Source organism: Tardisphaera saccharovorans (assembly GCF_046635845.1).
GTDB lineage: Archaea > Thermoproteota > Thermoprotei_A > Marsarchaeales > UBA168 > UBA168.
This window is the reverse complement of record NZ_JAQQXN010000001.1, coordinates 284237-399579: the sequence shown is the minus strand read 5'-3', so window position 1 is coordinate 399579 and position 115343 is coordinate 284237. Positions and strand designations below refer to the sequence as shown.

The following is a 115343-nucleotide window of genomic DNA, read 5'->3' as shown; positions in this document are numbered from 1 at the left end:
CGCTGCAAAGGAAAGCCGCAACACTAGCGTTTATATTCCTCCAAGCCTTATAACTTAGTGAACTCATTGGCGGAGTATTTTCCTGAGATAAGGGGAAAGTACCTAAAGCATTACGATCCGGAAAGGGTGATCGCCGGGAAGAAGCTCCGTGACCTCACGCGCTTCTCCCTTGCCCTTTGGCACTTCTTTGGGGAAGGGGCCGACCCTTTTGGCGTAGGGACCATGATACGCCCGTGGGCAACGTCCGATCCCGAGAAGAAGTTAAGGCAACAGATAGAGGCTGCGTTCGAGTTCGCGGGCAAGCTGCAGCTCGAGCACTACGCGTTCCATGACATGGACGTCATTCCCGCTACCGATAAGCTGTCCCTCATAGAGAAGTACCTCGATCAAACGGTGCCGCTTCTCAAGGAGAAATCTGCAGAGAAGGGTGTAAAGCTCCTATGGGGAACTGCAAACCTTTTCAGAGATCCGTCATACGTGCACGGCGCGGCCATGTCGCCCTATCCCGAGGTCTTCGCCAGGGCTGCGGCGCAGGTCAAGAAGATGCTCGACGTCACCCTAGAGCTTGGAGGCGAGAACTTCGTAATATGGCCTGGAAGGGAAGGATACGAGACGCTTCTCAACACGGACATGAGGCTCTCTCTTGACCTTTTCGGGTCCTTCCTGGGAATGGTGGCCGATTACGCAAAGGAAATAGGGTTCAAGGGGCAACTCCTAATAGAGCCAAAGCCCATGGAGCCCATGAGGTTCATGTACGTCAGCGACGTCATGAGCCTTTACGCCATACTCAAGAGGTACGGGTTAGAGGGGAAGTTCAAGGCAAACATCGAGGCAAACCACGCCACCCTCGCGAACAGGCCTTTCCAGCACGAGCTAAGGCTTGCTCGCGTGCTGGGCCTGTTGGGAAGCATCGACATAAACCAGGGAGACTTCTTCGTTGGGTGGGACGTTGACAGGTTCCCAACTGACCTCTACGACGCGACCATGGCCGCCTACGAAGTGCTCAAGAACGGTGGCATCGCTCCCGGAGGCTTCAACTTCGACGCCAAAGTCAGGAGGGGATCATTTGAGCCCATAGACCTTGCGTACGCTTACGCGGCAGGGATGGACACCGTTGCCAAGGGATTCATGGTAGCCGAGAAGATAATAAAGGATGGAGAGCTGGACAAGTTCGTGGAGGATAGGTACGCGGGCTACTCGCAAGAGCTTGGGAAGAAGATATTAAGCGGCAAGGCGTCACTGAAAGAACTGGAGAAATACGCCCTTGAGCACGAGGGGTTCAAGCCTAAGTCCGGAAGGCAGGAGTATCTGGAGGGGCTACTCAACGAGTACCTAAGCGGATATAAACGATTTTTTAAGCGCTTCAGGTTTTCAGGAAAAAGCTCGATTGAAGCGATGGGCGCTGAGCGGCCGAACCGCCAAAGGCTCTCCAGGGTTTTGCCAGTTTTACGGTATGAGCACTGCCCTTCCGTTTATCTCGCCGTGCTTCAACCTCCTCAGCGCCTCGTTGGCCTCTTTCAGCGCGAACTTCTCGGCCTCGACCCTTATCTTGCCCTCCGAGGCCAGCCTCAGCACTTCCTTCATATCCTGCCTGTTTCCCACGAGCGTTCCGGTGACCTTTACCTCGTCAAAGAAGTAGTAGTTGCGGATCTGCCCGTGAACGCCCATCACAACAGTTCCTCCGGGCTTCACAAGCCTGAAGGCTGCATCCACGGCATCCTGCGATGGAGCGAACACTATGACCGAGTCGGCTTGCCTCTTCATGTCGTTGACCTTTTCGTAGTTCTTTCCGGGATCCAGAACCTCATCAGCCCCCAGGCTTTCCGCCAGCTTTCTGTGCGCCTCCGAGGTGCTGACGGCCACTATCCTCGCACCGTAGAGCTTTGCAAGCTGTATGGCCATGTGGCCAACTCCACCCACGCCTATCACGTAAGCGGTCTTTTCTGGGGAGAGATCTGCCTTCTTAACGGCCCCATAGGCGGTTATGCCCGGGCAGAAAAGCGGCGATGACGTCTCCGGGTCTATGTTTTCTGGCACGTGGTACGTGAAGTCGGCCTTCGTCACTATGTACTCCGCGTAACCACCGTCCACGGTCTCTCCCGTGACCTGCCTCGACTGGCATAGCTGTTCCCTTCCCGTGAGGCAGTACTCGCAGTGACCACACGTGCTGTATATGGGTTGCACGCCAGCAAGATCCCCTTTTTTGAAGTCCGTCACGCCCTCGCCTACTTCTTCTACTCTACCAATGATCTCATGACCGGGAATTATTGGCTTCTTAGCTGGGAGCCCATACTTAACCCACTCGCCCTCGATCATGTGAAGGTTTGAGTGACAAACCCCGCACGATATTATCTTTAGGAGGAGTTCCCCCCTCTTCGGATCGGGGGTTTGCACGTCTTCGTACTTAAGGGGATCATTTTCAACCTTATCCGGATCATAAAGGAGCATGGCTTTCAATTTGAGTAAATACCGAGGGCAAACATATACGCTTTTACAGGGCTGCCCTGGCCGCGTACGATATGTCCTCAAAGGGAACCGGGTGCTGCCCCGCGTATTCCGCCAATGCCCTCAGGTTCAGCCCCGATTGGGCCGCGACCCCTATCTCGTTTATCACCTCTGGAGCGTCCTCGCCAAGCGCCCAGCCCCCAACTACCCTCATGGTTTCCCTTTCCACGAATATCCTGACCTCGCCTTCCCTCTCGTCGTAGACCTGCGCCATGACGTCTCTCTTAAGCGGGTACGATACCTCAAGGAGCTTGATGCCGATCTTGGATGCCATCTCGGGAGTTATGCCGACGTACGCTATGGGCGGGAAGGTGAATATGGCCACGGGGACGTCCCTCACGTCCATGTAGTCAGTCCTCGTGCCTCCCGCCATTATGTTATGCGCGGCGACCAAGGATTCCCTTACCGCTGCGTGGAAGTACGTGGTCTTTCCCGTGACGTCTCCAGTGGCGAAGACGCCGGGAACCGGAGTGCCCATACCATCGTCCGTTGGAACGTAACCGTGGTTCAACTGCATCAGCTTTTCAAGCCCCTTGGGCGTGACCGGTTTCCTGCCCGTTGCAACGAGAACGTGATCGGCGACTATCTCCCTCTTCTGACCCTCGCTGGAATAGATGGCTGCAGTCTTGTTGCCCCTCCTCTCTATGGCAAGGGTGGGGGCGTTGAACTTCACGTCTATGTCCTTGTCTAGGGATGACAGGAACATGTCGACAAGCCTCTTATCCACCTCCCTGAGAGCCCTATCAGACCTCACCAGAACATGGACCTTAGTTCCAAGGGCGTTCAGCATCGAGGCCACCTCAAAGGCTATGTAGCCTCCTCCGACTATGGCCATCTCGTCGGGAAGCTCGGTCAGGGTCGGATGGTAAGAGAAGACATCATCGCTGGTTATGGCAAGCTCTGCCCCAGGTATAGGAGGTCTTTCGACCTCGGTCCCCGTGGCCACGATGGTGTACCTCGCGGTTACCTCTTGCTGTCCTTCCTCGGTCTTCAATAGGTATTCCCTGGGTCCCTTAACCTCGACCTCCCCCTTGACGTACTCGGCCCCGTTCTCCTTTATCTCCTCCCTGTGTTGCTCAAAGCGTATCTCCTGCACCTGGTCCTTGTGCTTCTGAACCTCGGTGAAGAAGGAGCGGCTTGGCTCCACCTTCAGGAACTTCCTTGCCCTTGCCGCAAGCTGGCACATCTCCCTCACGGTCTTTGAGGGAACGCAACCTGAGTAAAGACAATTGCCTCCAAGCACGCCCTTCGGATCAGCCATCAAGACGCTGTACCCAGCCTTTGAAAGGCGAAAAGCACCAGGATAGCCTCCTCCTCCACCGCCTATCACCAGTACATCAACGGATTTCAATTTCAGCAAAGACGATATTGGAGCGTATAGGCTTTTCCCTTTTCCGCTATTAATTCACAATTATGAAAATACAAGTGCTCACTTTTAGAGTTAAGGGTTTATGCCCTCCGGCAGCTTAAGCCCATGATCTGGGAAGGCGTGCTCGAGTTCTTTGCTGCCGGACTGGTCGTCGGCGCGCTGATAAGGAAAAGGCCTGCCCTGCTGGCGTCCGCGTTGTTAGCTGTCTTCATACTCTCGCTGGCGATTTACGTTTACTCGCCGGGCTTATGGGAAAGCGCGTGGTCTGGCTCGTACGAACGGCTTCACGGGGTGATTTCTTACTTTTATTCCTCTCCCTTTGCCTACTCGCTCTCCGCGCTTATTGGCGCGGCGCTGGTCTTCGCATTCCCAAGTCACAGGAAAAAAGCGGTGAGGCCAACTCAACAACAACCGGTAAAGGTCAAGGTTCAGCCCTGAGCCGATAATTTACTTGGCATGGCAAGGACTTGCCGAGCCTTTTTTGACGCATCATAGAAAGGAGAAAAGCCTCGATATCGTTATAAGCGGTCCGAAGCCCAATTGCGTGGAACAAGTAGCCTTTGGGCCCGTGCCTTCCAGAAGGCTTGGGAGGAGTCTGGGAGTTAACAACGTTCCCGCCAAGAGCTGTACCTACGGTTGCGTCTATTGTCAGCTCGGAACGTACCCAACGCGTTACGATAGGGCAACGTTCCACAATCCGGAAAAGGTGTACGAGGCCGTAAAAAGGAGGGTGGAGCAGCTTAGAGCCAACGGAGAGGGAGTGGACCACATTACCTTTGTGCCTGACGGAGAACCAACCCTAGATGTGAACTTGGGAAAGGAAATAGCCATGCTCAAGAGCCTTGGCATACCCATTGCTGTGCTAACGAACTCCTCGTTGCTCTTCATGAAAGAGGTCAGGGAGCAACTAAAAGGGGCAGACGTGGTCTCGCTGAAGGTCGACGCCGCCTCAGAAAGGCTGTGGAGGGTGGTGAACAGGCCCGACAGGCACCTCGACTTCGCCCAAGTCATCGAGGGAATGAAGGAGTTCGCGAAGGAGTACAGAGGGGAACTGCTCACGGAAACGATGCTCGTGGACGGGCAGGATTACCTAGCGGAGGCACAGGGCCTTGCTCGTCTCATAGCTCAGCTGGCTCCCAAAAAGGCCTACGTGGCCGTGCCCACCAGGCCGCCAGCCGAGAGCTGGGTTAGGCCAGCCCGCGAAGAACAGGTAAACGCGGTCTTCCAAGCGCTCAAGCAGCGCCTTCCAGACGTGGAACTGCTCATAGAGGAGGAGGAAGGATCGTTTGGGGCCACGGGATCGGCCGAAGACGATCTGCTCTCTACCCTTGGGGTCCACCCAATGAGGGAAGATGAGGTGCTCCAGCTGCTCCAGAGCGATGGTACCTCATATCAGCTGATCGATAAGTTGATTGACGAGAAAAAGGTGATAAGGTTGAGCTACGCGGGCAAAACGTTTTACATGAAAAGCATACCAAGTAGGGCTAGGACGCAAGGCCGACCTCTATCGCCCTTCATTCTCCCTTCCTGAACGTCTCAAAGACCTCCCGAGCTTTTCGTGAATTACTCGCATCTAAATGACGTGGGCTTCTCGTTCACTTGACCGAGCTTGATTTTGATGAGTAAGGGTTCGATCTCCGTAAGGGCCGTTCCAGGCCCGGCGCAAGCGCGCTCACCAGCGAGTGACATCAATATCCAGCACGACTTCCCCATTTGGACCACCAGACGAAGTGGTAATTCGTGAAGTAAACTGTGGTTTCGGAGTAGGAAGGGTAACTTTTTGGCACGTTATGTGCGCACTCCGCATGTACGTGAACTACCCTACCCCAATGGACGGGGCTTCTTGCTTCAACGACCTCATCTCCCTGTGCGGACCTACTCCGCGCAGGTCCGAAGCGACGATCTGAAGGCGTGAGTTCGGGCCGCACCGGCCCTGCTGGTATCGGTTATGGCGCCAGTTATGGATATTTCTGTGAAGGGCTACCCATCCCCTTCAAAGGGAATTCCGTCCCCTAAACCCCCGTCAGAGCTAAAAATTTGCGGACGTGCACTTACCCGTCCCCTATTTGGCGTAGGGGCCTCTTCGTTTTACTAAACCCCTTCAAATGCTAAGGCCTCGATTTTTCCACTCGATTGGCGCGCGGGCTTAAAAACGCCCACTAAGGGCAGTTACGGGGAAAGGCCATGATCCTGATCGGCTGCGCGAACTTCCCGACATCCATGGACAAGTACTTCCAGATTTACGATGCGGTCGAGATAAACCGCACCTTCTACGCCCTTCCAAGAGAACAAACCCTCATTAGGTGGAGGGAAAGGGCTCCAATGGGTTTCGTATTCTCGGTAAAGGCAAACAGAAGAATATCGCACGATGCCCGCATGAACTCAGCCAGCGAGGTTGGAAAGAAAGCGCTTGAAGGAACGCTTGCAGCCGCCAAGGTGCTCGGTGCACAATACCTTCTTTTTCAGACCCCACCATCTCTTGGACCAGAGGCCCTGCCGGCCGTGAGAGATACCCTGGTCAGGGCCAGGCAATTGGGCTTGAGGATTGGGTACGAGCCCAGGGGAAAGGGCTGGGCTGGGCATGAGAACGAGCTCAGGGAAGCCCTCAAGGGCGTGGCATCGCACGTGGTCGATCCCTTCGTTGGCAAGGAGGTATGGTCTGAGGGATTTCACTACTTCAGGCTGCACGGCCTTGGGAAGAGGCCCTACGCTTACCGCTTTTCAGACGAGGAACTGAAAAAGCTCAAGGATGTGGTGAAGGCGGTAAGCGGCGACGTCCTCCTGATATTCAACAACACGAACATGCTTGAAGACTCGCAGCGCTTCATGAAACTGCTAAAAGCATCAGGCGGCCTTTCCGACGAGGGAGGCCTTGAATAGTACGGCGAAATCGACTTCGGGACTCATGTTTTCCTTCACGGCTGAAAGCTTCGATATGGCGCTTTCCAAGAGGCCCTGCTCGGTCTTCCTCGCGAGCTCTGCGCCAAAAACCGCAATGGCGTTTGAAGGAGACCTTTCGCCCGCCTGCCAATCGAGCGAGTCATCGTGGATTTGGAACGCCATGCCGAAAAGCGTCCCTGCTTCCCTCATGGTCTTCACGAGCGAGGGGCGTGCCCCCGCCACTATGGCGCCCTCGGCCATGCAACATCCCATTAGAACTCCGGTTTTGAGCCTAGCTATCTTCATGTAAGAGGTTGGTGAAAGGTGCTGCTTCTTCGCCTTGAGGTCTAGCTCTTGGCCCTGGGCCAGCAGCTTCGCTGCCCTCGCCAGCTCAGCTACGACTCTCCTCCCGAGCCTGTTTGCCTCTGAAACCGCGAGCTGTATGAGCAGGTCTGAGGCCAGTATGGCCTCGTTTTCCCCGTATACCGCGTGTACTGCTGGAAGCCCTCTTCTCGTGCTATCTCCATCCATCAGGTCATCCTGTATCAAGGAGGCGACGTGTATCATCTCCACGGCGGCAGCGGCAGAGGAGGCCTTTTGAGGGTCCCCACCTAGCGCCTTGCAGGAAAGCAGCACGAGGGACGGCCTGACGAGCTTGCCTCCGCCCTTTATGAGGTGGGCCGCAGCCGGAAAGAGCGTGGGCCGCCCCTTTGAGGTCAGCTTCAAGAGCCTTTTCCTGACCAGTTGAAGCGCTGAGTCCACATCAGCAGGTAGCGCGGCCACTGTCGCTCTTTCCTCGTCCATCGTTATCAACCATTGACATACGGAGGCTTTAAGTGAAGCGCTTCCTAAAGACTACCTCGAGAAAAATCGCTCATGTAAGAGGGTAGTTAAGGAGCTTTGATCTCTTCAGTCCGAGCAGCGCGGGGGTGCCTATGACGGCGTTGGCCAGTGCTACGAGCACCCTCCCAAATGGGTAGAAGAAGGCTCCCGCCAAGAAGAGAGAGTAAAGGGAAGAAGCGGGGATGCCCCACAACGTCGAGTAAAGGTGAAGGTCAAGAAATATGGCGTTCCCGGTCAAGTTATCGGCCTCGGTTCCAACGAAGGCAACCAGAAACATGGCTAGCGGAAGGTACTTCTCGTTTGTTTTTGCCTTCTTCCAAGCGATATAAGAGGGATAAAGGAGGAACAGGGCGATGACCTGATCGTAGAGCGCGGGAAGCGCCACCTCCCTTCCCAGGGGATTGGCCAAGAAGGCAACCAGCGGTATGACCATCACGAGCAAGGCGAGCTTGGGCCTCATGTCAACTATGAGGCCAGCTACCGCAGCTCCAACAACCCCCGTGCTGAAGGTGTAGAGGCCAAGCCCGGCCGCCGCGGGAAAGAGGAGCATGCCTATGACTCCTCCTATGAGCGCCGCAAGAGGACCTCCCACCGAGCCAAGGGCTATTCCCTCAAAGGGCTTTATGAACGCCGCAAAGCTGACCATGGGAAGGGCCGGCAATGCGCCCATTACCACGTCTAAGGCAGCGAAGAGAGAGACGTAAGCTATAAACCTGGATGCGTTCTTCAATTTGCAAGAAGGCGAGAGCCATTTATAAAGATTTCAGGCGAAAAATCCTCTACTTGGTAGCAATTACCCGGTAGTGATGATCTGCGATGCCTTCTTGTACTCGTCCTTTAGAGAAGGGTAAAGAGAGCGATACAGCTGGTACCACGCATCGTATATTCTGTGGTTTTCGGCGTCGGCCTCAGCGAAGTCCTTGGTCTTGACCATCGCTTTTACCGCGTCCTCAACCCTTGAAAAGGCGCCGGCTCCCACCGCGCCCAGTATCGCGGCGCCGTAGGAAGAGCCCTCGTCAACTTCCATGGTGTATATGGGACGGCCGAAGACGTCGGCTATTATCTTTCTCCACAGGGGGCTCTTTGACCCTCCTCCCATTATCCTGAACTCGCTGGGGGTAACGCCCATGGCTGTCATTAGCTCAAAGGAGTCCCTGAGGCCGTACGCGACACCTTCGAGGACGGCCCTGGCCATATGGCGCTTCGTGTGTTTTAACGACAGGCCAAAGAACACTCCTCTTGCATCCGGATCGCCGTGAGGGGTCCTCTCGCCCGAAAGGTAAGGAAGGAAGATCACGCCCTCCGATCCCGGCTGAACGAGGGACGCCTCCTGAGTTATTATATCGTAGACGTCGAGTCCCGCCAACAAGGCGGTGGTCCTTTCGGGCTCTCCCAAGGTGTCCCTGAACCAGCGAAGGCTACCTCCAGCGGCAAGCATGACTCCCATTACGTGCCACTTACCGGGGACGGCGTGGCAGAAGGAGTGAAGCCTTCCCTTGCGATCGTACCTGTAGGAATCGGAGCTCGAGAAGACCACGCCGGAGGTGCCCACGTTGATTGAGCCAATGCCCTCACGCACGGCGCCAGAGCCGACGCCAGCGGCACCCTGGTCTCCTGCTCCAGCGACCACCGGCGTGCCAGCCCTGAGGCCCGTCTCCTCAGACACCTTCGCGGTCACCTCTCCTCTCACCGATGGAGACTCCATGACGTCGGGAAGCACGTCCTCAGAGATGTCGAGTTCGCCTATAAGCTCATGTGACCAACTCCTCTTGCTTACGTCAAAAAGGGAGGTTCCAGAGGCGTCGTTCACGTCCGTGACCGCCTTTCCCGTGAGCTTCAGGCCTATGTAGTCCTTAGGCAGCATGAACTTACTCACGCGGGCGTAGTTAGACGGCTCGTTCTCCTTGAGCCAAAGTAGCTTTGGAGCCGTGAAGCCGGTGTGGGGATAGCTCCCAGTTATCCTTATTATCCTATCGAGGCCAAGCTTCTTAGCCATCTCCGACGCTTGGCTCCCTGTCCTCTGATCGTTCCAGAGGATCGCCCGCCTTATGGGCTTGAAGGACAAGTCCACGCTCACTAACCCATGCATCTGCCCAGTTAGCCCAATTCCCTCTATGTCATCGGGCTTTATTCCTTGAGCCCAGAAGCTCGAAAGGGCCCGCTTGACGGCAGCCCACCAGTCCTCCGGCTCTTGCTCGGTCCAGCCTAACTTGGGAGTGTAAAGCGGGTATTCCTCAACATGTTCGGCAACCACGTAACCGCCCACGTCCACGAGTATGACCTTTGCCCCCGTCGTGCCTATGTCTACGCCAAGGTAATAGGGTGGCGAGACGTTCAATTCACGTCTCACGCGCGGGAGCTTATAAGAAATTGGGAAAATTTGTGCGCCAAAATCGGCTTTTAACCTTAACGCGCACATCGTCTTGAATCGACAAAGCCCTCACGCGATAGCATGAGAGTAGCGATGCCCTCTTGGCAGTTAACCTATTGATGATCAGTCCCACAGCGCCCCTTCTCTAACTCGCTGCTCTAGCAGCGAAAATCTGAATCCTCCACGATCAACCCAAGCTTCGTCTTCATCGCTAGAGATATTGTCGGTGGAAGCGAGAAGATGGAAATGGAACGGAAATAGATATGAGTCGGCGTAAGGGTGCTTTGTGAGCGTATCTCGAAAGCCGAGGACGCCTCAGCACCGCTCCATCGTGGCCTAAACGGGCCCCAGTGCCTCAAAGAGGGGCGCGCTGAAGCGCGCAACGCCAGGGTGAACGCGCCGCGATACCGGAAGCCCTGCCTGCAGGGACGGTAGTTCATGCGGGCATACCCAATCATAATGAGAGTTCCCTCCCCGCGCTCTAGATTCAGAGTTCCAAGACACCTTGATATGGGCTTACCCAACGCATCTCCTACGGGCTCTCATATGATGCCCATTAGTCTGCCTATTGACGAAGCTGGCCAATCGCTACCGCAAGTCCTCCCCTCATTTCCTCCCCCCCCCCCCCGCTACCGCGTCCCAGCCGCACGTCTGCGCGCACGCTATCCTTAAGTATATCGGGATAGAACACCCATCCCCCATCCTGAAAGTTATTTTGAAAGAAAGTAGACCCTCCCTCGGTGGCCAGCGTGCTGAGGTCAAAGAACGGAGAAAGGTAGACCAGCATGCCATGGGCTTTTCCCTTTCTGACGATCGTTTCCACTCCATCGAGCACCCTCGTTATCCTATAGCTGGGAACCACGTTCAGCGTTTCCACCCATGTTTCGCCGATGCCCAAAAAGATCAGATAAGGTTGCCTTAGGACTTCGTCCAGAAGACCATCATCTTCCCTCATCTCAAAGTACGCACCAAGCGCCAACATCTCTCTATCTGCGAAGCCCGGGCCAAAATCTATGTACCATCCCTTTATGAGGCCTCCTCCGACGACGTGCCCCATCAAGTGCTCCTCAAGCTTCTCTACGGTTAGGCCCAGAGATGAGGCCAAATCCTCCTTCCTTTGCAAGGGGTGGCGCTTCATGCCGATCAGGAGCTTCAGGTCAACGCTATCAAGGTCAAGGAACGGCTCAGTCCTAAAGGAGGTAACCCTTCTATCTTCAATTGAAAAACCCGGGTTCACAGCCCACTCCCCTCTGCTGTAATCCAGGACGTAGGGACTTGGGCTGAACCGATAAGTGGCGTCCATCTCCTTCACCTCATAGTTATTCAACCAGCCCAACGCCTTCATATCCTCGAAGAAGTCCAAGTATGGCTTAAGCTGCTGCCGTGGAACGGCATGCCTAGTCACGTAATGGCATGCGTGCAACGCCCTGTAATAGGAAACCAGAAAACCCCTTTCTCTCAACGAGGAGAGGATCATGGGAATGGCGTCCAGCAGATCGCAAGAGAACTCCATGAAAACCCTTATCTCCTTGAGGCCCAGCGCGGCCATGTTGATGGATGGACGCGGGAGAAGCCCATTTTCCAGAACGTACTGCCTGAACATGACGCGGGCTTCCTCCCTCCCAATTCCCAGATCAAATGCCAGCTGGCCCTCGTCAAAAACGTTCATTTTAGATAGAGAGTTAATGATTTTTCCCATGAATTCCTGAAAATTTACCATGTAATTACCTCGCTCTACAATTTAAACCCTACGATTTAATGCTAGAAAAAGATTAAATTTAAGGTATGCCCAGCTCTTTCAGTGCGACCTGTAGCTCCTCGGTCACTATACCGCTTTCCAAGGCAACCCAGTACCAAATCAAGGCCGTAACGGCCGCAAGGACCGTGTCGTAGGGGAAAGGTATCACTGGGATCGAGAAAACGCCGAAATCTCCGAGGAACGAAAGCGCGTAAGCCGAGAGCAGCACGCCTATCACCCAAAGCCCCGAGAGGACGTGCTGCTTTCCCCTCTCGTCCATGGTCGGCCTAACGTAGAACAGGGCAAGGAGCGTCGCGAACGCTATAACAATCACGTAGACGACAAAGTCGATCAGCCTGGTTCCGGTCAGCGCGATGGCAACGGGGGTAGGCGATGGCCAGCCCGTTGGCGCAACTATGGGTAAGTATATCAGGAAATAGGTCGATGTCAAAAGCACTGCTAGGTAAAGAACGGCAGACGATATCCCTCTTCTGAGGCTGGACCCATAGGCTCTAACCGCTGAGTAGCCGAGGAACAACGGCAGGCCACCCATTATCAGGGCAAAGGCGAACCAAAGGACGTAGTACGTAGCCCAGTAGACTATGAGAAAAGACGCGATCATGGCAACGGCGCCGATGACCTCCGCCCAAGGCAGCTTAATGGGCCTTTTGGCGTCAGCAGCTGTACGCCTCAGAGTGACCAACGCGGGCCCACCGACGACGTATGTTAGCACCGTCGTGAGCACTATGAACGAGGATATCGCGTACCACGTGGGGAAGGGCAGGAAAAAGAGGAGCCCAATCAAAAGCGTGAGAACCGTTCCCCAGAGCGGAACCCTGTGGGAGTTAAGCGTCAAGAAAGATGGGGGCAGGTTTCCAGTGGCCGCCATGCCGTACATGGCCCTAGCGCAGGTCCCCACGTATATCCAGGCGGTTCCTGCCGGTGAGACGATGGCGTCTATGAGCAGGAGGACCGCGAAGCCAGCCAGTACGTAGACGCCGCTTTGCTTCATTATCAGGTAGAAGGGACCCGTGTGCAGCTCTGAGTACAAGCCCTGCCAATCACCGGGAGTTACCGAGACGGCGCTCCAGTTAACAGCTCCTATGAAGGAGACCTGCAGCAACACGTATATCAGCGCCACGAGTATAAAGCCCAGCACGGTTCCCTTTATCACGTCGTTGGGCCTCTTTGCTTCCCCCGCAAAGTCTACCCCTTGCCTGAACCCTAAATATGAGTAAGCTATTCCCTGCGTGGGTATGGCCATGAAAATTGCGGCCCATCCATAGGGCGCAAACCCACCTCTAAGCGACATCACGTACGACGCGTGAAAGTCAAGCGCGAACAGGAGGACGAACGTGGCAGTGGGGACGATCACCTTCCAAACCCCTACGGCGGTGTTCACGCTGCTCATCACCCTAACTCCGTACCAGTTAAGTGCAAAAAAGAAGAGCATGAGGACCAGCGCCACGGCAAAACCCTTTATCGAAAGTACGCCGCTACTGGTGAGCAGCCCATTCACGTACGATGACATGTAATTTATGGCGGCGAGCGACTCGGAAGGCGCGACGCTTACGGAACTCAGCAAGTAAGACCACGAGAATATGTAGGATGCTAGGCCACCGTAAGTGTACTGGGGATAACGCACGATACCCCCCGACTTGGGCAGCATTCCAGCAAGCTCGGCATAGACCAGAGCAACAAAAAGCATGAGGACTGCTGCTATGATCCACGAGATTATTGCGGCAGGGCCGGCCGTATAGGCACCACCGAGGGCACCGAAAAGCCAACCGCTACCTATCATGGCGCCGATCACAAGAAAAGATATGTCCCACGTCCCTAGGGCGCGTTTTAATTCTCTATCTTTTGTTGAGGCTTCTTTTTCAATTATATCCCTTGGCGGCAATTTGTAGAGTAAAATTCCAATTATTTAAACGTTTCTACCAAACTATAGATTATTTGGTACCAAGGGGCGTGGCAAAACGCTTATTTTTACCGATCACCTCTCATTATGACAGTTTTCTCGCTGGGAGAGGCGCTCGTCGAGTTCATAAGGAGTGAGGGGGGCAACCTGGGAGAACCTGGGACCTTTTACGGTCCCTTTCCCAGCGGGGCGCCGGCCATAACGGCCTCAGCCGTGAGCAGGGTTGGAGGAAAGTCCAAGTTTGCATGCGTGGTTGGAAGAGACGAGTTTGGAAAAGCGTTCGTGGATAGGATGAGGTCGGACGGAGTTGACACATCACTCATAAGGACGACGGACAAGAGGACCACCGCCACCTCGTTCCTCTCCTACGACGGGGTAAAGCGCAACTTCCTCTTTCACGGAAAGGACTCGGCGGCGGCGCTTCTGAAAGAAGATGACGTGGACCTGAGGGGGATATCGGCGCTCCACGTGTCGGGGTCGTCGCTGGGCATGGGCTGGGGAATGGCAAGGGCAGTGAGGAAGGCGGTTAGGCTAGCAAAGGAGCAGGACGTACCCCTTTTCTTTGATCCAAATGTGAGGAAGGAGCTCATGTCCGACGCTCTGAGGATGGAGCTGCTTTCGCTCTGCAAAGCTTCCTCATATCTAATGCTGAGCATCGAGGACGCAGTGGAGCTCTTCGGTGACGCCGAAAGCGCCTGCGCGTCGCTCTCAAACGAGAGAGTGGTCATCCTCAAGATGGGAAAACTCGGGTCAAAACTGTTCGTAAAGGGAGAACAAAAGGCCATAAAGACGCCTATCGTGAAGGAGGTAGACGCGACGGGAGCTGGAGATTGGTACAACGGTGCATTTCTGGCCATGGTTGAGGGTGGTGCGAAGCTTGATGAAGCGGCTACCTTCGCCAGTGCCGCAGCAGCCATATCCGTTACGAAGCTCAGCCCCATGGACGGCCCCTCGTCCAAGGAGGAGGTGCTGGAGCTCATGCGCGCCCAGCACGTGGAGCGAGTTTAACCAAGCGCGATTCGCGGGGCAAGCCAAAGGCAGCTAACTAATCCGCCCTCACAGAGTGGACGAAGACTTCCACTCCCAATCCACAGAGTTAAAGGGAGCCTACTCAAGCGATCAGCGAGATGTGGGCTCTCGCGCGATTTCCGAGCTTCTCACCTTGTCCTTGAGGTCAGAAGAAAGCAGCGCCGAGTACGTGACTATGGGTTTCCGTGCGGCCCTAACCTCGTCGACCCTGCTCACGGAAGCCCCAGAGGGCTCGCGTGAAAGCTCCTCCTCGCTTTTCCCCACTGCCGCCAGGAGAGCGGCCATGTACTCCTCTATTTCTCTCCTTCCCTCGGTCTCGGTGAACTCAATCATGAGAGATTCCTCAAGCTCGGGCGGGAAGTGGACAGAGGGAGCGTAACCGTAGCTGAGCAGGTACTTGGCCACATCGCTTGCCTTTTTACCCTTGGCCGCAAAGGCGAACTCATGCTTCCTAGGCATGCCCGGAGAGGGAAGGTAAAACCGATCATCCAGAAACGAGGCCGCGTAGTTCGAGCTGAGAACGCTGTAGCGCGCAACGTCAGCCAATCCCTCGGGGCCCAGCAGCCTCACGTAGCAGTAAGCCCTCAACAGGGCAGCCAAGTTACCGACTCCTTCGGAGATCCTTCCCACACTGTGTAGGGCATCTTCGTTTATGAACGCCGAGCCGTCCTCTTTCTCTTCTATGCGGGGAACTGGCAAGTAGTCCGAAAGCGCCCGCTTCACGCCCACGGGGCCGGCACCAGGACCTCCTCCGCCGTGCGGGGAAGCGAAGGTCTTATGGAGGTTTAGCTGGACCACGTCAAATCCCATGTCGCCAGGTCTGTAGAGGCCCAGCAGCGAGTTCATGTTTGCGCCGTCATAATAGGCAAGACCACCCGACGCGTGAACTGCCCTTACCAGGTCGGGCATCGCTGGCTCGTAAAGGCCGTAAGTGTTGGGGACCGTGAGCATGACCGCCGCCACGTTCTCACTGACGGCTTTTTCCCATCCAAAGAGAAGCCCGTCCTTAACTGGAAGCCTCACTACCTCGAAGCCAGCCATGGCCGCGCTGGCGAAGTTTGACCCATGAGCCGTGAGCGGGATGAGTACCTGGTTCCTGCCAACCAGCTTTCCTCCTTCTTCCCGCGTCTCCCCTCTCTCCTCAAAGTACTTCCTTATCATGAGCAACGCGGTAAGCTCGCCCTGGGAACCAGCCTTGGGAGCCAGCGTGAAGGCATCCATGCCGGTTAGCTCGGCCAGGTAGCGCTGAAGCTCGAGAAGAAGGCCGAGCAGCGCGGCGTCCTCTTTCAGCTGCTCGTAGGTAAGGTCGGCTATCCTCTGCCACTTTGCCACCCTTTCAAGCACCTTAGGCGTATACTTCATGGTGCAGGAACCCAACGGAACGGGGCCCGAATCGACCCCAAAGTTCATCTGAGACAGGTGGAGGTAGTGTCTTGCGAGCCTCACCTCGGGAACCCTCGGGACCTCTGGCGGGTCCTTTCTGGCCAGCTCTTCTGGGATTCCCAGCTCTTTGGCCAGTTCGTTAGGGGAATACGGATAGCTGAAGCCAAGTTGAAACACGAGGGGCTCGTTCTCCTCCCTTCCCATCTCCCACTTGGCCTGCCTGTATTTCAAAGGGACCACCCCATGGCCGATGCAACGTCATTAAGCGATGTTCCACCGAAAAGTAGCACCTGATCCAGGAGGGGATAATCCCTCCACAGCGGTATACCCACCGCCTGAACGGGCCTTTTTGAGGAACCCGGAAGCTCGGCGGCAAACCTCCCGAGGTGCGGCCCAGAGAGCGATGGAGCCCTGTATCCCAACGAGCGAAGCGCTGACTCGAGCTCGCGCGCGGCCGACGTCTCCTTTTTTACAACCTCCGCCAACCCCTTGGCTCCCAAAAGGGAGAGATATACCGCTGCCCTCAGGGCATTTAAGGCAGAGTCCGTTGTCACGTTGCTGGTGGCCTTCTCCCTTCTTATGCTTTGCTCCCTCGTCAGAAGGGTTAGGCAATAGGCGAGGCGCCCCTCCGAGTCGGTCGTCGCCCCAACTAGCTTTCCCGGCAGCTGCCTCATGAGTTCGGCCCTGACGCCCAACACCCCGAGCCCTGACGAAGCGTATGAATGCAGGCCTACACCCTCTGCCACTACGAGATCCGCGCCGTAATCCGAAGGGGGCCTCAACACGGAGAGCGAGGGGAGATCAACTCCCACCCCGAGCAGCGCGCCCTTGGAGTGAGCCCACGAGGAAAGCTCAGCAAGCCCCTCCTCAAGCACTCCGAAGTAGTTGGGGGACTCCACGTAAACGAGAGATATCCCTTCTCCTATGTCAGCATAAGAAAGATCAAGCTCCCCGCTCTCGTCGAAGGGGATCTCGGCCACCTCCATGTTACCGCCGCGGGCGTAAGTCCTGAGGACGGCCTTTCTCTGAGGATCCATCGAAGAAGCCACTAGGACTTTCTTCCGCCCATTTACTCTCTTAGAGAGGAGAGCCGCCTCTCCGAGGGCCGCCCCACCATCGTAAAGTGATGAGGCAACCGCGTCCATGCCAGTGAGCGAGCTCACGAGAGATTGAAACTCAAAGAGCGCTTGGAGCATTCCTTGACTTAACTCGCTCTGATAAGAGGTATAAGCGGTGTAGAACTCCGCTCTGGAGGCAATCTCATCCACGAGAGCGGGAACGTACCTCAAACGAACGCTAGTGGGTGGAGGCGACCCTAATCTGGTCATAAGCTCTTGCTCGAGCTCCTCCTCTTCAACGGGCAGGGGAAGCGCAGGGTCGTGCGGCGCGTACGGGATATCCCTGAAGAGCACGTCAATTGATGAGACGCCTATTTTCTTCAGCATTACCTCGACGTCGCGTTCGCTCAGCGGAACGTAGGGGTTTTTCGGGCGCTCGATGGCCAACTAAGATCTCCTCGTAAGCTCTGTGATCTAGAAGTTGGAGGAGCTCCGATGCCAGGTCCTTTGGTCTTATGACCGCTATCCATCCCTTCCCGTAGGGATCCTGGTTTATGAGCTCAGGCGTTCCCTCGAGGTTGCTGTTGCGCTCAACAACCTCTCCGGATACTGGAGCGTAGACCTCCGAGACACCCTTGTAGGCCTCCAGCTCTGCTAGCACCTCGCCTTTTGAGTAGGCCCTGAGCTGGGGCAACACCACGTAGACCACGTCCCCAAGTTTGGCCTGCGCGTAATCGGTTATACCAACGAGCACAAGCTGTTGCCCTTTTTCATCGGTCGTGACCTTGGCCCACTCGTGCTCCTTTGTGTAGTAAAGGCCTTCTGGCACGAGATATGTCATAGGGCCCTTTTTCTTCTGCATTTAACCTTTGTTGCCTTCAAAATCGCGGCCGCCAGCGGAACGACCCTGGCGCTTGGGCAGCCAGGCGGCCGCATCTACAGCCGCGCGAGGGCTCTACAGCTACACCGTCAGACGTCGTCAGGAAGTGCGCCACGCCCACGTCGAGGCCCACGGCGCCGCTCCCTTTCGATGGCCTTCGCCCGTCTCTTACCATATCGAGGCGTAGTAGCGATCTCCTTTTCTCGTGACGATGGCCTGATGGACCTTGTCGGGTATTGCCCCGTGATCCCTGAACTTTCTGCCTTCCCGAAACTTTGGGATTATCAACTTCTTATCGTAAACGAAAAAAGTTCTGAGGCACGATAAAGTACTGGTCCTCCCTCTTGGACTTGAAGTTGGGGTAGTCGGCGTCGTGCTTGAAGAACGCCCTGAAAGCTATGTCCAACCTCCCGAGAGGTTGCCGCAGGCTCTGCGAGTTGACCTCGTTCAGCCATGGCAGCTCCTTCTTCATCTCTGTCAGCATCCTTAAGGTCTCGAAGGGGGTTAGGCCCTTCTTTTTGTCGCCTTTGTGCTCCGCGTAGTACTTCGCCCTTACCTCTAGGAAGTGGTTCCAGATAAACCTGCAGGCGCCGAAGTGCTTCTCAAGGAGAACTCTCTGATCGTCAGTTGGGTACAGGTGCACTTTGAGGGTCTTCAGCAACCGCTTACTTAGCATACCAATTATATAAGTCTCTCGCAATTCATCTCCTCCTTAAAAGTCGGAGTTTTACAGCCTCCATCTAACCCCTAACCATAACTATAAATAACTATAAACGCGAGGCAATCGCGGACTTCCGTTTACGGCCTTGACCATGTTCGCGAGCTTCCTTTTGGCGCTCTCGAGCGTGTGTATGCTTATGGGATCTGATGCGAAGCCACAACCCGGAGCAACCACGAGATCGTCCTTGTCCGTAGCCTCCACAGCGGTCTGGTACCTCTTCCTTATAACTTCGACCGGCTCCACGTTCCTGGTTTTGACGCTTACCAGCCCCAGCGCCAAGCCCTTGTCCTTTGGTGGCTCGTAATCCCTGAAGTATGACAACTCGTCGAAGTCCCTTATGCCGTCGAATACCTCGAGGGGACCTATTACTCCTGCCTTAAGGTCGTAAAGCTCGGGAAGCGCGCCGTCATAGTGACCATGCGTATTGAATTGCGTGTTCCTAAGGTTACCCCAGCAAGCGTGCACCTGTATTTTTTCCCACGGAATGGAGGAAAGCAGCTCATTGTTCAGCTGGACGGCTGACCTCACCGCATCCTTTGAACGAGATTCCCTGTAGTCACCGTAAACCCCGAACTGAAGGATCTCTGGCGCGTCAAGTTGCACACTATCGGCTCCGGCGTCGAAGGCGGACCTCACCTCATTAATTATGATGGCCTTGATTTCGTCAGCGTAATCGTCAACCGTTGGGTAATACTTCTTGACTTGTTCCCTCGCGCGTTCCAGGGCCTCCCTAGGCCTTGCGGGGCTTACCGAAGGATCTGGATAGAAGGAGACCATGAGACTTAGAGCTGGCGCGGTCACCTTTACTCTTCTCTTGACGCCCAGCTTGTCCAGAACGGCCCTTATTGCCTTTACCTCATTTCCGAGAACCGGGTGAGAAAAGTCATACTTTATCTTTTCCACTGGCACGGCCACCTTGACGGAATCCCCAGCCGAGGCCGTCCACACGAGGTCTCCGTGAGCAAAGCCGGGCAAGCCAGATATATCACCGAAGAATATCGACCTACGGTACTCGCCGTCATTTACCTCGTCAACACCCGTTTCTATCTGAACCTTAACTATTTCTTCTATTGCTTTTTCGACGTTGGACTGATTCAGATCGGGTGGGCGAGGCAAGCTTCCCACATGAGTTGTCCTGTAGTCCATGAATAAAGCGTAGCAGTAGCTAATAAGAGCTGAGCAAACTGAAATTAGCCCACCAACGCCATAAAGGCATGAAGCCAATCCTTGATCGGCATGAGCTATCGTTCGCGTAAAGGTGAGACGTATTTCTCAAAGGGTCGTATCCAAAACGTTTAACCCAGTGGGGTGAGGAGGGAAATCCCCCCTAAGAGATGGCTCCCTCGAGAAAGGCGACAGATCTGATTGGAGAGGGCGCAGGCCCATTGCCCGATGGCGCCTTCCCGCAAAGCGCGGGCAAGGGGCTCGCCCACAAAGGCCCCACAGCCCTTGCGGTTGTGATCACAAGACGGAACGGAGCCCCGCCATTGGGCGGGTTGTTAGTCGAGATTCTAGCGATGACAGTCAAGAGGGCAGTCACCAGACGCGCAAAACCTTGGCGCCAAACGGGCTAACAAATCTCGCGGCATGCCTTGAAACCAGCAAGGCACAAGGGATTTTTCTTAACCGGAACTGATGCGAGTCACCGCTCCCATATGGCATCGGCCTTGACCCTATGGTTATCTGGTCTTCACAAAATGTCGGCGAAACCGCCCTGCTAACGGCTCTTCTGCCCAATAAGCTTTTATGCTCTGTTATAACGTCGTTATGATAGAGATAGGGACTAAGGCCCCGGATTTCAGCTCAGTAGACTCCGACGGAAAACCCATATCGCTTTCCCAGTTCTCTGGAAAGGTCGTGGTTTTATACTTCTATCCCAGGGCAAACACACCAGGCTGCACGCGGGAAGGCATAAGCTTCAGGGATAACATCAGGTGGTTTAATGATCGCGACGTTGTGGTTCTCGGCGTAAGCACTGATTCTCCGGCCACACAGAAGAAGTTCAAGGACAAGTACTCCCTTAACTTCACGATGGTAAGCGACAAGGAAAAAACCGTAAGCAAGGCCTATGGCGTGCTTTCACCCACAGGAACGGCGTCCAGAACCACCTTTTTGATAGGAAAGGACGGCAACGTGGCCTACGTGTTCACGAAGGTGAGACCCGATGGGCACGCGCAAGAGGTCATAAACAAGATAAGCGAGCTGGGCCTCCGACCCCATGCCAAATCAACGCGCTCAAAGCACTTATGTCGCACTTTAAAAATCCCTGCAAATCCCGCGGGCGCGTGACATCATCATCGTAACGGATCAGTCGCGGCCTCTTTTTAGGCCCTTTAGCTCGATGATGTCCGGTCAACGCTCGTTGCGACGGCTTTTGACCGGCCAGCGGGTCCTGCGGAAGCCTTACCACGAGCAAGAACGCGAGAAGCTGGAGCGACGCCGCTAAAACCCATGGAGAAATGGGCAATACCTGATAAAGCATTATCCCTACGAACTGGGCGGGTATCACCATGAGGTTTGTCATCACTCCCGTGACCGCGGACACCTTTGCCCTCCTCTGATTCGGTATGAGGTCTGCCCAATAGCCTCCTCCTGCGGGTCCAGCCATCGCGGAAGAAAACCCACCCATCGCGGCCGAAAGCGCCAGAAGGGGCACGCTGTTCCTAGCCATTACGAAGAATACGCTGGAAACGGGCAAAACCGAGAAGCCTATGAGCATGAATCTCTTAAGAGAGCTTGGAGATAGACGGGGTGTGAGCACCAGCGTTAAGATCAAGCTTGAGGCCGTGGATATTGACGCGAAGAGCGCTATGGAAGAAAGCGGAAGATCAAGGTGGTCCACTATGAACAGCGGGTAGGCAAGGGCCGGCATGATCGAGGCAAAGGTGGATATGGCAGTAGCTAACCAGTAGAAGAAGGCTGGCCTGTAGCTCCAAAGCCACCTAATCTCCTCACCGTATTTGTTGAAAAGGTCGGAATGCGTGAAGTACCTCGGAAGGTGAGGAGGAAATGCCGTGAACACCGATATGTAACGCTTTGGCAGGAAACCCGAGGTGGGCTGCAGGGGCGCCGTCTCCTTTAGGCCCCTGAACCTTATGAGCTCGCCTACAACGACGCCAAGGGCCACTGAAAGGTAAAGCAACCTAACGGCGAAGACAAGCCCTGCGCTTGAGCCCATAACTGCCTGAAAGTGCTGAATCAGGAGCACCCCGACGAAAGGCATCACGAGTCCGGGAAGCGGACCAAGTATGGCGTTGATCGCGTATGCCTTTCCCCTGTGTTCGGCCGGAACCGACTCAACGAACAGGCAACCGTAGGCGACAGCCGAGGCCCCGTTTGTCCCCCATATGATAGCGTACAAGAAGAAGAAGGCGGGATTCTGTGCAATGGACAGCGTGATGTAGCCCAAGATCCAGCTCAAAAAGTCAAAGGTTATGAGCGTCCTCTTCCTTCCCCATGAGTCGGCAAGTACACCTCCTAAAATCAGAAATATCAAAGACACCGAAGTGCTGATCACGGACACCATTCCCATGGCCGTCTCCGTCATCCCAAGATCCTTCATGTAGAAAACACCCCATTGGCCGACGGCCGCCGTGGGCACGCCGTAAAAGAGCACGCCGCTCCAAATTAGAAGCCACGTGTTCCCCTTTATGGACTTGAGTTCGTCTAGCAGGCCCAATGAAGCTCTGAGCTCCTCCTCTTTTTTTACAGATAAGCCTTGCCGCGAAGAACGCCTTGCTTCCTTCACAGACCGATTTCATCCCATGCCCTAACGCGTTTGACGGCGACCGAAAATCCCTTTAAGCGCCCTCTGGGCACTAGCGTCATAGGAGCATGCTTTACGCCGTTGTGCAAAGGGGAGATGCCCAGCGCCTTAAGGAGCGGCTTGCGCGCCTTGGGCTTCTGGCAAAGGGATATCCCGTCATAAGGGAGGGAGAGAGCGTCGGCTTTCCGCTCACCCGCCGGCCCAAAGAGGGAGAAGTAGATGCGGAGCTCAAAGAACTCGAGGCAAAGCCTCTGCTGCAGCTCAGCAGTTCACGCGTCGTGCTCTCACGCTCCTTCGACCTCATAGGGAACGTAGCCATAGTAAGGGCGAAAAGGGGTTTTGATCGGGTAGCGGCAACTCAAGAGGCCGAGCTCCTTATGAAGGCGAATCCAGCCGTGAAGGGGGTGTTTGCGCGCGCTGGGCCGATAGAAGGCGAGTACAGGGTCTCGCCGCTCGTTCACCTAGCGGGATCAAGTGAAACCCTCACAACTCATAAGGAGAACGGCTTTTCTTACCTCATTGATGTTGAAAAGGTGTTCTTCTCTCCCAGGCTTGCAACGGAAAGGCGCAGGGTATACTCTCAGGTCAGGCCAGGGGAAAGGGTGTTGGACATGTTTGCTGGAGTGGGGCCTTTTTCAATACCCATGGCAAAGGCGGGGGCAACGGTTTGGGCATGCGAGATAAATCCCCACGCCCTTGATCTCCTTGAAAGAAACTCCTCGCTTAACGGGGTAACGATCAGGACCTTCCCCGGCGACGCCAGGGCAGCGGCAGAGGGGCAAGCTAGGGGATGGGCAAACAGGATCGTCATGAACCTTCCGTCTCGCTCGCTGGACTTTCTGGACGCCGCGCTATCGGCGATTTCAGCCAGTGGCGGGATCCTTCACATTTACGTGAGGTCGAACGAAGATCCTTCGCCCAAGCTCTCGGCAATCGGCAAGATAAGCTTCTCCAGGCTCTTGAAGGAAGTCTCATCAAAGGAACGGGTTTACGCGGCAGACGTGATCGTGAAGTGAGCGCCAAAGTTAAAAACACGCATATTGAAAGATTTATGGGAGATTTTCTCAAGGTTCTCAAAGACGACCACGCAAGGACCACGAAGATGATGCCCCGCTTTGAGGAAGCGGTGGCGGAGCTGAGTCGCGGGAGCTTCGTTGGTGCCCAAGCCCTCGTAAACTACGTGACCGAGGAAGTGGTGGAACGCCACTTCAAGCTTGAAGAAGATGTGCTCTTCCCTGCCATCGAGCACATGCTGAAAAACTACCTTCCGAAAGAGGAACCCATAAGGATGCTCAAGTTAGAGCACATGGCCATTGCTCGCACCGTGGATGAGATGAGGGATGCCATGATGAGGGCCGACCTGAAAACCGCTTCCGAAAAAGGAGAGTATCTCCTGTCCTTGCTTAGGCAGCACATATTCAGGGAAGAAAACGGGCCCTTTGCGATGGCGGAAAAGTACCTAAACGACGAGGAAAAGGCCAAGATCGAGGCCAGCCTCAAATCGGCGGGACCTCGACCTCGACCTCCTTCTTCAGCTCGGAGGACTTATACACGGCATCGATTATGGCGTGAAGGACCAGGCTCTGTTGAGCGGTTACGGGTGGTTGCTTGCTGCTCAGTGACTGGACAAAGGCCTTGATCATCTCAAAGGCCTCGTCCACGGGCTGCAGCTTTACCTCCTCATCGTATACTTTTCCCTCGCTCTTTGAAGAAGCGATGAGTGACTTAAGCGACTCGTCGCCGGCACCCTGGACGCCTCCCATGTCCCCTTGAACCCTAAGGTTAGACACCTCCCCCTTGATCGGGAGGTTGGAAGCCCAGCTAGCCTCTATGATGGCCGAACTGCCGTCCTCAAACGTTATGAAACCAGCCGAGTAATCGTCAAGCCTGAAGTTCTTGTGATCCCAGGTGCCCCAGTTCATCTTGGTCTCTTCCTCCTTGTTTCCGAAGACCGTGTACGCGTGGCCCGTCACCCTCACGGGCTTTGGGAATCCCAAAATCGATAGCATCGAGTCCAAGCTATAACAGCCTATGTCAAAGAGCGCTCCCTTTCCTCCTGAGAGCTTCTCATCTATGAAAGTAGGGCTTCCTGGTATTCCCCTGCGCCTCAATATGGAAGCGTAGGAGAAGAAGAACTTCCCAAAGAAGCCCTTTTCCCTCAAGCTAATTGCGTGTTGAAGCCAAGGCGAAAATCTCGACCAGTAACCAACCATGAGCACCGCGTTATGGTCTCTCGCGGTCACAGCGGCGTCCACCGCGGCGTCCAGGTTTGGGGCCAGCGGTTTGTCCACGAGAAGGTTAACGCCATACTGCGCCACGACCTTCGCTATCTCGGCGTGAAGCCCGCTGGGCGTGACGACGCTGACGGCGTCAAGGTCTTCCCTTTCAAGCATCTCGCGATAATCGCGATAATAATTGGGTACCCCGTACTTCTGCGAAACCTGCTTTGCCCTTTCTTCGTTCAAGTCCGCCACGGCAACTACTTCAACCTCCTCGAGCTTCTTGTAAGGTACTAGGTGCCTTCCGACGCCGTGCCCTCCTACTCCTATTATTCCTACTCTTGTCATAATCTACTAGCGCCGAAGTTTAAATGCCTTAGGCCGCATAGACGCCCTCTTCGGCCACGTAGCGTTTTCTCGCCAGGTCCATCATCCTCCTCGTAAACAATATGGAGTAAATAACAACCACAATGCCAAATAGAAGCGAGGCCCAAGAAGCGTAAGCAAGCTGGCCTTGTGCGGTGTATATGTCTATGAGCTTCATAAGGCCGATATGGACTTCAAGCGTGTGTCCGCTTATTATGTCGGGCCAGTACTCCCCTATCATCAGGCCTCCCCACGCGCTGTTAATGGTCGAGGACACGCCGGCCACTATGTAGGGAAAAGTGGCAGGGAGGAGGACGTATCTCATCTTCTGGAAGAATCCCATGTTCAGGTTTTCCATTATGTCCCAGTACTCCTGGGGCATCGCCCTTATGCCCATCCAGAAGCTGTAGAATATGTAGTAGAAGGTGCTGGTAAAGCCTATGAGAAGCACGAAGAACTCGACCGTGTAGGACCTAAAAATGCTGCTCACTATGCCATACGTAAGGCCAAATAGCACGGGGAAGTACGTGGGAGCTGGAAAGGCGCTTAGCGACTGGATTATGGGAATCAGCGAGGCCTCAGCCCTGGCGTGCAGCGCAAGGTAGTACCCAACCGTCACGGCTATCAGAAGAGACACCGCGGTTATGATGCCAACCCTGGCGTAATCCACCGCCATGTTGTAGAGGAAGTACGGGGTCATCGATATGAGGGTCTGCCACGTGGTCATGGAAACCCTGCTCACGACCTCATAGCTGCCGTAAGCGATAAGGGCTAGCAGGGCCAATCCACCGGCTGCAGGCAGGAACCTAAGCGAGCTTTTCCGATGCTCCTCCTCAGGCTGCTCGAGGAAACCCTTAGGCCTCTGGGCCGGTTTCCTGTGCGCCAGAGAGTAAAAGGACAGCTTCTGAAAGGGGTTCTTTGACATCAGGTAGGACAGCCTCAATCCCCTTCCCTTCCTTATGGGCTGATTTGTGTCCAAAGCGTACTTGGCCACGGCGTACTTGCTAAACTCCCTCGCCGCGAGAACCGTGGACACCACCGCCACGGCTATGAAGATGAGGGAGACGTAAACGTAAAACATGTGGCCACTTGCCGCGAAATCGTCTATCACCGTTCCTATTCCAAAAGTGGAATAACTGGTCGTGCCTATGCTTAGCACCTCGCTGACAGTTATGTAGAAGAACCCGTCCGCTATGCTTGGGAAAAGGTTTGCTGCAACCCTTGGCATCGCAAAGGGGATGTAGGCGTACCTGAGCTTCGAGAAGAAACCCAAGTTGTAGTTCTTGGCAACCTCCACCATCTCGTTGGGTATGGTCTTAAATCCCTGGTAAACGCCGACCCATATGTTCCAAACCACCGCTGTGAACACGAGGAAGTCCGCCGCCAGTTCAACGCCCAAAGGACCTCCAACGTTGTATACGAAGAAGATGAGAACCACGGGGAAAAAGGATATGACGGGAACAGACTCAAGGGTCTCTATGAGCGCTATGTAGACGTTCTCGAAGACCTTGCTCTTGATCGCAGCGTAGCCCAAGAACCAACCGGTGACCACCGACAGGCCTATCAGGCCTAGAACCCGTCCGGTTGTGGCCACCGTAGCCAGGAGTATCAGCCAATAGGGGTTCAAGCGACTTCCCTCTTAACCGGCGCCAAATAGCTCCTAAGCTCGTGGAGATAATCCGAAAACTTCTGGGAAGTAGGATCGCGAGGCCTTTCCATTTCAACCCTTATCTCCCCCACGACCTTTGCGGGAGAGCCGTTGAGGATGTATACCCTGTCGGCAAGCGTCAGAACCTCGTAAAGGTTGTGCGATACAAGGACAGCTGACCTGAGAGGTATGTCCGAGTTGAATATCATGCTGTATATGTCCTGCCTGAGCTCTTCCGCAGTGAGCTCATCTAAGTGCGAGAAGGGCTCATCCATCAAGAGCACTATGGGTTGGGCTGCCAGCGCCCTGGCTATGGCGACCCTTTGCCGCATCCCACCGCTCATCTCCTTTGGGTAAAGCCCCTCTGAGCCCTCAAGACCAACGAGCGCGAGCACTTTCTTTGCCATCGCGTCCGCTTCGTCGCCGCCGATCTTCCTGCTCTTCAAGGCCAGCTTCACGTTGTCAAGCGCAGTCATCCAGGGAAAGGTCACTATGGATTGGTGAATTAGCGCGATTTCGGGTATGGGTTTGGTCACCCTCTTTCCGAGCAGCTTAACCTCTCCGGTAAGCGGAGTGATGAAGCCACCCAATATCCTGAGCAGGGTTGACTTCCCTATCCCAGAAGGGCCAACAATGGCGACGAGCTCGTCACCGTACGTTACAACGTTAACTCCTTGGAATACGATGCGCCCGTTGTCGTAAGCGTAAGACAGATCCAGCCCTTCTAATATAGTTCCATTTGGATCGCCATCAAGTTCAAGCCATCAATTTCCTATAAGCCTTTTCACAAATACGCGAGGGAATGCTCATCGTTTGGGTGAATTAGCGCACGAACTACCCGTCCCTGCGGGCGCGGCTTCCAGTAGCGGCGCGCCTTCACCCTGGCGTTGCGCGGGACAATACACACCTCCGTTGGGTAAGCTACTTGCGAACGCGCTTAGGTTGCGGTCACAGATTAAACCGCAACTAGGGCACTAAGCTCGCTTTCGTTTGCTTCTGCGATGCGACCCCCTCGAAGGGGATATCTTCCGCCGTGGTTCGAGCCTCGCTTCGGCTTTTTGGGAAACATGCCGAAATTCACGTGTTGAACTGCTTCCTTTCTGTCTCACCGCACCGATGAATGGGGTCTTCAGCGATGGTGATAAAAAGTGCCTAGATCTTCTTTTAAGTAGGTGGACCACGCTACAAAATTGAAGCCCAAGCTGTCAGCCTTCGCGGCATCGTTTTCTTCGTATTCCATGACGTGGGCCAGTCAAGTGGTCGTCAACATATTCTTGCAGGTTTACCTGTACTCCATAGGTTACTCGCTAATACAGGTGGGAATAGTTGGGGGGCTCATAGGGACCTTCACCGCCCTGCTTCAGCCGCCTTTCGGCGAGGCCGCGGACGCGCTGAGAGGAAGGAGGCAGTATTTGGCCGCTCTTTCGGTGGCGGCGCGCGGGGCCATCATAATTGCCATGGTAACGCTTGCGACGTTTCCCCTTGAATGCGTTTGGGCCTCGCTCTACGGCGCCGCAACTGCCCCCTTTTTGCCCACGACCATGAGCATGGTAGCTGATGAGGGGTCCGACAAAAGCATGGGAAAAAGCATGGGTAAGTTCCGCATGGCGGGATCGATAGGCTGGACCGTTGGCAACCTCGTTTTCGGAGCCGTTGCCCTGAGGTCCATGAGAGATGCCTTTCTGCTGGCCTCTTCGCTAAGCCTTATCTCAGTTATCCCGCTGGTCTTGGGAAAGGACACGCGCACCGTAGCACCAAGAGACGAAAAGAGACCTCAATCTTCCCACATGGGAATTGGTATCCTAGCGCTCTTCCTTTCTTCGGTTTTTGCCATATCGTTCACCACGGGAGCTGGGAATCAGTTTCTTCCGATCTACCTTGGGAAGCTCGGGGCTTCAACTTTCCTCGTTGGTGCCGTCATAGCAACGGGCTCAGCAACGGAGATTCCCTTCATGTATGCGGGAGGAAGGCTTACCGATGCGCTGGGAGACCACGCAGTCATGATGGTGGGATCGCTGATTTTTTCAGCGGTTTACTTTTTATACTCGATCATTTCCGTTCCCTCGCCCTTCCTCGCCATACAGGCCGGAAGGGGCATGGCCTTCGCCATGTATCACTCTTCGTCCATGGCCTACAGCCAAAGAGAGCCCGGAGGCAGGGGAAGGCGCGCAGGCCTTTTCAACTCGTTCGTGAGCTCGGGGAGCACGCTTGGCGCTTTTGCAGGCGGCTTCATCGCAACCGCCCTAGGTTTCAGGGGTTTCTTCTTGGCACTATCTACGTTGGCCGCGTCTTCGGCAATCATGGCAATAGCCCTGAAGCGCGCTCGGAGCCGCTTCTCCATGTAGTATGTGGTCCACGCTAGGGGCGAGCGGCTCTCCTCCCAGCCTTTTTTCAAAGCGAGTCCAACCTCGGCCTCATCAAACTTCTCGGTGATGACGTAAGCTCCCCTCTGCCTTGCCTTGGCCTCCAGCTGGGACAAAAGGAGAAAGTGGGACTCCGCTCCCTCGTACTTCGAAAAGACGACGTCGATCTCATCCTTGCTCCACCTGTTCTCAGTCGCGAGCACGGCGCCCACGTCTCTCCTGCCAACGGCAACGCAAGAAGAGCTGAAAAAGCACTTAATGGAATCAAGCTCGAAATCCTCAAGCATGTCGACCAGATCGTTCAAAGTCATGGAGAAGGCGTTGTCAAATGGCTCATCGTTCCCAACCACTGTCTTCTGAAGGACCCTCTGAGTCCCAACGCACGTATAACCCATCTTGACGTAAAAATCAAGCGCGAACGGCGTTCCGAGCCTGACGCGCTGCCTTCCGCTAAGCGAAATCCTGCGCTCGAACTGCTTGAGCAACTCAGACCCAATGCCCATGCGTTGGTGAGACGGCGTGACGGCTATCCAATCCAGTACGCCCCAGTCTTCAGCAAGCTCGCCTATGGCAAAACCGACCATCAGACCTCCGTCAAACGCCCCTATCTGCAGCGAGGGAAACCTGGTGATGCCGTCTATGAACCCTGGACCTATGACCTCAGGTCTCCTGGCCTCCTCCTTGAACGAACTCGCCGCGACAGACAGCACGCTCGGCAGATCTTTGGCCTTAAGCTGACGAATCATCAACTCATGTCGCCGCATACCCCAACGTTAAAGTTCCAGCAAGGAAATGCCGGGCTCCTTTTCCTCAAAAGCGTACTTAACCGAAAGGAAAGAGCCTCTCAGCCTCGCTACGTCCGCTCTGACCTCATGAGGATCCTTACCATCCATAAGCACCTGCTTCATCAGCTCAGCGATCTGGTCCATCTCATCGCCGCCCATTCCAAACCTTGTCATTTCCTGCACACCAATCCTGATCCCGCTTGGGTCCTTAACGTTTGAGGGATCGTCCCAAGGAAGCATGTTCTTATTGACTATTATGTTGGCCTCCTCTAGCTTTTGCGCAACCGCGCTTCCCCCACCCAGTGAGGACACATCGACCGCCACCTGATGGCTTCTAGTGTACCCGAGCCCCTCACCCACGACCCTAAATCCCCTGGCCGCTAGGGACTCAGCCAGCTTTCTTGCGTTTCTAACTACCGCGTTCGCGTAATCCCTTCCAAATTCCCTCATTTCTAGCGCCGTTATCGCGAGGGCAGGAAGCCTGTTCAAGTGATGGTTGCTCACAAACCAAGGAAAAATCGACTTCGACGCGGCCTTGAAGTCCTCCTCCCTCCTGGACAGGATAACTCCTCCCTGAGGGCCCGGAAACGTCTTGTGAGTAGAAGCCGTCACTATGTCGGCGCCTCCATCAAGGGGATTAGGCCAGGCACCTCCGGTTATGAGCCCGTAAACGTGGGCAGCGTCGTAGATGACCGTAGCTCCCACAGCTTTCGCGTGCGGGGCAAGCTCCTTCAAAGGGTGCGGGAAAAGGTAAAGGCTACCTCCCATGATCACGAGCTTAGGGCGAACCTCATAGATCATCTTTATGGCCTTGTCCGAATCCACGTTCAAGCTGGCCGGGTCATAGGGCATGAAGATCTGCTCTATTCCCAGGGCCCCAAGCGTGCCGAACTTCGTGTGACTAACGTGGGCGCCGGCCTGAACTGGCACGACCAATGCCTTATCGCCACATGACGCGGCGCTCCTGAAAGCGGCCGCGTTCGCTATGGTGCCGCTAATGGGCCTGAGGTCGCTAAAGGACGAACCCGATATCTGATTCACAAGAGACGAGGCCAGCGTCTCTATCTCGTCCACGTATTTAACTCCCTGGTAGAACCTTTTCCCCGGGGTTCCCTCGGCATACCTGGAGCCAAAGTCGCTAGCGTAAACGGAGAGGGCCAAGGGGCTCATGACGTTCTCGGAGGCTATTAGATTTATCGTCTGCTTCCTCCTCCACAGGTTCTGCGCACGCGTCACATCAAGTATGCGATCCAGCTCACTTATGCGTGCCAAATTACTTGAATTCTGGAGCCCTTTTTAAAGCTTGCAACGTCTAACCCAGGAGAACCGGGGAGTAGTTCTTGAGCTCCTTCTCCCTGTCCGCGTAATCGGGCATAAGCGATTTCAGGCGGGCCTTGAAGGAGGCGGAGTGATTGTGCTCGTACAGATGCACTATCTCGTGAAGGACCACGTAATCCCTCAGCTTGTCTGGAAGGGCAGCAAGCTGACTGTTGTATATTAGGTCTCCTTTCCCCGAGCAAAGCCCCCACCATGCCCTTGAGGGCTTAACTGTTAGCGAGCGATAGCTGAAGCCCATTATGCCCTCGTAGTGCGAGATGCGCTCCCTAACGTAGGCCTCGGTCTCTCTCTTATACAGCGCGGAAAGGGACTCACCCTTCAGATCTTCAAAGTCGTGGTACTCCCCCCGCAGAAGGAAGCGATTGCCATCGACGACCCTCAAAACCGACAGCGCCTTGACGTAAGCCCTAGTTATCCATTGGGACCTCTCGCGCAGCAGCTCAACAGGATCCACGGAAAGCCCTCTTGGGATCACAAGCGTTATCTTGGACCTAGTTACCCTGATGTAGGCAAGCTTCGACCTTCCCAAGTAAACGTCGTAGGGTAAGCTCACGCTGCCTCCGGTTAAGGTGAAAACGCCGGAGGCAACAAGCGCGCGCTTGGCCCTCTTCATAAGAGAGTTATGCGCGATGCATTTAAATCTGCGGCCCGCGTACCCTTATGGGATTTGCGAAGGACCCGATAGAGCTTAGCAGGACCAAGAAGATGAACAAGGAGGAAATAGCGTTGGCGCTAAGAGATGACCTCGAAGCGGAGCTTGACGCCGCTAACCTCTATCTCGAGCAGGCGGAACTGATCGATGACGAGCAGGTCAAGGCAACGCTGCTGGAGGTCGCAAAGGAGGAAAAGGTGCACTTCGGGGAGTTCCTTACCCTTCTGAAGAAGTACGACCAAGAGCTAACCGGCGCTATTTCCGATGGAGAAAAAGAGGTAAGCGAGAAGGCAAAGCGAGCTTAAATCGTTTTTTTGAGCATGCTTCTCTACAGGCATCCACGAGGAAGTCCAGAAGGCCCTGAAGGGGGACACCGAAATCTATGTTTAAGTAGGGCATGATCGACTGTTCTATGACAACTCTGAGATCAAAGTCTCCCCTTTTCCTTAACAGCTCGCACACCTCGCCAAATCCGGGATCGGCAGCCAGCTCATCTGCAAGCCCTTCCAGGCCGAGGTCGCTGACGTGCTTCTGTATCGAGCCCTCAGCCTCCCAAGTCGCTGCCTTGCGCCTAAAAAGATCCGCAACCGTCTGCGGGTTCATCTTTTATCGAATAAGGGCGCTATCTAGCGCAAAAGCCTTTGCCGAGGGCTTAAGGGATTTCCCGCTTTGAGCCAAAGAACGACGCAAGTAGCAGGTCCTCCCTTATCTTACCCACAGTTAGCACGTTCCTCCCGCTCGCAAGAGTGAACCGCGCGGCTGAGAAGTCCCCTAGATCCACAGAGTAAAAACCATCCCTCATCAAGGAGTAAAAGTCGACCTCTAAGTGCGTCGGAGGCAAAAGGCTCACGTTTAGTCCATCTAGTGCTCCCTCCTCCAGCTCGTAGTACGCGCTTCCTCCGTACCTTATGGCGTCGTTTGCCATTCCGTTGGCTCTGTCATCATCCCCAAACACCGTGGGAGGTAAGGGTGCGTTACCGTAAGCCGTCTTGACCTTCTTGGGGTCAAGCCCAAGCAAAACCAGCTTGTGAAGGCCAGTCTCAGCCACGGAGCTCGCAAGCCTTACCGACATGGTCATGGAAGACGTCCTGGCGATCACCGCGTGAAGGTGGTCTGGTTCGACCCCCGTCTGTTCCGCTATCCAGTTAAGGACCTTCTCATCAGGATAGCTTGAGGTCTCCAACAGCAGATACGCGTCGTCGCTTACTTCCCTGTGACCTATCAGCGAGTATATCTGAGCAGGAGCGTAAATGCGGTAGCTGTAGGCCCTCTTATCCACGTTTTCCTTAACTCCCTTGGGAAGGCTCCTGTTAAGCGCCAGGGCCCGCGCTGGGCCCGAGCCTATGGCCCTGAAATCCCCAACCTCGATCTCCCAGTCACCGTAAGTGCCCCCTAGAAAGGAAAGGGCAGGCATGTCACTGTGAACTTGAACAGATGGAAGGCTCACGGTTCCGTAAACGGAGAGGCCGAGGTCCAAGTCAAGCATGCCGCACGCGCACATCTGGCTCACCAGCTTTCCAGCCTCATGTGAACCCGTTGTCCTGACACCTGCGTCCACTAAGGTGAATTTGCCGACCTTCACCTCCACGACCTTAAGGGATTCAGGCCTTTCCACAAGGGCATAGTAGTAAGGCGCTGCCGTTGCGTTCAGGCTGATGGTCAAAGCCCTCGCCTCACCCTCTTTCTGTACGCGCCGAATATGGAAAAGTCGTAGACTATCTTCGAAGCGCCACCTATGACGATTGGAACCGTGACCAAACCCGCGGCTAGCAGGGCACCGGTTATGGGAGAACCAGGAAGGGCGCTTATCGTTCTGGCAGTGTTCGTTATCGCCACTGCAGATACCCTGTCGTCGCTGCTGAACAGGTCGGCCATGAGTGCCTGCCTCGCTGGCACGTCCATCTGTGACACGCTCTGCCTCAAGAACAGGAACGCCAGCGCCCCGCTAAGGAAGCCCGAAAGCGGGATCATTATCAGAAATACGTTCGAAAGCAGGTGGGAGTAAAACATGGTCCTCAAATTACCAACCCTGTGCGCTATGTAACCGGACGCGATTATGGATACGGCGGTTATTATGTTTACGACCATGAATATGGGGCCAAGAAGCTTCAGAGAGACGTGGTAAGTGAAGTAGAACCAGTAACTGAGAAGGCTCTGCGTCACGAAACCCCCTCCAAAGGCGTCCATGGAAAACAGAAAAGAGAGCTTCCAGAGGTCACCCTTGCTCTTGCTTTCCATGGCCTGCAGCCCCGGCTTCTTAGAGCTGGACTCGATCCCCGAAAGGCCCAAATAAATTAAGAACAACAGTATTCCGACGGCGCCGTAAAGCAGGAAGAGCAACCTGAAAACCAAGGGGCTATCCGCGAAGTAAGCGGGTATGGAAGCCGCGAGCGAGCCAAGCGCCGACGTCGCGTAACCTATGAAGTTGTAAACGCCGAAAGCCCTCTCCTTGTTTCCCACAAGGCTGGGAAGCACCCCGCTCTCCACCGACTGAAAAGGCCCCGTCTCAGTGCTGTTCGTACTTATGTTGCCAATGAACAGGGCGATGAGGATCGCGGGCAAAAGCTCCGATGAGAAAAGCAGGATCCCAGAAACGGCCATAAGTAGGCTGAACGCAAGCAGCGAGTGCTTCCTTCCGAAGACGTTGCCGTACCAAGTGAGAAATATGTTTGAAACGGCATTTCCTATCATAACGAGGAAAATGGCGATACCAACCATGAAGGCCCCGTATCCAAGCTTTGCCATGTAGATTGGCACCGCTATGGTCATCATACCAAACACGAACACCCTGCTTGCCTTGGCTGAGTAGATCAACAAAGCTCTGTTCATTTTTTGTGAAAGGCCATCTCACACTTTAAAGGTTTTCCAGCTATGATTTCTCAAGCGCTGGGCCTTGGCAAGCCCTCAGCGAGCTTGCAGAGCGCAAAAATCGCAGCGCGTGCCCTCTGAGGGCGATTCTCTTTTGCGCTCGCATACGCTTAACTTGCCTCTTTTACAATCTCTCATGGTTGATGGCGTTTCGTTCGACGTTTGGGGCACTATTTTCGGCGACGCTTTCTTCTCCGAAATCGAAGAACATTACACGGAATACACCGGCACATCAAGGACGGAGATCGCCCAAAGCATGCAGAGGGCATACGAGGTCCTAAGGGAAAAGCGCAAGGAGGGAGCCATAGGCAAGGGGATAGACCCCGTGGCGTACAGCCTTGAGCTTCTTGAGCCCTTCGGCGTTGACGTTGACGCTTTCAAAAACGCCATGGCAGCAGCCCTCATCAGCATCGACGTCGAAAAGCTGCTAATGCCGGGGATGCGGGAGGCCATCGAAGAGCTTTACAAGGACCACGCGCTAGTTATACTGGGAAACGTCGTTTACTGGCCAGGTGCCTACACGAGGGCTCTCATAAGTAAAGCTGGGCTTTCAAAGTTCTTCAGGGCGCAACTCTACTCGGACGAGATCGGGTGCGCAAAGCCTTCGCGTGAGGCCTTCTCAAAGGCACTATCCCTCTTGGGGATCACCGACCCCCGCAGGGCAGCTCACGTGGGGGATAATTTTTACGAGGACTTTTGCGGTGCAATTGGCTCAAACTTTCATGCGGTCATGCTCACGAGGGACGTCACTCAGACAACGGTCATAGGTGGCAACGCCTTCGTTAGGGATGCATCGCAGTTGCCCTTGACCATAAGAGGGCTTTGAGGGCAAGGTCAAAGCGCGCCGCTGTCCGCGAACGCAGGAACTCACTGGACGCTTCGCCAAAGCTCCCCTCTTATTTTCTTGGGCAAAAGCCAAAGGGAAAGCGGTAGAAGCGAAGCGGCAGCCAGAAACTCGGGTACGCTGGAAACTGAGTAAACAAGTATGTGCGAAAACAGCGGCGAGATCCACATGCCTGTCACCATGTTCAGGAAGTTGACCATGGATAACCCAAGCGAGAAGTTCTTGGACACGCTCGAAGTGCGGGCGTAGTAACTGCTGGTGGCGGCGGTTCCAAAGAAGCCGGTGAGGGACATGGCCGCTATCATGCCGTAAAGGCCAAATCCTATCAGAAAGTAGCACGCTGCCGTCACAGCTATCATGACTACTATGAAGGCTCCCTTCCTCTTGCTCTTGTCGTAGAGAACGGACGCAAGCCCTCCAAAAACGCTGCCTAGGAAGTAAACCGACGTTAACACTCCCGCTATGGACGGGGAGGCCCCGTAAACGAGCTCCGCGTATGATGCCATCAAGGTTCCCGCCGCGTACGTTGTTCCCCAAAAGCCAGCTGTTGAAAGACCCAAGACGATCACTGGAAGCTCAAGGGTTAGGGCAGGCCTTGCTCCCGGTGTCCGGGCCCTGTTCTGGACGACGAACAAGTTCTCAAAAGCGAGAATTAAGCCTAGCGACCCACCCAGCATAGTTGCTGCCCTCCAGCCCAAGGCCACGTCCGGCACTCCCCATATTAGGCCTAGGGCTCCTCCGACGTCAAAGGCGGTGTTATAAATACCCATTATGAGCCCGGCCCTGTTCTCCCTACTCTTAAGCAATACGGCAGCGGCAGGGGAAAAGAAGAAGCCAGCTCCAACGCCTGAGATGAGCCTCAGCAAAAGCAACTCGTCAAAGCTCGTGCTAAGGGCCAAAATCACATCCGCAAGCGATAACAGGGATAGGCCTACCACGTAAACAAGTTTCGCGGAGTACCTTGTGGAGAGAATGCCTGCTGGTATTTGGGCTGTGGCCGCTCCTAATATGAAGAAGAAGGGCACGAGCCCAACGCTTGAAGCACCAACCCCCATAGCGGACGCTATGGTCAGAAGCACCGGAGACAGGAAGTACCATTGCAGCGCGTAGATCCCACGTGCCGTAAGTATTGAGGGCACGGAACGGTCCAAAATGATATCAAGCCTCAGGAACGCATAACATATAAGCTTTCGGCAAGCTCTCTCGTTCGGTGGGTTGACCCATGCGCGTCCTCTATCTAAGCTCAAGCGTGGGCTTAGGCCACGTAACCCGCGACGTGGTGCTGGGCAAAGAGCTAGCGAGAAGGGGCGCGTCGATCACGTGGATCTCATCGGGAGCCGCTCTGGCCTACCTCAAGCTCAGAGGAGAGAAGACCGCGCCTATCTCAGAAAGGCTCTTAAGCCTCGGAGACGCGTTCGAATTGGCCCTCAAAGGTGGAAGGGTGAGCCTGGACCCGGTCTCCCTTTACTCCATCTACAGGACCATAAAGCACAACTCGGCTGAGCTTTCTTCCCTCAACTTAGAAGATTACGACGCGGTGATCGCCGACGAGTTTTGGGAACTTTTGAACAGGAGATCTGAACGCGGCTTCTTCATAAGTGATTTCACCCGCTTTAGGGGAAGGTTCAACCCATTCCTATCTCGCCTCATTGAAAGGGCGAACTCCTCTATGATGCAAAGCCTCAAGAATTGGAGGGCGTATTACGTCGGCCTAAGACCAGAGAGCGACCCTTACTTTAGATACTTTGGCCAGATATTCACCGAAAACGCCAGAAAAGCGCTTGAGCTGGGCGCCACCTCGGGAGGAGGAAAGCTGGTGACTTTCGGCGGCACGAGGGCAGGACTAAACCTAGCAAAGAGGCTAATTAAGGAGTTCCCGGAAGCAAATTTGCTTAGCCCTTACCTAACGCGCTCATGGCATGAACCATCTGAGCAGCTGCGCTCTTCGGACCTCGTTTTCACAATGTGCGGATACGGAACGCTTCTAGAGCTTGCGGTGCTCAAAAAGAGGGCCATACTGTTCTATCCCCGCAACGACTTCGAGCAAGAGGGCAACGCTGCGCTCTTCACTTCAAGAAGTGGATACAGGGCCTATCCCATGGACTCCTTCCCGAAGGACATCGTTTCCGTCGCAAAAAAAGTAATGGACGAAGACCCAGATCCCCCAAGCTTCGTTGATGCCACCAATGACTTGGCGGCTGACATCATCTCGCGCGTGGACGCCTAAGAGCTTAAGATCTCGTCGATGGCCTTCATGTCGTCTCTGCTAAGGGAAACGTTAACGGCATCGACGTCTTCCTCTAGCTCCTCAACGCTCGTCGCACCTATGAGGGGGACAACGGTTATCCCAAGGTCGATATTCATAAGCCAAGCAAGGGCTAGCTGGGATAGCTTTATCCCCTTCGAGTCAGCGATCTCCTTCAGCCTCCTGACCTTTTCCTTGGTTGCCTCCACGAAGTTCACGAGCCCCTTTTCCAGCGTGGCCCTGCTTCCCTGGGGAACGCCTCCGAGATACCTTCCCGCAAGCACGCCCTGCGCCAGGGGAACGTAGGCCGCAAGGGCCATGCCATGCTGCCTAGCTACGGGCACCTTGCTCTGCTCTATCCCCCTCTGCAACATGTTATAGGCCTCCTGCATTATGCTGAACTTCTCAAGGTTTTTCCTTTCAGCTATCTCCTGAAAGTCGATCATGTCCTGAGCAGGATGGTTGCTTATTCCCAGATAGTGAACCAAGCCCTCGTGAACCAGATCGTTGAGTGCGCTCAGCGTCTCTTCGTGCGGCACGTGGTCGTCCCTCCAGTGGATGTAGTAGATGTCCACGTAGTTCATGTTGAGCCTGGCCAGAGACTCCCTTATCTGCCACCTTATGTGCTTCCGAGAGAGACCCTCGCCGTTCGGAAAGCCGGCCATCCTTGCCCTTACCTTCGTTGCCACTACCAGGCTTTCCCTCTCGTAGCCCTTGAGCACATCTCCAAGTATCCTCTCGGAAGTTCCCGAGTGCGGGTAGTGTGCTGGCGTATCGCTTACGGTTCCCACGTACGTGTTTGCAGTATCAAAGAAGTTTATGCCAAGGTCAATGGCCTTTTTTATTATCTTGGTGCTCGTCTCCACGTCGACCTTGTGAACCCCGTCTGGGTAGGTCTCGGGAGAAACGGGCAGGTGCCAAGTACCATAAGAAATGGCGGAAACCTCAAGGCCTCTAACGTACACGTATTTCATAAGAAATAGGTGCCGTAGGATAAAAGAGTTCGCGGGACAGAGATGGCAAATGAGAAGACCGCAAAGGACAGAATTATGATGGCCATTGCCCACGCCATAACCTGCCTCTTCTTCCCGTTTTTATACCTTCCCAGCACTTTCTCGTCTCCACCGAGCTTTATCAGAAGGGTTAGTGGGAAAACCAGCACGAGACCGTTAAGGGCCATGGCGTCGATCATTATGGGAACCACTTGCCTGAAAGCCGCTATTATCACAACCGCAGGTATTACCTCCACGAAGTATATGATGTAAAAGGGGTTCAGAAGCTTCTTGTGGTTAAGGCTCGCCTTCCACCCAAAGTACTCGGATATGCCATATGCCGAAGCAAGTGATATCGTCACGGCTGCTAGAAAGCCAGCCGCTATCAGGCCGAGGGAAAAGATGATGATACCAGCTCTACCCGCAAGCCGATAGAACACGCTTCCCATTTCGCTCACGGATGTCAGCGGCCCAACATTCTTAGATACGGCCGCGCTTGCCACTATCACGCATATCATGAGGAACTGTGTCGCTATGCTTCCAAGGAGCGTTTCCAGCTTCTCCGCTGAAACGTCGGTCTCGGAGAGCTTCTTGTCAACTACAGCTGACTGTTGATAAAATATCATGAAAGGCATTATGACAGCCCCGATGTCAGCCGTTACCATAAAAGCGAAGGATGGATCCAAGTAGGACTGAAGGGGACTAAGCCCCCTCAACAGCGCAGACGGATTAGGCCTTGAGATGAAGGCCATGACCACGAACAGCAGAAGAAAGCCAGAGATTATCATAAGCATTTTCTCCACCTTCGTGTAGCTCTTCGTGAAGACTATCACCGTGTGAAAGGTAAAAGCCATGAGAAGGGCGTACAATAGTGGTATGCCCAAGAGCTCAGCACCAGTAGCTATCCCGGCAAATTCTCCCACGTAGCTGAGCCCGTCAACAAAAAAGACACCCCCTGCGGTAACCGCAGATGCCTTTTTACCGTACCTCTCCTTAACGAGCGATATGAAGCCCTTACCGGTAACCGCGCCAAGTCTTGCTGCCATCTCCTGAAAAATGTAAAGCGGAACAATTAGGATGAGCATCAGAAGCACCAGCCTGTAGCCGAATTCCGATCCAGAAGCTATTGCGGCTGCTGTACTAGGCGCATCCATGTCAGCCATCATCGTTATCCAGCCAGGCCCGAAAACCGAGAGAAAACCTTTCTCCTTAGAACGCAAGGTCAGAGATCACTCTCCAGCGGCATCGCCCTCACGACTTCGGCCAACTCCCTTGATATGCGAAACTCCCTTTCGCGGCCGCTTTCGTCCTTTTGGCGAACGCGCAGGCCATCTGGCCCCTGCTCAACGGATATCACTGCTCCTGGCTTTAGCCCCAGTGCCTCGACCATGTAGAGCGTATCGAACTCCTCGAAGGTTATCCGGGTGACGCGGGCACTCCCGCGGACCTTCGAGACCGGTAGGTCTGCCAGCTGGGCAACGCGCCCCTCCTTGTCTGGTATTGGGTTCCCGTGAGGGCAGTAACGCGAGCTTACCTTTCTCTCTATGAGGTCCGCTATCTTCTCATCGATGGCATGCTCGAGCACGCGACTTTCTTCGTGCGCCTCCGCCCAGGGCATCCCCAATATGTCCGTGAGGAGTAGTTCAGCCAGCCTGTGCTTTCTCACAATCTTAAGCGCCTTCTCCATGCCCCCGTCCGTCAGCTCAAAAGCCCCCCTCTTGTTTTTTCTCACAAGACCTGAAGTGGTCATCTTGGCTAGTTTCTCCTCCACGGAGCTGGGTGCTATCTCGAGGATCTGCGCTATCTCGCTGAGCCTTGCTTCTCCATGGCTCTCTAGGAGTTCATACATGGCAAGCAAGTAGTCCTCGACGGTGATCTCCGGCTGCATAAAGTATTTAGGCGCGCCTAAATAAACATTTCTAAATCGGAAATTATATCTTCTTTCCGAGAAGCAAAGCCATAAATATAGATGAGGCAACTAGATCGGCGACGCTGCCCGGACTCCATCCGAGACGCCTCATTTTACAATCCAAGCCCTCCACGAGGTGCCTTCCCTCGTCGGTAGCAACACCTCCCAAGCGAAGCGCGTGGGCTGCTTCCTCTCTTACCCACGCCATCTTTTTCATACCGTCGGAGACTTTTTCCCTGACGTCCTCTCCGCGACCGGCAGCCCTGGCTATAAACGTGTCGCCCATCTCGGACAAAAGCTTCAGGAACGTGTTGACGCAGGCCACGTTGGGGTCATCAAAGGACGAGTAATAGCGGGCCGCACCTACTGAAGCAGGAAAACCGCTGGTCATCTCGGCTGCAACCATGTCCCAGCCAGCAGATGCGCGCATAACGTCAAAGATGCTCAACTTTTTTTCCTTCAGCTTCTCCGCTGCGCGCGGATCATTAACATCTGGAACATCACCCTCATCGTACTTGCCCAGCGATTCCCTGTTCATGGAGATCCTTATGGCTTCGTAGAGGTCTGCAGACTGCTCGGGCCCAGCGAGCTTGAGCGACTCGGAGGCAGCAGCACCCAACTCCTCGAGGTCTTCCACGTCCTCAAGGGATTGAATCTTTCCGGCGGAGTAAGCTAAAGGGATAAGAAGCATGGCAGTGCCCAAGTGGGTATTTCCACCTCTCTGGACTGAATATGAGAGCTTCACGTGCCCCAGCGTAAGCGAGCCAAATTGGTCATCGCCAAGGGCAGCCCTTCTTAAAAAGGGAAAAAGCGACGCCGCGCCCACCATAAAGTGCTCGAAGCGCGTGCCCGGAAAGTCTGCCGTCCGGTGAACATTGCCGGGCTTAGGCCATCCGGCAAGCTCAAGAAGCGACGCCGAAACCCCTAGAAAAGCTATCTGATCTGCGTCCATAGAACCCTAACTGCGGTGGCTATTGGGCGTTCCGCACAGTTTCTACACATCAACAAATCTCGAAGAAAGAGCTAGAATTCAAGGCGCTATCATGTCGGCAGAATCCATGCATGCAAAAGGGGCTTTGACGCGCTAAGCGCGCTTGGCACTTCACTCTATCTCCTGCAAAAGCCCAGGTCACTCCGACAATTTGATTGTAAAAGGCGACCTTGCATCTTTTTTTTGCAAACCCAAATGGGTAACTGCATAAGGGGTGAACTACCCTGACCTTACGGTCAGAGCTTCCTGGTTCATCGCCGCGCTTGCTTTCACATGAGGAATACTTTGCAAGTATTCCGTTATGCTACTTGTAAAGGCGCGCTCATCCCCGGGCGCCTCGCCCGCGTTCCACAGGCAGAGCCCCTTATCTCTTATCACCAAAGCTGATGCCGCATCCCTGTCAAACCAGGAGCCGCACGAGGGGCACGTGAACTCCCTGTCCGACAGCTTCAGCCGAACCTCAGCCCCGCACACCGGGCATACACCTGTTGTCTTAACAAACCTGTCAACCTCGATCGGAGTGCTAGCTTTCCTCTTCAAGGCATCGCGGATTTCCCCGACCGATCTCTCCAGGATCTTCTTTCCAAACAGCTTCTACTATGACCTTGTGTTGTCCGCCCGAAACACAACGTACTGATAATTGCTTACCACGTAGTGCGCTATCTTGTTTGTTATATCCTTCTTGATGTTGTTCTCATGCTCATACTTCCTACTGACCTTCAGCGAAAGCTTCTTCCTGTTGCTTGATCCTTTCTTAGCTCTTGAGAAATAGCGCTGAAGCTTTTTGAGCCTCTTGCTCTGCAGAACTGAGTATGAAACCTTTATCCTGTTTGAGAAAGCGACCTGATCCTTCACTCCGAGGCCAATGCCAATATCCTTTTTATTCTCAACCTTAGGCTCTTTCGGCATGTATGCTGTTATGTGCAGATAATAGTCTCCATTCCTTTCTATAAGGTTAGCCGTGGCGAGCTTAGCGCCCTCAGGTATCTGCTCCAGGCCGCTCACCCTTGCCTACGTTAATGGCAGAATACTGCCAAATCCTACTCGGAAGCGGCAACCGCCGCACCCGCTAGGTCAGCTTGCAACAATTCTTTTATGGTTCGGCCTGTGAGCCCTATGCAACGCCTTTGCGGTTTTAACTTCGGTAACTGGCTTTCGCAAGCGGAGTTCACGCCAGAAAGGGTCTCCTTCTACACTGAAAGGGATTTAAAGTACATGGCTGACCTCGGGTTCAACTTCTTGCGCCTTCCCGTGGACTACTTCTTCTTCGAGGTCGAGCCCTACAAGTACGATGAAGCTCGCCTTTGCATAGTCGACAGGGCCATATATTGGGCAAGCAAGTACGACATAACGGTGCTATTAGACATGCATCACCTACCCGGATACGGAGTTGGGCGCAGGGATTACAGCCTCTGGACTGACCGCGAAAAGCAGAGAAGGGCAGAGGCCATATGGAGGTACCTCACCAGGAGGTACAGGGAGTACGGCGACGAGCTGGCCTTCGACGTCATAAACGAGCCTGATGGAGTTACCAACGAAAACCTCCTCTCCTTCTACGAGAGGATGATAGCCGCCATAAGGGATGAAGATGAAGACAGGATCATCTACGTAGAGGGAAACGACTTCGGCAGGATACCCATAACTGTGAAGGAGAAGCGCGTGGTTTACTCCTTCCACCAGTACGAACCCATGTGGGTTACCCATCTGGGGGCAAGCTGGGCGGGCGAGGGGATATACCACCTAGGTCTCATGGGGGCTCAGCCCGACTACCCAGGCGCCCCCGACCTAAGCGAGGTAGCCAAGCTTTACCCTAACGACTGGATACTGAGGTACCATAAGAAGTACGCGGATAAGGGCTACCTAGAGAGCGTCATGGCAGCTTGGTTCAAACTCCAAGAGCAAGGGGAGACCGTGCACTGCAGCGAGTTCGGGGTTTACGCCAAGATGGCGAAGAGAAGCACAGCGCTCAATTGGTACGAGGACATGCTCTCCTTATTGAAGCAAAGGAACGTGGGCTGGGCCCTATGGAACCTGAGGGGACCTTTCGGCGTGATATCCACGGGCAGGGAAGATTGGCAGACCGGAAGGACGCCATGGGGAGAGCCCCTAGACGAGGGGCTCCTCGAGATCCTAAGGAAGTACCTATAACTCGCTACGTTTAAAAACGAAAGAAAAGATTTTTCACATGAAGGTAAGAGTTCTTGAGGCGGAGTACGAAGACCCTTACTACAACCTGGCCGTGGAAGAAGCCATTCCCATAGCGGTTGGACGCGGGCTGGTCGATCCAACGCTCAGGTTTTGGAGGAACAGAAATGCGGTCGTCATAGGCAGGTTTCAGTGCCCTGAGCTTGAGGTTAACCTGAAGCTTGCCGCCGAGAAGGGCGTTAGGGTGGTCAGGAGGTTCACAGGGGGCGGGGCGGTTTACCACGATATGGGCAACGTGAACTACGCCCTTTCCCTGAGGTCTGAGCAGAACCCTGACATGCGCGCTTACTTCGAAAAGGTAGGCAGCTCTGTGGCTGCTGGCCTTAACAGGCTAGCGGGACCCGGCTTCTCCTACGTTCCCCTTAACGACATAGCCTACAAGGAAAGCAAGGTCTCGGGATTGGCGGCGTCCATTGGGGAAGGATATATCTTCGTCCACGGCGCCCTTCTGGCCAACGTTGACCTAAACCTCCTGTCCTCGGTCCTGAGGCCTCCCCCAGAGAAGTTCGAGGGAAAGGCGGTGAGGAGCGTGGCTAAGCGGGTTGTCAACCTCTCTGAGATAGCCAACAGGATCCTTTCCTTTGAGGAGATAGCAGATGCCATAATTGAGGGCTTCAAAGAGGTAATGGGCTTCGAGCCGTACAGGACCGAGCTATCCGAAGAAGAGAAAAAGATCGCCGATCAGCTATACAAGGAGAAGTACTCCACGCTCGATTGGAGCCTTGGATCGCTTACCCTTTGCCCAACAACCCCCGAGGAAAGAGAGCTCATAAGGAAGGTCAGTTTGGGAAAGCGAGGTGATGAGCGTGGTGCTCACTAGAGTAACTGGGTCGCTAAAGTCAAAGGAGGGAAAATTGGTAAGGGTATCCGTATACTATGCCCCACAGGGTGTGGACTCAGTCATGATAACGGGCGACTTCTTCATGGAACCGCCAGAGGTACTAGATGAGCTCATGGTTCGCCTGAAGGGGTTACCAGTAGATCAGGTTCCCGCACATGTGAAAGAATTTCTCGAGGCGAAAAAGCCCATCATGGTCGGAGTCAGCGCTGACGACTTCGTGACCGCCTTTCAAAAAGCCATAACGAGTGGAGATAAAGAAACCATAGACTGAAAGATCAGGAATAAGAGGACGCTTTTTCCTCCAGCTCTTTTTTCACGTCTGAGAGAAACCTTGCTCCCTCAGCCCCATCGAAGACCCTGTGGTCCATAGACAGGGTGATGTAGGAGTGTCCGTTCTCCCTTATGCGTCCTATCCCCAAGATGGCCGTCTGAGGGGGATTAATTATTGGTATGAAATACTCGATGCCGAAGGAACCGAGGTTGCTTACCGTAAAGGTACCTCCCGTCATATCGTAAAGCTCGAGCTGCCCTTCCCTTGCTTTTTGGGCAAGGTCGTTTATCTCCTTGGTGATCTGCGAAAGGCTCTTTGTCTCAGCTTGCCCTATGACCGGGGCAAAAAGCCCCCTCGGAGTGTCGACAGCTATGCAAACGTTGGCCTCGGCGGCCAGTGATATGGTGTCATCCTCAAAAGTGGAGTTGACGTAAGGATGATTCATGAGCGCACTGGCACAGGCTTTGACGATGTAGGCGTTTATGGAGGGCTTTTCTTGCCTTCTCTCCCTGTCGGAAAGCACCTTGCCCATGTCAACATCCATCGTGAGATACGCGGCCGGTATCTCCCTATGGGAGTAGGATAGCCTCTCGCTGATGGTGCGCCTTATCCCCTCGAGTTGCACCTTCTCCCTTATCTTCGGGACCCTCACGCTCAAATCTTTCGCCTAGCTCACTTCGGCTATCTTGCTGCCTACCTTTACCCTGCTTCCCTCAGCGGCGATTATCTTCAGCGTTCCGGCCGCAGGAGCCTTGACGTCGAATGTGGTCTTAGCGCCTTCCACGGAGGCAATGCCTTCTCCCGCCTCTACGTGATCACCGTCCTTCTTTTTCCATTTGAGTATTCTCACGGTTTCGGTTGACGGATCAACCCTTGGCGCAAAAACATCGGCCATTTTTTTCACCTGATAAGGCTTTCGGCTGCGCGTAAGAGCTTATCCTCGTCGATCATGTACTGGGATTCAAGGGCTGGTGAGGTTGGCACGTGGACCTCCGGAGGATGAAGCCTAAGCACGGGCTTTTTGAGGGAACCGTAACAGAGATCGTAGATATCGGCCGCGATCTCAGAAGCCACGCTTGAGTTCTCGTGCTCATCGGAAGCTATGAGAAGCCTTCCCGTCTTTTGGACGCTGGCAGCTATCGTCTTCACGTCAAGCGGCCTCGCTGTCACGGGATCTATTACCTCAGCGCTTATGCCCTTCTTCTCAAGGTCCTCTGCTGCCGATAGCGCCTCGGGCACCAATCTAGACAGCGCCACAATGGTCAGGTCTTTCCCCTCCCTTACGACCTCGGCCTTACCAAAGGGAGTAACGTAATCGCCGTCCGGTACCTCTTCGGTGTAATCGAAATAGTGATACGACGGTTCTATGAAAACCGTTGGTCTCTCGTCTCTGAGCGCCTGCTTTATGAGTCCCTTGGCGACCTTCGGCCTTGAAGGTAGCACCACGTTTATGCCCACTATGTTCGCGAAGGCCGACGGGAAGAACTGCGAGTGCTGGGGCCCGTTGTGCCTTCCAAGGCTGTACTGCGTCCTTATCACGAAGGGCGCGGAGAGCTTGCCCGCGCTCACGAACTTTATCTGTGCTCCTTGGTTCATGATCTGCTCCAAGGCCAAGGGCGTGAAATCCATGTACATTATCTCGACCACTGGTCTAAGCCCCATCATGGCAGCGCCAACGCCGAAACCCGCAAGCGCTATCTCGCTTATGGGACTATCGAGGACCCGTTTCGAGCCGAACTTATCAAGCAATCCCTTCGTGACCCCCATTATTCCGCCAGCGGCGGCGACGTCTTCCCCTATTATTATGACCCTGTCGTTTCTCTCCATTTCCTCTTCAAGCCCTTGCCTTATGGCTTGGGCCAAGTTCATCTCCATGCTCATCACCTCAAACCAAGTCGTAAAGCGCGGAGAACGAAAGCACGCCATCCGACTCGGCGTACTTCTCCGCGCTTTCCACCTCTTTCTTGGCCCATTCCTCGACTTGAGCTAGTTCGTCCTCCTCGTAGCCCTCGTCAAGTAACCTCCTCTTCATCATATCAATGGGATCTCTGGAAAGCCATGCCTTAACCTCATCGCTGGGCCTGTAGGACGCCTCATCATAGGGGTTATGCCCCTTCATCCTGTACGTGACCGCCTCTATCAGCATTGGCTTTCCAGACCTCACGTCGGCCTCCGCGGTCTTGACCGCCCTGTAAACGGAGAACGGATCGTTTCCATCGGCTACCAAAGTGGGTATGCCGAGCGATTCCGCTCTCTTCTCAATGCTTCCGCCTGACATGACCTTTGAGGTTCTCGTGTACTCCGCGTACAGGTTATTCTCAACGACGAACAGGACGGGCACCTTCAGGTAGCCGGCCATGTTAAGGCCCTCGAAGAATGCTCCTATGTTGGTCGTACCGTCTCCGAAAAACGTTATGGTCATGTTATCGGTTCCATTGTACTTCATGGCGTACGCCACTCCCACCGAAATCGGTATGTGGCTTCCCACTATGGCAGTCGAGTAAAGCGCGCCTTTGTCTGGATCCATTATGACGTGCATGGAACCAGCAAGCCCTTTCGCGACGCCTCCTTCCTTACCGTAAAGCTCGGCCATCACCTTTTTTGGCTCCACGCCCAAGGCCAAGGCGTGCCCATGGCCCCTATATGTGCCAAGGACCATGTCTCCCTTCTTCATTACCTCAACGACGGCCGGGGCTATGGCCTCCTCACCGAGGTAGAGGTGGGAGAGACCTCCCAAAACGCCCCTGCTCACGTAAAGATCTTCCGCTTCCTTCTCAAAAGTCCTTATGAGAACCATCTTCCTATATATGCCGAACACCCTCTGGCGGGTAAGCCCAAAGCTATCGTACTCGTCAGGCCTTATGGTAGGCACGTTAATCGGATCGTACCCATCTTCTTTCTTCATCTGGATCTCCATTTTTCTCGATATAACGCTGTTATAGATGTATAAGCATTTCGTACCGCTTCCAGCGCGGTCAGCACCTCTCTTGAGGTCGACACTGCCATGTGCTTTGACATCACGTCAAGTGCCTCGTTATGTGCCTTTTTGTCCGGCGAAGAGACGGCATCAGAAAGCACGATAGGGAAGAATCCGCGATTAAGGGCGTCCCAGGCGCTCGCTATTATCCCAACGTCCGTTGAGATACCCGTTAAGAGTACCGTCTCGATCCCGGCGTTCCTCAGCATTTCCTCCACGGGCGTTCCAACAAAGAGGCTGGCAAAGTTCTTGTTCAGGACGTAATCGCCCTCTTTCACCTCAACAGCGAGCTCTAGATCTGAAGGGCTAAACCCTCCCCTTCCGCCAGAAAAGGCCAGCCTGGCCTTGGACTCGTATTTTTGAGGAAGCGGCGTTATTCTCGTGAATATCACGGGAATTCCGGCCTTCCGAACACCCTCAATAACGGTAGAGAGGTTTGCCATAAACTCCTCCCTGTTAAATATCCTTTGCACCAGTCCCTTCTGAACGTCCCACACAACGAGAACGGTGCGCTCGCGCTTCAAGAAGTCCTTGAGCTCCAATCCTACCACGTATGTACAAGGGAAGCGCTTTTAAACGCGCCGCAGCGATAATAATTGCGGTGTAGCTGGGCCAATAGCTCAGCTGGAAGAGCGCTCGGTTTGCATCCGAGAGGTCGCGGGTTCAAATCCCGCTTGGTCCATCCGTTACTTCTGGGTTCACCTTCGACAGAACGTAAACAGCCGCCACGTAGAAGGGTATTGAAGCGGCGAAGGTGACAAGCGGAGAAACCGTATATAGAAGGCCTGACAGCAATTGGAAAGGAACCGTTCCCATGAGAGGAACCAGCGCAAACATGCCCATCCACCTACCCCTTTGCTCTTTTCTGGTCAGGTTTCCCTGCAGTGTCTGTATTGACGGAGATAGCAGGGCACCGCTTATACCTCCGGTCACGCTCCACGCGAGCAAATCCATCATTCCAGCGGCGGACACAAAAGTCAACATGCTTATGGGGGAAAAAAGGGCTGAAAGCACCGCGGCCCGCCTGAGACCCAGCCTCCTCACGATCCCTGCTGCCGGAAGGACGAGGACTATGGTTACCAGCGAGCTCAGACCCACGAGCACACCGTAATACGCGGGAGGTATGTTCAAGGAGTTCACGACGTATATGGAAACGTAAACGGTGGAAAGGCCCGTGGCCATGCTGGCAAGCAGCGAGTAGAGCAGAAGCCTCTTGGCGGCAACGGGGGCCGTCCTGTAAGCGGAGACCGTCTGCTTAAATGATGAGATGATACCCACTCCATGAGTAGGCTTCCCGGAGTGCGTCTCTTCGAGGTTCTTGGCCCTCCAGAGCGTGGCCGCCAAGCCCAACGCTCCAGAGCAAAAGAAGCCTACCTTCAGGCCCATAAGCGTTCCGAACCTCTGCACCATTAACCCACCAACGTATGGCATGAAAACCGAAGGCAAAGTGGTTATCAGCGTAAATGAAGCAAACGCGAGAGGCCTCATCTCTGGCGGCACCGAGTCGTTTATGGTGGCGTTGAAGGCCGGAGAGTAAACGCCTGATAACGCCCCAACGATTATGGGAATGAAGAGGAGCGGCCATGAAAACACGAACACGTAGATGAACGACGAGGTTGCGGCGATGATGCTGAAAATCGTTATCACCTTCTTCCTTCCGTAAGAGTCCGCTATGGCACCTCCTATAACGTAGGATATTGCTGTGGTGGCCGAGCTAACCGCCGCAAGCACGCCGATGTAGAGCGCCGGCGAGCCCAGCGCGTAGTAGAAAAGCGACTGAAACGGGTTTACCATGCTGCCGCCTATGCTCCAGACCGCGGAACTTATGGCGAGAACCCATGAGTTATGGGAGAAGTAAAGCCTCCTTGCCATGCGCATCACCTGCGCTGGGCGCATGCAAGGGACACGGCGTGAAGTCCCTTAAAAGCAGATCCCTCAGCCGCTTCGGCAAGCAAGCGGCGCACGACAAAAGGCATTTACGTTGATTTGGACAGCGCCTAAAAGGGTTAGCTCGTGCCGGGGCCTAGCTTTTATCCAACCTACGATCACTAGTCATGATACCTCGCACGATGTCAACTCAGCACCCCGACAACGCCAGGACGCCGAGTTGGGCTACGGGAGACGTCTTAGAGGGAGAAGAAGAAGTCCACGAGGCATACCTGGCCTACAAGAGGTACGGATGCCAGGAGGTCATGTGGGACGCCGAGGGAAAGGATGTGGACGCTCACGTTGTAAGGAAGCTGCTTTCAAAGTACCCTACCTACTTCAAAAAGCGCGTGATCGGAGTGGACGTCTTTTTAACGTACAGGCTTCCCAATCCCAGGCTGGAAAAAGCGGAGAGAAAGGTCCTCATGGAGACGCTCGATCACATCCCCATGTCCTACGACGTCTCGTCCGAATTTTACGGGAAAGAGGCGCATCCCCCGATATTTGAGGCCATAATGCCCTTCACGCAGAGCGCCGACGACCTCATAGCCACGTTCAACTACTACAAGGAGGCCGTTGCGGGAAGGGAAGACATAAAGATAAAGGGAGACTTGACCGTTAAGGAGTGGTTAGGCGAGGTGAATCCAAAGATCGTAAGCGTAATTCCGCTCTTTGAGGATAGGGTGGGGCTGACAAACGCCGGCAGCATAATGCAGTCGTATCTGGAACATTCACGGGTTTCGTACGCAAGGGCGTTCATAGGTAGATCGGATCCCGCCATGAGCCACGGCATGATATCGGCGGTCCTTTACAGCAAGGTTGCCCTATCGTCTCTCAAGAAGCTCGAGAAGAGGACGGGAAAGCCGATCTATCCCATGTTGGGAGTTGGGTCGCTGCCCTTTAGAGGGCACATGAGCCCGCTTACCTACAAGAACGTGCTCCAAGAGTACGCCGGCGTGAACACGTTTACAATCCAATCGGCCTTCAAATACGACTACGACGAGGCAGCGGTAAGGCAGGCAATAAGCGATATAAACGCTTTCTCGGTGGGCGAGGCCACCCTTATGGATAATGAGCAACAGGTAATCGACATAGCGGATAGGCTTACGGCTCACTACGTCAAGGAGATCTCGGGCCTCTCGGGCCTCGTGAACGCCCTCGCAGCCCTGATGCCCTCAAGGAGGGCCAGAAGATCGCACAGGGGCATCTTCGGATATGGCAGGAAGAGCGGGCGGGCGACGCTACCAAGGGCCATAGTGTTTACAGCCGCTTTTTACACCATAGGCTTTCCTCCGGAATTGTTGGGCCTATCGGCCCTTTCAAAACTCAGCGGCAGCGAGCTAGAGGTCGTAAGGGCAAACTTCAAGTCCATGGATGAGGAGCTTAAGGCCGCTGCCAACTTCTTCTCCTGGGATTCTTTTAACGTCGTAAAAGAAGATGGAATACGCGGCGTAAAGATCGGTAGCTCCATTAAGGACTACCTCGAAGCAGACGTGAGGCAAGCAGAGCAAATGGGCATAGACCTAGGCCCCAGGGACTACGCGGGAATGAAGCACGGGCTCTTCTCTTTCATGAGCCTCATGAGCCTAAACCAGGGAAGAAGTGACGAGGCAGCAAGTCACGTAATGGAGGCGGCCGTGATAAGGCGCTCGCTCGGTTAACTGAGGGGGAAGAAAAGGGGGAGAGCAAGTACCGTTACGACCATGAGCAGGAGCGCAAGGGGTAACCCTATCCTGAAGAAGTCCTTGAAGTCATAAGCTCCTGGCTCCAGAACCATCAAGTTGGCACCGTGACTTATGGGCGTTAAGAACACCGTGGTAGTGGCCATCATAACGTCTATTAGAAAGGGAACCGGAGATGCCCCAATAGCCGCAGAGAGGTTTATGGCTATGGGTGCCATGACCATGGCAGCCGCCACGTAGTTCACGCCGTTGGCAAGAAGCATGCTTATCAGGTAAAGCGCAAGCAGCGCTATTATGGGCTGCCTCAAAGGTCCCATGAAGAGCACGCTGGAGATAAGCGTTGACGCGCCGCTTGCCTGCATGGCCTGGGCCAAAGAGAAGAACGACCCAATCATCACTATGACCGGCCACTCAACAGATCCGTAAGCCGTCCTTATGGGCACTGCCCCCGATGCGATCATTATGAGCAAGCCCACCACGAAGTCCACGCCTATGGGCACTGAAGTGAAGGCCGCAAGCGCTATGGCCGTTAAGAAGCCAACGAGCACCATGGCAACGTCTCTCCTGCCCATGAGGCTTATGTTTCCTCCTGCCGTGGGCATTAGGCCCACCTCCGAGAGAGGCCTGTTTATTTGCCCCTGAATGAGCAAGATGTCTCCGGGCTTGACCACGACCTTTGACAGCCTCTCGCATATGGGCAGGCCGCTTCTGGCTATTCCCAATATGGTTATGCCGTAAACGCTCTTGAAGTCAAGCGACTCGGCGGTATGCCCAGCGAGGGGAGAAGAAGGCATCACGACCGCCTCCTGCATCACACCAGCCTCAACTTGGCCGCCCTTTGGAACGAGCTCGATTCCCGACGTCCTCATCAAAGATGATATTTCCTCTGGCGTTGCCCTAACTATGAGGACGTCATCAACGTCCACGCTTTCCCAAAGGGCCATGAAGCCGCGCTTGAGCCGCCCTCCCTTGTAAGTTCCCAGTATCCTTCCAGGCAAGCTCTTTTCCACTTCCATTAAACTGCGATGAAGGTAGGGAAAGTCGGAGGTTACCCTGAGCTCCGTGAGGTAGCCCTCAGCTTCCACGGCCCCGGGCAAGGCCTTCGACGGAAGGAAAAACCACGATATCGCTAGAAAGGCCAGGCCGGCGGAAACCACCACTATGCCCAGAGGGGTTATGGAGAAGAACGATAGGTAGTGACCGGTCTGCTGGTAAACGAACTGCAAAATCACTAGGTTAACGGAGGATCCTATGATGGTAAGCCTCCCCGCCAGTATGGCGGCAAAGGCGAGAGGCATGAGAAACTTAGAGGGCGACACACCAAACCTCTTCGAAATCCTCACTGAAAGGGGCATCATTATTGCAACCGTCGCCACGTCGCTCACGAAAGCGGAAACGAGCGTGGTCATCAGGATGATGACAACCATCGCCACGAAGGGGCTCCCGAGCTCCGAGAGAACGTCCTCAAACCTTGAAAGCGCCCCCGACTGTATGAGAGCGTTTCCCATCACGAAGGCCGCCGCTATAACTATGACGGCTGAACTGGAAAAGCCGCTAAAGGCCTGTGCGGGCGTTATCACGCCAAGTATAACCAGCGCGGCCATAACTCCGAGACCAACCACGTCATACCTTACCTTCGCCGCCATCAGTATTATGGCGGCCACGAGGATCGCTATGACCATGAACGCCTCGAACAAGATGCCCTATGAACTAAGGCAGATTTACGCGTTTTGCAAAAATCCGTCACGCCCTGGTGAGGAACTCAAAGTCCTCAGAAGAAAGACGCCAATCTGACGCACCGGCATCCTCGATTATGTGTTCCTTTTTGGAAGCCTTCGGTATGGCGATAACGGGCTCGTGATACGTAAGCCAGTTGAGCGCGACTTGGACGGGCGTCTTTGAGTACTTCTTTGCCACCTTCTGAAGGGCATCCCCTATGGGCCCCTCACTTATCTTCCCATGCTCGATTGGGGTATAGGCGATCAGTGCTATGCTGTTCTTCTCGCAATAGGGCAGGACATCCTTCTCCGCAGCTCTATCGGTTATGCTGTACTTCACCTCATCGGCCACTATCTCGTACTTCGAAGTGGAAGACCGAGCCTCGTCCAGCAACTCCGCCGAGAAATTACTCACCCCTATATAGCGCGTAAGCCCTTGTTCCGCGACCTCTTCCATGGCTCTTATGGTCTCCTGAAGCGGAACGGAGGGGTTTGGCCAGTGAACCAAGAAAAGGTCCATGTAGGTACCAAGCCTTTGGACGCTCTTCCTTGCGGAATCCAGCAGGTCATCCCTTCTAAGGTGGTTGTGCCACACCTTACTTATGACGAAAACCTCATCCCTCTTGTAACCTTTTATGGCCCTCCCGACCAGCTCTTCGGTGTGCCCAGCTCCATACATCTCGGCGGTGTCTATAAGCTTCATCCCCGCCTCTATGGCATTCTTTATGGCAGCCACAAAAGCCTCATCAGCCGTGAGGTCGGCCGAGGTCGCCCCGCCAATTCCCCACGTTCCAAGGCCGATCTCGGGAATTTTTTCTCCCGTCCGGTTCAAGAGCTTATAATACATAAAGTATTACGGCCGACGTTTGTAAGGCTTTTGGTGTGGTGCCTTTGAGGAAAAATCCATGGGCTGTTATCGCTTTTGCAGCAGGTGCCAGAGAACCGCTATCTTGCAGTTCTGTTCCAGAACGTCCATGCGAGCAAAGGCCTCCACGCAGTCCTTACCTACTGTAACTGCTCCATGGTCTTCTATGAGCACAGCTTTATGCCCCTTCAGGGAAGAGGCGACCGCTTCCGCGAAATCCCACGTTCCGGGCACCATCTTTCCCACCACGCTGACTCCCTCCGGTAAAAGTATGCTCGCCTCTTCCGTGATCGGAGAGAACTTGAGACCCCTGCGAACCAAGGCAAGGGCGTAGGTAGGGTGCGCGTGAACCACGTAGCTCACGTCCGGAAAGGCGCGATATATGGAGGCGTGCATCCTCCATTCAGACGAGGGCTTATGAAGCCCCTCCAGGACGTTGCCGTCAAAGTCTACCAGAGAAACGGTTTCAGCCGTTATTTCCCCTTTAAGCAGTGACGTGGGGGTCACGTAGAAACTCCTGTCGTCGTTCCTCGCGCTAACATTTCCTCCCGTAGCAGTTACAAGTCCCCTCTGGTAAAGCATGCCCATGCACTTCGCAACAAGCTCCCTTTCGTCGTATGGCATAAAATCATAAGCGGTGGGGCTAATCAGGCTTGCTCCATATCCAGAACCTCGTTGCATATGCTGTCCGCCGCTGTCACAAAGGGGTCATCCCTCCTGACGTTCTCAAACGTGACCGAGGAAAACGAGGACACAAGTGACTTGACCTGTTCGTTGAGCTTCGCCATCCTCGGGTTCCTGATCGCCCAGAGCCCATTCAGCTGAGATATTACTAGCCTGCTATCCGACACAACAACCACTTCGCTCTCGCCCAACCTGCGCGCGGCTTCTAAAGCCCTCAGCACGGCCGTGTACTCTGCCTCGTTATTCGTGCAGTACCCAAGATAAAAGCCCCGCTTCTCGATCACCTTTCCGTCCTTAACCAAGAGATAGGCTGCAGCTCCAGGTCCTGGATTTCCCCTAGATGCCCCATCGGTGTAGGCATAAAGCAACGAGATCACCTCACCTCTATTCTTCTATCGCCGTACTCCAGATTTACTGCCTTTACTTCCTCAGGAAGATGAGGCTCAAAGCTTGGTACATCTGCCCCATTGCCGGAAGCTCCCAGCACGCCATCGAAGAAAGCCATAAGCGCTAGGGCGCACGAGGCGACATGCCAAGCGGGGCCAATGGGGTCAGGTGACTCTCCTGAGTAAGCGGCACTGATGTAAGCTGGGCCGCCTGAAAGCAAAAGCTTGAACACTTTATTCAGCGATTCCCATCCAAGCTGATGAAAGCCGTACCTATAGCAACCGAGCGCGTAAAGGGCCGTGAGCTCCGGCCACACCGCTCCCATGTAGTACTGCTTTGGGTCGTACCTGAGATCCTTGGAAGACATGGACCTAAGGCCCCAAGGCGTCATGAAGTCTTGCCCATAAAGCCTCTTGATCACAACCACTCCCACGTCCTCAGGCAACATGCCCAAGGAAAGGGGCACAACCGACATTGCAGAAAGGACCACGTGCTTCTTTCCTTCTCTATCTACGCGATCGCAAAGCAGACCATCTTCCTGAGAGTAAAACGACGAGAGGGAAGACACCATTTCGCTAGCCCTAACGTGAAGCTCGTCAGCCCTACGCTCGTCTCCAAGCGCTGAGTAAAGCGAGGCAGCATCGTCTAGTGCCTTTATCACCAAAGCGTTTACCTCAACACATGCCCCTTCCCTTTCTAGCGACATGGAAACTGGCCATCCGACCAGCAACGAAGAGGGATCGCATGCGAATAGATCGCCGACATACCGCCTCTCGCTCGTTAGGAACTCCATAGCCATGTCGAGGTTTGCGCGATGCTCCTTTAAGACCGTGAAGTCCCCGCTCCATGCCACGTAATCCTCTAACGCACTGACCCACAAAGGGGTCGTGAGTGCAGATGCGTATCCCGTCTCGAGCTTATCTGGCGTCATTTGAGGATCCAGCGTTATCTCATTGGGCATGAGACCCTTTCTGTCCCCCTGCCTTACTTGATAGGCTGCAACGAGCCCAATGGCCTCTCTTGACCAGCGATAAAGCCCAAGCCTGTTAGCTGCCATGGAACACCATAAATCGTCAGCGCCCAGCACCCATGAGAACACGGGCAGGCTTGAAAGCCAGCTCCCTCCTATCGAGGAATCCGTATGGGATCTCACTAAAAGCGATGAACAAAGGCCAAGAGCAGCATCCACGTCCTCCAATCCGGTCTTAAGGGCGACGGGCTGGAGGCGCACTTGTTCCTTTCTCCTTCCAGCCCAAGAGGCACTAACCTTGAGCAATCCCTGCCCGCTTCCCGTGGCCGACCACCCAGAAAATCTCATGGAATCTGAGGACACCACCACCTCAACGCTTTGCCCAGCTTCCAGGGCACCGTAGAACCTCAAGCCATCTCTTCCATGAGACGGACCTATTACCCTCATTTTTTTACTCCCTTCAGGCCACATGAACCTCATGGAAGGGGATAGCTCGATCCCTACCTGCCCCTTAAGCTCAAAGTAAACGTTCAAGGTGTCGCCTTCAAACCACATCGCTGACGACCCGTTGTTACCGTAGAGCCATACAGCGAAGGAGGGATCCCAGTAGACCCACTGGCAAAGGCCTTCCAACGGAGTCCCGTTAAGCGTCACCTTTATCGACTTAAGCAGTTCGACGTAGTCCATCCAAAGACCTGTTCTCGACCTTCCCTCGGGGTCAGGCTGAGGGTAAGACCCATCCCCGTTTAGCACGAGGTGCGCTGAAGCGCCTTTGAGAAATATCATGGCGCTTTTGGGATCCAACTTCACGTTGCTAGCTCTCGCCATCTCGAGCATTTCGTGAGGACGCATCATCACGTAAGCCCAAGGGCTGCTTTTAACTCTGACGGGATTTAGGAGGCGGAAGTCCTTAAGGGATGGAATAAATAGCCCCCTCACACATGTATTTATAGGTTGTTCCTGTTATTTACAATCGATGATAACGTTTACCAAGGTAAAGCTCTATCCAAAGTGAGAGGCAGAAGGTGCTGCTGGAGAAGCGCTTCGGCGCCTGCAGGTTCGCGTGGAACCATTTCCTAGAGGTAAGGACGAAGTACTACGCGGAGCACAAAGGCGACAAAAAGAAGGGCCTAACCCCTTAGACCTTAAGGATGCTGACAGAGATGAAGAAACAGTACCAGTGGCCGAACGAGGTCAACTCTCAGAGCCTGCGGCAATCTCTCAGGAGGTTGGACATAGCTTTCAGGGCGTTCTTCAAGCATGACGCCGACTACCCCAACTTCAAGTCCAAGAAGAGAGACCAGTACTTTATCGTGTCTCAGAACTTTTTCGTTTAGCAAAAGGCTCGTGATCCCAAAGTTTCGGGAAGGCAGAAAGTTCAGAGACCACGGGGCAATACCCGAGAAGGTCCATCAGGTCGTCGCGAGAGAAGGAGATCGCTACCTTGGGCCTGTGCGGGCTTTACCCCGTAAAGGTAGACGGCGGCCATTGAGGCAGAAGCCTCGTCCGAAAGGACAAGGCAGTTCGCTCTTTTGGCCGTTCTTAAGCAATTTTAATTAGCAGAGCATTTTTCACTGCGCTAACTTTATAATTCAAAGCGCAATAGGTTGTTAGATGGATGCGTGACGAGATAGAAAGAGGGATCATGGCGGGCGTAATATCTGGATCAATTTACTCGATTTTGGTATCCGCGTTTGCGTGGTTTGCCTATCTGTCTTTTCCCGCTTATCAGACCACGTGGTATTCCGCTATGCCCTTCATCGTAACGCAAAAACCTGACGTGCCCATGGTCGCGTTGCTTTCTTTTGCAGGAGGAGCGCTACTCAGCATGTTCTTTGCCTTTTACAACAACAAGATACCGGGAAACAGCTCCATGGAAAAGGGGGTGTTTCTCTCGCTTTGGCTCATGGACATCTCGTCTGCGGCTCTGGCGTTCGTGGGAGGGCAGGAGAACTACTTTTACATGGCAACCCCAGCGGTCTTCTTCGCTCCCCTCTACGGGCTGTCTTTGGGATTTCTTTTCGACGCGCTTAAAGGAGGTAGCCGTTAAAACAAGGCGCACGTAAGGGGCGCGTCCCAAGTTTTCTACAAGCCTTTTCGATTGCTAAGCTTTATTTGCCGCTGTTTTAATAGCGCATGCCTGACTTTTCTGAATACAAGGAGTTTGCAATAGACGTAATGAAGCACATGATACCCCTCAAGTCGGTAAGCCCAGCCGCAGGAGGCGAGGGGGAGGGAAAGAGAGCAGATTACCTGCTATCTCTCATAAACCAGATAGCCCCGCAGGCCGAGATAAAACAGCTTGACACGAAGGATGAGTTCGGCTACAGAAGGCCCAACATAATAGCAAAACTCGACATGAAAAAAGAAAAGACCGTATGGGTTTTTTCCCACATGGATACCGTCTCGGAGGGTGACCTGGCCGCTTGGAAAACAAACCCTTACGAAGCCGTTGTTGACGGCGATAAGATATATGGTAGGGGAACCGAGGATAACGGCCAGGCCCTGGTGGCATCGCTCGTCGCCATGAAGGCGCTGGCAGATGAACGCGTAGATCCGAAGTACAACTACGCCATAGGCCTAGTAGCTGATGAGGAAATAGGAAGCGTTTACGGGCTGAAGTACGTGGTCGAAAGGTACCCGTTTCTTCCAGGCGATCTCTACCTGGTCCCGGATGCGGGCAGCCCCGATGGGCTTGACATAGAGATAGCCGAAAAAGGCGTGATGTGGCTTAAGTTCACCGTACTGGGCGTCCAGTCGCATGGCTCCATGCCATCCAAGAACGCTAACAGGATAGCCATGAAGCTCTTGCTTCAGGTAGATGACGTCCTTCACAAGAAGTACGATGCGAAGGACCCGCTCTTCGCTCCTCCCACCTGCACCTTTGAACCAACGAAGAGGGAACCAAATGTGGGGAGCATAAACATAGTTCCGGGCAAAGACGTAAGTTACTTCGACTGCAGGATCCTTCCCAAATATCCCGTGGCTGACGTTCTAGCTGACGTTATGGCGTTGGCTCGTGAGGCCTCCGAGGAGAACGGGGTCAACATAAGCGTTGACCCCGTGGTCATCGACGATCCCGCGCCGCCTACCGACCCAAACAGCGAGGTGGCTCAGAGGCTCAAGTCTATCATAAAGAGGGTGAGAAACGTCGACGCTCGCTTTGTGGGAATCGGAGGTGGAACGGTTGCGGCCGTCCTCAGAAAGAAGGGATACCCTGCGGTTGCTTGGTCAACCGCCGTGGAGACTGCTCATCAACCCAACGAGTACTGCAAGATCTCCGACCTTCTTGCGGATGCTCAGGTCTTTTACGCCATGGCCGCAGACAACTCCACTTGAGCTTCGAAAGCTTATAACCTATTTTTTCTTTTATTATGGATTACGTTAACCTAGGAAACACGGGAATTAAGGTATCGAGCATAGGAATAGGCGCGTGGCAGGCAGGCGGGAGCTTCTGGGGCTCCGACGTCAACGACGAAAGCGCCGTAAGAGCACTAGTAAAAGCCCATGAGCTGGGCGTGAACCTGATAGACACGGCGGAGGCCTACGGAGACGGCCACTCAGAAGAGGTCGTGGGCAAGGCCATAAAACAGATAGGAAGGGACAACGTCGTTGTGGCCACCAAGGTTCACGGGGGCCACCTTCATCACGACGATCTCCTAAAGGCCGCGGAAAACAGTGCGAAAAGGTTGGGTGTATCTGAAATCGATCTTTACCAAGTTCACTGGCCTGATCCATGGGAGCAAGTCCCCTTGAGGGAAACCATGAAGGCCATGGAAGAGTTGTACAAGAAAGGACTTATAAGGGCGATAGGCGTTAGCAACTTCGCCGTTAGGGATCTCAAAGAGGCCAGGGAGCACCTTTCGATAGTTGACATAGCTTCGAATCAAGTGCGTTACAACATGCTGCAGAGGGAAATAGAGGAAGAAGTGCTTCCATACTGCAAGAGAGAAAACATAACGGTGCTAGCCTGGAGCCCTTTGGCACAGGGAGCGCTTACGGGCAAGTACGGGCCCAATAGAAGGCCATCGGACAACGTGAGAAGGGGCAACAAGCTGTTCTCAGATTCCAATATATCTGTGGTGGAGAAGCTCATCCCAGTTCTAGAGGAAATAGCTAGGGGAAGAGGTAAGACCGTAGGGCAGGTGGCCCTCAACTGGCTCCTGAGAAACGGGGGCGTTATACCAATACCTGGGGCGAAGAACGAAATACAGGCTCAAGAAAACGCGGAAGCATCAGGCTGGTCTCTTACCGAGGGGGAGCTCAAAATCATCGAGCGCGCGCTTTCCTCTTTGAAGCTTAGCTATTATCCCTGAGCCTTAAATAGCTCCTCCACCCTTTGCAGGTCGTCGATCTCATCTAGTTTTTTGTCGGCCCTCACGGAGATTATGCGCGGGAACCTCAGCGCGTACCCGCTTTCGTAGCGCGCGCTCCTCTGGATTGATTGGAAGCCCACCTCGATCACCAGCCTAGGCAAAACCCAAACGGTGTTTCCCTTCTCTCCTATCTTGTTCCTCATGAAGAAGTCATGGTAGTCGCGAAGCTCTTCGTCGGTTAATCCCGAGTATGCCTTCCCTATGGGCACAAGCGTCGGATCGTCCCTCGAGCGCCTGACCGCAAACACGTAGTCCGATAGTAGCCCCTTCCTCTTTCCATTGCCGTACTGCGCACCTATTACCACGACGTCAAGCGTATCTAACGCTTTCTTCAGCTTGAACCACCTCTTTCCGCGAGCACCGGGCTGGTAAGTAGATTCCGGGTCCTTCGCCACGATGCCCTCGTTTCCCCTAGCGATCGAATCCTTGAAGGCCCTTTCTACATCTTCAGGAGCGCTTACTTCCTTGAACGGTGCGCAGTTATCGTAACCCAGGGCAAAAAGCTCACGTTTTCTTTCCACAAGAGGAAGATCAAGAAGTGACCTGCCTTTTGCGTAAAGTGCGTCGAACGCTACAAACTTGAGAGGATGCTTCTCCCTGCGCCCTTCATTCCTTAGCAGCTTCTGCAATGAAAAGAACCTGAGCCTTCCCCCTCCCTCGTAAATGAGCTCTCCGTCAAGCGCAAAATCCTCGTTCAGGCGAGATATCTGCTCCACGATCTCGGGAAAAAAGCGGGTCACGTCATCCATAGCCCTTGAATACAGCCTGACCTCCCCTCCCTTCTTGTGCACTTGGAGCCTTATGCCATCGTACTTGTCCTCCACATAGCATCTGCCCATGTCATCTATTATCTGGCGGGCACTTGAAGCGGGCTCTGCCAGCATGGGTCTGATCGGCGTAAAGAGCGAAAATCCCGCGTCGGAAAGCCTTCCCTCTTTCGCCATCACCGCGACCTTGCTCATATCGTTAACCAAAAGGTACGCTTTCCTGACAGCTTCTTTGCCAACAGAGAAGGCCTCAGCTGCCGCCTCGGCAATGAAGCCCTCGCTTACCCCTATCCTCATGTCAGATGTCAAGATCTTGATCAGGTACTTTGCCTCGAGCGGACTGGAATCTAGCAAGAGCCCCGTCAAGGTCATGACTTTTCTCTTCTCCGACCCAGATCCCTGCGCGGACCCGATATCATCCATACCATCCCTTATCCTTTTCAGGGTGAGCTGCCCTCTCACGAGGGGTGCGGCGTGTCCCGAAGAGAGGAGCTCCATGGCCACCTCCCCAAGATCTCCGTGCTCTTTGTAGAGCTGAAGGAGCTGATCGTCGCTGAACGTAACAACCTGGCATAGGGCGTCGCGAACCGTCGCAAACGCGACGTTTGCCCTTCCTTCCGAACTGCGGACGCGCGATGCCCTTCCGAGTAAGAAGTCAACGGCTATGCCCAAATCCTCAGACTCGAGGTTCCGCAAATAAGAGGCGAGTAACCTCACCTTTTCGCTATTTGAAGAAGTTGAGGAGAGCTTCTCGCACAGCAATGAAAACTCCAAAAAAAGCGCGGAAGACGCGGCTTTCACGAGATTACGGGATCTACGGCTATACGCTTTTTTCCGATCGCCACCTCAAGCTGCTTTCCGAGAGCCTTGAGCCCAGAAGAACCCTAACGATAGGAACGAAAGGCCCATCTTAGCAAAAAGAGCAATGCCTATGCCTCCCGCCATGCCACCCGCATGGCAAAAGACAAGGAACGCAAGGAGGCAGTGGCATTCGTAAATATGAGCACCAGGAACGAAGAACTTACGGAGAAGCTGCCATAGTAGGCAAGCGATGAATTGCCGTAAAGCATTACTACGCAAATAAAACGCGAGCAGCGTAGATGACTCATGAACATGTCCACGCGTACGAAGGAAAACCTGTGTGAGCGCCTTAGCATCTACCTTGAACTCCTCCTTTTTCTGCTTGGCGCTACTTTGCACCTTTGACTCTGAAAGCGACCTGTGGACGTAGATGGCCAGAAGGGTCGCGGTCAGGGGTCCTTCCTTCCCCTCTTGTCGGCCAAAGGCCCGAACATCATGGCACCCACCGCCCTTGCCACGAGCGTTGCCGTCAAAGCGCCCGCAGCGTAAACCGCCTGAACGTAAGCCCCGCGCCAAGGTAAGGCGCAAGGTAAACGCAAGCTATAACGAGACCCAGAAACGCAACCAAGTAAACGTCATAAAGGTCCATCATCCAACCCAAGAAAAGCGGCACAACGGCCGTCCTGGACGCCGGGGCCCAGCCTATCGTACCAGTTTTTCTCTTCCATTATATTCAAATGGGAAAAATCTATAAGACTTATGCCACACATTTCGAATTAATCGCATAGTCAATCCCAAGAGTAAGGCCACCCCTTCTTTCTCCGCTTCAAAGTCCAAAAGACAACCACTGCGCAGGCGAGCGCGATAACGCCGACTAGGGTGTAAAGCACATCTCCTTTCAGGGATATGCCGGCGCTTTCCTTCGGAGGTGGAAGCCAACCGGTCGAGGTTCCGTTGGCCCCCACTTCCCATGACATGGGCGCCGTCTCGTTGAAAGCCAAGAAGAAGACCGTTCCCTCGTATGTCCAGCCCTCAACCTTGCCCATGGGCCCTGACAGCTTCCCCTTCGCGTAAGTGAAGTTTACGGGGTCGCTGCGGTTTAGCGCAACCCAGAACTCCGAAGGGGCTCTCGTGAAATTAAGGACTAGATAGTCAGTGGTGTTAGAGCTAACGGCGAGCGTGAGCGCCAAAGGACCCTTGTGCACGAACTCCACAGCACCTTTCATCGAGGTAACCTTACCAAGGTAGTCCATCGACATTGGGAACCCATCTCCGCTATAGCCTTCCACGGTCACTATAATGGGAACAGAAATCGAGAGCAGCTTCCCACGCACGGAACATGTAACTTCAATCCCTTCCTCGAGAACCGATGAGGGAAGACCCGACGGAACCGAAAAATCGCCCGAAAGCTCATCTCCAGATTCCAAGAGAGATGCGTTGTTCTCCTCAAGAGTTAAAGTTGGGCCAAACGAACTGATCACCACGTTCAAAGGTACCTGCTGGCCCGCCAGCGCGGGGAAGACCGTACGCGAAGAAATCGAAACAAGCTCAGCATCAACCAGGAGAGGCACCCTTTGTATGTAGAGGGTCCCCTTGCGGCCATTGAGACTGTAGTTTACGTAAAGGGTTCCGCTACCCGTCACGTTAACAACGAGGGGAACCTCAACCGCGGAAAACGCGGGAACGTCGACGCCATCGACCCGCGCCTGCAGCCTCACCCCCGGGGACGCGTAAAAAGACGGTGAAGCGTACGCGGAATACGGAGAGGGATTAACCAAGTAAAAGTAATAGGTAAAGGCTATGGGCATTGAAGATAAGCCTACGTAAATGGGTGACATTGAGGGGATGAGTTGCATGGGCTGCTGCGCTAGGACAGGATTCTGGTAAACGCTCAAGGCTACCAAGACGAGCAAAAGTACCCTTGCCGATTTCATTGTCACGATGATACGCGTTTCGCGTTAAAATCGCTTTTCCCGAAAGTTATCACCTCAGGCCGGCCCTTAGGGCCTGATAAAATATGAAGAAACCATCCCACCACTTCGTCCCCTTTTTCCCGCTGTGAGGTTTCGCCTTTATGGGAAACTCAGATATGCGCAGTCCTCTCCTAGCTATGAGCAAGACGCTTTCGGAGGCCCAGCCATATCCCCACTCGGTGACCTCGTCGACGAACACCCGGGCAGCCCTTCTCGAGTATATCCTGAAGCCCGATTGGCTGTCAGCTATCTTTACCCCTGACAGGGTCGAGATCTCCCAGGCCAGTATGCCGTTTGCCAGCCGCCTCCAGAAGCCCCCTTCCCGCATATCCCTTGAGCCTATGAGGAGGTCGACATCTTCGAAGGTCTCCAACATTGGGTCAAGGTATGCCGGATCGTGCTGCCCATCTCCGTCTAAAGTCACGATTACGTCAGCTCCCTTAATCAACGCGTATCTAAGCCCCGTGGAGGTAGCCGCTCCCGCCCCCATTGATACTGGATGAGATATGACGCGGGCTCCGGCCTTGGCCGCAAGCTTCTTCGTCATGTCCTCGCTGCCGTCGTTAACTACTACGACCGCGTTAACCCGCTTCTTGGTCTCCTCAACCACCCAAGATATGGTCTGCTGCTCGTTCTTAGCGGGTATGACCGCCATGACTACTGGCTTTGCCAAGGCAACTACCCCTTCCTCAAGGCCGCAATAAGGGCCGAGTAAAGTTGCTCATAAGAGCTCACCATCGCGTCCCACGTCATGCCCTCAGCCATTTCCCTTCCTTTCAGCCCCATCTGGGCCGCAACCGCTTCATCATCTAGCTTAATCATTGCATCGGCAAGCGACCGCGGATCCCTGGGATTAACCAAGAAGCCGTTTACACCGTCTTTTACAAGCTCTGGAAGCCCTCCTACTCTCGTGGCTATGACCGGTAACCCAGATGACATAGCCTCCAGCACGGTAAGCCCAAACCCCTCTGACCGGTCAATGCTGGCAGAAACATATGCATATGCCGAGGCATACACTTGGGGAAGAAGTTCGTCAGGGACGTCGCCTAGAAACTCGACGGACTTAAGCCCCATAGATGTGGCCTTGGCCTCGTAGAGCGGCCTTTGGGATCCTTCACCAACAACATGAAGCGGCCTGCGGCCTCCAGCCTCGATGTATAGCTTGTAAGCGTCAAGGAGGATATCCAAACCCTTGTAACGATGCCATCTACCCATGGCCGCCACAAAAAGGAAGTAATCGCCGCGCTTGCCCGGCCTGAACCTGTTAACGTCAACTCCGTTCCTTATCACAAAATAATTGAAGCGGCTTAGCAGTCTTGACCCTTTCGGGTACACGCTCGTCGTGGCAACTAACGCAGAGAATGCCTTGAAGTACGCAAAGGCCAAGAGGTCGTGGGCGCCAGCCAAAAGGCCAGCCAAAGGCGTTACCGCTGGAAGATCGTTGTGGTACGTCAGAACGACTGGCTTGTGGAGAAGTTTCCCTGCCACACCCGCAGCAAAGGCAAAGGCCGGATTCGGAAACTCTACTTGAATAACGTCTCCGCCTGAACGAATAAGTGAAAAAAAGAGCGATGGGCATATGGGTACCCCGAAGAAAAGCCCTAAGGTACGATGACCGTGCACGCGTACCCCGTTCGTAACGCGATCTCCAGGAGGCAGGGGAAGGCTCGAACAATACACATCAACCTCGTGTCCCCTAGATACAAGGCCCTCCGCTAAGTTCTTGCAGTGGACCTCCTCCCCTCCCCTCCAAGGGTAGTAGAAGCTGTTGACCAGGGTTACGCGCAATTCGATTAACGATCATGCGCTTCTAATAAGCGTATCAGCCACATCCATAGATAAGGCATCACACATTTAAAAAATGTATTTACGTGATGAATTAGCCATAACGTAAGCCACTGATCCTTGCGGGTGGCTTCCAGTGAATGCTTCCGGTGGCGCGCCTCTATCTCGCTGGCGCGCACCCCAACTGACCCGTGCCCTCCTTGAGATGTTGGCCGCGCTTAGGTCGCAGACCGAGTCCAGTCGGATAACATCCGCAAAGCGCCTTTACGCCAACTCACACCATCGTTCTATCTTCCAGTCCCGACGGACGAGATCTCCGGCGACGGTTAATATAAAGAAGGCCTTTGACCCGCATGGAATCATGATTTAAGGCAAATTCGTTGACGGGTCCTAATACCTTTGGTAGTTATGAGAAGTACTGGAACTGCAGCCAACAACGCAAACACGGACGCTATCTTGAACGACGTCAAGAAGCCCAAGGCGTCAATCAGGGGACCTACCATGAAAGGACCCACGGCATTTCCTATGGTTCCTGCCCCAAAAACGATGGCCACACTTGAGTTTGTGCGGCCGCCGATTCCAAGCTCTGACGCAAAGGCAAGTGCAGGGGCGGAGCCTATATAGCCAAAGAAGAAGGCCGCAAAAAGCACTGGCAACCCGACCACACCACCAACGAAGCTGTAAATCATGAAGAGCGCACCTGCAAGACCGTAAGATACCCAGATCACCAGCTTCCTGCCAAGCTTATCGGAAAGAAAGCCGCCAAGCGGAAAGGCAACTATACCGGACGCTATGACAGCGCTTGTGAGAACCTCCGAAAGGCCAACATTCGACGTAACGCTATCAAGGTACGAAGGCGTGAAAGACGAGAAGGCCCTCGTGCTTATGGCATTGAAGGCGTAAGCCAGAGCGAGAAGAATTATTGGAGAAAGTAAAAGCGACATTAGGCTCCTCCCATCATCTCCTTTGGGTTTTGTCTGGACGGCTTGGTCGAGTGGGACCTCGAACACAGCGCTCAGCAACACCGCCGTAACTATGGCTGGAACTATCATGGCCATGAGGGCTGCTGTCCAACTTAGCCTAAGTGCGGAGAAAAGGGCCGCCACTATGAGCGGTGCGCTGAACATACCGATGTTGCCGCCCAGCTGGTGTATTCCGATAGCGCTTCCCCTTTCCTTTGCGTCAAACGCAACTGAAACCGCTCCTATTCCCTGCGGATGATAGGGCGCGAGCGACACTCCAAGCAGGAAGGAGTCGATCAGGAACTCCGGAAACGTGCGCGAGAAGGCGAAAAGCGCCATGGAAAGCGCCATGCCCAGAAACCCCGCGACCATGGCGTGACGCTGCAGCCCGCGCTTCTCTGCAAACCTCGCTATAGGGGTTTGAAGGGCTCCCGATGTCAAGAGGTAGAGCGCAACCAGCACACCGCCCTCGAAGTACGACGTCTTAAAGTCGTATCTCATAATGACTAGCAGGGGCGGCAGCACGAAGTTGTATATGTCATTCGTGAAGTGAGCGTATACGAGTAGAGATAGCAGCCCCCTTTTCTCCAATTAAGAACTCCCAAGTCCACACCTTACGGAGAGGTTATAAACGTTACGCGTTGTGCGGCTCGTCTTTCGCTTCTTCAATGGCCCGATCTTGAACAGCCTTCAAGACGACCTTTTGAAGCTCGTTTACTCTTTCTTCAAGCCTGTAAATCATAAACAGAAGAAAGACCGAAAACAGCCCGTAAAACAGGTTAATCGGCAACGCAATTCCAAAGTAAACCGTGATGGCCGAGAAAAGCCAAGGGAAGGTCGCGAAGACCCCCACCAGCAGCCACACCATAACCCAAATCGCTGATTCTCCTCTGCCAAACTTCCCCCTCTTGGCCTGGACATAAGTATAGGCGATGAAAATCACCGCAAGGGCGTCAGCCAAATAGGAGTAAAAGTGCACGCTCACAGCACCCCCTTTAAGGAAAATCCCTGCTCAAGCTCTGCCTTTACCCGATTCGAGCGCTCCGAGGGGATCACGGCCAACATTCGCTCAACCCTTAAAAACGTGCCGATGCCAGCGCTGTGGACTGAGGCGCGATTTTTAGCAGCTACTTACGTTATCAGCAAACTGCCCTTTCAAGCGCAAGGTTTCCGGTGGGGTTTTCTGGTGGGACTTCCGGTGGCGCGCCTCTATCTCGCTGGCGCGCACCCCAACTGACCCGTGCCCCTCCTTGAGATGTTGGCCGCGCTTAGGTCGCAGATTAAACCGCAACTAGGGCACTAAGCTCGCTTTCGTTTGCTTCTGCGATGTGACCTGCTCGAAGGGGATGCCTTCCCCCGTGGTTCAAGCCTCGCTTTGGCCTCTAGGGAACGCCTCCGAAATACCTATACGCTGGTGCCATATGCCTCATCTCTCATCCTAACGGATGTAAATCTCTTGTGATCAAAATGAAGGCTTCCATAATATCTCATTCAGCGGACGTCGATGGATTGATGGCCGCGTTCTTCGTCATGGTGAGGGAGGAGTCCCGCGGTAACTCGGTCGAGGTCAAGTTCTCTGATTACGACGACATGCTTTTCAACTTGGAGGCCTCAGATGGAGAGTTGATCTACGTCTGCGATCTAGGCATCGATAAGGAAAAAGAGCAGCGGCTTGTTAACCTAGTTAAGGATAAGATCGCTTACGGTACCAACGTAACATACATAGATCACCATCCAGACGATCCAACGGTGCTGCGGGCACTGAGTGATTTAGGCGTTAACGTAATACATTCTCTAGATGACTGCGCTGGTGTGCTTGCGTACAGCTCATTCCAGAAGGAGATACCTCAGAGATACGCGATCTATGCCGCATACGCGGCCATTGGAGACCATATGGAAAAGGGCAAAATTGCGTCTCAAATTATGGCAAAGGTGGACTCGATCCTAGCGTACTTTGAGGCATCGGTGCTGACGCTGGCAATCGACAAAAAAGACAACATAAAGTCAGGGCTTTTGGCGTACTTAAAGCAGAGTCCCTTTTCCCACAGCTATCCCGGTGTCATGGAGGCAGCCACTAAGCAACTTGCACAAATGGAGGAATTCTCCAAAAGGCAATTTCACGTCGAAAAGGGAACTCATTACTCATGGGCCCACTCAGATTGCTCGTTCTTCACTGGTAGAGCCGCCACGCTCATGCTGCAGCTCCTTCCCATTGACGTAGCAGTCGCGTACAAGCTCGACGAGGAAAGAGGCGCTTACGACGTATCGTTTCGTTGCGCGACCGACGTGGATATCGACCTGGGGATTCTTGCGCATGATGTTGCCACATGGGTCGGCGGCACGGGAGGTGGTCACAAAAAGGCCAGTGGCGCGAGCGTACCCAGTAATAAGCTGGAAGACTTCCTGAAGGCCATTGCCCAAAGGTTGCGAGGCTTAGCTCTTCTTGTTAAGGGTTACGAGGTTAAGGCCCCCTACCTTCGTAACGGTGACGTATCCCTTCTCCTGCAGGGACATCACGTTTCTCCAAAGCGTTGTCTTTGGTATCGGAAGCGCACCCAGCAGCTCCGATTGGAATGCCTGACCCCCGTGGGATGACAGGTACTGCACTATCATCTTTTCCTCGGCGTCGAGCTCCGCCGGCAGCGTCCGCTTGCGGCCCTTGAGCCAGTAAAGGGCAATTGAAAGGATCACCGCGATGGCCACCAGCGCTACCGCAATCAAGTAATTGGCCGGAAAACCCGATGAAACCCGCAACTCGAGGCTTGAGGAGATCGAGGAATTGGTCGCCAAACTTGCCTCAACGACGAAATTTCCTGGAGAAGCGGGCCTATAGGTAAGTACCGCTACGCCTTGAGCCCCGGTGTCGTTCTCACCAACCCGAGAGCCATTGATGAAGAAGTCGACGGCCTGCCCGCCTACGGGTGAGCCGTTATAGGAGATTGCCTCTGCCCTAAGCTCCACGGCTTGGCCCACCAGCGCAGAGGACGGCACCGCGCTAAGTTGCAGTTGCTTAACCATCGATATTAGGTGGATTGGCTTCAATATTATAACCTGACCCGGTCCAATGGTCACGTTAACGGTCCGCGCGAAGTAGCCAGGAGCGCTCAGAGTCAGCTCGTACTCACCTGGAAGAAGGGTTAAGTTAAAGCTTGCCCCCCTGCTTACCGCCCTACCGTTAACAAAGGCGGTTGCGGCCGGGTAAACCGTGCCTATCACGTAACCAGGTGCCTGAGGTATTGTGTAGTTCAAGGAATTTGCGCCAGCTGGCATCGAAACCAGGACCGAACCGTTAACCGTTGATATTGAAACTGGAGTGCTTGACCATGAAGTCAGCTGCGCACTGCTTGGCAACATCACACGCACAGGCGCAGAGAAGTCCCAGTAAACGGACCAAACGTCCCCGTACTTAGAGGTCATCGCGTTCGAAGAGTAAAGCACCCCCACCTTTATGTAGCCCTCCGAGTCTACGCTAACGCCTCCCGTGGTATAGTTAAAGGGCAAGGGCTGCGCTGGTTTTGTGCCATTGTATCCATAAACAATCACAAGAGACGACGAGGTTGACCCGTTAAGTGTCAAAAACGCCCTCTGGCTCACCACGTACCAAACTTGGCTCACGAGAACAGACCCATCGGGATAAACCGTCATGTTGACCGAGTAAAGCACTGGCTGAGGCTGAACTGCATAGGTCATCGCGAAGGCGACGGCCAACACAACGATGACGATAGCGTAGCGAGATATCACGCCTTACTTGATGGCGGCTCTTAAATACGTTGCGGCCTGCTCAGGCGTGACCACGTTTATATAAGTTCCTCCTCCTATTTCATAACCCGCCCATATGGAGAGCTTTGGATAAACCTCTATGTGCCACTGAAAGCTCCTGTGCGCATCCCAAGGAAGCGGAGCCATGTGCCAAGCCAAGTTAAACGGAGGGTCGTTGAGCACCGATGCAAGGGCCCTCAGCGTTTTAGAGAGAACGTCTGAAAGCGATGGTATGTCAGTACCCAGGGGAGTTGGGCCAGGCTTCTTTGGAACTATAACGAAGGAATAAGGAGTTATGCCGGCCCATGAGGCAAAGGCATAAAAAGACGCGTTCTCGTAGATCGCCCTCTGCGATTTCGACTCCTCTTCCGCTATGGTCACCAGGGATTTCCCATCGCTGAACGCCTCGTCCTCAGCCGCTATTACCGCTGGAACGTGCTCTGAGGCAACTATTTGAGTGTGGGCATGGCTTAGGGACGCGCCCGCTTCCCTACCGTGATTTCTGAAGGGCAAGATGGACTTGATGCGGTTATCCTTGGAGAACGCCTCAACCCTGTCTAAGATGGCCCTTATGACGAGCTGTCTCTGGTCTTCAGGAGCTATCCAAAAGTGCTGATCGTGCACCGGTGACTCTATGAGTACCTCGTGATATCCATACGCCAGCCTTGTGGGCTCAACGCCGGGTGGCGCGGGCGTAAGCGACCCTTCCTGCACCGAGAAAGCGGGGAAAAGATTCGGCACGACCCTGACCAGCCAATCCCTTTTTCTCTCGTTTGGCCCGTCTGAACTAACCCTTACCTGACCTCCTTCCCTTGTGAGCAAATAGGTAGCCGGCGGCGTTTGCACCTCTTTTCCAGCGCAAAAGGGGCACTTTTCGCTGCCGTGTTCGGTCGCGGCCACGACCTTGAAGTCAGACGGCCTCCTGCTCCTGCTCGGCGCAAAAACCACGTATCTGTTTATTAGATAGTCCCGCCTTAACTCAACCGACATGCATCAGTAAGGCAAGTAAAATAAAAGCGATCCGCTTGGCCGCCTTTGAAAAAAGACATTAAGCAGCTCCCTCAGGCCACAGGCCTCTTAAACAAGTGCATGAGCTGCTTCGCGGGACCGGCTAGCCCTTCGTTCTTAGCGCGAGCAATTCCCCTGATCAACTCCAAGGCAGGCGCGCAGAGCAGCGGCGCTTCCTCGTACTTCACCCAGAGGTCGATCTGAACGCTGCTCTTCAGCGGACCCTCCGCCTCTATCCAGCTGTAGTAATGCCTTCTGTCCCCCATGAAGTCAACCGGTTCCACAGCGCCCATGAAAACCGCTTGTTTTTCCTTTATAAGGAAAAGCTCATCCTGACGCCTGCGTTCGCGCGTTACCTCGTCAAGCTCTGGACCTCCGGCTCCTATCTGATAAGATGAGCCAACGCTCAAGCCCTTCTCTTTAAGGAGGTTGATAAGCGAGTCAAGCACTACAGATGGACTTAACTGCTCAATGGCGTAATCGCCTGCCAGAGGCAGGCCTCTCTTCCGAAAGTCTCCCGCGTAGCCCTGGGTCGACTGCATGCCCATGTTTATTAAAGCCTGCCCTTTTTGAAGCGCAGCTGCAACGTAATCCTCAACCCCTAAGGACGGTGGAAGGTAAAGCAGCACAACGTCCGCATCAAGGGCTGAAACCCCTTTCAGCGACCTCAAAACGGGCACTCCATCGGCCTTTCCAAGAGCCAGTTGCCCAAGGTCTTTTTCGCCCTTGTTCTCAACTGGATCTACCGCCGCCACGACTTTCACGTCCGATATGCCGTTATCGTCTAAGTACCTGTAGAAGTCCACGTAAAAAGAGCTCGTCGACACCACCAAGACATTTGTTGCCATACTATATGGAGATATATCATATATATGTATATAGCTCCGCAACACCAAAAAGCGCCTCCCATGCTCTCGTGACCGATATGGCCAAAATTCACGTTGACATCCTCACCCCAAAGTACGCTCTGTTCATGAAAAACGTGCTGGAAAGGCTAAAACAAAATCATGACCTAATGATTACGGCAAGAGATTACTCTGAACTAAACGAACTACTTGGGCGCGTTGGTATAAACGCCAAGGTAGTTGGAAGGCACGCAGAAAGCAAAGAGGACAAGCTCAGGGAGAGCCTTAACAGATCACTTGAGCTGGAAGGGCTTTACAAAGGGGTGGACCTTGCCTTTGCGCAGGCCTCTCCGGAAACCGCACGCGTGGCATTCGGCCTTGGAGTACCCTATTACCTAGTGCACGACTCTCCCCATGCTGAGGCGCAAAGCAGGTTGACCGTTCCGCTGGCAACCGCCGTGCTCACGCCGTTTCCGGTCTACGCGCGCCACTGGAGGAAATACGGGGCTAGGCAGGTCATCAAGTACAGGTCACTGGACCCCATGGCTTGGATAGGGTGGGCGTCAAAGCTGCCAAACCCGGTGAACGCCGGCAAGGGAGGGAAGGGGCTCGTTGTGATAAGAGAAGAGGAGTACAAGGCCTCTTATCTCGAGGGTAAGAGGACAAACCTTCAAAGCCTCGCCGTAGACTTGGCCCGCCTCGGCTACGACGTGGTCTACGCCCCAAGGTACAACGCAGAGATCGACCTCCCTGGCGTCATAACCGTGAGATCGCATCCCATAATGACGCCCCTGTTGAAGTCGGCCGATGCGTTCATCGGGGCCGGAGGGACCATGAACGCCGAGGCGGCACTGCTTGGGACCCCTACATACTCCCTTTACCCGGGAGAACCAACCGATGTTGAGTCATACCTCATTAGAAGAGGGCTCGTGAAGAGGATGCCAATCGGGGAGTTGATCAGGCACTTCGAGCGCACGTCCATAAAGGAGGAAAAGCTGGCGTTTGAAAGGCAGGCTGAAAAATTCAGGAAGTCGCTTACTGATCCAACGGATTTCCTTGTGGGGTTTATCGAGAGGGCTTTGAACGCGCCCACCTGAATATGGCCTTCAAGAGAAGGTACCACACGTATATGAGCGTTAGCCCTATGGCTAGCGCCATGGCAAAGTCGAATATCCCCGTGAGCTTTCCAAGCCTCAGGGTGACCACAAATGACATGAATATTAGGAAAGCGATAAGCGTTACCCAGGACACGAGCAGCAGGATTAAGGCGCCCGCGTAGCCACGGTTCATAGCTATCACCACAAGGTTACGCCCACAAAGGGTAGTATTGCAAGCGCGAGAACCGTAGATAGGGTTACAAGCACGGCGAGGCCCATGAAAACCTGCTTCTCGCTGAGGGGTTTTTGCGCCACTAGCAACCTAACCAACGAGATGCTCCCGTTGCCTTCATAAGATGCTATCTTGCCATCTTCGGTTATCCGCGTTATCTTCACTCCGGCCTTGTGGTGCTCGTAAATCTTTCCGAGCGACATGAACTTCGCTGCGGCGTTCACTATCATGGGCAATATGGCAAAGAACAGGAAGGACTCGTTGAAGGAAGCTATGGCCGCCGCCGCTATAGCACCTCCAAGCGCGAAACTGCCCGTATCACCTATGAAGACCTTTGCGGGATACGCGTTAAAGATGAAGAGAGCGAGCGACACGGCTGCCACCATTCCCACTACGGTGGCAAGCCCAAGCTCTCCCCTAAGGAAGAGCACACCACCCATTGCCAAGGATATGATAGTGGCCGAAAACGTTGTGCTTCCGTTGACCACGTCATATGAGTTAAACGAGTTCGCCGTTCCAGCTATGAGCCCAAGCGCAAGAAAGGGATAAACGAGGGGGAGCCTTACGGGCTTCAGAAACGGGACCATAAGGGGATGGGAGAAGGGATTGACGAAGAGAAAGATGGGTAAGCCGATTAGTATTGAAAGCACGAACTTGGGAATCGCGCTTAGCTCGGCTAAGTCGTCTACAAGTCCGAGAGCCCAAGCGAAAGCAGCCACGATAACTATGAAGCCGAACTGAACCACGTAATGGGAATCGATGAGATACAACGCCGCTAGTCCGATCACCAAAGATGGAAGTATGATTATACCTCCCATCTCCGGAACCTCTGGGTTGCCGGGCTTATGAACGTCCCTACCCGTTACTCCAAGCCTCTTTGCCACCGCCGTCCAGACAAACGTCAGGATGATTGAAACTAAAAAAACTACCACTAAAGACAGGTAGCCGTACAAAAATGAACCCCTTACTTCTGCTGCTCGCCTGCTCCCTGTGCTGACTGCTGCGGAGATTGCTGAGAGGGCTGCTGAGAGGGCTGCTGAGAAGATGGCTGCTGAGCTGGCTTTTCAGGCTCAAGAGGGGGCGGAGCTGCGGTCGTGATTATCGTCCATCCTATCCAACCGGCAATGACCATAAGCGCTACAACGGCAAGCCAAACGACCAGTTCAGCGACAAACGCGGCGTATTGCGAGAACGGCGGAACCCACATGAACACGGTTACCAATATCAGAACTATGACGGCTACCACAAGAATAGCCCCTCCAATTAACTTATCGCTGGCCAATTCGTATTCTAATGCCAGTTGCATATAAACCTTTCAAGAACAAAGCCCCTGATCCATTTTTATCGTAGCGCGCGCTTTAGTCGCCGATGTTCATCATCTGCCTGGACTTACTTTGATTACAACGATAAACTTTTATTTACATCTTTCGTTAGCATGTGAAAAGAAAACTACTTGCGGCCAGAGCGGATCTGGCAGAAAAGCTTTCTGAAGAGGCCAGAAGGAGGGGAAGCACGGTCTACGGATACTTGAACGAGATAATTCAGGGCGTGCTTCAGGTCGGAGGAGAAAAATCTTTTTCGGAGCTCGTTGAAACGAACAAAGCTGTTCAGCTGGCCAAAATGCTCGGCTTGGTCTTAGCTCCCCCGGCCCTTTGGAGCGATTGCAAGGTCATCGAAGATGACGCTGAGAACACCGGGAAAAACGCCGCGCTTTACCTTAAAAACGTCGAGGGCAACGCGGCCAAAAGCGTCGAATCGTTCATCAGGAGCCTTTGCTGGAACGCCTCCTTTTTTTCGCTGAAAATCGAGGAATATAAGGCCACGCTTCAGGTAGTTGGACGCGACGTATCCGATAATCAGATGATCTTCGTGCTTTCGGCCACAAGGGGAGCGCTTTCAGCCCTCGGTTACGTAGAAATCAACCGTACGGTCAGCCGGGGGCTGGCTACCGTGACTTACGCAAAAACCTGACCTTAGGAGTCAAGCTCAGAACTGAACCTTGTAGAACTTGAACGCTATTTCCTTTATGGCATCGTTAAGTAGTAACGTCGTCAGCAGCGAGTAAACGAGCGCGACCATAAGGACCTTTACGCTTACCGCAGGTATCAGTATCCCGAACACCGATATGAGAGATATCGCTATGAAGTCAGCAACGGATGAGAGCAGAAGCCAGTTGCTGGGCCTGGACCTCCAGAACCACCTCCTCTCCCTGACCACGTATACGGTGAACTGGCCAGAAAATACAAGTAAGTCAAATATGAACGTCTGAAGCTCCGGCAGAGGCATGTTCATGTAGTGCGCTATGTACATGCCACCCATGAGCTCAGCTACGACCGCCACGGATATTATCGCAGCCGCGCCTACCAGGTTCTTCACGTTCCACTTCTCAGGCGTCCTAGAGTACCTCACGGAGTCGGTGGCTATGGACATAGTAACGAAATCATTTGCAAACAGCAAAAGAACCACGTCGAAGGCCGTGGTAGCGAACTGCCTAAAGACCATGAAGGCGAGGCTGATGAAGACAATTATCTGGAAGGCCTTAATTATCTTGTTCATGGTGTACGTTATCATGCGCTGGTAGATCTGCCTCCCTATCTTTACCATGTCGACTATGTTGGCTATTCCCTCCTGCGTCAGCACCGCGCTAGCGGCTCCCTTCGCGACGTCTGTGGCGTTGCTGACAGCTATGCCGACCTCTGCCTGCTTGAGCGCTGGCGCGTCGTTCACTCCATCACCTGTCATACCAACCGTGTGGCCGGCCGCCTGAAGCCCCTTAACTATGGTGTACTTGTCCTCTGGATATATCTCAGCAAAGCCATCGGCCTCGTCAACTACCTTTGCCTTCTCCTTCGGGTCCTTGTTCTCGAGCTCAGATATCCTTATCACGTTCTCGCCTATGCCCACCTCCTTAGCGACCTCCTTAGCTATGGGTAGGCTGTCGCCCGTTAGCATCTTCGGCTTGACTCCTAGCTCCTTCAGCTCCTTTATGAGGGCAGGGGAGTCGCTTCTAGGCCTATCGTAAAGGGCAAGAAGGCCGGCGATCCCTATTTTTTCCTTTCCTTCGTGGGCCTCCACGGGCCCCTCGCCAACCGCTATGACCCTGTAACCCCTCTGAGAGGCCTCGTTGACGTATTCTTGAAACGCCTGAAGTTGCTCGCCATCCATCTTGGAAAGTGAGGCGAGTATCTGAGGTGCTCCCTTCATCACCACGAACTGCTTCCCGTCCTTCTCAACCACGGCTTCGGTCCTCTTAGTTGATGGGTCAAATGGGTGAAAAGTCACCTGCTTGAAGGAGTCAAGCTTCACGTTGCTTTGCTTCGCGTAGTTCAGGACCGCTATGTCGATTGGGTCTTGCGTTGCCTCATGAGATGCCAGCGCGGCATACGCTATGACCTCATCCTTGCCGTAAGACGGAAGCGGGGAGATGCCGGCAACGCTGAGCTTGTTCTCGGTTATGGTACCTGTCTTATCCATGCACACCACGTCCATCGACGAGGCGTCCTCCACGGCGTTAAGGCGCGTTATGAGCACGCCCGCCTTGGCCAACTGCAAGGCGCCCAGCGCCATGGCTATGGTGAACATGGCAGGTAGGGCGACGGGTATCGCGGCTACCAGCAGTATAAGGGCAAGCGGAAGCACCTCTATTATGTTGTAATGAGAAATGAAGGACCCAGCCAGCAGGATCGCTATGAACACCGCGTCCATGACTATGAGGTAGTCGACTATCCTCATTATGACCTCCTGTATGTGGAGCTTCGGCTTGGCGACCTGCACAAGCTGAGTTGTCTTTCCGAAGTACGTTTTGTCTGCCGTGGCCACGACCACGGCCGTAGCCTCACCCCTCTTTATTATGGAACCAGAGTAAAGCAGGGAGTTCTTACTCGCTTCAACGGGAAGGGACTCACCGGTAAGCGCTGACTGGTCAACGGAAACGTTTCCATCGACGACCTTCATGTCAGCAGGGATGAAGTCGCCAAGCCTCACCCTCACTATGTCTCCTGGGACGAGCTCCCGGGCCGGAACGACCTTCCACTGCCCGTCCCTGAGCACCCTAGCGTTAACCGTGAGCTTTTTCTTAAGCATCTCAACGGCATTGCCTGCCTTGTACTCTTGCACGTAGCTTATTATGGAGTTAAGCAACAAAAGTGCAAGGATTATGTACATGTCGAGAAATTTGTGCAGGATGTAAGTCAGGACTATGGTGACCTCAAGCATCCACGGGACGAGTCCCCAGAACTTCTTGAGAAACCTGATGACCGGGCTTTCTTTCTTTTCCTCTATCTCGTTATATCCATACTGCTTGAGCCTCTTTGCAACCTCATCGCTCGTCAGCCCGTTTAAAGACGTGTTAAGCTCCTTCATAAGATCTTCGACTGATTCCTTCTTGGCTTTGTCTGGCGCAGCCATAGTTTATCAGGGTTTAAACCATTTGAGCCCGTAAAAGCGTTTACTTGATCCATACAAGATCATGTCAACGACTCACGGCTGAAACCCGCGGGCTTGCGGCTTCCGGAAAATGGGGCCACGATAGGTGCGCCCCCCTTCCAGATAGCTGTTTTAAGTGCCTCTTCGCGCTCTTCATGCCGACAGACTATGACGTGCCTCGAAGAAATTCACATTTTTTCTCTCCACTTCGACCTTTTCAGAAAACCAATTTTCCTGCGGAACCGGTAGCAACGTTCACAATGCCCAAGTCAACTTCAATTACCCTCATTAGCAGGAAAGCCCACTCCGTTCGAGGGGAATTGTGCCATTTGGCGAAAAGTCAGCAGCGAACGCGCGCGATGACTTTATCTCCTACCCGCCTCACCGTCCTATGGACTACTTGATAACCGGCGGATCGGGGTTCATCGGCAGACACCTCTTAAAGGAACTTGGTGGCGCTTCGATCATCGACATCGTTAAGTCTTCTGATCCAAACGTCAAAGAGCAAGCTAACTTGGACATAGCTTCCGAGAGCTCTCTCGAGGAAATGGAAAAAATATCGAGGGGGAAGGAGGCCATATTCCACCTGGCAGCCAACCCCGAGGTCAGGGTCGGAGACCCAAACGTCCACATAAGCGTGGGTCTCGTGGGAACATATCACGTGTTAGAGGCCGCCAGAAAAGCCGACGTGCCCAACTTCGTTTTTGCCTCCTCTTCTACCGTTTACGGCGACGCGGCGCTTACCCCGACGCCTGAAGACTATCCCTTGGCGCCCATATCTACCTACGGCGCCATGAAGGTGGCGTCTGAGGCGCTCATATCGGCCTACGCCTCGTATTACGACATAAAGGCCGTTTCCCTGCGGTTAGCAAACGTTGTTGGAGGGGATGCGCCAAGAGGCGTACTTCACGACTTCATAGGGAAACTGAGGAGCAATCCCCGCGAGCTCGAGGTGCTCGGAGATGGGACGCAAACCAAGAGCTACTTCCACGTTGACGACTGCGCTAGGGGATTTGCGATGGCGTTGAAATGGGGCAAAAGGGGAAGGAACACCGCCTACAACCTCGGAGCCGTTGATGCGATCGACGTCATAAGCATAGCGAAGATAACGATCGAGGAAATGGGGCTTAATCCTTCCGAGGTGAAAATTCACACCACGGGTGGATTGGGTGGAAGGGGATGGATGGGCGACGTTAAGTACGCCTGGCTCTCCATAGAAAAAGCGAAGAAGGATGGATGGCTTCCCGCCATCAAGACAAGCGAGGAGGCCGTTAGGAAGGCCGTGAGGGAGATCTTGACTCGGGGCTTGGCATAGTCCCGACGTTTGAGCTAGCTTACCTACGTGGATGGTATATCCGCTCTCGATCCCCCAAAGAGTTAAAAGCAGACCAGACTTTTATCGCGCCGGGGTGGCCGAGTGGACAAAGGCGGCAGCCTTGAGAGCTGTTGGTCCTCCGGGCCTCGCGGGTTCGAATCCCGTCCCCGGCGCCTTTAATGCCAAGTGCCTTCGGGAAGCGTAAAAAGCCTGAAAGTTTCAGAGCGATCGTGGCGTATCCCGTTACAATAGGCATTTAACTTTAAGCGAGAATAACGCGGGATTGCAAGACTTCGACTTTCCGCCTCCTTTAAACGCCAAACAGGACACGCAGGAAAGGAAAACCGTGATAGAGATCCTAACCAAAGCGCTCGCCTCCGTGGACCCTTTTTCCCTCTCGATAACACACATATCCGGGAAGCCCGACATAACAGTGGACGGTATCGCTCTGGGAAAAGACCCCTTTCTAGTGGCAGTAGGAAAGGCTTCGGGAAGGATGGCGCTCGCTGCAGCGCGCTCTGGGTTTCGCAGGGGCATAGTCGTGATGCCCAAGGGATATCCCGTTCCCGATATCCCGTTCCAAGTCATAAGGGCAGGGCATCCAAAACCCGACGCGGATTCCCTTGAGGCAGCGCAGGCCATAATCAGCGCTTTAGACCACGAGGATTCCGTGCTGTTTGAGATCTCTGGCGGGGCCTCCTCACTAATAGAGATGCCGGAGGATGGCCTCGAGCTCAGCGACCTCGCTTGGGTTTACGAATCGCTTACCAGAGCTTCAACGCCGATTCACGACATAAACGAGGTTAGGAAGCATCTATCCGCGATCAAAGGAGGAAAGTTGGCGGCGCGCGTTAGGGGAAAGTCCGTTTCGCTCGTCCTATCCGACGTGCCCGGTGATGACCTATGCTCCGTGGGCTCAGCCCCAACCTTGGCAACTACAACGGGGATCGAATGGGTTAGGAAAGTCCTAGAGGAAAGAGGCGCGCTAAATGATGCCCCGGAAAGGGTGCTTGACTTCCTGGAAAAAGGAAAAGAGCACGCATCTAGGTCCATCCCAACATTGCTCATAGGAGGGAACGCCAACGCCGTCGAGGGAGCGATGAACGAGGCGAAAAGAAAGGGGTATCCGACCCTTTCGCTACCGCTTGCTGGGGAGGCAAAGGACGCGGCGTCTTTTATTTTATCGCAGAACTTCAAAGGAGTAATAATTGCCGGAGGAGAGACCACGGTAACGCTCGCAGGTCCGGTGGGAAAGGGCGGAAGAAACCAAGAGCTGGCGTTATGGGCATCGCTCCGCCTCCATGGAAAAGAGACGCTTGGGGCCCTGGCAACAGATGGTGTCGATGGTCCCACGGACGCGGCCGGAGCTCTGGTTGACGCCACCACTCGGTCCCTTGAGGACCCCGAGGCGTACCTAATGAGACACGACTCGTACGAATACCTGAAAAAAAGCGGCGACCTCATAGTCACGGGTCCCACGGGAACTAACGTGTCTGACATCGTTGTATATCTCAGGCCATAGGCGACTTCGGAACAAGCCTCACGCGCTTTATGACATAGGTTCCCGTATCTACCCTCCATACCTTCTCGGCTTCTTCCACTCTTATGGATTTCCTGAAGAACGGCGCGTCAAGCACTAAACTCTCATATTCTCCTCCCTCTCCAGTCGGGTCGACCCCCCATTTCTTGTTGAGAACCATGAGTTCCTCGATGGCCTTCTCGTCAAGCTGTCTCCCGAGCCAGTTGGGGCCGATCCCAAGCGCCGAGGCCAACACAAATATGACCTTCATCTTTCTCCTTAGGTACTCCCTCAACAGCCACTCGCTGTCCTTATGCCAAAGCGGCGCGTACAGTTCAAGCCCAAGCTGCTCGCATACCCTACCTATTCTGTCTCCTTGGTACTTGCTTCTTATGCCGCCTATGGAAAGCCCCTCTATCCCCCACCTTTTCTTAACTTGAGATAAGTAGTAAGCTAGGTCGTCGACCTCTTCTTCCTTAACTCCTCTCGTGTAAAAAACCTCAAGGGGAACCCCCACCGCCATGGCCTGTACCTCGACTACCCACGAGTTAACCGTGTGGTACATGTAGCTCCAGCTGTTAGGGGAACGCATGTTGACCGCAACCACGACGTCGTGTCCGGCCTCCCTTCCCATCTGAAAGGCCGTCCAAGAATCCTTTCCTCCGCTTATCAGGGCCGCCATCCTCAACTGTTGTCGCCCTTCTTAATTCCCTTGATCAGGGCCTTAACCAACTCCTCTCCGCCATCAAAAGTCTCGGCAAAGTCTCTGAACTCCTCCGGAGTTACGGCCACCCTTCCCTTCAGCTCCGACAGGTATGCAGCGCCCATGGCAACGGTTGTCTGAAGCCCTATGTCCTCATCGGAAATGGAGCGCGTTCCGTCCTTTACGCAACTAACGGCATTTGATAACTCCATCTCGAAGCTGTTCCACTTTGGCACGGCCACTTCCCTCTCGTATCCGAAAGCGTCAACCACTTCAAGCTTCCTGTTCTCGGGTTCCCCCTTGATTACGCCAGCCGTTCCCTGGACCATGAAGGGAATTGAATCCCTGCCTGACCAAGATCCCTCCGCAAGCAAGGTTACCCAGTCGCCTTTTTCCCCTTCGAGCCTCAACTCCAAGTGAGCGTCATCCTCAACTTCAAAGCTTCTAAACCTGCCGTCTATTAGACGGTCACTCATCCTCTGAGATATACCATGGGGGGCAACGGTCCTAACCTGAGCTATCCTCTTCTCGAATCCGGCAAGGAACCATCCCACAGTTATGGAGTGAGTGGCCATGTCCACCAACGCACCCCCTCCCGAAACGGTCCAGTCCCAGAACCACTTCCTGTTCTCGGGCCCGTAGTGAGCAAAGCTCACAGATACCAGCAAGGGCTCGCCAACACCTCCTCCCTGTACCACCTTCCTTGAAGTATAATAAAACGGGTCAAAGATTTCCTGTTCATTGTGCTGATAGAAGCCGTGGCTTTCCTTCACGGCATCCCATATGCGCTTCGCCTCTATATATGAGTAAGCCATGGGTTTTTCGACCATGACCCCAACTCCCCTCTTTATCGCGTCCACGACCTGTTCGTGATACTTTGGAGGAGTGCAAACGTCAAGCAGGTCTATCTGTTCCGCGCCAAGCGCTGCCTCAAGCGATGAGTACGTCTTAATTGAACTTGCGGCCGCTCTTAGCAGCTCAGCTCTATCTGGATCAACGGTCTCCAGCTCCTTTGCCCTATCCTCGTAAAGCTGAAGCATGAGTTTTTTTGTGGCCTTCAGGCTTTGATCAGACACGTCCACTAGCGCCACAAGCTCTGCGCCTTCAACTGAAGGATAAGATGGAAGGTGCATTCTCTGAAAAATGCTACCCGTGCCCACAGCCGCTATCTTTACCATGATCTATTCATGAGACATACCGTTAAGCTTTTGCCGAGCTCACGCCAGAAAAGCGATAACTCCAAGGAGAAGCGGTATTGGAAGCCCGGGCAGGGGCCTGACCTTCCTTAGCAGCACGAGCGTGGCTGCGACCCCAACGTCTATGAGAAGCATTTCCAATAGGGTTAATCCCATACCCATGCCCTCAGCGAATATTGCCGTCGGCATCATCGAATAAAAGGTTATGTCCCCAAGCCCCATCTCGATCTCCCCAAAGTTCACGAGCATTGGCCCAAGGAAGCCCCTCTCGGGCCTTTCCACAACTTCTTCTTGGTCCTCCGCACGGGCGCTGGGCTTCCCGAGCATCCTCGATATCGGTCCTCTAAACACCGAGTAAAAGTCATAGGCTGAAAACAGAAAGGCCAGAAATATTATGGTGAGTTTTTGAAACGAGACCGCAAGAAAGAAGCCAAGCTCCGCGCCATTGAGAAGAACAAGGACATTGACCAATAACTGAAGCCATCCACGAAACCGCCTCGGATAAAGCCCATAGGCCGCTATTATGCTGGCAAAGACGAGAGGCACCCCTATGGATATTGCAGAATAATAACCCAAGAAGAAAGAAGCCACGTAATAACTCAGCAGAAACGTAGCCACTCCAAGAATGCCCGAAATGACGTAATTTATGTAACCCCTTCTCAGTAGCAGGACCAAGAGAAAAGCGGCCACCAGAGATCCAATCACAAGGGTCGCCGAAACAAGGAGCGAGCCAAAGGCACCTAAACCGAATGGAGAAATTGATTGAACTATCATGTGCGAGGTTATGTTTGACGCTGGAAGGCTCTCGGTGGTGCTGTTGACTATTGCTGTGACGTTTCCGTCTGGGTTGATGGACACTATGGTTATGGGCTTGGTGAGATAGGCTATTATGACCGCGAAAAGCTGCGAGAAAGTAATGCCTCCGAAAATAAGCGCAATGCCCTTGACCTTCATATGTACCTACGTGGGCTGCCTTTAACTCTTTCCAATTTGCCGGGTTATTACATGATTTCTCATAGAGCTTTCGGCATATGAGATAATCGCGCTTAGAGCTAAATCGCGCGATCAACAAGGGCTCTAACCACTGGCATACAGATGGTGATAAGCGAGATAAGCCCAGCCCAAACGCTATTGAAGGTCCTACAACAAGCAGTTAGTTATCACAGGTGAGTTCTCTCCATATGAAGCTCTTCGAGGACTCGAAGAAAGAGCTGGAAAGGGCAAACGCTAACAAGTACGGAAGGGCCTTACCTATGAAGTGCGCCTTCGCTTAAATATTGCCCGAGTACCTTCATAAGGGATTCGGCGAGTTCCTTTTTTCTGAAGGGCTGAACCTGTTCAACAGGAAGCTCCACCGCAGTGCCGCTGTTTCCTCCCGTCTTGTAATAGTACTCAGCGATTTCCCTTCCAAAGAGAAGCGTGTCCTGGGCTGCGCTTACCGCCAGCTTTTCCAACTCCTTTATCGCCATGCTCAAAAGAGATGACGAATTACCCCTCTGCAACTCGAAGCTGTGAGGGATGAAGTAAACTGGGAATGAGAAGAAGCGGCCAACGGAGAGAGCGGCAGGAAACAGTTCCCAGTTAACCGCGATGACTGGCCCCCGTGCTCCGCGCTCGTATGCACTCGTCGCAACTATCCTCTCAGCCTCTCTGCAGGCTGAAAACGCCCACGTGATCACGTTTTGATGGTCGTAAACAGGATTTACAAAGCCCCTGAGCCTCACGTTTCCGATGTCCTGCCATTGAAGTCCAGGAGCCACCACGTAAACCGTCGCGACCGTCGATAGCGCGTCAGCTATCCTGAACGAGAACTCAGATAACGGTGAATCAACTGGCGGATATTGAGCCGTAAGCACAAAGACGTCACGTAAAGAGCGAGGATACAAACATTATCCCTTTCTTACTCAAAAAGTACTTTGTCCGCCCATCCGCTATGGATTCAAGATAGCCCTGCGCCACCGCCCGTTCGATCACCTGCCTTATGGTGCGGACATCCACTGAAAGAATACCCGCCAGCTCCTCCACCGACCTTGCCTTTGCTGACGTGATGAATCCTGCATTATGCATTCTAATCAAGACGTTGTCCTCGTTGGGGACCTTCTGAGACAACTCATATTTAGTTCGCAACGGTTTATAAGTGTGCGTAAGTCGTCAGGCTAGGCCCTTTCAAAAGGCGGCCTTCTTCACGAAGGTTCCCTCGCTTAATTCGGTGAGGGCATCATGCTCCACAATACCCCTTGGCAAGTAGGTAACTATCTCAATACCCCGATGGGGACGCAAGGGAATCCCATAGGTTAAGCGCCCAGATTATCCGACCCAAATTCGTCAAAAGGACCAAAAGGAGGCCATCTCAGGGCTTCCAAATACCGTGTGCAGGAGGACTCCAGCCCCGTCCACAGCTTCCCTTCAAAGCCATTACGACGGACTTTGCGCTCATCTATAATACCGCAAGAAAGGGGCACAGCTTATAAAGTTATCGCGCGCCCAGCTCAGGCAAGCTTTAATCCATCCATCGATAAAGAGGAGATTGGCATTAGAAAAAACGTATGATGAAGTGGTTAGCTACGTCAAAGCGCAGGGATTAATCGCGTTTAAGGGCATACCCCTTCTGGGCGAACAGCCAAACAACGTGATGCTCTGGGACGAGGGCGATAAGAACTGGAAGGAGTTCGTTGACGCCGCAAAGGCGGAAGGAGCAAAGACCCTGGTGATTAGCAAAGAATACGGGCAAGGGAAGCACGCAAACGACGTGGGATCCATAACCCTTGCATGGGCAAAGGACGGGATAGTGTACCTTTACGAACAAAGCGAGGACTGGTTCGAGGAACAACGATCAGGAAAACTGCCCAACGCCTTCCTTAGCCCTCCAACTGCTTTTTTTGTACTCGTTCAAAACTTGGTTATAGACGCCAACGGTGCTGGCCGCTATGGTATCCCATGAGTATTTCTGAAGAACGTCAAGCTTGGCCTGCTCCGCCATCGCCCTTGCCCTGACCTGATCTGATAGCACGTAAGAGATACCCCATGCAATGGAAGATGGATCTCCCGGATAGACCTTAACCCCGTTGCGCCCATGAGACACTATCTCGCCCAGCCCGCCCACGTCAGACACGACCACGGGCACGCCTGAAGCCATTCCTTCCAGCGCAACTATGCCAAACGGCTCGTAAAGGCTTGGCACTACCAACACATCAGCAACCGAGTACAGCGCCTTCTTCACGCCTTCCTCGACAAAGCCCGTCAGGTACACTTTTTCAGATATGCCAAGCTGACTTGCAAGCCTATAGAGGTCCTCCTTCAGATAACCCTCTCCAACCATGACAAGCTTCGCGTTGAAGCTGTTAAGGACGTACCTAAATGCCGTCATAAGCTCAAGAACACCCTTTTCGTGAACGAGCCTACCCACGAAGAGAACAACCTTTTCGTCGTCAGAAGCAAACCTCCTTCTGAACTGAGAGTCAGCTTTGGCCCCGAACTCCGATGGCCACACTCCATTAGGTATCACGTGAATCTTATCGGGAAAGGCGCCGAGCTCGCGGGCCTGATCTGCCATTGCATGGCTGCAAACTATGACCTTCCACGACTCTGAGGCAAGCCACCTTTCTTCCTGATCTATGTGCGCGCTCAACTGCGAAAATATCCCGCCCCTTCTTCCTTTTTCGGTGGCATGTATGGTAGCCATGAGGGGAAGCCTTGCCAAATGCTTCAACCCTATGGCCGACTCCGCCACCACCCAGTCGTGAGCATGTATCAGGTCAAAATCTTCATCCTTCAAAAGCGGGATGGACCGCTGCTCCATGGAGTAATTCATAAAAGATATCCACGTGCTGAAATTTGGCGCCGGTCTCTCGTATGCAGGGACGCGGTGCACCCGTATGGTTCCCCGTGAAATCTTCACCTCCTCTTCAGCTGGTGCATCAGGAAACTCTGGAGTGACCACATCGACCTCATTTCCTCTCATGGCTAAAGCCCTAGATATATCCCTAACGTGAGATGAAATGCCGCCGACCACACGGGGAGGGTATTCCCACGTAAGCATTAAAACGCGTCCCATTTTGGTTGTGATAGGCAAGCGCCTTTAACCCTTGCGAAGAGAGGGGGACGCGTCCTGATAAAAACCCTCATCGGGCAAGGCCTTGGGTCAGCCCTTGGGCAAAACGTAGTCGTCCCTTCCTCCTATAATGACCCTCTTTACCCTTCCCTGCTCTCCCTCAACGAGCTCAAATCTCCCCCTGTACTTCACTGCTTCATCAATGCCCGCGAGCCCCACGAAGTCCTCGTCATAAACGATTATCTCTTGCACTTCTCCCTTAACGCGATACCTGGCAGGGAAAGCATGCCCGAGCTGATCGTCGCTTATCTTTGCCTCTCCTTGAACGCCGTCTTCAACCCTGAGAAGGCGACTATAAGAATCTCTATAATCCTGTTGCCTCGGTAGCACGACCCGAACTCTCACCAACTGTCCTTCGACCTCCGCCACATCCCATTTCCTTTCCGTTAAAAGGGAGTAAATCTCATCGGACATCCATTGGCGCTTCCTTATGGCCCTCTTCTTGGCCTCTTTCGTTGAAAGGCCAGCTTCCTTCATAAAAGATATCACCTCAGATCCTTGCTTGAGCCCATATATCATCAGCTTCAGCGGCTCGTACGAAAGCCCGAGTAGTACAGGGCCTCCAATGCCCACTGAGAAGGGGGCCACTGCGCTTCCCGCCGAAATCGCGATGACCACCCTCTTGAGGTTCTCGTCTCCGTCTCCAAAGAACGCTTGCCTTGCCTTCAGCTCCGGGAGCTGATGGTACTTTATGGCCTCTGGTGGAAGTAAAAAGGCACCCGGTACGTAATGGCTCTTGTAAGGGAGATACCGATGACCATGAGAGGAAAGGGAGATGCCCGCCAAAGGCCCTTCCTTGGCCACGATGAAGTCTCTCTCCCCATGCCTGGCGGGAGTGTACATTAGCAACGATAGCGCGTAACCATGCACATCCCTATCTATGACCTCGAGCACGGCGTCCTCCTGCGTTATAACTAAATCGCCCTCGGCGTAATCTGGCATATGGTTCATCTATGACACAGGCTCCGTTAATATGTCTTTATGATGGTACGGCGATTGTGCGGTCCTCTGGGCAAGTGTATCCCGAGCTTGAGGGCCTATCGCGATTGGCTTTAAAGCCGTATCGCGTATTCACCTTGGTCGCGGGCAGTAGGCGATAAAAAGCCGAAGACCATAAGTCCCTATGGGCAGGGGGAACGCGACCTTCGCCTTGCGACTGCCCTAACTAGCAACTTCAAGCGGTTGCGCTCTTTTTCGTCACTTTGAACGCTGGACGCAAGCAACAAGGGAGGGATGTGAGGAGAGGCGCTCTTGACCCCAGCGTAGTAGAACATTAGGGCTGCCGCCATAACGCCGACCAGGTCGAAAGGCTCTCTGATAAACCCAATACCTCCAAAGGCATGGCTACCTAAGTAAGAAAACACCAAGAGCATCGCCAGGTATCCGAAGTACCAAAGGGCGGCTTTCGCGCTTTCATATATCGTCCCCAGCTTTCTCGCATAAATGGCGTAAATGGGAATTCCAAGCAGGGCAAGCCCTATAACGTAAAGCGTGTATGGCCACCCAAACCAGTACACGAGAAAAGTGGTAACGATAAATGCCGCCGGTCTAACGATCCTTCCAACGGGCAACCTGAAGCCATCGCTGCTGAAAGCCCCCAATATCGCTGAGGACACTGGACCCATGGAATACGTTATCACCGTAAGGCCAGATGCCACCTCTACCATCTGATACCAGCTCGGAAAAGGTATTATGAAAAGCGCACTCAGGGCTAGACCTAGCAAAAGAGCCTTTGCCGGTACTCCTTCGTCGTTAAGTTCTGCAAATATCTTCGGGAAATATCCCTGCTCGGCCATGGCGAAGCTTATCCTTGATGATGTCGTGAAGTAAACTCCGGACTCACCCATGGGGGAGTAAACGGAGTCAAGCAGCATGAAAACAACGAGCCAAATCGCACCCAGCGAGGCCGCCGCATCTATAAAGGGCGAAGAATGAAGCGCCAGAAGCGCTTTCCAGTTGCCGGTAGGAATGCCAAGCGCGTGCCAGTTGACGGCCATTAGAAAAGCAACACCAAGAAGCGTGTAAAGCGCTATGGAAATCGATGTTGAGAGGATAACGGCTCTGGGAACGTCTTTCTTGGGGTTCTTCGCCTCAGCCGCCATGTCGATCGGCTGCCTGAAGCCACTGTACGTAGATATGATGCCACCAGCCGATATGGCCATTAACACCCCGCCGAAACTGGAGGGCGTTAGCGTTGCAGAGCTTATTGGGGCCGGGCTAAACCGAAAGGCGAACACAAAAGACAAAACCATAATGGGAACTAGAAACTTAAGCAGAGTTAAAATTGACAGAAAACCCCCTACCTTTCTCACCCCTGCGAGATTGAGCGAGAAGAACAGCACCAAAAAGACGAAGGCAACCGCAACTCCCAGCGGGGACAGGCTACTTCCGCTGGAGGAGGCCAGCGGTGAGTATAGGAAAGAGAGAGCTTGTGCGGATGCCACAGCTTCAAGCGCCGAATAGCTAACTCCGGCAAGGAATATGCTCCACCCGGTTATAAACCCAAGAAGCGGTCCATGAGAGTAGTCCGAGTACTTCGCCACTCCTCCCGCAGTCGGGAAAGACGAACCCAGCTCGGCGTAAACTAGCGCAACGAGCATGAGCATGAGTCCCGCTATGAGCCAAGCATAAACTTCGGATGGACCCGCTATTGCCGCGGCTTTGGCTGGCGCGAAGAGCCATCCCGCTCCTAGGATGGCCCCTATACCGAACATGGTGAGCTGGAATAGACCCAGCTCTCTTTTGAATCTCCCAGCCAAAACCGTCACCGAGATCAATAACCAAGAGTATATAAATATTTCCGTCCTATCCGAAAAATTTTTTCATATTCTGGAGATAACACCGTAATATTTGCTAATAGCCTGAAACCCCCTTTACGGCCTTGGCCTGAGGAGAACCAGGTAATATTTGCATCAGCTCTATGTCGTTCCCCTCAGGATCTTTAACCCAGCACTGTATGTTGCCGTCTAACCCCATCTTTGGCTCTGTTGTCTTAATTCCCTTTTTTTCCAGATCCTCAACAGTCTTGTACATGTCATCTACCAAAAAGCACAAGTGGGCAAAACCATAACCCTCGCCCTTGTGGGTTCCCCCCGCCCTTATGAGCTCTAGGAAGGTGCTACCGAGCCTCATATAGATGATCCACTCGTTACCTTTTTCATCGTTAAGCGTGAACGAGTACTTCAGCCCGAGTTTTTCGTAAAAATCCCTCATCTGGTGAAGGTTCGGCGTGGTTATTGCGGCGTGACCAAAGTCATATATCATACATAAGTTTGCCAAACGACATTTAACTCTAACGGGGCTGGGCGAGCGAAAAATACCTTTAGCAAAGTATCCCATGCTTTAGGTCTCGGTAGTTCGCAGCTTCTCCTAAGGTAAAACGCATAAAAGCAATTCACGTCATTACATATGGATATAAGAGTAAAACGCGTCTACGAACCCGCTTCTCCCAGCGACGGTAAAAGGGTTCTAGTAGAAAGACTTTGGCCCAGGGGCATGAAGAGGGAGGATCTGAAAATTGACTCTTGGGAAAAAGAGGTCGCACCAAGCAGCGAGCTTCGCATGTGGTTCGCGCACGACCCGACAAAATGGGAAGAGTTCAAGCTAAAGTACTGGGAAGAGCTTAAAGGAAACCCGAAAATCGAGGAGCTGAGGGAATGGGCAAGGCGGGGCACTCTGACGCTGCTTTTCTCGGCCAAAGATAGAGAGAGAAACAGCGCCCAAGCACTTAAGGAATACCTGGAGACCGGATAGGCTCTTCAAAGCGCCAGAACTTGAGGATATGCATTAGCTAAGCGCACTTAGTTTTTCGATAAAGCAATAGAAGACATCTACATCTCATACGGCCTAAAGAGCTTCAACCATGCGCAGCGGTCGAAAGAGGTAACTTAAGAACCTAGACCCTAAGACTTTCAACTTCATCGCTGGAGATCCCTGTCCGTTAGGGCAAGAAAAAGAAAAGGGCATAAGTTGGCACAAAGATGTTTTGGGATGTTTCTCAAAGGCGCCCCGGTAGCACAAGCGCGTGATCGCGACCTCAACGCCACGAGTAGCCCATGCCTTAACGAGGGATGCTGTCAGAGGCATAGGAGGCACGCAAGCAAAAAAGATGAAGGCGCGCAGCGCTACCCGAAGTCCCGCCCGCAAGGACGAGGTAGTTTACCGCTCGCAAAAGCTAAAGACGACAACGAGTAGAATCCCATGGCGGAACAAGTTTACGTGGTCCATTACGCTGAGCTTGCGCTCAAGGGGAAAAACAGGGGCTACTTCGAGTCGCTTTTGGCAAATAATATAAGGCAGAAGCTTGGGCAGGACTACAAGGTTGAAAGGCTACAGGGGCGCATAATAATAAGGCCACCACGGGGAAGTGAGGAGGAGACCAAAGAGCGGCTTCGCGAAGTCATAGGTATAAAGAACTACGCGCCAGCGTATCTCGTGGATAACGATGTGCTATTCAAGGAAGTGCCAGAGATCGTGAACTTAGGTAGCGTGCCTTCGTTCAGGGTTACGGCAAGAAGGACGGACAAGCGCTTCCCCATGAACTCCATGGAAATCCAAGCAAAGCTTGGAAAGGTCCTAATTGAAAGATATCCCAAGGTCAAGGTTCAGCTATCAAATCCCTCCCTAACCGTTAACGTCGAGGTACTTGAGGACAGGTCCTTAGTTTACTGGCTGAAATACGAGGGAATTGGCGGGCTTCCTGTGGGCTCTTCTGGCAAGGTCCTTTCACTGTTCTCTGGCGGTATTGATTCGCCGGTGGCATCGTTCCTTGCCATGAAGAGGGGATGCCGTACTGACCTAATACACTTTCACGCCTTTCCAAACGCATCTCAGGTAAAAGGGACTAAGATAGAGGAGCTCGCGAGACGGCTAAGTAGGTTCGAGCCCTCCATCAAAGTTCTGCTGGCGCCTTACCACTACTTTTACGTCTACTTCTTGAACTACCCAGAAAAGTATCACCTCGTGCTGTTCAGGCGCTTCATGATGAGGGTGGCTTCAAGAGTTTTGGAGAGTGAAGGTTACGATGCGCTGGTCACGGGAGACAGCTTAAGCCAAGTGGCGTCACAGGTCATGAACAACTTGAAGCTTATCGATAACGCCACGGACTCCCTGGTGTTGAGACCACTCATAACTTACGATAAGGAAGAGATAATAGAAAAGGCCAAGGAAATCGGGACCTACGAACTAAGCATAAAACCGTATCGGGACTGCTGCTCTATGGTCTCCCTGCACCCCTCCTTGAATCCATCTAAAGAAGAGGTTTTAGCTCTTGAACAAAAGGTCAACTACGAAGAGATCATCGACAGGACTTTGGGTGAGATCGAAGAGGTGAAGCTTTGAGGAAAAGTGGGACGAAAGCCGGGACAGCCATAAAAAGCGTCGCCCGATGGGTAATCATGAAGGTTCTGGTCACCGGCGCATCCCATCCCTTGGCCCAAAGCCTGATAGACTCCCTCCGCACGCAAGGACATGAGCTGTTTCTCGTGGGCCCGAGGTCTGGGCTCCGTGCTGGTCAAGGCATCATCGTGCAGGAGGACATACTGAACCTTCATCACGTTGATTCAAAGATAGACCAGATATACCACCTTGACTTGGACTGCGACGAGTTGCATCCGGTAGAGGCCATGCTGAAAAACTCGCTGGGGACGCTTAACGTTCTCAGACTAGCATACGTGAAGCGCGCTCGGTCCGTGATAGGCATAGACTACGCGATGATCTGCGGGAAAGGGGAAATGGCCTCCGCAGCCGCGAGCTCGATCGCCTTCATAGAAGCTCTATCCGCTTCCTATGCTCGGGAGAAGGGCGTCGACGTCAGGGTGGCAAGGTTTTACTGCGTTTATGGGTCAAGCTACGGCTGGCTTTACGAGGCGCTTAAGTCGATGCTAGCAGGCGAAGACCTATCCGTTGAAGGGGACGAGGTATTTCCCGTACACGTAGGGGATGCGGTAAGTGGGTTAATGAAGTTGATGCAATACGAGGGAAGCGAAATGCCGGGGCGCGCCGTGGACTTCATGGGTCAAAAGATTGGCAGGGAGGAACTGTTGAAGACGGCAAGGAAGATGCTTGGCTCAAGTTCGAAGATATCACAGGAAAAGGCAAAGCCCTCAAGTCACAGGCCTGATCCGCGCTTTGCTTACGAAAACCTACAATGGCTGCCTACTATCGAGCTTCAGCAAGGCATCTCCAGGCTAGTTGAACGGGTGAAAAAAAGTGGCGAAAGTAGACAGCGAGTGGAAAAAGCTCAACGACCAAATAATAAGCTGTAGACTATGCCCAAGGCTTGTCGCTTACAGAGAAGAGGTTGCCAAAACCAAGAAGAGGGAGTTTGCAAGTTGGACGTACTGGGGAAAGCCCTTGCCCGGCTTTGGGGATAAGAACGCAAGCCTTATGATAGTGGGGCTCGCGCCAGCTGCCCATGGAGGAAATAGGACTGGAAGGATGTTCACCGGCGACAGCTCAGGCGCATGGCTTATGAGAGCGCTTTACAAGGCAGGGCTTGCAAACAAGCCCACAAGCGAGCGCGCTGACGATGGGCTTGAGCTCAAGGGTGTTTACGTGACCGCCGTGGTAAGGTGCGCTCCTCCCGCCAACAAGCCAACGCCTCAAGAAATAGCCAACTGCAGGCCATACCTGATAGAGGAGATAAGGCTTGTAAAGCCAAGGGCTTTTTTGGCTCTGGGATCCATAGCCCTTAACGGCCTGGCAGATGCCGTGGGAATGAAGAGACAAAAGTTCGCGCATGGCAAGATATTCGAATCACCTCAGGGAAAGATCGTCTGCTCCTATCACCCAAGCAGGCAGAACACAAACACTGGCAGGCTGACTGAGGATATGCTCGATGCCGCAGTGAACACGGCAAAGAAGCTCGCTGGTCTCGACGCGTAAGGAGCTTAAATCATTTGCGCGCTTGTACCAACGTGCGAAGGCGCATCCCTTAGCGATTACGTCCTCAGAAAAATTAAAAACGTTTATTACAACCTAACCTTAAAACGTAAGTTGAGCTCGGGCGACATATACGGTGACGCTGCAGCTAGGCATGTCGCCCACAGTTCCGCTTTCCTTTACGGCCAGAGCATCATAACGGCGCTTTCCGGCTTCGTTTTCTGGTACTACGCCACCAAGGTCACGTCACCGTCCTTTGTTGGCGAGGTGTCATCGCTTTACCTGCTTTCGAGCTTGGCATCCACTTTGCTCACCTTTTCGGTACCTTCGGTTGTCCAGCGCTACATACCTATGTATGAAGCCAGGGGAGAAAAAGAGGCCTCGGTGTTCGTGGCTAGGTTGCTAGTGGCGGCTGGTCTTGCCATATCCATGGCGGTCTTTGCATTCATATACTTCCTAGCGGGGCCGCTGTCTTACTACTTCTTAAAGAGCGAGAATCAGGCCTTTCTTCTTCGCTACTTCTCGTTTTCGGTGTTTTTTGGCTTGCTGTCTGCCTTCTTCTCGGGCCTGCTCGTTGCCCATCAGAAGTTCAGGCTATACTCCATGATAAATTCGGTTTACTTCACCTGCTATTACATGCTTGCCCTAATCACGCTTTGGAAGATGAGATCTCTCACCGGCGTCATAATCGCCTGGACGGCCACAAACCTCGCGTTCTTGATGGCTTTCGCTGCCCTTTCGGTACCGTACCTCAAGGGAAGGGCGAGAAGGATCGAGGTAAAGCCCATGATAAGATACGGGATTCCGCTTTATGCCTCTAACATAGTGTCGTACGGCTCAAGCCTAATAGATAGGTACGTGGTCCTTTTCCTCAGCACCCTAAGCTCCTTAGGCATTTACAACATAGCCATATCCTCCTCTGGGGTGATAACATCGCTTCTCTCAGCCGCGCTCAGCGTTACCTATCCCTACCTTTCCGGGTTGTTTGGCCGGAACGACGCCAAGCGCATGAAGCTCGTGGTAAGGCTGACGGTCAAGTACATGACCGTGGCGTTCGTTCCCCTTGCAATCGGGGCCAGCGTGATCGCTTATCCGGTCCTTTCGCTTTTCGGGACAGGTGAGTACACGGCGGGCACGGTACCGCTGGCCACCGTGCTGATCCTATCGGCGATATCGCTCCCCGGCGGCATATACGCGAACGCGCTTTTGGCGCAAGGAAAATCTCACAAGATCCTCGTGGGATCCGCCGCATCCCTTGCTGCGAACGTCGCCATATCTGCTGCCCTCATAGGACCTCTCGGCATAGAGGGGGCCGCGCTTGGGCTTTCGTCGTCATCAGTGGCATACTTTGGGGTAATGGCGTATTACGCCGCGAGGGCAGGCGTATTTGGATTTGACGCCACGGCCGCTTGGAAGTCATGGCTTTCATCGCTGGGCATGGGGGCGATCGTAATGGGATGCGAGATCGCACTTAGATCAGTCATCTTCATACCCGTTTACGTCCTTCTCGGGGCCGCCGTCTGGCTGCTGATGATGAGAGAACTAAGGCCGCTTGACGAGAGCGATGCAAAGCTCATAGAGCAAATAGTCCCTGCCGGAACCCGGGGAATCCTTGAGCATTTGCTATCTTTTTTAAGGGTACGCGAAGAAGAGCTCAGCTCTCAGCCCGCTTGAGCTCGCCATTGACCTCTTCTATGTCCTTTAAGGAGTCCACACTTCTCCAGTATCCGTTTATCTTGATGCCAGCCAGCTTATGCTCCCAAGCTAGCTTCGGAAACAGGCACTTTTCGATGTCCCCAGAGTCCGGGAGCATGTTGACGACGTCGCTTGCCATAACGTATATACCCGCATTTATCCATACATCCTGAAGCTCGGGCTTCTCCTCAAACGAATGTATGATCAAATTTCCGTCCACAAGAGCCACGCCGTAAGGGCTCCTTTCTTTGCGCAGCGCCATAACCGCCTTTACTCCCTGAGCTTTTTTCTCATAAAACACCTTGATCATATATGAGAGATCAGCGTCAGTTATCACGTCACCGTTTACAACAACGAAATCCCCCTTTATGAGGCCTCTCCGCGCCGCGTTTTTTATTCCCCCACCAGTTCCCAGAGGAGTATCCTCAACGGACAATGCGACGCGCATGGGTATCTCATCACCGTGGACCCTAAGGAAGTCGCTAACCGCCTCGTGCTTGTAACCCACGGCAAGCACGACCTCATCAATGCCGTGCTTGGCGAACCAGCCAAATATGTGCATTAATATGGGCTTTCCACCGACGTCTACCAGGCACTTAGGTACGTTCTCGGTTAGGGGTCTGAGCCTTAGCCCCTTTCCCCCTGCCAAAACTAGCGCCTGCATGAACTAAACGAGCCGCGTTATTTATACCTATGCGAAGTCCTTCTCAATGCGTCATGTTCTCCTCAGTACCCTCGCGTCACCGGGATCCAGCGACCGCCACACGACCTTGTAGCCCAGCGCCCTCAAAAACGCGTCGCAACTCTTGATCCCCTTCTTGTCGAGAAATGCCTCAACCTCAAGGTAAGGCCTACCATCGAGGTCACCGAGCTCGCCTTCAAGCTGCTTTATGAATTCCTCCCTCACGATCTCCTCGCCCAAAACCCTGTAACCGGCTATCCCATCTTTCGTTATGACTTCCATCAGTACCTCAGCGGGAAGCCCGTTCCTTTCTGCAAGCTCGTCGAGCTTTACCACGTCGCCCCAAGGCCTGACCCTAAGGCTAGCCTCCTTAACCGTGGCCTGTAGAAGCCCCCTTTCCCTTGCCTTCAGGTAACGCACCACCTCGTCTACAGGAACCCTATTTTTGAACTTTATCACGTGATCACCGCTGAGAACAACGGGTCCAAGTTCCTCATCGACCGCGATTATCATGTCCAAGTCGCGCGCCTCGCGGAGCTTTTCCTGCTTTGCCTTCAGGTAAGAGGGTGTCCAGAAGCCCACTATTTCAAGATAGACCGTATGGCCATACTTGCTCAGGCCAAAATCGGGTATGAAGACGTGCGACCCGACCTTTACGGGCGCGGGCTCCCTGACGATCTCCCATCCCGTGTTAACCGATACAAAGTCTTCATAGAACCTTCTCTCGGCCTCGCTGTCAAACGGGTTTTCGCTCCAAGCCTCCGAGTACAAAAGGCTCCCGTGCCTTTCGGAGCTGAGCTCCAGCTTGTACATCCGCTGCTTGTTCGGGGAAACGACGTCGGCACTCACGTTCCACGAGTTGCAACGCGCTATTTGCTCGAACAATTTAGCCATGGAAGATCCGTACCTATCGGTAAGCTTAGTGAGGGAAAGGGGTCCCATAACCTCGACGCTCATGATTTGCCCCCGAGACTCCGCGAAATACATCAGCCCTAACCACTTTATCGCCCTGAATATCTCCTTCCAGTGATCCGAAACCGAGAAGGTCATGGAGGCAGACCTGAGCAAAAGAGTTTGAGCCAGAGAGAGGTTGTACTGCTTCACGAGCGATGCCGCATCTATTTGCTGAAAGTCAATAAGCACCACGTTCTCCTCCAAGTCCGACCAAAGGCTTTCCTCGAGTTCCTGCACCGTTACGCCAAGGCGCTGGGCGGCCTCTGCCATCACCGTTTCCCTCTCGAGGTACCTTCCTGAAGCCATGGCGAAGACCATGGCCCTGGTCTTGACGGGATCGAGCGTCGCGGTGCTTGAAAACCGGCACCTGCGGTCGAGCAGAGCGGACAGGCCCCTTATGAGCTTATAGTCCCGGCCGGCCTCAAGTTCTCTGAGCGCCTCATCAAGCATCCCCTTCCTCATGCCGACCATTGAAGAGTAGGTATCTATTATGGCTTGAGCAACCTCGACGTCATGCCCCTCAAGCTTCATGAACTTTGGATATATCTTACCTCCAAGGACGCTAGCTCTTACCAAGGAACTCTGGAACAGCTCAAATCCCCTCCTCCTGGCTCCAATCGCGTGTACCATCAGCCCTCTTGCGTCTGGCGCTTACCCTGACCTCGCTCGTCCCGCCCGAGACTATTTCTATGAGTCTGGCCACCTTGCCCTCCCTCTTGCGCAAAAGCCTTCCCAACCTCTGTACGAACTCCCTCCTGCTACCGCTACCGCTCAATATGACTCCAAGCGATGCTTCGGGCACGTCGACTCCCTCATCAAGGACCTTCGAAGCGACTATGGCCTTGTAAGTGCCCTCCTTAAAGCCCTTGAGTACGGCATCCCTTTCCTCGTCGCCGGTCTTGTATGTAATGAAAGGGATAAGAAATCTCCTTGAGATTTCGTAAACCAGGTCGTTGTACTGAGTGAATATTATGACCTTGTCTTCGGGATTATCGCGAAGTATCTGCTCTAAGGCCTTTAGCTTAGCCTCGCTGTTGAAAGCGATCTGCATGGCCCTGTTCCTGGCGAGAAGGGCTTCCCTAGCCTCCTTGTCTGAGTTGCTAAGCATTATGAGCCTAAGGAAAGCGTTAGGGCCCCATGAATATATCCTTTTCTTTTTGAGATAGCTTCTGAATATGGCCTCATTTCTCTCGTAGTTTTCCCTCTCCTCTGGGGTAAGGTTCACGGTCACCCTTGTGATCTCGTAATCCGAGAGGTATTTTCCAGCTAAGCTATCTGGAGAGAGCCTGTAAACTATCCCACCTATTAGGGTTGGCAACAGCTTCTCCAGACCATCCTCCCTTTCCGGCGTTGCCGTGAGACCCAACCTGTAAGGGGACGCGAACATCTCTGCTATCTGCCTGTAACCCTCCGATGGCAGGTGGTGGCACTCGTCAAAAATCAAAAGGAAGAACTTGTTACCCAGTTCGCTGGCCCTTAGGTAGGCTGAGTCGTAAGTTATCACGGTTACTGCCCTTAAGTCGTCGTATTCTCCTCCTATGGCTCCGACCTGAAGTCCCAGCTCTTGTTCCAGCACCCCCTTCCACTGTAGCATGAGGTCAAGGGTAGGAACTACGACAAGTGCCGAGAGCCCTATTGTCTCAATGGCCTTAACGGCAACGAGAGTCTTTCCAGCTCCAGTAGGCAACACCACAACGCCCCTCTTACCGGCATCAATCCACCTCCTAAGTGCCTGCTCCTGATAGGACCTCAGCTTCGTGCGAGCGGTAACCAGAGGAAGCGGTATTGGGTCCATCACGTGATCTTCGACTTCTGCCTCGCTCCTACGAAGATACTCCAGCGTATCCCTGTAGTACATGGCCTGAGCCCTTTGCCGCTCCCCTCTGGGATCGGAGCTTGCGTAGGGCACCGGAAATCCCCCTGCTATGACTATGGTGCCCTTATCGTAGTAAATCGAAGCCCTTATCACGATATTTCGTTACACAAGCGGTTATAACCTTACCTGATCCCCGCTAGCGCTGCCTATACTGCCCTCTTCGCCCCTGGCAACTTCGAGAAGAACCTTTCGTACAGGTAAACGTTTGTGTAGTTGAATGCGGTGGCCAGGGCAAATGGGACGTAAAGCGGCATGATGCTTATGAGAACACCAGCCACAAGCGTGGAAACCGCCTGAGGGAATTGTCTAGCAGCCTGGTTTAGCCCGCTAGCTGTTGACCTGCTACCCTCTCCTATCAGGCTCATCTGCAGAGAAGATTGCGCGGGAATCGAGACCATCCTAATGGGCGTTGAAATTAGATAGAAAGCTGAGGCCAAGACCGAGGACGGTGAGAACGGTATCATAAAAGTAAGCGCAGAAGCTAGTCCCCTCGTGACGACTATGAGGTTGACAAGGCCCATGCGCCTCGCCAAGTATGGAGTAAACGAAAAAGCGATACCACTGATTATCCCTCCGGCGCTCATGAGGAACCCTATCTGAGAATTGGTCATTCCAAAGAACTGGTTAAATATTATGGGAAGGAAAGGACTTATGAGCCCCATGCCCGCACCGTTAAGCAACCCCGTGTACGCAAATATCTTTATGAACTTCTTGTCGCTTTCGCTAAGCTGCGCCGTCCTGGCTTGACCTTGAATGGGCCTGCTGAACCGCTCTTTCAGCGGAAGCACCACGAGAACGGAAAGCAGGCTGAGCACAAGACCAAACTCGAACAACTGCCTATAGTTCATAAAAGAGATTATGGCCGCCCCTGCGGCCCCAGCAAAAGTGTTGATCTGGCTGTTCAAAGAGTAAACCTTTGTCCTGTTCTTTTCATCGGTATTCTCGGCGAGCAACGCCGTCAGCACCGGGGCCACAGATGCGCCCACGCCACCCCCCACGAGCCCCCCGGCCATTCCAAAGCCACCTATGGCCATGGATAGCCCAAGAAGGTATAGGTTCTTGGAAGTCAGCAATATAGCGATGCCCAGCGGAAGTGCAAGCATATCGAGGATGAGCACTATCTTCCTCCCGTAAACGTCTCCTAGCCTGCCCACGGCCAGCGACATGGCCGGAGTTGATATGGCACCAACCGCGAACAATGCGCCTATGACAACGGGACTCATGCCCATCACGTGAAGTAGATAAAGGCCTATGATGACACCCATAAAGCCAGCTGCAAAGCTCCTGAGAGCTCTTGAAACGAACAATAGGACGACGTTTCTCTTAGACACATCATCATCCATAAGGTAACGCCTCCGTCACGGATTTCAAAAGCTATCGCTAAATCGATATCGAATAGCAGTATATAAGCGTTATCGCCTTATGGAAAAACCAGCCTTCTTGTAAACCCTTAGAAGCATCAGGGGATTAACGTCCTCAACGCCATCAATTTTGGATATCCTCTCGTTTATGAACTCCCTGAGCTCCTCGAGAGATGGTGCCCACACGGTGGCGACTAGATCTGGCTCGCCGCTGACCTCGTAAACGTCTTCTATCTCCGGTATTGAGGCTATCTGCTTCGCTATGTTCTCAACACCTTTTTCTGAGTTCACGTTGAGCATCAGTATGGCCGCTGCCCCAAAACCAAGCTTCTCCTTCTCAAGGACCGCTGTGTAACCCAGTATTATGCCCCTTTCCTCAAGGCTTTTTACCCTATCATGAAGCGCGGACAGGCTTATGTTAACCTCATCCGCTATTCTGGACAAATTTATCCTATCTTTCCCCTTGAGCGCTTCCGCTATTTCCCTGTCCAGCTCAAACGATTTTTCCTTCGAGACCCTGGGCAAATGTCTCAATATTTTGATGCCTTAGTTATTAAGCGTTTTGACCATTATTAGCTCCCATGTAAAAAACGATGCATTAACGAATTCCAGCGCAACGTCTTTTTTCTCACCACGCTGAATCTGCTTCCGAGCGCTACCGAGGCCGCCGAAATCTTAAGGTCAACTCGACGAGCTTTTACGCCACGACAGGAAATCCACGTGGAATCGTACCTAAGAACGTTTCTCACGGAATGCCCGGCCTCGCCCATGACCCACATTTTGCCGATTCAGGGTGGCCCCGAGCTTCAGCACCTCACCCTGAGCCAGCCCCTCGATGCCTCGCTTTACCTGACAAGAGCATGCAATTTGGACTGCAAGACGTGCTACGTGAACGCGGGAAAGCGTGCGCCCGACGAACTCCAGACAGACCAGTGGATGCAAGTGTTGGATAATCTGAAGGGGCTGGGAGTAAAGGTCGTTTACCTATTGGGCGGCGAGCCGTTGCTCGTAAGGGGAATAACGAGGATAATTAGGAGAGCAAAAGATGATGGTTTCTACGTGGCCCTAAGCACAAACGGCCTGCTGTTAAACGAAAACAACGCCAGGGAACTGAAAAACTCGGGTTTAGACGCCATGCAGATAAGCCTTGACTCTCCCCAGGCCCAGGAAAATAACGAGCTAAGAGGACGTTTTGATCTGGTGCTTGCAGGAGCGAGAATTGCAGCGTCAACCGGCATAAGCATCTCCATCTCGACCACGGTAACGGACTTGAACAAAAGCGCTGCTGAAATGATTTATCTAGCAAATGACCTCGGGGCCAAGGAAGTAAATTTCATCGCAGTTCAGCCGTTCGGTCGCGCAAGAAAACAGGGGTTATCGCTCTCGAAAGAGAAAGGAGGGGAGAAGTTTCTCTCAGCCTTAAGGTCCGTTGCCGAGCAAGCGCCTCACGTCACCTTAAACGGCTTCAGGTTCTACCTCAACAGAGACGAATTTGAGAGAGCAGCCGCAGAGGCCAGTTCAATAAAGGGGTATTTCACGTGCCCTGCGGGTAGAACGCACATCGCTATCAACTGGAAGGGGGACGTTTATGGGTGCGACCTCTTGATGAATGACGCGTTCAAGGAGGGGAACGCGTTAAGAGATTCCCTAGCAGAAATCTGGAGAAATGGGTTCTCTCTTTACAGGAACTGGCTTCCAGAGCGCTGCGCCAAGTGCCCCTACGTTAACTCATGCCAAGGAGGATGTCCTGCCAGATCGTTGCTAACTGAGGACGGGGTCGATCCATGGTGTCCGATCAACCGCGCATCACATCCAGATAGGCGAGGTAAGGATCAACCCAGTTAGACCAAAACTGCGCGGGGTTCTTTACGGGCACCAACTCATCGCCATCCAAGCTGTAGAGCTCTGGAACGTAGAGCAAGGCACCGTCCGATGCCGTCGCATCAAGGTTCGAGATAAGGATATCCTTAATCACATCACTCTTTCCAAGCTCTGAAAGGACTTCAAGCAGGTAAGGCGTTTCCCTGGGCCAAACGACGGCACCGTGGTACTCCGCGTCCCCAAGGTAAGGACCCGGAAAGGGCCTGACAAGCACCCCGAAGGGCAGCCATTGCCCCGCGTATCCCTCGATGCTAACTATCCTCTTTTTCACCATGAGCTTGTTTACGACACCATCAAGGAGGGCGTCCTCCTTGAAGGCCCCCAACCTTGAGAGAAGGGCATGTGCCATTATGGCAGTCGACGATGGAGTGTAGTCCGCTCTTCCTTCGAGGGCGTCGTAAATCATGGGCAAGTATCCCTTGCTGAGCTTTGCCATCGACTTGACGATGGTGGAAGAGGCTTCCCTCAGCTTTCCTCCGTCATTTCCCAGCTTTTCGGCGACCTGCGCGACTCCGCTAAACGCCACCGCGTACAGCGCGTTCACTTCCGGCAAAACGTAATCCCTGTCTTCCCATCCTTCCGGTAGCCTCGTTGCCCTAAGGCGTCCGTTAACCCAGACCCTCGAGTCCCACCACGAGGAGGCCGCATTGCTTTCGATCATACCTGTCGTGGATAGCTTTGAGAGAGCGGGGAGGCACGCAAGGGCGTAATCGGCGACGCTGGACAAAGCGGACGCGTAGGCCTCCTTCCAATCGAGCGAAAGCAAGGAGGAAACGTACATCAGGAAAAGCGGAAGGGCATCGGAGGCTGAGGATCCCTCAAGGGGACAAAGCCTGTCTGGGATCCCTCCGTCGTAGCCTATGGCCCCAAAGCCGGTCTCAGCTGCCAGCCAAAGGACCTCCCTAAGCCTTGGGATCCTGTGAAAGGCCCTCAAGTTAAATAACAATCCCTGGTAGAGATCTCTCGACCAAACCTGCCTAAACCACCATGCCCCTGCATCCGGAAGGGATGCGCTCCCACATCCCACGCCGAAGAGAGCTGCTGACTCAGCCCTTCCAATTAACAACCTACCCCATGGGGTAACCCGGAACTCGGGAAAAGCTTCAACCAAGTCAAGGTCCCACTGCGATATCTTGGGCCGGACGAAAGAGAAGAGTGGGTGCACGACCAGCTCAGCGTTGTCCTGAAAGCTCAGCCCGAATAGCACGTGCGCGCGTTTGCTCTCCTTAACGGGCGACGGTGGTTTACCTGTCCTAAAGCCTGAACCCCTGTCGTAAACGACACTTAACTCTTGATCAAGAGGCTCGAATTTGCCATTATGCTTTACGAGAAATTTCGCGGGGCCGGCCTCCACCAGAACACCTTCATCAGTCCGCCTCGTGGTGGGCTTTACCTCATCGCCGTAAACGTCCCTGAGCTCAATTATAGGCACTATTTTCTCTACGGCGCCCTCCACCTTTAAGTCTGGGCTGGCCGTGGTCATCTCCAGGCGAAGGTAACCACCATCGAAGCTCAAGCTCGCCGACAGGTGATCGAATTCCGCGGAGCGCAGACTTCCACCTGGGGAAAAGGCAAGACCCGCCAAAAGCTTCCAGCTCCTGCCGTTATACATGGACGTGTAGCCCTCGTAGCTGTAGTGAAGCTTAGGTCTCCAAAGCCCCTGTTGGAATTCTTCGAAGGCAGTCCAAAAAGAGAACTCGGAATACGGATTTCTTATGATGAGAAGCCTCTCGCCCTCAACGCTGTAAGTGACAGGCATTTTCTATAATTGCGCGGTGCAATTAACCCTTTTCTTCCGCAATCTTTTTCTTACATCGCTCTTTCCTTATTATGGAAATCAGGGAACACGACATAATCCCGGGAGAGGGATGCAACGTGATATTCGGGCAAGCCCACTTTATAAAAACCGTGGAAGACCTAGCGGAAGCGCTTGTGGGCTCCGTGCCAGGGATCAAGTTTGGGCTTGCCTTTGCTGAGAGCTCCGGAAAAAGGCTCGTGAGGTACGATGGAAACGATGAAGAACTAATTAGGGAAGCGGTAAACCACGTGAAGGAGATGGGCGCAGGCCACACATTTCTCGTGATCATAAAGAACGCCTACCCCATAAACGTGCTGCAGGCCATAAAGCGCGTGCCCGAGGTCGTTAACGTGTACTGCGCCACGGCCAATCCCGTTAAGGTCTTTCTCGGGGTAGCGGGCGAGTCGGTTGCGGTGCTTGGTGTCGCCGATGGTCTCAGGCCCCTAGGAGTTGAAGAAGATCAAGATAGAAAGGAAAGAAAGAACCTTCTAAGGGAGCTGGGTTACAAGAGGGCTTAGCAGAGGTGCTGCCAAAACTCAGACCAACTTTTTCCCCTTTACCTCAGGAGCCCACATGTAGGTTACCGCGAAGCCCAAGAACTCAAAGGCCGCGATAACGAGCAGCACCACGCTCAAGTTGTACGAAAAGAAGCCTATGGCCACGGCAACTGTACCAAGTATACCTCCGAAGCGGCTTAGCGTTGTGGCAAAACCATGTGCTGTTCCCCTCAGCCTAGTCGGAAACACCTCCGAGGGATAAGCATATGTGAGGTTCGTAGGCCCCACGTTGTGAAACACGTGCATCAACGCGAAGGCGCTAAAGGCTATGGCCGTCGCCGACGCGGCAGAGGGCACGTAGTGCGAGAAAATCGAAAAAACAACGAGTGAAAGCCCAGCTCCAAGAAAACCAAGCTCTTGAAGCAACCGGCGACCGGCCTTCTCCACCAGCGACACGCATACCGCGAAACCAACTATGACGGGAATCTCCTCGAGAAGCGTTTCCACTATGGCCATCACGTAGCTACTTGTCGAGGCAAATATGCTAGGAGTGAAGTTCCAAACGCCATAGCTAGCGAAGTCGTAAGAGAACCACGCTATGGACGTAAAGAGCGTTAAAGTCAGGAACCTCTTGCTGAAGAGCTCGCGTAAAGACGACGACCCGGAGTCTACCTCAAGCGCTTCCACTGCTTGTTTGGCATCAACGCCAGCTTCTTTGGCTATCCTTTGGGCCGACCTCTCCGCGTCTTCCTTTCTTCCCTTGAGAAGCAACCACCTGGGACTCTCAGGAAGCGAATTTCTGGCTGCCACCACGATGAGCGGTATGATGGCTGCGCTGGCGTACATAACCCTCCACGAGAGGGGGCCCAGCGCGTAAAAGGGGATCGAAAGGGCCAAAAACACCATGCTTCCTATGGTCCACGTGAATATGTTAAGCACAAGTAACATCCCTCTCTTGTTTTTTGGTGAAAACTCGCTCTGGATGGATGAACTTATGGGATAGTCGGCCCCTATACCTATGCCAGCGCCTATCTGAAAGAGAAAGAACTCCCACCAGCTTGCGGCTAAGGCGGTTAGGATGAGGAAGGCCGCGGTTATGGAGAGATCGTACGTGTATGTGGTCTTGCGGCCGAACCTGTCCGCCAGATTACCAAACGTCACCGCGCCAATCAACATGCCTATTAGCGCAGCCGAAGCCATGAGACCGAGCTCGAGGCTTGTGGGGGAAAAAACTGCCCTTAAACCCCATCTGGGTATCGGAGAAGCCGTTGAAAATATGGTGAGCACGTAGCCGTCCATGAACATTCCCATGGACGAAAGCGCCGTGACCTTCCACTGAAAGCTCGTCATCGGGATCTCATCAAGAGCTTTGGACAATTTGTCCTAAGCTCTAACCTTTCTTATAAAGATTTCGTGATTTAAGGCAAAACCGCACCGCCTGATCACAAACAGCAGCTAGCGCGCGCTAGCTGCTGGCCGAGAAACCTCAAAAGCGGCCGTCACCACCACACCTTTTCAAGGGGCTTCTTTATCATGAGGGGTTTGAGAAAGGCTATGGCCTTTTCACATCCATCTTCTCTCGACATCACCGGGTCCTCGTGCTCATATGAGAGAACGTAATCGTAGCCCACCTCCACCAGGGCCGTTATCACCCTGCGCCATGGCACGTCCCCCCATCCCGGGACCCTGAAGCGTACTCCCCTTCCCCGCCTGTTCCAAGGCCCGGTGGAGAGCACGCCGTCCGTACTGACGGCCTCCTTTACCACCTCCACGTCCTTCGCGTGAACGTGATATATCCTCTCACCAAACTCATGGATGAAATTGACCACGTCAATGCCCTGCCAAACCAAGTGGCTGGGATCAAAGTTGAAGCCGAATTCCTTCTTCTTTATCAAGTCGATGGCCCTCCTAGCCGTGTAGCTGTTATATATGACCTCTTGGGGGTGGACCTCGTGGGCAAACTTGATACCATGAGCGGCGTAGTGATCCATTATCTCCCCCCACCTCTCCGCGAAGAGCTTCAGCTGAGACTCAAAGAGCTCCTCGTTCTTTGGAGGATATATGTACCACTGACCCCAGTTCACCGAACCGACGAAGCCCGTCACCACGGGCACGTCAAGCGCCGCGGCAGCTTCCGCCACCTTCTTTGCCCTTTCGATGCCGAACCTGACCTTCTCTTCCGGGCTTCCCTTAAAGACGTCATCGGTTGATGAGTCAAGCGGCCCCAAAACGAGCTGCGTTTCCGCGTGATCCGACAAGGCCGATATGGTTAGGCCGTAGCTTTCAACCATCCTCTTAAAGGAAGAGGCACCACCGCTCAGTACCTGATCAACGTTCAGGTGCAGACTTCCCATTCCCGCGGGAATCTCCACCGCCTCGTAACCCAACGATGAGACGTACTTGAGCACCTTCTCCAATGGCTCATCCGCATATAGCGCCGTAAATATACCGATCTTCATAAATTGATCTCTGCTTTAACTTAATAACCTATCGTGGCGGCGTTATTTTGTCCTTGCCCATCAGCGGCCTCAGGACCTCAGGTATAAGCACTGAGCCGTCCTCCTGCTGATAGTTCTCAAGTATGGCCACCAGCGTCCTACCTACGGCCGTGGCGGTACTGTTTAAGGTGTGGGCTAGGTGAAGCTTACCGTCCTTTCCCCTGTACTTTATGTTAAGCCTTCTCGCCTGATAGTCGGTACAGTTACTGCACGACACAAGTTCCCTGTACTTTCCCTGGCCTGGAAGCCATCCTTCGAGGTCGTACTTCTTTGCTGCGGAAGGACCAAGCTCCGATGAGCAGACATTGACTACCCGGTAAGGTATGCCGAGCTGCTGGTATATACCCTCAGCAGTGCGGATCAACTTTTCATGCTCGTTCCAAGAATCCTCTGGCTTGCAGTAAACGAACATCTCAACCTTGTCGAACTGGTGAACTCTGAATATCCCCTTTGTGTCCTTACCATGAGCGCCCGCCTCCGTCCTAAAGCATGACGAAAAGCCAGCGTAGTACTTGGGAAGCTGTTCCTCTGGGATCGCGTCTTCAGAGTGAAGGCCAGCCAGCGGAACCTCAGCGGTGCCAGCAAGGTAAAGGTCTTCGCCCTCCACTTTGTAAACGTCCTCCCTTCCCAGCGGGAAGAAGCCAGTGCCGTACATCATTTTTTCCTTGACCAATACCGGAGGGATTATGGGCGTGAACCCGTGCCCTATTAGGTATCTCATCACGAACGTCACGAGCGCGAACTCAAGCATAACCAAGTCTCCCTTGAGATAGGCAAACCTTGCACCGGAAACCTCAGCTGCCTTTTCCGTATCTATGACGTCAAGCTTCAGCCCTATGTCCATGTGGTCCCTGGGCTTGAAGGCTAACTGAACTGGTTGCCCCCATCTCCTTACCTCCACGTTGTCGTCGTCGCTTCTCCCGAAGGGCACGCTTTCATGCGTTATGTTGGGAATCGTAAGAAACAGGGAGTCAAACTCCTTCTTTAAGGCATCTATGGACTTCTCCAGCTCGGCTATCTGATCTGCTATTTGCGCTCCAAACTTGACCTTGTCCTCAACCTCGTGCTGCGGTGCCCCCGCGGCTTTCATGCGGGCTACCTGATCGGCGTTTGTATTTCTCTCGTGCCTCAGTTCTTGAACCTTCATTCCCTCCTGCCTTATCTTCTTGTCTAGTTCCACAAGCCTTTCCACGAGCTGCTTGGCGTCTGCCCTTCCCCGCTTCTCTAAGTCCTTTTCCACCAGATCCGGATTCTCGCGCAATAGCCTTACGTCTATCATGATGTTTTTAAAGCGGGTTGCTTTTAACCGTGCTGGGGTTTAAGGGCAGTTTTTCTCTCTGCTAGGGAGGGAAAGTTCAGCACGGCGATCCGTTGCGAATCTTTTTTAACTATCTCATCCTTGCGGGCGGGACTTCGGGCAGCGCTGCGCGCCTTGGTCTTTTTTGCTTGCGTACCTCCTATGCCTCTGGCAGCATCCCTCGTTAAGGCATGGGCTACTCGTGGCGTTGAGGTCGCGATCGCGCGCTTGTGCTACGGGGGCGCCCTTGGGAAGCATGCCCATCTTTGCGCTGACATGCGCCCCTCCCTCTATATCCTGCCCTAACGGGCGAGGTCTTCAACGGCAAAGATGAATCAAACCGATCTCGTCACCTTACATCCCTCCATAGCACAGGCTAAGTGGCCGGGGCATGCCCTCACCCTACCAGCACTGCGCAGGGTTATCTCGCACGCATAAAGTGCGCGAAAGGAGGAGTTATCTCGAACCGGGAAGCCATGTCAAAGGGGTCGCGCAGCTTATCGCTTCGCAGGCCTACATAAGTCCCTTATCCCTGAGTACTTTGTGAAATGCCTCCACGTCCTTACAGTAGAGGTTAAGGGACTTCAGCTTCTTGGGATCGAGCTCAGATATCTTCGTGCTATCAGGCAGCTCCTCTTTTCCCGAGCGAATGCAAAAAAGCTCGGGCGCGGGGAAATTCAGCTGCGACAACACCTCGGTCTTCACGTCGCCGACCGTTGTGCTCTGTGAATATAATACGTACTTCTTATCCCTACCCCTTCTGCTTCCTTGCCCAAATACCCCGCTCACGTCGACCTCGACGTGGGGGTCAGTCCGTCGCGAGAACATCATCTTGATCAGCCATGGGACGGCGTCTTCATGCCCACTTTACTTTGACGGGCTCTTATAAGCCCATCGCGCTTTTAAGCAACTTGCGCACGCTTCCGCTCACCAATACTATGTCGTTGCCCGTAAGAAAGTTCGCGGCCCTAAAGACCTGCATCCCAGCGTTTCTCACCCTCACCACGGACACCTTGTCTTTTCTGTAAACTACCTTAGGCGACGCCTGCCAGTATCCCACTTGGCCGAAGTAATCCTTAAGCACCTTGACCGTTTCGTCGGGATCGCCTTGCATTAGCAGATAGCGCTTCTTATCCCTCACGGTGGCCACCTCGTTATCGAATTAAGCGCCCTGCGCTCGTCCATTCCCAGTACCTTCACAAGAAATGCCAAAAGATCTCTTGGATCTCTTACGTCCTCCGGCCTAGCTGGCCCAACCGTGAAGAGGAACTTAGTTCCTGGATTTCTCTCGATTAACCTCGAAAGAGGTAAGTAATTGGTCGCGTAATCCTTGAGGTTTACGAGAACTGCACCCTCACTTGGCTTCACGTTCAAGCGCCGCGCGCGGGTGCTGATCGTGTAAACGTCAGCCTTACCCTTGCCGAGCGGAAGCTCGATGACCTCATCATTAAAGCCCCGACCCTTCACCAAAATCATCACACCCAAGCGCTTGGCAAGCGCAAGGTCGTCATCGCTAACAGCTCCTCTCCTGGCCAGCGCTAGTCGATATCCCTTCTTCTTGAGCGTGATGATCAGGTCCATTCCTCCAGCCCTCAGGTCTGGTTCAATGGCCTTCAAGGTTTTTCGCCCAGTGAAGCAGCAAAGAACCCCTTAGACCCGCCCTTCTCCGCTTTACCTCCTGCCACGATCACCAGCTTGATCGTGTTATCTCCACTTCCCACCAATATCCTACCCCTGACCAGTTCCTGCTTATCTATCCTCACGTAAAGCTTCCAGCCCTCAAGTCTTAAGTCAAGATCTTCTAACAGTTTTTTCTTGTTTTCTGGATCAGATGTTACCTTCTCGAAGAGGAGCTCCGCAGGCTTGCCTTCCTGCCTTACCTTCATAAGGGTTATGGGCTCCCCGTAAACCCCTTCCAAGTTCTCCTCCGCTATCCTTTCGCTCCCTGTCAAAAACGAAAGAGCAGCCCTCAGTTTTTCCGGGTCTTCCGTAGCATGACAGAGGGCGCTTACCTCGACCTGCTTAACGCGCAATTCGGGTCAGGCACAACCAGGCACAAGAGTTAAGAACCCTCTTGCTTAGGCGCTCCCTTTGACATAAGCACCCCTATCTCCTTAAGCCTCTTATATATCTTCTCAACTGCCTTGTACACGTCTTCCTCGCTTCTCGCACCAGTGCACACCATCTTTCCGGATCCAAATATCAATAGCACGACCTTGGGATCGCTCATCCTATAGATGAGCCCAGAGAACTGCTCGGGCTCGTAAAGCACGTTCTCAAGCTGAAGCCCCGCCTTCTCAAGGTTCACCTCGGACATCAGGTTTGCGCTTGCCACCACGTTTTGGATAAAGACCTCCGGTTTTCCTTTTATCTCGATGCCTTTTTCCCTCAGCGTCTTTACGATCTCGTCAACGGCCTCGTAAACGCCAGCGGAGCTCTTGGCACCAGTGCACACCATCTTTCCGGATGAAAATATGAGCGTCGCGGTCTTTGGCTTCGACAGCCTGAACAGCAGGCCAGGAAACCTCTTTGGATCGTAGTCAACTCCAGGTATGGCTCTAGCTATCTGATAGAGGTCGATGGTCTCGCGGAGCGATACCGAGGCGACCACGTTTTCTATCCTTATGGAAAACTCTTCCATATTTTCTCCTATATTACTTATCTACTTATATATAAATTAGGGCCTTACGCCACTCGAAACTCCGCAGGCTTATTTGCTCCCCGTGCGCGTTTTCTAACTTTGATAAAGGCCATAGTTTTTGACATGGACGGCACGTTGGTTGACTCCAAAGATGCGGTCGTAACTCAGCTCACCGATTACTCGCTCAAGATAGGAAGGCAGCCTCTTCCGCGCGATCAGCTAGTAAAGCTCATAGGAAGGACCGACCGTGACATAGCGCGCACCCTTGTGGGAGATGATGAAGACCTCATAGAAAGGACGATCGCCTGGTTCAACGAAAGCCATGAGATCTACTATGGAAGGCTCGCAAGGCTGTTCCCAGGAGTAGAGCAATGCCTTCAGCTCTTAAGAAAGAAAGGCTATAGGCTTGGAATCGCAAGCAACGCGACCGCGGAAATAGTTAGGCGGTTCATTAAGTGGTCTGGGCTGGGAAACCTCATTGAGGCAACGGCCACGGCCGACCAAGTGCCGGGAAAGCCAGCTCCCGACATGATACTGAAGCTGACGCGGGAGTTCGGAGCTCAACCCTCGGAGGTGGTTTACGTGGGTGATACCGTGATCGACGTTATGGCGGGCAGAGCGGCGGGCACTATAGTTGCTGCCGTATCGTGCGGGGTGGATCCCATCGACGAGCTCGAGTACGCCAAGCCTGACCTTTTGCTTCCCCTTGCCTCATGGCTATGCCGCGCGCTGCGGCTTTAGCCGGCAAGCAACCGCCTCCATTGGAAATCAACTGTACGCGCTCTCCCCTCATCATTATAAGTTAAAACGCGTTTGCCAACGCAAAAACAAGTTCACGCCCATCCATGATGCGGGATTCTTTATCTAAGCCTTAAGTGCCAAATGGTTAAAAGCAGCCTAGGATTGAAATCATGCCATCGGTTAGGCTAGAAAAAGTGAGCAAGAGCTTTGGAAAGAACCGCGTGCTTAAGGAAGTCGACCTCGAGGTCAGGGATGGTGAGTTCATGGTCTTGCTGGGTCCCTCTGGATCGGGTAAGACCACGACCCTTAGGATCGTAGCCGGACTTGAAATACAGGATTCTGGTCACGTCTACATAGGAGACAAGCTGGTTGACTCGCTTCCTCCGCGCGAGAGAAACGTGGCCATGGTTTTTCAGAACTACGCCCTTTATCCTCACAAGACGGTTTATGAGAACATAGCCATGCCTCTGATGGCAAAGAAGGTCATCCCAAGCGAGGCAGACAAGAAGATCAAAGGAGTAGCTGAAACCCTTGGGATTTCAGACCTTCTCGACAGGTATCCCAGGCAGCTCTCCGGCGGTCAACAGCAGAGGGTGGCGCTTGCCCGTGCTCTGGTAAAGGAACCAGACGTTTTCCTTATGGATGAGCCGCTGTCTAACCTTGACGCCAAGCTTAGGGTTTCAGCCAGAACCTTCCTCAAGTCACTTCAAAGAAGACTTGGGATAACTACGATTTACGTGACCCATGATCAAGCGGAGGCAATGGCCATGGCCGACAGGATAGCTCTGATATCGGATGGCGTCGTGCAGCAGTTGGGCACTCCACCTGAGCTTTACTTCAGGCCAGTTAACGAGTTCGTGGCGGGCTTCCTGGGCAGCCCTCCCATAAATATGATGAGGGCCTTTGCCAAAGGAGGCATAGTTGAGGCTCCTGGGTTCTCGTGGAATGTAGGGGGGCTTAACGCGGAGGGTGAGGTAATTGCTGGGATAAGGCCCGAGGACGTTACTGTGAACGAGGGCGAAACCGTGGGCAAGGTCAAAGTCGTTGAGCCCCTCGGTTCCGAAACGATAGTCACGCTTGAGGTTGCCGGCAACACGCTCGTGGCAAGAATGCTTGGCAACGCTGACGTAAAGGAGGGAAGTGAGCTCAGGATATCCGTGGATTCGTCGAAGCTACTCCTGTTTAAGGGCGGAAAAAGGATATGGCCGCCGCGAGCTAGCCCTTGACCGATCCAAACCAGAGTCCCTTTATTATGTACTTCTGAAGAACTACCGAAATCACTATCACGGGAAGGGCTACTATTATACCCGCGGCACTGAGCAACGCGTAGTTAGTTACCTGACCGCTGCCAAAGCTAAGACCCTCGGCTACGAAGACGGTAGCGGTTTCGGTTCCGGTGGGTGGAAAGTTGAACGCGTAAGCACTTGATCCAATCGTGACAGCAAACATGAACTCGCTGTAGCTGGCTATTATAGCGAAGAAGGCCGCAACAGCCAGCGCTGGCCTAATTATCGGAAGTACCACGTCGAAGAAAGAACCTATTCTCGACTTCCCATCAACTTGAGCAGCCTCATCTATTTCCTTTGGTAAATCGTTGTAAAAACCTACCAGTATCCAAACTGAAAGCGGGAGCGTGAATACCGGGTAGATCATCATGAGCGCCCACCACGTGTTAAGTAGGTCAAGCTTAGCCATGAGGGAGTAAAGGGGTACCAAGTAAATTATTGAGGGTACCGTGTAAAGGTAGAGCGCCCAAGAAAGCAACTTCGTCCCTCCGAGCTTATACCTGGCTATGGCGTACGCCGCGGGGGCAGCTATGAGTATGGTGGCCGCAGCCACGACCGGTGCTATCACGAAGCTGCTCAGGAGATAAGGCGCGCCTTGCTCAAGAGCTGTAAGGTAGTTCTTAAGGCCAAGAAGGGGCCTACTGGGAAGCATGGTAACGACGACACCAGAAGCATGAAGCGACGTGATCACCGTCCAAACTATGGGGAAAAAGGAGAAAGTCCCTAGAACCGCCAGCACGACGTACGCCAGTGCCAACGAGAGCTTGCCCGGGATGTTAAAATCGAAGTGGGGCAAAGCGTAACGGCTTTGCCCCGCACGTGAGCTTGAGCTTCCTCCGCTCAAGCCAAGCCTTTCCCTTAGGCCCACCGCGCGAATAAAGAGCAGAGATAAAACCGTGGATATGACAGCCAGCACGGTTACCATGGCCATCGCTTCCCCTTGGTAGCCCCTCACGAAGGCGTTGGAGTAAGCGTAGTAAGCCAAAACCGCGTTGTAGGGGTTGAAACCACCTGAGTTGAACACGAAAACCACGTCAAAAGTTCTGAAGGCGGTTATCATGCTCATCAAAACCGTGACTATTATGGCGGGCTTTATCATGGGCAAGGTTACCTGCGTTAACTTTTGCCACGTTGAGAACCCGTCGACCTCAGCCGCTTCCCTTAATTGTGGCGGAACTGACTGCAAACCCGCAAGGATGAGTAGAAAGGAAAAGGGAACGGTCTGCCAAATCACCACAAGGGAGAGAGCCCACAGCTCGTACGACGGGTTCGAAAGCCATCCAATGGTCCCAATTCCCAGGAACCTGAGTAAAAAGTCAAGCGGACCCACGAATGGGTCGTAAATTATCTCCCAAACCACGGCCGCGACCACGGCTGGAAGCAGCATGGGAGACACCAAAAGCGACGTTACCAGCGCTTTTCCTTTCCTTATCCTCTCGACCCCCAACGATAAAAGTAACCCGAGTCCCACATCGGCCACCGTTACCACGACCACAAATATCAAAGTGTTCGCGAAGATCTCCTTGAAAAAGGGATCGCTCACCATCTCCACGAAGTTCTTTAACCCCACAAATCCCTCAAAGCCAAAAAAAGGGCTTATCCTAGAGAAGGAAAACAAGATCGACTGAACTATGGGATATAAAGTGAAGATCACCAAGTAAACCACGAAGGGAAGCGCCAAAAGAAGCGGAGCAAACCTCTCTGGTTGCCTTATATTGGACAAAAAAATCCCCTCTTTAAGATTGCACTGCTTGCTCCCACTGGCTTGCGGCCTGCGCAAGCAGAGGGTAAGCCTGCCCTTTGCCAGTTATATATTGATATATGGCGTTGTTGATCACTGGCATGAGCTTTGTGGAGGTTATGGGCAACGTTGGTGGGTTTGCGTAAGCCGTGGCGACGGCCTTGACGTAGAACCCGAACTCTGTCGCATGCGTGGCGTTGGACGAGATTATGGAAATGGCCCCCAGCTCGCTTGGAGGAAAACCTCCCTCGTAGTAGAGCTTGGCCGCCTCTTTATCGCTAGTCAGAAATTCCAGAAAAGCCCAAGCCTGCGCCTTGTGCTTTGAGTACTTGGCTATCCCTAAGAACGATCCACCGGCCTCGGAATACCCTCCCGGTAAAAGCGCCATGCCCACCTTTCCCGCTATGGCCGGATACTTGGACGGGTTAT

At 53.6% G+C, this 115343-nt stretch carries 110 protein-coding genes, 2 tRNA genes and 4 pseudogenes (1 of these 116 cut by a window edge); 38 read left to right on the top strand and 78 right to left on the bottom strand.

Annotated features, from left to right (window positions below; genetic code table 11):
• Nucleotides 1–66: 66 nt before the first annotated feature.
• Nucleotides 67–1335: pseudogene (gene xylA, locus PRZ02_RS02070) on the top strand (xylose isomerase); the annotation flags it as partial.
• Between the two features lie 111 nt (nt 1336–1446).
• Here xylA and PRZ02_RS02065 read toward each other — a convergent pair.
• Both PRZ02_RS02065 and PRZ02_RS02060 read right to left on the bottom strand, forming a co-directional pair.
• Nucleotides 1447–2448, bottom strand: a complete 1002-nt coding sequence (locus PRZ02_RS02065; RefSeq protein WP_449464429.1) for an alcohol dehydrogenase catalytic domain-containing protein — start codon at nt 2446–2448, stop codon at nt 1447–1449.
• Between the two features lie 43 nt (nt 2449–2491).
• Nucleotides 2492–3856, bottom strand: a complete 1365-nt coding sequence (locus PRZ02_RS02060) for a dihydrolipoyl dehydrogenase (protein WP_449464186.1) — start codon at nt 3854–3856, stop codon at nt 2492–2494.
• A 123-nt stretch (nt 3857–3979) separates the two neighbouring features.
• On the opposite strand from PRZ02_RS02060, the gene PRZ02_RS02055 reads away from it, so the two are divergent.
• The 3 genes from PRZ02_RS02055 to PRZ02_RS02045 all read left to right on the top strand — a co-directional run bounded on the left by PRZ02_RS02055 (nt 3980) and on the right by PRZ02_RS02045 (nt 6754).
• Nucleotides 3980–4312 (top strand): hypothetical protein, encoded by a 333-nt coding sequence (locus tag PRZ02_RS02055; protein ID WP_449464185.1) that lies wholly within the window; start codon nt 3980–3982, stop codon nt 4310–4312.
• 106 nt (nt 4313–4418) lie between these two features.
• Nucleotides 4419–5405, top strand: coding sequence for a radical SAM protein (locus tag PRZ02_RS02050; RefSeq protein ID WP_449464184.1), 987 nt, complete (start codon nt 4419–4421; stop codon nt 5403–5405).
• Between the two features lie 653 nt (nt 5406–6058).
• Nucleotides 6059–6754, top strand: coding sequence for a DUF72 domain-containing protein (locus tag PRZ02_RS02045; RefSeq protein ID WP_449464183.1), 696 nt, complete (start codon nt 6059–6061; stop codon nt 6752–6754).
• Here the strand turns inward: PRZ02_RS02045 and PRZ02_RS02040 are convergent.
• From PRZ02_RS02040 to PRZ02_RS02020, 5 genes are all read right to left on the bottom strand, one after another.
• On the bottom strand, nt 6719–7558 hold the full coding sequence (locus PRZ02_RS02040; protein ID WP_449464182.1) for a polyprenyl synthetase family protein: 840 nt from the start codon (nt 7556–7558) through the stop codon (nt 6719–6721). The genes PRZ02_RS02045 and PRZ02_RS02040 overlap by 36 nt on opposite strands.
• Before the next feature lie 70 nt (nt 7559–7628).
• Nucleotides 7629–8327 carry a hypothetical protein gene (locus tag PRZ02_RS02035; protein ID WP_449464181.1) on the bottom strand — a complete coding sequence of 233 codons (699 nt, stop codon included), beginning with the start codon at nt 8325–8327 and terminating at the stop codon, nt 7629–7631.
• A 63-nt stretch (nt 8328–8390) separates the two neighbouring features.
• A complete protein-coding gene (xylB, locus tag PRZ02_RS02030) occupies nt 8391–9935 on the bottom strand; it encodes a xylulokinase (protein ID WP_449464180.1) in 1545 nt (514 codons plus the stop codon).
• A 598-nt stretch (nt 9936–10533) separates the two neighbouring features.
• Entirely contained in the window at nt 10534–11688 is a 1155-nt protein-coding gene (locus tag PRZ02_RS02025) for a hypothetical protein (protein WP_449464179.1), read from the bottom strand.
• A gap of 58 nt (nt 11689–11746) precedes the next feature.
• The gene (locus tag PRZ02_RS02020) at nt 11747–13609 is read right to left on the bottom strand and encodes an APC family permease (RefSeq protein WP_449464178.1); all 1863 of its coding nucleotides are present in this window, start codon (nt 13607–13609) and stop codon (nt 11747–11749) included.
• Nucleotides 13610–13714: 105 nt separating this feature from the next.
• Between PRZ02_RS02020 and PRZ02_RS02015 the strand changes: the two genes are divergently transcribed.
• Nucleotides 13715–14635: a sugar kinase gene (locus PRZ02_RS02015; protein WP_449464177.1), complete on the top strand. Its 921-nt coding sequence runs from the start codon at nt 13715–13717 to the stop codon at nt 14633–14635.
• A gap of 111 nt (nt 14636–14746) precedes the next feature.
• Here PRZ02_RS02015 and gcvPB read toward each other — a convergent pair whose 3' ends face one another.
• From gcvPB to PRZ02_RS01990, 5 genes and pseudogenes are all read right to left on the bottom strand, one after another.
• Nucleotides 14747–16270, bottom strand: coding sequence for an aminomethyl-transferring glycine dehydrogenase subunit GcvPB (gcvPB, locus tag PRZ02_RS02010; protein ID WP_449464176.1), 1524 nt, complete (start codon nt 16268–16270; stop codon nt 14747–14749).
• Nucleotides 16267–17544 carry an aminomethyl-transferring glycine dehydrogenase subunit GcvPA gene (gene gcvPA, locus PRZ02_RS02005; RefSeq protein ID WP_449464175.1) on the bottom strand — a complete coding sequence of 426 codons (1278 nt, stop codon included), beginning with the start codon at nt 17542–17544 and terminating at the stop codon, nt 16267–16269. Before gcvPA ends, gcvPB begins: the two co-directional genes overlap by 4 nt.
• A 1-nt stretch (nt 17545) precedes the next feature.
• A pseudogene (gene gcvH, locus PRZ02_RS02000) lies at nt 17546–17938 on the bottom strand (glycine cleavage system protein GcvH); the annotation flags it as partial.
• Nucleotides 17939–18269: 331 nt separating this feature from the next.
• Nucleotides 18270–18638, bottom strand: coding sequence for an RNA-guided endonuclease InsQ/TnpB family protein (locus tag PRZ02_RS01995; protein WP_449464174.1), 369 nt, complete (start codon nt 18636–18638; stop codon nt 18270–18272).
• A gap of 96 nt (nt 18639–18734) precedes the next feature.
• Entirely contained in the window at nt 18735–19844 is a 1110-nt protein-coding gene (locus PRZ02_RS01990) for a hypothetical protein (protein WP_449464173.1), read from the bottom strand.
• Between the two features lie 621 nt (nt 19845–20465).
• Between PRZ02_RS01990 and PRZ02_RS01985 the strand changes: the two genes are divergently transcribed.
• Nucleotides 20466–20987 carry a peroxiredoxin gene (locus tag PRZ02_RS01985; protein ID WP_449464172.1) on the top strand — a complete coding sequence of 174 codons (522 nt, stop codon included), beginning with the start codon at nt 20466–20468 and terminating at the stop codon, nt 20985–20987.
• On the opposite strand, the gene PRZ02_RS01980 is transcribed toward PRZ02_RS01985, so the two are convergent.
• A complete protein-coding gene (locus PRZ02_RS01980; RefSeq protein ID WP_449464171.1) occupies nt 20881–22446 on the bottom strand; it encodes an MFS transporter in 1566 nt (521 codons plus the stop codon). The two genes, PRZ02_RS01985 and PRZ02_RS01980, sit on opposite strands and share 107 nt — an antisense overlap.
• An 86-nt stretch (nt 22447–22532) precedes the next feature.
• Between PRZ02_RS01980 and PRZ02_RS01975 the strand changes: the two genes are divergently transcribed.
• Complete coding sequence (locus PRZ02_RS01975) at nt 22533–23480, top strand: class I SAM-dependent methyltransferase (RefSeq protein WP_449464170.1); 948 nt, start codon at nt 22533–22535, stop codon at nt 23478–23480.
• A gap of 35 nt (nt 23481–23515) precedes the next feature.
• A pseudogene (locus PRZ02_RS01970) lies at nt 23516–23851 on the top strand (hemerythrin domain-containing protein); the annotation flags it as partial.
• A 109-nt stretch (nt 23852–23960) separates the two neighbouring features.
• Here the strand turns inward: PRZ02_RS01970 and PRZ02_RS01965 are convergent.
• Genes PRZ02_RS01965 through PRZ02_RS01955 form a run of 3 tightly spaced genes read right to left on the bottom strand, consistent with a single transcriptional unit; the run spans nt 23961 to nt 27383 of the window.
• Complete coding sequence (locus tag PRZ02_RS01965) at nt 23961–25031, bottom strand: Gfo/Idh/MocA family protein (protein ID WP_449464169.1); 1071 nt, start codon at nt 25029–25031, stop codon at nt 23961–23963.
• A 28-nt stretch (nt 25032–25059) separates the two neighbouring features.
• Entirely contained in the window at nt 25060–26676 is a 1617-nt protein-coding gene (locus PRZ02_RS01960) for an ABC transporter permease subunit (RefSeq protein ID WP_449464168.1), read from the bottom strand.
• Nucleotides 26673–27383, bottom strand: a complete 711-nt coding sequence (locus PRZ02_RS01955) for an ABC transporter ATP-binding protein (protein WP_449464428.1) — start codon at nt 27381–27383, stop codon at nt 26673–26675. The genes PRZ02_RS01960 and PRZ02_RS01955 overlap by 4 nt, the downstream gene beginning before the upstream one ends.
• 504 nt (nt 27384–27887) lie before the next feature.
• Between PRZ02_RS01955 and PRZ02_RS01950 the strand changes: the two genes are divergently transcribed.
• Nucleotides 27888–29042 carry an MFS transporter gene (locus PRZ02_RS01950; RefSeq protein ID WP_449464167.1) on the top strand — a complete coding sequence of 385 codons (1155 nt, stop codon included), beginning with the start codon at nt 27888–27890 and terminating at the stop codon, nt 29040–29042.
• 395 nt (nt 29043–29437) lie between these two features.
• Here PRZ02_RS01950 and PRZ02_RS01945 read toward each other — a convergent pair.
• From PRZ02_RS01945 to PRZ02_RS01935, 3 genes and pseudogenes are all read right to left on the bottom strand, one after another.
• A pseudogene (locus tag PRZ02_RS01945) lies at nt 29438–29806 on the bottom strand (GNAT family N-acetyltransferase); the annotation flags it as partial.
• 27 nt (nt 29807–29833) lie between these two features.
• Nucleotides 29834–31117 carry a serine hydroxymethyltransferase gene (glyA, locus tag PRZ02_RS01940; RefSeq protein WP_449464166.1) on the bottom strand — a complete coding sequence of 428 codons (1284 nt, stop codon included), beginning with the start codon at nt 31115–31117 and terminating at the stop codon, nt 29834–29836.
• Between the two features lie 40 nt (nt 31118–31157).
• A complete protein-coding gene (locus PRZ02_RS01935) occupies nt 31158–31796 on the bottom strand; it encodes a M48 family metallopeptidase (RefSeq protein WP_449464165.1) in 639 nt (212 codons plus the stop codon).
• Between the two features lie 47 nt (nt 31797–31843).
• Between PRZ02_RS01935 and PRZ02_RS01930 the strand changes: the two genes are divergently transcribed.
• A complete protein-coding gene (locus PRZ02_RS01930) occupies nt 31844–32140 on the top strand; it encodes a ferritin family protein (protein ID WP_449464164.1) in 297 nt (98 codons plus the stop codon).
• On the opposite strand, the gene PRZ02_RS01925 is transcribed toward PRZ02_RS01930, so the two are convergent.
• Genes PRZ02_RS01925 through PRZ02_RS01915 form a run of 3 tightly spaced genes read right to left on the bottom strand, consistent with a single transcriptional unit; the run spans nt 32091 to nt 34664 of the window.
• Nucleotides 32091–32438 (bottom strand): hypothetical protein, encoded by a 348-nt coding sequence (locus PRZ02_RS01925; protein ID WP_449464163.1) that lies wholly within the window; start codon nt 32436–32438, stop codon nt 32091–32093. The two genes, PRZ02_RS01930 and PRZ02_RS01925, sit on opposite strands and share 50 nt — an antisense overlap.
• Before the next feature lie 49 nt (nt 32439–32487).
• Nucleotides 32488–33498, bottom strand: a complete 1011-nt coding sequence (locus PRZ02_RS01920) for a methenyltetrahydromethanopterin cyclohydrolase (protein WP_449464162.1) — start codon at nt 33496–33498, stop codon at nt 32488–32490.
• Nucleotides 33495–34664: an MFS transporter gene (locus PRZ02_RS01915; protein WP_449464161.1), complete on the bottom strand. Its 1170-nt coding sequence runs from the start codon at nt 34662–34664 to the stop codon at nt 33495–33497. Before PRZ02_RS01915 ends, PRZ02_RS01920 begins: the two co-directional genes overlap by 4 nt.
• A gap of 175 nt (nt 34665–34839) precedes the next feature.
• Here PRZ02_RS01915 and PRZ02_RS01910 point away from each other — a divergent pair, with 175 nt between their 5' ends.
• Nucleotides 34840–35529 carry an HAD family hydrolase gene (locus PRZ02_RS01910; protein WP_449464160.1) on the top strand — a complete coding sequence of 230 codons (690 nt, stop codon included), beginning with the start codon at nt 34840–34842 and terminating at the stop codon, nt 35527–35529.
• A 41-nt stretch (nt 35530–35570) separates the two neighbouring features.
• Here the strand turns inward: PRZ02_RS01910 and PRZ02_RS01905 are convergent, their stop codons facing one another.
• Nucleotides 35571–36698: an MFS transporter gene (locus PRZ02_RS01905; RefSeq protein WP_449464159.1), complete on the bottom strand. Its 1128-nt coding sequence runs from the start codon at nt 36696–36698 to the stop codon at nt 35571–35573.
• A 71-nt stretch (nt 36699–36769) separates the two neighbouring features.
• Between PRZ02_RS01905 and PRZ02_RS01900 the strand changes: the two genes are divergently transcribed.
• Nucleotides 36770–37774, top strand: a complete 1005-nt coding sequence (locus PRZ02_RS01900) for a glycosyltransferase (protein WP_449464158.1) — start codon at nt 36770–36772, stop codon at nt 37772–37774.
• Here PRZ02_RS01900 and PRZ02_RS01895 read toward each other — a convergent pair.
• The 6 genes from PRZ02_RS01895 to PRZ02_RS01870 all read right to left on the bottom strand — a co-directional run bounded on the left by PRZ02_RS01895 (nt 37771) and on the right by PRZ02_RS01870 (nt 42689).
• Nucleotides 37771–38766, bottom strand: coding sequence for an aldo/keto reductase (locus tag PRZ02_RS01895; RefSeq protein ID WP_449464157.1), 996 nt, complete (start codon nt 38764–38766; stop codon nt 37771–37773). The two genes, PRZ02_RS01900 and PRZ02_RS01895, sit on opposite strands and share 4 nt — an antisense overlap.
• Nucleotides 38763–40004 (bottom strand): NRAMP family divalent metal transporter, encoded by a 1242-nt coding sequence (locus PRZ02_RS01890; RefSeq protein WP_449464156.1) that lies wholly within the window; start codon nt 40002–40004, stop codon nt 38763–38765. The genes PRZ02_RS01895 and PRZ02_RS01890 overlap by 4 nt, the downstream gene beginning before the upstream one ends.
• A gap of 2 nt (nt 40005–40006) precedes the next feature.
• On the bottom strand, nt 40007–40672 hold the full coding sequence (locus tag PRZ02_RS01885; RefSeq protein ID WP_449464155.1) for a metal-dependent transcriptional regulator: 666 nt from the start codon (nt 40670–40672) through the stop codon (nt 40007–40009).
• Nucleotides 40673–40715: 43 nt separating this feature from the next.
• Nucleotides 40716–41645, bottom strand: coding sequence for a triphosphoribosyl-dephospho-CoA synthase (locus PRZ02_RS01880; protein WP_449464154.1), 930 nt, complete (start codon nt 41643–41645; stop codon nt 40716–40718).
• Between the two features lie 258 nt (nt 41646–41903).
• Entirely contained in the window at nt 41904–42224 is a 321-nt protein-coding gene (locus PRZ02_RS01875; RefSeq protein WP_449464153.1) for a zinc ribbon domain-containing protein, read from the bottom strand.
• A 57-nt stretch (nt 42225–42281) separates the two neighbouring features.
• Entirely contained in the window at nt 42282–42689 is a 408-nt protein-coding gene (locus tag PRZ02_RS01870; RefSeq protein ID WP_449464152.1) for a transposase, read from the bottom strand.
• Nucleotides 42690–42800: 111 nt separating this feature from the next.
• On the opposite strand from PRZ02_RS01870, the gene PRZ02_RS01865 reads away from it, so the two are divergent.
• From PRZ02_RS01865 to PRZ02_RS01855, 3 genes are read left to right on the top strand one after another with little or no spacing between them, the layout of a single operon-like run.
• On the top strand, nt 42801–43832 hold the full coding sequence (locus tag PRZ02_RS01865; protein ID WP_449464151.1) for a glycoside hydrolase family 5 protein: 1032 nt from the start codon (nt 42801–42803) through the stop codon (nt 43830–43832).
• 37 nt (nt 43833–43869) lie between these two features.
• Nucleotides 43870–44709, top strand: a complete 840-nt coding sequence (locus PRZ02_RS01860) for a lipoate--protein ligase family protein (RefSeq protein WP_449464150.1) — start codon at nt 43870–43872, stop codon at nt 44707–44709.
• Nucleotides 44690–45001, top strand: coding sequence for a hypothetical protein (locus tag PRZ02_RS01855; RefSeq protein ID WP_449464149.1), 312 nt, complete (start codon nt 44690–44692; stop codon nt 44999–45001). Before PRZ02_RS01860 ends, PRZ02_RS01855 begins: the two co-directional genes overlap by 20 nt.
• Nucleotides 45002–45005: 4 nt before the next feature.
• Here PRZ02_RS01855 and PRZ02_RS01850 read toward each other — a convergent pair whose 3' ends face one another.
• From PRZ02_RS01850 to PRZ02_RS01830, 5 genes are read right to left on the bottom strand one after another with little or no spacing between them, the layout of a single operon-like run.
• On the bottom strand, nt 45006–45653 hold the full coding sequence (locus tag PRZ02_RS01850) for a dihydrolipoamide acetyltransferase family protein (RefSeq protein ID WP_449464427.1): 648 nt from the start codon (nt 45651–45653) through the stop codon (nt 45006–45008).
• A gap of 15 nt (nt 45654–45668) precedes the next feature.
• Nucleotides 45669–45896, bottom strand: a complete 228-nt coding sequence (locus tag PRZ02_RS01845; protein WP_449464148.1) for a lipoyl domain-containing protein — start codon at nt 45894–45896, stop codon at nt 45669–45671.
• Nucleotides 45897–45901: 5 nt separating this feature from the next.
• Nucleotides 45902–46876, bottom strand: a complete 975-nt coding sequence (locus tag PRZ02_RS01840) for an alpha-ketoacid dehydrogenase subunit beta (protein WP_449464147.1) — start codon at nt 46874–46876, stop codon at nt 45902–45904.
• 10 nt (nt 46877–46886) lie between these two features.
• Nucleotides 46887–47918 (bottom strand): thiamine pyrophosphate-dependent dehydrogenase E1 component subunit alpha, encoded by a 1032-nt coding sequence (locus PRZ02_RS01835; RefSeq protein WP_449464146.1) that lies wholly within the window; start codon nt 47916–47918, stop codon nt 46887–46889.
• Nucleotides 47903–48529: an isochorismatase family cysteine hydrolase gene (locus PRZ02_RS01830; RefSeq protein ID WP_449464145.1), complete on the bottom strand. Its 627-nt coding sequence runs from the start codon at nt 48527–48529 to the stop codon at nt 47903–47905. The genes PRZ02_RS01835 and PRZ02_RS01830 overlap by 16 nt, the downstream gene beginning before the upstream one ends.
• Before the next feature lie 58 nt (nt 48530–48587).
• Between PRZ02_RS01830 and PRZ02_RS01825 the strand changes: the two genes are divergently transcribed.
• Nucleotides 48588–48660: transfer RNA gene (locus PRZ02_RS01825), tRNA-Ala, on the top strand.
• Here the strand turns inward: PRZ02_RS01825 and PRZ02_RS01820 are convergent.
• On the bottom strand, nt 48642–49850 hold the full coding sequence (locus PRZ02_RS01820) for an MFS transporter (protein WP_449464144.1): 1209 nt from the start codon (nt 49848–49850) through the stop codon (nt 48642–48644). The two genes, PRZ02_RS01825 and PRZ02_RS01820, sit on opposite strands and share 19 nt — an antisense overlap.
• Before the next feature lie 182 nt (nt 49851–50032).
• On the opposite strand from PRZ02_RS01820, the gene ppcA reads away from it, so the two are divergent.
• Complete coding sequence (ppcA, locus tag PRZ02_RS01815; protein ID WP_449464143.1) at nt 50033–51565, top strand: phosphoenolpyruvate carboxylase; 1533 nt, start codon at nt 50033–50035, stop codon at nt 51563–51565.
• Here ppcA and PRZ02_RS01810 read toward each other — a convergent pair.
• The 5 genes from PRZ02_RS01810 to PRZ02_RS01790 all read right to left on the bottom strand — a co-directional run bounded on the left by PRZ02_RS01810 (nt 51562) and on the right by PRZ02_RS01790 (nt 57065).
• Nucleotides 51562–53283 carry an SLC13 family permease gene (locus PRZ02_RS01810; RefSeq protein WP_449464142.1) on the bottom strand — a complete coding sequence of 574 codons (1722 nt, stop codon included), beginning with the start codon at nt 53281–53283 and terminating at the stop codon, nt 51562–51564. The two genes, ppcA and PRZ02_RS01810, sit on opposite strands and share 4 nt — an antisense overlap.
• Nucleotides 53284–53329: 46 nt before the next feature.
• Complete coding sequence (locus PRZ02_RS01805; RefSeq protein ID WP_449464426.1) at nt 53330–54136, bottom strand: aldo/keto reductase; 807 nt, start codon at nt 54134–54136, stop codon at nt 53330–53332.
• Between the two features lie 81 nt (nt 54137–54217).
• Nucleotides 54218–54793 carry a class II aldolase/adducin family protein gene (locus PRZ02_RS01800; RefSeq protein ID WP_449464141.1) on the bottom strand — a complete coding sequence of 192 codons (576 nt, stop codon included), beginning with the start codon at nt 54791–54793 and terminating at the stop codon, nt 54218–54220.
• Between the two features lie 23 nt (nt 54794–54816).
• On the bottom strand, nt 54817–55221 hold the full coding sequence (locus tag PRZ02_RS01795) for a ribonuclease HI family protein (protein WP_449464140.1): 405 nt from the start codon (nt 55219–55221) through the stop codon (nt 54817–54819).
• 5 nt (nt 55222–55226) lie between these two features.
• A complete protein-coding gene (locus tag PRZ02_RS01790; RefSeq protein ID WP_449464139.1) occupies nt 55227–57065 on the bottom strand; it encodes an amylo-alpha-1,6-glucosidase in 1839 nt (612 codons plus the stop codon).
• A 170-nt stretch (nt 57066–57235) separates the two neighbouring features.
• Here PRZ02_RS01790 and PRZ02_RS01785 point away from each other — a divergent pair, with 170 nt between their 5' ends.
• The 5 genes from PRZ02_RS01785 to PRZ02_RS01765 all read left to right on the top strand — a co-directional run bounded on the left by PRZ02_RS01785 (nt 57236) and on the right by PRZ02_RS01765 (nt 60526).
• On the top strand, nt 57236–57352 hold the full coding sequence (locus PRZ02_RS01785) for a helix-turn-helix domain-containing protein (RefSeq protein ID WP_449464138.1): 117 nt from the start codon (nt 57236–57238) through the stop codon (nt 57350–57352).
• Nucleotides 57353–57373: 21 nt separating this feature from the next.
• Nucleotides 57374–57547, top strand: a complete 174-nt coding sequence (locus PRZ02_RS01780) for a hypothetical protein (protein ID WP_449464137.1) — start codon at nt 57374–57376, stop codon at nt 57545–57547.
• Between the two features lie 281 nt (nt 57548–57828).
• A complete protein-coding gene (locus tag PRZ02_RS01775; protein ID WP_449464136.1) occupies nt 57829–58260 on the top strand; it encodes a hypothetical protein in 432 nt (143 codons plus the stop codon).
• An 86-nt stretch (nt 58261–58346) separates the two neighbouring features.
• Nucleotides 58347–59549, top strand: coding sequence for a M20 family metallo-hydrolase (locus tag PRZ02_RS01770; protein ID WP_449464135.1), 1203 nt, complete (start codon nt 58347–58349; stop codon nt 59547–59549).
• Between the two features lie 35 nt (nt 59550–59584).
• Nucleotides 59585–60526: an aldo/keto reductase gene (locus tag PRZ02_RS01765; protein WP_449464134.1), complete on the top strand. Its 942-nt coding sequence runs from the start codon at nt 59585–59587 to the stop codon at nt 60524–60526.
• Here PRZ02_RS01765 and PRZ02_RS01760 read toward each other — a convergent pair.
• The 7 genes from PRZ02_RS01760 to PRZ02_RS01730 form a co-directional block, all read right to left on the bottom strand.
• A complete protein-coding gene (locus PRZ02_RS01760) occupies nt 60517–62154 on the bottom strand; it encodes an ATP-dependent DNA ligase (RefSeq protein ID WP_449464133.1) in 1638 nt (545 codons plus the stop codon). The genes PRZ02_RS01765 and PRZ02_RS01760 overlap by 10 nt on opposite strands.
• A 449-nt stretch (nt 62155–62603) precedes the next feature.
• The gene (locus PRZ02_RS01755; protein ID WP_449464132.1) at nt 62604–62753 is read right to left on the bottom strand and encodes a hypothetical protein; all 150 of its coding nucleotides are present in this window, start codon (nt 62751–62753) and stop codon (nt 62604–62606) included.
• A 189-nt stretch (nt 62754–62942) separates the two neighbouring features.
• A complete protein-coding gene (locus PRZ02_RS01750) occupies nt 62943–64094 on the bottom strand; it encodes a hypothetical protein (RefSeq protein WP_449464131.1) in 1152 nt (383 codons plus the stop codon).
• Between the two features lie 43 nt (nt 64095–64137).
• The gene (locus PRZ02_RS01745) at nt 64138–64800 is read right to left on the bottom strand and encodes a glycosyltransferase family 2 protein (RefSeq protein ID WP_449464130.1); all 663 of its coding nucleotides are present in this window, start codon (nt 64798–64800) and stop codon (nt 64138–64140) included.
• A gap of 5 nt (nt 64801–64805) precedes the next feature.
• A complete protein-coding gene (locus tag PRZ02_RS01740; RefSeq protein WP_449464129.1) occupies nt 64806–65915 on the bottom strand; it encodes a glycosyltransferase family 4 protein in 1110 nt (369 codons plus the stop codon).
• Nucleotides 65916–66271: 356 nt separating this feature from the next.
• Entirely contained in the window at nt 66272–67465 is a 1194-nt protein-coding gene (locus tag PRZ02_RS01735; protein ID WP_449464128.1) for an MFS transporter, read from the bottom strand.
• 43 nt (nt 67466–67508) lie between these two features.
• On the bottom strand, nt 67509–67859 hold the full coding sequence (locus PRZ02_RS01730; protein ID WP_449464127.1) for a DUF2304 family protein: 351 nt from the start codon (nt 67857–67859) through the stop codon (nt 67509–67511).
• Nucleotides 67860–68341: 482 nt separating this feature from the next.
• On the opposite strand from PRZ02_RS01730, the gene PRZ02_RS01725 reads away from it, so the two are divergent.
• Entirely contained in the window at nt 68342–69469 is a 1128-nt protein-coding gene (locus PRZ02_RS01725) for a DHHA1 domain-containing protein (RefSeq protein ID WP_449464126.1), read from the top strand.
• 1149 nt (nt 69470–70618) lie between these two features.
• Here PRZ02_RS01725 and PRZ02_RS01720 read toward each other — a convergent pair.
• Both PRZ02_RS01720 and PRZ02_RS01715 read right to left on the bottom strand, forming a co-directional pair.
• Complete coding sequence (locus PRZ02_RS01720) at nt 70619–71623, bottom strand: galactose-1-phosphate uridylyltransferase (protein WP_449464125.1); 1005 nt, start codon at nt 71621–71623, stop codon at nt 70619–70621.
• A gap of 71 nt (nt 71624–71694) precedes the next feature.
• Nucleotides 71695–72489, bottom strand: a complete 795-nt coding sequence (locus tag PRZ02_RS01715; RefSeq protein ID WP_449464124.1) for a hypothetical protein — start codon at nt 72487–72489, stop codon at nt 71695–71697.
• Between the two features lie 77 nt (nt 72490–72566).
• On the opposite strand from PRZ02_RS01715, the gene PRZ02_RS01710 reads away from it, so the two are divergent.
• Nucleotides 72567–73583: a DUF354 domain-containing protein gene (locus tag PRZ02_RS01710; protein ID WP_449464123.1), complete on the top strand. Its 1017-nt coding sequence runs from the start codon at nt 72567–72569 to the stop codon at nt 73581–73583.
• Here the strand turns inward: PRZ02_RS01710 and PRZ02_RS01705 are convergent.
• Genes PRZ02_RS01705 through PRZ02_RS01695 form a run of 3 tightly spaced genes read right to left on the bottom strand, consistent with a single transcriptional unit; the run spans nt 73552 to nt 75097 of the window.
• Nucleotides 73552–73776: a hypothetical protein gene (locus tag PRZ02_RS01705; protein WP_449464122.1), complete on the bottom strand. Its 225-nt coding sequence runs from the start codon at nt 73774–73776 to the stop codon at nt 73552–73554. The genes PRZ02_RS01710 and PRZ02_RS01705 overlap by 32 nt on opposite strands.
• A gap of 5 nt (nt 73777–73781) precedes the next feature.
• A complete protein-coding gene (locus PRZ02_RS01700) occupies nt 73782–74768 on the bottom strand; it encodes a hypothetical protein (RefSeq protein WP_449464121.1) in 987 nt (328 codons plus the stop codon).
• 11 nt (nt 74769–74779) lie between these two features.
• Complete coding sequence (locus PRZ02_RS01695; protein WP_449464120.1) at nt 74780–75097, bottom strand: hypothetical protein; 318 nt, start codon at nt 75095–75097, stop codon at nt 74780–74782.
• Nucleotides 75098–75252: 155 nt separating this feature from the next.
• On the opposite strand from PRZ02_RS01695, the gene PRZ02_RS01690 reads away from it, so the two are divergent.
• On the top strand, nt 75253–75786 hold the full coding sequence (locus PRZ02_RS01690; RefSeq protein ID WP_449464119.1) for a hypothetical protein: 534 nt from the start codon (nt 75253–75255) through the stop codon (nt 75784–75786).
• 15 nt (nt 75787–75801) lie between these two features.
• On the opposite strand, the gene PRZ02_RS01685 is transcribed toward PRZ02_RS01690, so the two are convergent.
• On the bottom strand, nt 75802–78222 hold the full coding sequence (locus tag PRZ02_RS01685; protein WP_449464118.1) for a plasma-membrane proton-efflux P-type ATPase: 2421 nt from the start codon (nt 78220–78222) through the stop codon (nt 75802–75804).
• 409 nt (nt 78223–78631) lie between these two features.
• Here PRZ02_RS01685 and PRZ02_RS01680 point away from each other — a divergent pair, with 409 nt between their 5' ends.
• The 3 genes from PRZ02_RS01680 (at nt 78632) to PRZ02_RS01670 (ending at nt 81077) form a co-directional block, all read left to right on the top strand.
• Complete coding sequence (locus PRZ02_RS01680) at nt 78632–79555, top strand: NAD-dependent epimerase/dehydratase family protein (RefSeq protein WP_449464117.1); 924 nt, start codon at nt 78632–78634, stop codon at nt 79553–79555.
• Nucleotides 79556–79643: 88 nt separating this feature from the next.
• Nucleotides 79644–79728, top strand: a tRNA-Ser gene (locus PRZ02_RS01675).
• Nucleotides 79729–79838: 110 nt separating this feature from the next.
• On the top strand, nt 79839–81077 hold the full coding sequence (locus PRZ02_RS01670; RefSeq protein ID WP_449464116.1) for a glycerate kinase type-2 family protein: 1239 nt from the start codon (nt 79839–79841) through the stop codon (nt 81075–81077).
• Here the strand turns inward: PRZ02_RS01670 and PRZ02_RS01665 are convergent.
• From PRZ02_RS01665 to PRZ02_RS01645, 5 genes are all read right to left on the bottom strand, one after another.
• On the bottom strand, nt 81067–81756 hold the full coding sequence (locus PRZ02_RS01665; protein ID WP_449464425.1) for a diphthine--ammonia ligase: 690 nt from the start codon (nt 81754–81756) through the stop codon (nt 81067–81069). The genes PRZ02_RS01670 and PRZ02_RS01665 overlap by 11 nt on opposite strands.
• A gap of 2 nt (nt 81757–81758) precedes the next feature.
• The gene (locus tag PRZ02_RS01660) at nt 81759–82955 is read right to left on the bottom strand and encodes a Gfo/Idh/MocA family protein (protein ID WP_449464115.1); all 1197 of its coding nucleotides are present in this window, start codon (nt 82953–82955) and stop codon (nt 81759–81761) included.
• 39 nt (nt 82956–82994) lie between these two features.
• Entirely contained in the window at nt 82995–83927 is a 933-nt protein-coding gene (locus tag PRZ02_RS01655) for a hypothetical protein (RefSeq protein WP_449464114.1), read from the bottom strand.
• 293 nt (nt 83928–84220) lie between these two features.
• Nucleotides 84221–84859 carry a hypothetical protein gene (locus PRZ02_RS01650; RefSeq protein ID WP_449464113.1) on the bottom strand — a complete coding sequence of 213 codons (639 nt, stop codon included), beginning with the start codon at nt 84857–84859 and terminating at the stop codon, nt 84221–84223.
• A complete protein-coding gene (locus PRZ02_RS01645; protein WP_449464112.1) occupies nt 84837–85082 on the bottom strand; it encodes a hypothetical protein in 246 nt (81 codons plus the stop codon). Before PRZ02_RS01645 ends, PRZ02_RS01650 begins: the two co-directional genes overlap by 23 nt.
• A 418-nt stretch (nt 85083–85500) precedes the next feature.
• Between PRZ02_RS01645 and PRZ02_RS01640 the strand changes: the two genes are divergently transcribed.
• Nucleotides 85501–85914 (top strand): hypothetical protein, encoded by a 414-nt coding sequence (locus PRZ02_RS01640; protein ID WP_449464111.1) that lies wholly within the window; start codon nt 85501–85503, stop codon nt 85912–85914.
• Here the strand turns inward: PRZ02_RS01640 and PRZ02_RS01635 are convergent.
• The 4 genes from PRZ02_RS01635 to PRZ02_RS01620 all read right to left on the bottom strand — a co-directional run bounded on the left by PRZ02_RS01635 (nt 85807) and on the right by PRZ02_RS01620 (nt 90348).
• Complete coding sequence (locus PRZ02_RS01635) at nt 85807–87027, bottom strand: glycosyltransferase family 4 protein (protein WP_449464110.1); 1221 nt, start codon at nt 87025–87027, stop codon at nt 85807–85809. The two genes, PRZ02_RS01640 and PRZ02_RS01635, sit on opposite strands and share 108 nt — an antisense overlap.
• Nucleotides 87028–87114: 87 nt before the next feature.
• Nucleotides 87115–88026 carry a hypothetical protein gene (locus PRZ02_RS01630; protein WP_449464109.1) on the bottom strand — a complete coding sequence of 304 codons (912 nt, stop codon included), beginning with the start codon at nt 88024–88026 and terminating at the stop codon, nt 87115–87117.
• A gap of 179 nt (nt 88027–88205) precedes the next feature.
• Nucleotides 88206–89852 carry an APC family permease gene (locus tag PRZ02_RS01625; RefSeq protein WP_449464108.1) on the bottom strand — a complete coding sequence of 549 codons (1647 nt, stop codon included), beginning with the start codon at nt 89850–89852 and terminating at the stop codon, nt 88206–88208.
• Between the two features lie 85 nt (nt 89853–89937).
• Nucleotides 89938–90348: a VOC family protein gene (locus PRZ02_RS01620; protein ID WP_449464107.1), complete on the bottom strand. Its 411-nt coding sequence runs from the start codon at nt 90346–90348 to the stop codon at nt 89938–89940.
• Nucleotides 90349–90492: 144 nt separating this feature from the next.
• Here PRZ02_RS01620 and PRZ02_RS01615 point away from each other — a divergent pair, with 144 nt between their 5' ends.
• The 5 genes from PRZ02_RS01615 to PRZ02_RS01595 all read left to right on the top strand — a co-directional run bounded on the left by PRZ02_RS01615 (nt 90493) and on the right by PRZ02_RS01595 (nt 95640).
• Nucleotides 90493–90837 (top strand): DUF488 domain-containing protein, encoded by a 345-nt coding sequence (locus tag PRZ02_RS01615; RefSeq protein ID WP_449464106.1) that lies wholly within the window; start codon nt 90493–90495, stop codon nt 90835–90837.
• Nucleotides 90838–91284: 447 nt separating this feature from the next.
• Complete coding sequence (thiI, locus tag PRZ02_RS01610) at nt 91285–92424, top strand: tRNA uracil 4-sulfurtransferase ThiI (RefSeq protein WP_449464105.1); 1140 nt, start codon at nt 91285–91287, stop codon at nt 92422–92424.
• A gap of 56 nt (nt 92425–92480) precedes the next feature.
• Nucleotides 92481–93350, top strand: coding sequence for a hypothetical protein (locus PRZ02_RS01605; RefSeq protein WP_449464104.1), 870 nt, complete (start codon nt 92481–92483; stop codon nt 93348–93350).
• Nucleotides 93295–93969 (top strand): uracil-DNA glycosylase, encoded by a 675-nt coding sequence (locus tag PRZ02_RS01600; protein WP_449464103.1) that lies wholly within the window; start codon nt 93295–93297, stop codon nt 93967–93969. Before PRZ02_RS01605 ends, PRZ02_RS01600 begins: the two co-directional genes overlap by 56 nt.
• A gap of 111 nt (nt 93970–94080) precedes the next feature.
• Nucleotides 94081–95640, top strand: coding sequence for an oligosaccharide flippase family protein (locus PRZ02_RS01595; protein WP_449464102.1), 1560 nt, complete (start codon nt 94081–94083; stop codon nt 95638–95640).
• Here the strand turns inward: PRZ02_RS01595 and PRZ02_RS01590 are convergent.
• The 5 genes from PRZ02_RS01590 to PRZ02_RS01570 form a co-directional block, all read right to left on the bottom strand.
• Nucleotides 95621–96325, bottom strand: a complete 705-nt coding sequence (locus PRZ02_RS01590) for a nucleotidyltransferase family protein (RefSeq protein ID WP_449464101.1) — start codon at nt 96323–96325, stop codon at nt 95621–95623. The genes PRZ02_RS01595 and PRZ02_RS01590 overlap by 20 nt on opposite strands.
• A 51-nt stretch (nt 96326–96376) precedes the next feature.
• Nucleotides 96377–97927, bottom strand: a complete 1551-nt coding sequence (locus PRZ02_RS01585; protein WP_449464100.1) for a DUF790 family protein — start codon at nt 97925–97927, stop codon at nt 96377–96379.
• The gene (locus tag PRZ02_RS01580; RefSeq protein WP_449464424.1) at nt 97890–99263 is read right to left on the bottom strand and encodes a DEAD/DEAH box helicase family protein; all 1374 of its coding nucleotides are present in this window, start codon (nt 99261–99263) and stop codon (nt 97890–97892) included. Before PRZ02_RS01580 ends, PRZ02_RS01585 begins: the two co-directional genes overlap by 38 nt.
• A gap of 56 nt (nt 99264–99319) precedes the next feature.
• The gene (locus tag PRZ02_RS01575; RefSeq protein WP_449464099.1) at nt 99320–100516 is read right to left on the bottom strand and encodes an MFS transporter; all 1197 of its coding nucleotides are present in this window, start codon (nt 100514–100516) and stop codon (nt 99320–99322) included.
• A 69-nt stretch (nt 100517–100585) separates the two neighbouring features.
• A complete protein-coding gene (locus PRZ02_RS01570; RefSeq protein ID WP_449464098.1) occupies nt 100586–101059 on the bottom strand; it encodes an Lrp/AsnC family transcriptional regulator in 474 nt (157 codons plus the stop codon).
• Between the two features lie 195 nt (nt 101060–101254).
• Between PRZ02_RS01570 and PRZ02_RS01565 the strand changes: the two genes are divergently transcribed.
• Nucleotides 101255–102379 carry a radical SAM/SPASM domain-containing protein gene (locus PRZ02_RS01565; protein WP_449464097.1) on the top strand — a complete coding sequence of 375 codons (1125 nt, stop codon included), beginning with the start codon at nt 101255–101257 and terminating at the stop codon, nt 102377–102379.
• Here the strand turns inward: PRZ02_RS01565 and PRZ02_RS01560 are convergent.
• Nucleotides 102330–104174 carry a hypothetical protein gene (locus PRZ02_RS01560; RefSeq protein ID WP_449464096.1) on the bottom strand — a complete coding sequence of 615 codons (1845 nt, stop codon included), beginning with the start codon at nt 104172–104174 and terminating at the stop codon, nt 102330–102332. The genes PRZ02_RS01565 and PRZ02_RS01560 overlap by 50 nt on opposite strands.
• A gap of 71 nt (nt 104175–104245) precedes the next feature.
• Between PRZ02_RS01560 and PRZ02_RS01555 the strand changes: the two genes are divergently transcribed.
• Nucleotides 104246–104731, top strand: a complete 486-nt coding sequence (locus PRZ02_RS01555) for an adenosine-specific kinase (protein WP_449464095.1) — start codon at nt 104246–104248, stop codon at nt 104729–104731.
• Nucleotides 104732–104749: 18 nt separating this feature from the next.
• On the opposite strand, the gene PRZ02_RS01550 is transcribed toward PRZ02_RS01555, so the two are convergent.
• The 8 genes from PRZ02_RS01550 to PRZ02_RS01515 all read right to left on the bottom strand — a co-directional run bounded on the left by PRZ02_RS01550 (nt 104750) and on the right by PRZ02_RS01515 (nt 111146).
• Complete coding sequence (locus PRZ02_RS01550; protein ID WP_449464094.1) at nt 104750–106087, bottom strand: MFS transporter; 1338 nt, start codon at nt 106085–106087, stop codon at nt 104750–104752.
• A 122-nt stretch (nt 106088–106209) separates the two neighbouring features.
• On the bottom strand, nt 106210–107169 hold the full coding sequence (locus PRZ02_RS01545) for a sugar phosphate isomerase/epimerase family protein (RefSeq protein ID WP_449464093.1): 960 nt from the start codon (nt 107167–107169) through the stop codon (nt 106210–106212).
• A 28-nt stretch (nt 107170–107197) separates the two neighbouring features.
• Nucleotides 107198–108487 (bottom strand): serine--tRNA ligase, encoded by a 1290-nt coding sequence (serS, locus tag PRZ02_RS01540; RefSeq protein WP_449464092.1) that lies wholly within the window; start codon nt 108485–108487, stop codon nt 107198–107200.
• Between the two features lie 531 nt (nt 108488–109018).
• On the bottom strand, nt 109019–109336 hold the full coding sequence (locus PRZ02_RS01535) for a hypothetical protein (RefSeq protein ID WP_449464091.1): 318 nt from the start codon (nt 109334–109336) through the stop codon (nt 109019–109021).
• A 52-nt stretch (nt 109337–109388) separates the two neighbouring features.
• Nucleotides 109389–109646, bottom strand: a complete 258-nt coding sequence (locus tag PRZ02_RS01530) for a hypothetical protein (protein WP_449464090.1) — start codon at nt 109644–109646, stop codon at nt 109389–109391.
• A complete protein-coding gene (locus tag PRZ02_RS01525) occupies nt 109643–110122 on the bottom strand; it encodes a hypothetical protein (RefSeq protein WP_449464089.1) in 480 nt (159 codons plus the stop codon). Before PRZ02_RS01525 ends, PRZ02_RS01530 begins: the two co-directional genes overlap by 4 nt.
• The gene (locus tag PRZ02_RS01520) at nt 110119–110538 is read right to left on the bottom strand and encodes an RNA-binding domain-containing protein (RefSeq protein ID WP_449464088.1); all 420 of its coding nucleotides are present in this window, start codon (nt 110536–110538) and stop codon (nt 110119–110121) included. The genes PRZ02_RS01525 and PRZ02_RS01520 overlap by 4 nt, the downstream gene beginning before the upstream one ends.
• 29 nt (nt 110539–110567) lie before the next feature.
• Entirely contained in the window at nt 110568–111146 is a 579-nt protein-coding gene (locus tag PRZ02_RS01515; RefSeq protein WP_449464087.1) for a TATA-box-binding protein, read from the bottom strand.
• 99 nt (nt 111147–111245) lie between these two features.
• Here PRZ02_RS01515 and PRZ02_RS01510 point away from each other — a divergent pair, with 99 nt between their 5' ends.
• Both PRZ02_RS01510 and PRZ02_RS01505 read left to right on the top strand, forming a co-directional pair.
• The gene (locus PRZ02_RS01510; protein ID WP_449464086.1) at nt 111246–111887 is read left to right on the top strand and encodes an HAD family hydrolase; all 642 of its coding nucleotides are present in this window, start codon (nt 111246–111248) and stop codon (nt 111885–111887) included.
• A 170-nt stretch (nt 111888–112057) separates the two neighbouring features.
• Complete coding sequence (locus tag PRZ02_RS01505) at nt 112058–113113, top strand: ABC transporter ATP-binding protein (protein ID WP_449464085.1); 1056 nt, start codon at nt 112058–112060, stop codon at nt 113111–113113.
• Here PRZ02_RS01505 and PRZ02_RS01500 read toward each other — a convergent pair.
• On the bottom strand, nt 113103–114896 hold the full coding sequence (locus PRZ02_RS01500; RefSeq protein ID WP_449464084.1) for an ABC transporter permease: 1794 nt from the start codon (nt 114894–114896) through the stop codon (nt 113103–113105). The genes PRZ02_RS01505 and PRZ02_RS01500 overlap by 11 nt on opposite strands.
• Nucleotides 114897–114909: 13 nt before the next feature.
• A protein-coding gene (locus PRZ02_RS01495; protein WP_449464083.1) for an extracellular solute-binding protein crosses the window boundary here: on the bottom strand, nt 114910–115343 show its final stretch. It continues 949 nt past the right edge of the window; the window shows 434 of its 1383 coding nt (coding positions 950–1383); its start codon lies beyond the right edge, outside the window; the stop codon is at nt 114910–114912.

What these genes read in the sequence shown, in the direction of transcription:
- PRZ02_RS02065 (WP_449464429.1), bottom strand. Translation starts at nt 2,448, where the DNA reads ATGCTCCTTTATGATCCGGATAAGGTTGAAAATGATCCCCTTAAGTAC.
- PRZ02_RS02055 (WP_449464185.1), top strand. Translation starts at nt 3,980, where the DNA reads ATGATCTGGGAAGGCGTGCTCGAGTTCTTTGCTGCCGGACTGGTCGTC.
- PRZ02_RS02045 (WP_449464183.1), top strand. Translation starts at nt 6,059, where the DNA reads ATGATCCTGATCGGCTGCGCGAACTTCCCGACATCCATGGACAAGTAC.
- PRZ02_RS02040 (WP_449464182.1), bottom strand. Translation starts at nt 7,558, where the DNA reads ATGGACGAGGAAAGAGCGACAGTGGCCGCGCTACCTGCTGATGTGGAC.
- PRZ02_RS02025 (WP_449464179.1), bottom strand. Translation starts at nt 11,688, where the DNA reads ATGGTAAATTTTCAGGAATTCATGGGAAAAATCATTAACTCTCTATCT.
- PRZ02_RS02015 (WP_449464177.1), top strand. Translation starts at nt 13,715, where the DNA reads ATGACAGTTTTCTCGCTGGGAGAGGCGCTCGTCGAGTTCATAAGGAGT.
- PRZ02_RS01990 (WP_449464173.1), bottom strand. Translation starts at nt 19,844, where the DNA reads ATGGACTACAGGACAACTCATGTGGGAAGCTTGCCTCGCCCACCCGAT.
- PRZ02_RS01985 (WP_449464172.1), top strand. Translation starts at nt 20,466, where the DNA reads ATGATAGAGATAGGGACTAAGGCCCCGGATTTCAGCTCAGTAGACTCC.
- PRZ02_RS01975 (WP_449464170.1), top strand. Translation starts at nt 22,533, where the DNA reads ATGCTTTACGCCGTTGTGCAAAGGGGAGATGCCCAGCGCCTTAAGGAG.
- PRZ02_RS01965 (WP_449464169.1), bottom strand. Translation starts at nt 25,031, where the DNA reads ATGACAAGAGTAGGAATAATAGGAGTAGGAGGGCACGGCGTCGGAAGG.
- PRZ02_RS01935 (WP_449464165.1), bottom strand. Translation starts at nt 31,796, where the DNA reads ATGAAGAGGGCCAAGCGCGCGCTTGTTGCCTCCGGCGTTTTCACCTTA.
- PRZ02_RS01930 (WP_449464164.1), top strand. Translation starts at nt 31,844, where the DNA reads ATGGGATTTGCGAAGGACCCGATAGAGCTTAGCAGGACCAAGAAGATG.
- PRZ02_RS01925 (WP_449464163.1), bottom strand. Translation starts at nt 32,438, where the DNA reads ATGAACCCGCAGACGGTTGCGGATCTTTTTAGGCGCAAGGCAGCGACT.
- PRZ02_RS01915 (WP_449464161.1), bottom strand. Translation starts at nt 34,664, where the DNA reads ATGAACAGAGCTTTGTTGATCTACTCAGCCAAGGCAAGCAGGGTGTTC.
- PRZ02_RS01910 (WP_449464160.1), top strand. Translation starts at nt 34,840, where the DNA reads ATGGTTGATGGCGTTTCGTTCGACGTTTGGGGCACTATTTTCGGCGAC.
- PRZ02_RS01900 (WP_449464158.1), top strand. Translation starts at nt 36,770, where the DNA reads ATGCGCGTCCTCTATCTAAGCTCAAGCGTGGGCTTAGGCCACGTAACC.
- PRZ02_RS01895 (WP_449464157.1), bottom strand. Translation starts at nt 38,766, where the DNA reads ATGAAATACGTGTACGTTAGAGGCCTTGAGGTTTCCGCCATTTCTTAT.
- PRZ02_RS01885 (WP_449464155.1), bottom strand. Translation starts at nt 40,672, where the DNA reads ATGCAGCCGGAGATCACCGTCGAGGACTACTTGCTTGCCATGTATGAA.
- PRZ02_RS01880 (WP_449464154.1), bottom strand. Translation starts at nt 41,645, where the DNA reads ATGGACGCAGATCAGATAGCTTTTCTAGGGGTTTCGGCGTCGCTTCTT.
- PRZ02_RS01865 (WP_449464151.1), top strand. Translation starts at nt 42,801, where the DNA reads ATGCAACGCCTTTGCGGTTTTAACTTCGGTAACTGGCTTTCGCAAGCG.
- PRZ02_RS01860 (WP_449464150.1), top strand. Translation starts at nt 43,870, where the DNA reads ATGAAGGTAAGAGTTCTTGAGGCGGAGTACGAAGACCCTTACTACAAC.
- PRZ02_RS01855 (WP_449464149.1), top strand. Translation starts at nt 44,690, where the DNA reads ATGAGCGTGGTGCTCACTAGAGTAACTGGGTCGCTAAAGTCAAAGGAG.
- PRZ02_RS01845 (WP_449464148.1), bottom strand. Translation starts at nt 45,896, where the DNA reads ATGGCCGATGTTTTTGCGCCAAGGGTTGATCCGTCAACCGAAACCGTG.
- PRZ02_RS01840 (WP_449464147.1), bottom strand. Translation starts at nt 46,876, where the DNA reads ATGGAGATGAACTTGGCCCAAGCCATAAGGCAAGGGCTTGAAGAGGAA.
- PRZ02_RS01835 (WP_449464146.1), bottom strand. Translation starts at nt 47,918, where the DNA reads ATGGAGATCCAGATGAAGAAAGAAGATGGGTACGATCCGATTAACGTG.
- PRZ02_RS01820 (WP_449464144.1), bottom strand. Translation starts at nt 49,850, where the DNA reads ATGGCAAGGAGGCTTTACTTCTCCCATAACTCATGGGTTCTCGCCATA.
- ppcA (WP_449464143.1), top strand. Translation starts at nt 50,033, where the DNA reads ATGATACCTCGCACGATGTCAACTCAGCACCCCGACAACGCCAGGACG.
- PRZ02_RS01800 (WP_449464141.1), bottom strand. Translation starts at nt 54,793, where the DNA reads ATGCCATACGACGAAAGGGAGCTTGTTGCGAAGTGCATGGGCATGCTT.
- PRZ02_RS01790 (WP_449464139.1), bottom strand. Translation starts at nt 57,065, where the DNA reads ATGATGCGTCCTCACGAAATGCTCGAGATGGCGAGAGCTAGCAACGTG.
- PRZ02_RS01780 (WP_449464137.1), top strand. Translation starts at nt 57,374, where the DNA reads ATGAAGAAACAGTACCAGTGGCCGAACGAGGTCAACTCTCAGAGCCTG.
- PRZ02_RS01775 (WP_449464136.1), top strand. Translation starts at nt 57,829, where the DNA reads ATGCGTGACGAGATAGAAAGAGGGATCATGGCGGGCGTAATATCTGGA.
- PRZ02_RS01770 (WP_449464135.1), top strand. Translation starts at nt 58,347, where the DNA reads ATGCCTGACTTTTCTGAATACAAGGAGTTTGCAATAGACGTAATGAAG.
- PRZ02_RS01765 (WP_449464134.1), top strand. Translation starts at nt 59,585, where the DNA reads ATGGATTACGTTAACCTAGGAAACACGGGAATTAAGGTATCGAGCATA.
- PRZ02_RS01725 (WP_449464126.1), top strand. Translation starts at nt 68,342, where the DNA reads ATGAAGGCTTCCATAATATCTCATTCAGCGGACGTCGATGGATTGATG.
- PRZ02_RS01720 (WP_449464125.1), bottom strand. Translation starts at nt 71,623, where the DNA reads ATGTCGGTTGAGTTAAGGCGGGACTATCTAATAAACAGATACGTGGTT.
- PRZ02_RS01715 (WP_449464124.1), bottom strand. Translation starts at nt 72,489, where the DNA reads ATGGCAACAAATGTCTTGGTGGTGTCGACGAGCTCTTTTTACGTGGAC.
- PRZ02_RS01710 (WP_449464123.1), top strand. Translation starts at nt 72,567, where the DNA reads ATGGCCAAAATTCACGTTGACATCCTCACCCCAAAGTACGCTCTGTTC.
- PRZ02_RS01705 (WP_449464122.1), bottom strand. Translation starts at nt 73,776, where the DNA reads ATGAACCGTGGCTACGCGGGCGCCTTAATCCTGCTGCTCGTGTCCTGG.
- PRZ02_RS01685 (WP_449464118.1), bottom strand. Translation starts at nt 78,222, where the DNA reads ATGGCTGCGCCAGACAAAGCCAAGAAGGAATCAGTCGAAGATCTTATG.
- PRZ02_RS01680 (WP_449464117.1), top strand. Translation starts at nt 78,632, where the DNA reads ATGGACTACTTGATAACCGGCGGATCGGGGTTCATCGGCAGACACCTC.
- PRZ02_RS01665 (WP_449464425.1), bottom strand. Translation starts at nt 81,756, where the DNA reads ATGGCGGCCCTGATAAGCGGAGGAAAGGATTCTTGGACGGCCTTTCAG.
- PRZ02_RS01660 (WP_449464115.1), bottom strand. Translation starts at nt 82,955, where the DNA reads ATGGTAAAGATAGCGGCTGTGGGCACGGGTAGCATTTTTCAGAGAATG.
- PRZ02_RS01655 (WP_449464114.1), bottom strand. Translation starts at nt 83,927, where the DNA reads ATGAAGGTCAAGGGCATTGCGCTTATTTTCGGAGGCATTACTTTCTCG.
- PRZ02_RS01635 (WP_449464110.1), bottom strand. Translation starts at nt 87,027, where the DNA reads ATGGGACGCGTTTTAATGCTTACGTGGGAATACCCTCCCCGTGTGGTC.
- PRZ02_RS01630 (WP_449464109.1), bottom strand. Translation starts at nt 88,026, where the DNA reads ATGCCAGATTACGCCGAGGGCGATTTAGTTATAACGCAGGAGGACGCC.
- PRZ02_RS01620 (WP_449464107.1), bottom strand. Translation starts at nt 90,348, where the DNA reads ATGATATATGACTTTGGTCACGCCGCAATAACCACGCCGAACCTTCAC.
- PRZ02_RS01615 (WP_449464106.1), top strand. Translation starts at nt 90,493, where the DNA reads ATGGATATAAGAGTAAAACGCGTCTACGAACCCGCTTCTCCCAGCGAC.
- thiI (WP_449464105.1), top strand. Translation starts at nt 91,285, where the DNA reads ATGGCGGAACAAGTTTACGTGGTCCATTACGCTGAGCTTGCGCTCAAG.
- PRZ02_RS01605 (WP_449464104.1), top strand. Translation starts at nt 92,481, where the DNA reads ATGAAGGTTCTGGTCACCGGCGCATCCCATCCCTTGGCCCAAAGCCTG.
- PRZ02_RS01590 (WP_449464101.1), bottom strand. Translation starts at nt 96,325, where the DNA reads ATGCAGGCGCTAGTTTTGGCAGGGGGAAAGGGGCTAAGGCTCAGACCC.
- PRZ02_RS01585 (WP_449464100.1), bottom strand. Translation starts at nt 97,927, where the DNA reads ATGGTACACGCGATTGGAGCCAGGAGGAGGGGATTTGAGCTGTTCCAG.
- PRZ02_RS01575 (WP_449464099.1), bottom strand. Translation starts at nt 100,516, where the DNA reads ATGGATGATGATGTGTCTAAGAGAAACGTCGTCCTATTGTTCGTTTCA.
- PRZ02_RS01560 (WP_449464096.1), bottom strand. Translation starts at nt 104,174, where the DNA reads ATGCCTGTCACTTACAGCGTTGAGGGCGAGAGGCTTCTCATCATAAGA.
- PRZ02_RS01555 (WP_449464095.1), top strand. Translation starts at nt 104,246, where the DNA reads ATGGAAATCAGGGAACACGACATAATCCCGGGAGAGGGATGCAACGTG.
- PRZ02_RS01545 (WP_449464093.1), bottom strand. Translation starts at nt 107,169, where the DNA reads ATGAAGATCGGTATATTTACGGCGCTATATGCGGATGAGCCATTGGAG.
- serS (WP_449464092.1), bottom strand. Translation starts at nt 108,487, where the DNA reads ATGATAGACGTAAGGCTATTGCGCGAGAATCCGGATCTGGTGGAAAAG.
- PRZ02_RS01535 (WP_449464091.1), bottom strand. Translation starts at nt 109,336, where the DNA reads ATGATGTTCTCGCGACGGACTGACCCCCACGTCGAGGTCGACGTGAGC.
- PRZ02_RS01515 (WP_449464087.1), bottom strand. Translation starts at nt 111,146, where the DNA reads ATGGAAGAGTTTTCCATAAGGATAGAAAACGTGGTCGCCTCGGTATCG.
- PRZ02_RS01505 (WP_449464085.1), top strand. Translation starts at nt 112,058, where the DNA reads ATGCCATCGGTTAGGCTAGAAAAAGTGAGCAAGAGCTTTGGAAAGAAC.